This window comes from Mesorhizobium sp. WSM4976 (genome assembly GCF_029625685.1).
Classification (GTDB): Bacteria; Pseudomonadota; Alphaproteobacteria; order Rhizobiales; family Rhizobiaceae; genus Mesorhizobium.
In genome coordinates this window covers 55765-167220 of sequence record NZ_JARTVT010000010.1, presented here as the reverse complement: position 1 = coordinate 167220, position 111456 = coordinate 55765, and the positions used below count along the sequence as shown (strand labels likewise).

Genomic DNA, 111456 nt, shown 5'->3' with positions numbered 1-111456 from the left:
TCGCGAAATCATGGCCTGTCAGCGCTTCGCCGAGCGGCTGGCCTGAGCTTTCCGCGCTGGTCAGCGCGGCCTTGGCGACCTCGACTGCGGCATAGGACGGCAGCGTGTAGCCGTCCGGCACGATGTTCTTAGCGCTGAAGGCCTGCACGATCTTGGGGTCGGCGACTTGCGACCATTCCGGCGGCGCGATCATCAGCGTGCCGACGGCGTAAGGCACATCGCCCGGCGGCGTGCGCAGGTTCTCGCCGCCGGCGAAAGTGATGCCGGCGTCGAGCTGGGCGGCATCGCGGCCCATGATCGCGATGTCGTCGCCGTCGCCGCCGGCGAACACCTTGGTCGCGCCGGCCTTTTTCAAACGGCCGACCAGGCCGATCTGATTGTCGAGCTGCGGTCGGAACGTGTCGACGAAGACCGGCTTCAGCGCTGCCTGCTCGGCCGCGGCGCGGAAGGTCTCGGCCATCTCGCGGCCATAGATGGTGCCGTCGTCGACGATGGCGAACAGGTCGTCGCGCCAGAGCTGAGTAAGCCGGGCGGCTATCTCGTTGCGCTCATCATCGCCGCGCGGGCCGAGCCGGTAGACTGGCCAGCCGGTCTTGGCGCGCCGGTCGGTCAGGCTTTCGGTTCGCACACCAACCGTGATGACCGGGATGTTGGCACCTTTCAGGATCGGCAGCGCGGCCTCGATCGCCTCGGTGCAGAGAAAGCCCACCACGGCCTTGACCTTGGCGTCGACGAATTCCCTTGCCGCCGCGGCACCGCCGTCGGCCGTGCAGGTATCGTCGACGGCTTTCACCACGATGCCGTTTGCCTCTGCCGCTAGGCCCGCGCCGGTCTCGACCTGCTTCCCGAGGATCGCCGACGGACCGGAAAGCGGCGCCGCAACGCCGACCAGCGTCTCGGCGTCGGCGCTCGCTGCCAGCGACAGCCAGAGCAGCACGGCTGATGTCGTCGTGAGAAGACGCATTCGGGCTAAGAGATCCTCCATGCCGGGAATACAGTCCCGACACTATCGCAGGAAATGCCTAAAGGCTGGCTAAGCGCCGCGCAACACGCGAATTTGCGGATTGCGGTCAAGCACTTCGCCCATGCTATGCAACTTGTGGCGTGCAATATGCCGCCATATATAACGAACTGGTTCCCACAGGTGGATTATCGGTGCTCAAGATCAATGATATCGGGCCGCAGCACTATCGCGATGCGATGGCGCATTTTGCCGGCCACGTGCATGTGGTGACGACGGACGGGCCGGGTGGCAAACGCGGCGCGACGGTGATCGCTGCCTGTTCGGTCTCTGACACGCCGCCGACGGTGCTGGTCTGCCTCAACCGTGAGAACGTCAAGAACGAAGCCTTCATCAAGAACGGCAAGTTCGCGTTGAACACGCTTGCCTCGGACCAGGAAGCCGTCTCGGTAGGCTTTTCCGGTGTCACCGGGTTGCCGGCGGAGGAGCGCTTTGCGCTAGCCGAGTGGGATGTGATCTCGACCGGCGCGCCGGCGCTGAAGGGGGCGCTTGCCGTGTTCGACTGCGAGATCATCGATAGCAAGGACCTTGCTACCCACCGTGTGCTTTTTGGCAAGGTGACAGGCCTGCGCATCGGCGATAATTTGCGGCCGCTGATCTACCACAACCGCGGCTATCACGTTCTTTGAACGGTTGGGCGGAATCCACGGAGACAAGATGACCGCGCCGCGCCCCGCGCCGAAATCGATCGATGAAACGCTCGATCTTTTGACCGCCGCGGACTATGTCGCCGACCGCTCGCTGGCGACCGTGCTGTTTCTTTCGCTGCGCATGAAGAGGCCCTTGTTCCTCGAAGGCGAGGCGGGTGTCGGCAAGACCGAGATCGCCAAGGTGCTGGCCGACGCGCTCGGTCGTCGGCTGATCCGGCTGCAATGCTATGAGGGGCTCGACGTTTCCTCGGCCGTCTACGAGTGGAATTACGCCGCCCAGATGATCGAGATCCGCATGGAGGAGGCGGCGGGCAAGGTCGTGCGCTCCGATATGGAGCGCAACGTATTCTCCGAAAAATACCTGATCCGCCGCCCGGTGCTTGATGCGCTGACCGGCAAGGCGGGCGCCGCGCCGGTGTTCCTGATCGACGAGCTCGACCGCACCGATGAGGCTTTCGAGGCGTTCCTGCTCGAAATTCTCTCGGACTTCCAGGTTACGGTTCCCGAGCTTGGCACGATCAAGGCGGAGGAGCCGCCGATCGTCATCATCACCACCAACCGCACGCGCGAAATCCACGACGCGCTGAAGCGGCGCTGCCTTTATCACTGGGTCGATTATCCGAACGCCGAGCGCGAGCTGGAGATCGTTCGGCGCAAGGTGCCGCAGGCGAACCGCCGGCTGTCGGCGGAGGTCGTGTCCTTTGTCCAGAAACTGCGCCAGGTGGAGCTGTTCAAGGCGCCCGGCGTCGCTGAAACCATCGACTGGGCCGGCGCGCTCACCGAGCTCGACAAGGTGGCGCTCGACCCGGAGACCGTGTCGGACACGATCGGCGTGCTTTTGAAGTACCAGGACGACATCGCCCGTATCGGCGAAGGCGAGGGCCGGCGCATCCTCAATGAGGTGAAGGCCGAGCTTTCGGCGGCGGAGTAGGGGCGATGCCGTCGCCGCGTCCGGAGCCCAAAGAGGCGCGCGCCGATGGGCGCATCGCCGACAACATCGTCTATTTCGCTCGCGCCTTGCGCAAGGCCGGCATGCGCGTGGGGCCGGCCTCGGTCAAGGACGCCATCGAGGCGGTGCTTGCCGCCGGCATCGGCTCGCGCGACGACTTCTACTGGACGCTGCATGCGGTGCTGGTCTCGCGGCACGAGGATCATCCCGTCTTCGACGAGGCTTTCCGTCTGTTCTGGAAATCGCGCGAGCTGATCGAGAAGCTGCTGGCGATGTTCTCGCCGGTCGCGCCGGACGACGCTGAAAAGCAGAAGCCGCGGGCGGCCGAGAACCGCGTCAGCCAGGCGATGTTCGAGGGCCACCGGAAACATCAGCCTGTGCGGGAAGCGCCGGAGATCGAGGTCGATGCGCGGATGACTTTTTCCGGCAACGAGGTGCTGCGCGGCAAGGACTTCGCCCAGATGGACGCCGGTGAAATGGCCGAGGCCAAAAAGGCGATCATGGCCTTGCGGCTGCCCTTCGATCTCGTGCGCACGAGGCGATTCAGGGCCGACGCGCAGGGGCGCCGCATCGATCCGCGCGCCATGATGCGCTCGGCGGCGCGCACCGGCGGCGAGCTTATCCTGCCGAAATTCCGATCTCCGCGCGAAGTGCATCCGCCGCTGGTGGTGCTGGCCGACATTTCCGGCTCGATGAGCCAGTACACGCGCATTTTCCTGCATTTCCTGCATGCGCTGACGGAAAAGCGCCGGCGCGTGCATGCCTTCGTCTTCGGCACGCGGCTGACCAACCTGACCCGCCAGATGCGCCATCGCGATCCGGACGAGGCGCTTGCCGAATGCTCCGCGGCGGTCAAGGACTGGTCGGGCGGCACCCGGATCGGCGATACGCTCGCCGAATTCAACCGTTTGTGGTCAAGGCGCGTGCTAGGGCAGGGCGCCGTGGTGCTTTTGATCACCGATGGGCTGGAGCGCGATGACGTTACCGGCCTGTCGCAGGAGATGGAGCGGCTGCATAAATCCTGCCGGCGGCTGATTTGGCTAAATCCGCTTTTGCGCTTCGATGGGTTTGAGGCGCGAGCCCGTGGCGTGAAGGCGATGCTGCCGCATGTCGACGAGTTCCGGGCGGTGCACAATCTCGACGCGCTGGCCGATCTTTGCGCCTCTCTCGACCAGCGGCCGGCGGCCTCGGTCGATCCGCGCCGCTGGTTGCAAACTGGCGGGAGGCGTGCGGCGTAGCCATATGTTCTGCTTGGGAATATCCCGGCGGGAAAACAGACTTTGTGAGAAGCGACGATGGATGAGAGCATTTATCTCGATGAGGCCCGCGATCCCCTGATCATCGCGGAAGGCTGGATGAAGGACGGCAAGGATGTCGCCATCGCGACCGTGGTCGAGACCTGGGGTTCGGCGCCACGTCCGGTCGGCAGCCATCTTGTCATCGACGCCGAAGGGAACTTTCATGGTTCTGTCTCCGGCGGTTGCGTCGAGGGGGCCGTGGTGACGGAGGCAATCGACGTCATCGGCTCGGGCAAGGCCAGGATGCTGGAATTCGGCGTCGCCGACGAAACGGCCTGGCAGGTGGGCCTTTCCTGCGGTGGCCGCATCAAGGTCTATGTCGAAAGGCTGGGCTGACCGCTGTGGATCCGTATATTCTAAAAACCCTCAACGAAGAACGCCGCGCCCGCCGCGCCGCGGTGCTTGTCACCGATCTCGGCGACGGCCGCGACCGCATCGTGTGCGAGGGCGACCATGTCGCGGGCGATCTCGGGACGGCAATTGCCGATGCGTTCCGCACCGGCAATTCGCGGTCGGTGGAGGCGGAAGGGCGGACTTTCTTCCTCAATGCCCATCTGCCGCGGCCGCGCCTCGTGGTGATCGGTGCCGTGCATATCAGCCAGGCGCTGGCGCCGATGGCCAGGATCGCCGGCTATCCCGTCGAGATCATAGACCCGCGCACCGCCTTTGCGACCCCGGAGCGCTTTCCCGACGTCGCGCTGCATGCCGAATGGCCGGAAGACGTGCTGAAGCGCGCGCCGCTCGACAGCTACACGGCGCTCGCCGCCGTCACCCACGACCCGAAGATCGACGATTTCGCGCTGAAGGCGGCGCTCGATGCCCGCTGCTTCTATGTCGGGGCGCTCGGCAGCCGCAAGACCCACGCCAAGCGTGTCGAGCGCCTGCTGGCGCTCGGCGCCGGCGCCGACCAGATCGCCCGCATCCACGCGCCGATCGGCCTCGATATAGGTGCCGCCAGTCCGGCCGAGATCGCTGTCGCCATCCTTGCGCAGACCATCCATGCCTTCCGGACGCGCGGTCTCGAAGCAAAAGGCGCCGTGGCGTGAAATTCGGGCCGGTTGCGATCGACGAGGCGGAAGGTGCGGTGTTGGCGCATGCGACGGCCGCGGGCGAAAAACGGTTCCGCAAGGCGTATCGGCTGAGCCGCGAGGATGTCGCGGCGCTCAAGGCGGCGGGCATCGGCGAAGTCGTCGCCGCGGTGCTTGACGAGGACGATCTCGGCGAGGATGCCGCCGCGGCGAAGATCGCCGCCGCGATGAGCCACCGCAACATCGAGGTGAAGCCTGCGGCGACGGGGCGGGTGAACCTTCACGCGGGCGCTTCGGGCGTCTTTACCGTCGACGCCGGGATGATCGACGCCATCAATGCCGTCGATCCGGCGATCACCATAGCGACGCTGGCGCAGCACGCGCCGGTCGAGAAGGGCCAGATGGTGGCGACGGTCAAGATCATCCCCTTTGCCGTCGCCGCAAGCCTCGTGGACAGCGTGGTGAAAATTTGCGCCGGCCGCGAGATCTTCGCCGTCAACGCCTATCGCCCCATCACCATCGGTGTCATCCAGACGGTGCTCCCTGGCGTCAAGCCGAGCGTGCTCGACAAGACGCTGCGCGTCACCGAGGCGCGGCTGGCACGTTCCGGCGGCCGGCTGACGGCCGAGCGGCGAACGCCGCATGAGGTGGCGCCCGTCGCGGCGGCCGTAACCCAGCTGGCGCGCGACAATGACATGGTGGTGATTTTCGGCGCCTCGGCGATGAGCGATTTCGCCGATGTCGTTCCGGCCGCGATCGAGCACGCAGGAGGTACCGTCGTCCGCGCCGGCATGCCGGTCGATCCCGGCAATCTGCTGGTGCTCGGAACGCTCCACGGCAAGCGCGTCGTCGGCGCGCCTGGATGCGCGCGCAGCCCGAAAGAGAATGGCTTCGACTGGGTGCTCGATCGCTTGATCGCCGGGCTCGACGTGACGGCGGGTGATATTGCCGGCATGGGTGTCGGCGGGCTTCTGATGGAAATTCCGACTAGGCCGCAGCCGCGCGAGCCAGCGACGCAGCCGGCAACGTCGGCGCTGAAGGTCGATATCGTGCTTCTGGCCGCCGGCCGTTCGAGCCGCATGGGCGGCCCGAACAAGCTTCTGGCGCTGTTCGACGGCGAGCCGCTGGTGCGCCGCACCGCCTCGCGCGCGCTGGGCTCGAAGGCGGCCAGCACCATCGTCGTCACCGGCCATCAGCGCGAGCGCGTGCGTTCAGCGCTTGGAGGCCTTGAGGTGAAACTCGCCGACAATCCGGACTTCGCCGACGGCCTTGCGTCGTCGTTGAAGGCGGGCATCGCCAAGGTTGCGCCTGACGCGGCCGGCGCCATGATCGTGCTCGGCGATATGCCCGGCGTTTCGTCGAAGGACCTCGACCGCCTGATCGATGCGTTCCGCCGCTCCGGTGGTCATGCCGTGGTGCGCGCCTCGCACGAGGGCAAGCGCGGCAACCCGGTGCTCTTGCCGCGATCGCTTTTCGCGGCCGTCGCGCAGCTCGAAGGCGATACCGGCGCGCGCCATCTGGTCGAAGCCGAAGGGCTCGACGTCATCGATGTCGAGATTGGCCAGGGCGCCGCGATCGACGTCGATACGCGCGAGGCGCTGGAAGGGGCGGGCGGCGTCCTGCAGGATTGACAAACCGAAGCCGAATTTCGCATGCCTCTCGGCATGTCTTTGCGCTTCCTCTTCGCCCTGCTCGTCGCAACCGGTCTTACCGTCGAGGCTGCCCATAGCCAGACGCTTTCGCTAAAGCCGTTCAAGGACGACCTCTTCGCTTACCCGGCGGCGCTATCCACCGGTGATAATGGCGCCTACACGGTGCTCGACTATCATGAGATGCGGGACATCAATCAGCGCGACGAGGTGCCGGAAAAACGGGTGCGCGCGCAATATACCGATCCCGGTGTGCGTAAGGTGCAGCAGGACCTGATGCTGAAGACCGACGCAGGCGATGTCAGGCATGTGGCGGTCGGCAGGACGGAAGGCGCTTCCATCATCGTGCTGTACCTGCACGGGCAAGGCGGCAGCCGCAAGCAAGGCGTCGACGATTTTACTTTCGGCGGCAACTTCAATCGCATCAAAAACCTAATGGCCCAAAATGGCGGGCTCTATCTCTCGCCGGATTTCCCCGATTTCGGCGACAAGGGCGCGGCACAGGTCGCAGCGTTGATCGATCACTACGCCCGGCAATCGCCCGGCGCGAAAATCTTCGTCGCTTGCGGCTCGATGGGCGGCATGATCTGCTGGAAGCTTGCCGCGCGGAAAGATACTGGCGGCCGCCTCAACGGGCTGCTGCTGCTCGGCTCTCTTTGGGACGATAGCTTCCTCACCAGCCCCGCGTTCAAGCGCCGCGTGCCGGTGTTCTTCGGCCAGGGCAGCCATGACGTGGTCTTCCCGGTTGAGAAGCAGGAAGCCTTCTTCCGCTCGATCCTGGCCAAGAAGTCCTATCCGACACGCTTCGTGCGCTTCGAGACCGGCACACATGGCACGCCGATCCGCATGGTCGACTGGCGCGGCACGCTGAACTGGATGCTGACGAAAGCGCCTTGATAGGCGTGTTTCGTGATCAAGGGGCTGTGTTGTAGTCGATGATCGTCTGCGGATTGATCTCACCGTCATAGGACGCATCGACGTCATACTGGACGAGCGAGAAATCGCCGTTGCGGAAGAGGTAAGTTCCCGATGACGAGGCATCGCCGACACCACGCCATTTGTCGGATGTGGTGATGGTTTTCGTGTTCTCGTCATAGTCAGAGTTGGTTGCCCAGCCGGTGGTCTTGAAACCGATGATGTGGATCGATTCGACCTTGCCTTCGCTGTTGTTGTTCTCGTAGCGGATATCGAGATCCGGCTCGGTGAACTGCAGCTGGGCCACGCCGTTGACGTCGTCGGCGATGTAGTAAACCGCCGTCTCGTTGTAGGCGGCCATCGAACAGAAGAAGCGGAACAGCCGCGTCTCGCGCTCCGGATCGCTGGGCTGGGCGTCCTTGTCCTTGTAGTGGATCGAATGGACATCGGGCTCGCCGACCGGCTTGCCGCCGGGATCCTGTTTGTCGCACTGCCCACCATAAGTGGCGAGAAACGCCTTCTTGGCCTGCTCCAGCGCTTCGTCCTTCTTCGGCGGCGGCGGGCCGTCGCCGCAGCTTGCCGGCACGGCGCTGTCGAAATCCTCGGTCGACGGCTTCATCGCCCCTTTGTCGATGAAGATCGGCTGGAAGGGCGGCTCCTGGACCTGCGCATTGACCTGGCGGACCGTGTAGCAGCCGGCGAAAACCTTGGCCTCGCCCTTCTTGTCGGTCGCCTGGATGGCGACAGGAACGCTGTAGTAGATGCTGCCGGCGGCACCTTCATCCGATACAGCGCCAGTCTTGACCTCAACGGTATCGGTGCCTTCGTAGCCTTTCACGAAGGCGTTGAAATCTTTAGCCGGCTTTGTATCCCCGAAATAACCCCAGGCGCGGGCGAATTCGTGGCGGTTGATGGCGCTGTAAAGCGAGCGGATGACGGCGTCGGCCGTGGACCTGTCGTCGATATAGGGCGCATCGGCCGCAAAAGCGGACTGGCCGATACTGGACATGGAGAAGACGGCAGCCGCAGCGAGAAAGACATGTCTCATCGGGAATCTCCGCTCGATAACGAAAATACTACCACGGCGATTGCGGCGGCGCGGTGACGTTGAGGGCATGAACACTTGAAGAATTGTGGCCGGAGGCGTTAGGTCACGGCCCGCGGCGCTGGGGCCGTGTTGGGAGGTTACTCGTGACTATTTCCATGTACGATGTTTCCGTGGGCGTCTTCTCCGCCCGGCTGAAGGCGCTGGCCAGCGTGTTGACGGCAGCGGAGCAGAATGCCGGCGAGCGCAAGATCGATCCGCAGGTGTTTCTCACGGCGCGGCTGGCGCCGGACATGTTTGCGCTGGCCAGACAGGTACAGATCGCCACCGACCATGCCAAGGGCGCGCCGTCGCGGCTCGCCGGCCGCGAGGTGCCGAAATACGAGGACAATGAAGCGAGCTTTGCCGAGTTGCAGGCCCGAATCGCCAAGACGCTCGATCATCTGGCGACGTTCTCGGCGGCTGATCTGGAGGGTTCGGAGGACAGGACGGTCGAGGTGAGGCTCGGCGGACGCGAAACCACGCTGCCCGGCCTGCAATACCTGCTGCATCTCGCGATGCCGAATTTCTATTTCCACGTCACGACGGCCTACGACATCCTGCGCCACAATGGCGTGCCGCTCGGCAAGCAGACATTTTTGGGAAACCGCTGACTTTTGGATGGCTTTGAGGTTTCCCGGCAGCCCGGGAAACCTCTTTGGTTCGGCGTTGCTCAGCGGGCCGACATTTCCCGCGCGATACGCGGAAAGTCCGCCGGCTTGATGCCGATATCGGCGCGGTCGGCATTGCTCATCGCATTGAGAAGCGCGAGCGCCGCGCGGTAGCGCTGGTGTTCTTGCGGCCGTGGCCGAGCGAACATTTCAGTGAAGAACCCCATGACTCAATAGCCCCTATTGGTCCTCCCAACGCCGAAGTATAGGCGATTTGCCAAAATTGTGCAGTGCAGCAATTGCATGGCTGCCATGCCGCATCAGATTTCCGCCACAATCGCTTTTCCGTGAAACTCTCGCCAGACTCAATCGTAGGTTGGTGCCGGCATTTGGCCGGCTTTTTCCTCGCCACTCCTGGCGATCTTGCCGGACTGCACGAAAATGCGGTCCGGCTTTTTACTTGATGGCTCCGGCCGGCAGAATGCCTGCAATTGTTAACGTCGCCAGAAGTCATTTTTAACGAGGGCGCCCTATTTTCAGTCAACGCATGGCCGTCACGACAGGGAGGCTGAGATCGGCACCGGGAACAAGCTCGATTTTGCTTCGTTGCTCGACGATCTGATCGTCGACTCGGAGAAAGGAGAGGAAGAGGGCGCCCGGCCGTCTATCCCGTTCGACTATCTGTCCGTTGCCGATGAACTTCATTCCGGCCGAATCAAGGTCGCGAGCGAAAGTGTCGCCGCCGAATATCGCGAGTCCGCCGCCGACCTTGCCGCGGAGTTCACCGCGATGCTCGACCAGGCAAAGCTGTCGCTCGCGGGCGAAGAGCAATGGCCCGAGGAGCAGCTGCCGTCAATCGATCCCGAAGCCATAGCCGGCGAGCTCGGCCTCGACCATCCAGCGAAGAATGCCGATTTCGGCCGCATCCGGCGCAATTTCGCTTTCGCCAACCATCCGGATCGGGTCGCGCCGCATCTGCGCCAGCGCGCCATGATCCGCATGCAGGTTGCCAACATGCTGATCGACGAGGCGAAGCGGCGGGCTTTGGCCGGGGCGCGCCGCTAGCCGCGCAATTCACGCAAAAAAAGCGAAGACTGCGGGCTTGGAGAAACTTCGGCCTGTGTTTTATGCTTGAATTTCCTCCCCGCGCTGCCCCGCGCAAAACTCCCGCCGGAGAAACCCCATGCATAAACGCCGCCTCGGTCGGACCGACCTCCTTGTTTCGCAAATCTGCCTCGGCTCGATGACCTGGGGGCAGCAGAACACCGAAGCGGAGGGCCACGCGCAGATGGATCTGGCTTTCTCGCGCGGGGTGAATTTCATCGACACGGCCGAGCTTTATCCGATCCCGCCCAAGGCCGAGACGCAAGGGCGGACCGAGAAGATCATCGGCACCTGGATGAAGACCAATCGCAACCGCGACAAGGTCATCCTTGCCTCGAAAGTGGTCGGCCGTACGGCCAACGCGTGGTTCCGCGGCGATCGTCCCTCGAAGCTGGTGCGCGCCGACATTTTCGACGCTGTCGAGAAGTCGCTGGCCAAGCTCGGCACCGATTATATCGACCTCTACCAGATCCACTGGCCGGACCGCGACATTCCGTGGGGCTCGAATCCGACGCGCGTCGGAGCGGTGGCGCGTCGCCCGGATGCGGCAGGCACTCCGGGAGAAGAGACCCCGGTTGCCGAAACGCTCGCCGTCTTCGAGGAACTGGTGAAGGCCGGCAAGATCCGCCATCTCGGCCTCTCGAACGAAAGCTCCTGGGGCGTCATGCGCTTCGTCTTCGAAGCCGAAAAGGGCACTGGTCCGCGCGTCGCCTCGCTGCAGAACGCCTACAATCTCGTCAACCGCACCTTTGAGGTGAACCTTGCCGAGGTCTGCGAACGCGAGCAGATCGCGTTCCTTCCCTATTCGCCGCTGGCCCAGGGCTATCTCACCGGCAAGTATGACCACGGTGCGCGGCCGCAGGGTTCGCGCTCCCAGCTCTTCAACCGCGGCCAGCGCTATGAGACGCCGAATGCAGCGGAAGTGCTGCTTCAATACAATGAGCTGGCACGCTCCTTCGGCATGGAGCCGGCGCTTTTTGCCAATGCCTATGTGACAAGCCGCCCCTTTGTTACCGCGAACATCGTCGGCGCGACCACGATAGCGCAGCTCGACATGGCGCTGTCCTCGGCCGACGTCGCCTGGACGGAAGAGATGCAGAAGGCGGTCGACGCCATTCACCAGCGCGTCGGCAATCCGTGTCCTTGAGCGGAATCGATTGAAAAACAAAAGGGGTGGAGAGATGGCAGAGTTTCCGATCGAGGCCGTGCGCGGCCGATTTCCGGCGCTTTCGCTGACCGATGAAGGGCGCCGGCGCATCTATCTCGACAATCCCGCCGGCACGCAGGTGCCGCGGGCCGTGGCGGATGCGGTGTCGCGCTGCCTGCTCTCGACCAACGCCAATCTCGGCGGCTTCTTCGAAACGACGGTCGCTGCGCAGTATGTGGTCAACGCGGCGCATGCCGCGATGGTTGATTTCCTCAACGCATCGAGCGTCGAAGAGATCATCATCGGCGCGAACATGACGACGCTGACCTATCACATGTCGCGCACGCTCGGTCGCACGATGAAGCCGGGCGACGAGATCATCGTCACGCGTATGGATCACGAAGGCAATGTCTCGCCCTGGCTGCAGCTTGCCGAGGATCTCGGCCTGGTCGTGCGCTTCCTGCCGTTTGACGAGCGGAGCTGGCAGGTGGAGGAGGCGGCGCTGAAGGCCCTACTCTCCGACAAGACGCGGCTCGTCGCGCTGAATTATGCCTCCAATCTCACCGGCTCGATCAACCGCGTGAAGGCGCTGACCGCGATCGCCAGGCAGGCCGGCGCGCTGGTCTATGTCGATGCCGTGCAATTCGCGCCGCATGGGCTGATCGACGTTCAGGCGCTCGGCTGCGATTTCCTGATCTGCTCGGCCTATAAGTTCTTCGGGCCGCATATGGGAGTATTGTGGGGGCGCCGCGACGTGATCGACGGTCTCAAGCCTTACAAATGCCGCTGCTCGTCAAATGGGCTGCCGGAGCGATTCGAGCTTGGCACGCCGCAGATCGAGCTGATGGCCGGGCTGGAGGCGGCAATCGACTATTTCGCCGATCTCGGCGCGGCCGCCGGCGAGACCGGATCGCGGCGGCAGCGGATCACCAAGGCTTTTGAGGTCTCGATCGATTATGAGAATGCGCGGGCCCGGCAATTGATCGAAGGCCTGTCCGATATCGAGGGGCTGGTCATCCGCGGCATCACCGATCCGGAACGTCTTGCCGAGCGGGTGCCGACCGTTTCCTTCACGGTCGAGGGCATCGCGCCGGAAACGATCGTGCGGCTGATGAACGCCGAAAACATCTTCCTGTGGTCAGGCCACAATTATGCGTGGGAGATCGTCCACCAGCTCGGCATCCCGGCCGAGCAGGGCGTCGTGCGCATCGGCATTGCCCATTACAACACGGCAGCCGAGATCGAGGAGACGCTGGAAAGCGTGCACCGTGTGATCGCGATGCTGCGGCAGCAGCGCTAGTCTTTTTTGCCACCGAAGCCGGTCAGGAAGGCGGTGAGATTGTCGCCGAGCGCATCGCAGAGATAGCCGCCTTCCTGGACGATGACCGTCGGCAGTCTGAGACCGGCGATCGCTTCGCCGATGCGCGAGAAGCCAGGCGTCGTCACCGACAGGCCGCCGAACGGATCGCCTTCGAAGGCGTCGAGGCCGAGCGCCACCACAAGCGCCTCCGGCGCGAAGGCGCGGATGCGCTGAGAGACTGCGGCAAGCGCTTCGAGAAAGGCCGCGTCCCCGGATTTGCGCGGCAGCGGCAGGTTGAGATTGTAGCCGAGGCCGGGGCCTTCGCCGCGCTCGTCGGCATGTCCCCAGAAGAACGGGTAGAAGCGCACCGGATCGGCGTGCAACGAGACGGTCAGCACGTCGGGGCGGGCATAGAAGATGCCTTGCGTGCCGTTGCCGTGATGCAGGTCGACATCGAGGATGGCGACGCGGGCGGAATTCTTGCGCAGCACCTGTGCCGCGACGGCCGAATTGTTGATGAAGCAGAAGCCGCCGGCGACATCGGCGAAGGCGTGATGGCCCGGCGGGCGGCAGAGTGCGTAGGCCGAAGGCGCGCCGGCCATCACCGCTTCAGCGGCTTCCACCGCGCTCCAGGCGCTCCACAACGCGCTGTTCCAGGTCTCGGCCGAGATCGGGCAGGCAGTATCGGCCATGTGGTAGCCGGCCTGGCCGACCGCCGAGGCCGGATAGGAGCCGTTGCGTGCGATCGGATGGATGTTCGGAATGACTTCAGCCGAAGCGCCTTCGATGCGCTGCCATCGCGTGAAAATATGCTCGAGGAAGTCGAGATATTCAGGCGTGTGCACCGCCGCGATCGGGCCAAGCCCGTGATTTCCTGGACGTTCGACCGTCAAACCGGCCGATCTTGCGCCGGATAACAGTCTCTCCACCCGCTCCGGCTTTTCCGGGTTGGGCTGCGGTGCGCCGCTGGAGAGGAAAGCCTTGGGATCATGACGTTGCTGCTCCTCGGCGTAGAAGGCTTTCATCGTCATTCCTCCGGCGTGTCGGCAAAGGCGAAGAAGGCATCGCCGACGATCTTCTGCACCTGCTCGTAGCTCGACCAGCCGATGCCCAATTTCTCATAGAAGGCCTTGGCCGTTTCATTGTCGGTGTCGACGGACAGCCTCAGATACACGCCGCCAGCCGCGCGGCATTCTTTCGCGACGCGCCGCAGCAGCTTTTCGCCGACGCGGCGGCCGCGAAAACGGTCCTCGACATAAAGGTCCTGCACGTAGACGCCTGGCCGGCCCCTCCAGGTCGAGAAGATCGGGAAATGCAGGCAGAGTCCGGCGAACTCGCCGCCGACCTCGGCAATCAAGGTCGAGAAGGCGGGGCTGGCGCCGAAACCATAGCGGCGGAGATCGTCGGGCGTGGAGGTGATTTCCTGATGCGCGCCGATGTGGGTGCCGAGACGCAGCAGCGCGGCATGGATGGTCTCGACGTCGTCGATGCGGCCGGGGCGGAGGGTGACCGGTGCCGGCATCAAAATACCTTTCTCAGCCTTCCACCGGCAGATCGAGCTCCCGCGCCAGCGCCTCCAGCGAGTCGCCAATGATGGAGATCATCTCGCCGATTTGCTCGCGGGTGATGATCATCGGCGGCGCCACCATGAAATTGTCGCCGTCGACGCCACCCTTGACCTTGCGGCCATAGATGATCAGGCCGCGCGCGTAAGCGTGATCGAGCAGGCGCTGCGTCGCCTTGCTGGCCGGGTCGATCGGCTTCAGGGTCTCCGGGTCGGCGACCATTTCCGCACCGGTGAGCAGGCCCTTGCCGCGCACATCGGCGATGAAGGGGAAGCGCTTTTGCAAGCCCTTCAACTCCGCCATCAGAACGTCGCCCATGGCGGCGGCATTGGCGATCAAGCCGAGCCGATCCATCTCACCGAGCACCGCGAGGCCTGCGGCGCAGGCCAGTGGGTTGCCTGAATAGGTGTGGCCGTGCTGGAAACCGCCGGAGGCCAGCAGAGGCTCGACGAGGCGCATCGGCGCGGCAAGGGCGCCGAGCGGCGCATAGCCGGAGCCCAGCCCCTTCGAGAGGGCGACGATATCAGGCCTGCAGTTCCAGTGATCGCCGCCTAGGAACTTGCCCGTCCTGCCGGCGCCGCTCATCACCTCGTCATGGATCAGGAGGATGCCGTAGCGGTCGCAGATCTCGCGGATGCGCGGATAGTAGCTGTCGGGAGCGACAAGGGCGGCCGTCGCCGCACCGCCGATCGGCTCCATGATGAAGGCCAGAACACTTTCTGGGCCTTCACCCTGGATTTTCTCCTCCAGCATGTCGGCATAGCGGATACCGCGCTGCTCCATCGAGAGATTGTCGCGGTCGCGCCAGGCTGTCGGCGCCGGCACTGTCGGCATCACCCGCATCATTGGCGTGAAGGTTTCGGCCAGCGCATCGTCGCCGGTGACGGCAAGCGAGCCAAGCGTCCCGCCATGATAGGAGGGGAAGCGGGCAATCACCTTCCAGCGCTTGGGTTGGCCGGTGGCGACGGCCCACTGCCGGGCGAGCTTGATGCAGGATTCGGTCGCTTCGGAGCCGCCGGAGACGAAGAAGATGCGGTCCATGCCTTCAGGCAGTTTTCCGGCCAGCGCCCGCGCGAGTTCTTCCGCCGGCTCGTTCTCGAAATGCAGCCGGTAGGCGAAGGTGGTCTTGTCCATCTGCCGCTTCATGGCATCGAGCACGTTGCGGTTGGAATGGCCGATATTTGCGACCATCGGCCCGCTCGAGCCATCGATGAAGCGGCGGCCGTCCGTGGTCCAGAAATAGATGCCGTCGGCACGATCGACGAGCGGCCGGCGCAGGCTGGATAGATAGAACAGATGCGATGGCGGCCGCGCTTCGGCTTCGGGGGCGGGCTGGACTTGCGGTTTCGACATGTCAGGACTTCCCAAGGTAGCGGTCGAGAACATTCTTGGTCACGCGTTCGACCATCGCGTCCTGCCTTAGCAGGCCGGCGACCCATTCGCAGCTTCCGGCATGGAACACCTCGCCCTTGCCGCGCGGGAAATTGACGATCATGCCGTTTCCGCGCTTGACCTTGTCGAGGTTGGCGTCGCTCGCTTCGCCGAACAAAGTCTCGGCCGTGAAGCGGCCGTCCTCGTCAGTGAGGAATTGGTCCTCGATCGGGATGTCGGCGCTTTCCTCGACCTGGCTTGCCATGCCGACCGCCAGAACCTGCAAGCCTTCCGGCGCGCCGCTCTCCGCGCTCGGGTGGGGCAGGCCGCCGCGGATCTCGAAGTCGAGGCCGTCAACCTCATAGCCATAGACATGGCTGTCGACTCCGAGCAGGTCGCCATAATAAATGCCTGTGCCGGCGAAGGCCCAGTGCTCCGGACGATAGACGGGGAAGCCGCGCACACCGCGCGGCGCGCAACCGCCCCAGCCGGCATAGACGCCTCGCGTTGCATTGAGGCCGAAGGTGGCGCTGCCCGGACGGCCGATCTCGGGCGCTTCCCAGGAATTGGTGGCGCGGGTCACATCGCCGCCGCGATAGGCCGGGTCTTCCGCGCGCGCCTTGTATTTGTAGCAGACCTGGCGGCGGCCTTGATCCTCCAGCCTCGTCTGCCACATGAAATTGCCGGCGAAGCGCGCCGCATGTCCGCCGCGATCGACATAGTTGTCGACCGCGTCGCGCATCTCCCAGGTCCAGTATTCATCGTGCCCTACGAAGACGACGCAGTCATAGCCGTTGAGGATTTCGGGCGAGAAATGGAGCTCGTGCTGGCTGGCGAGATCGACCTGATAGCCGGCGCGTTCGGCGAAGCGGAAGAAGTGGCTGTCATAGCTTGCCCAGCCGGAGGAGGCGTATTTCTTCGAATGGCCGGTGGCGAAGGCCCATTCCATGTGCGGATAGCGTGGCACGGTCTTCGGCGGCACCGCGACTTCGAGCGGCACGCGCGGCGCATCCTTGGGCAGCACGACGAAGCCGCGGCACCAGGGGCGCTGCGTCGAGACCGTTGTGGCGTACTGATCGCGATTCGGGCCGGTGATGCCCTGATAGTGGTTCGAGCCGCCCCAGGTGTTGTACGCAAGCCAGGTGCCGGTCGCGGCCACCTGCAACAGACGGCCCGGCTTGCGGCCAGGCCCGGCCGCGACGATGAAGAGATGGTGGCTGCGGATCGGATTGCCGCCGCAGCCTTCGGCCGAGAGCGTGACGCGATAGGCGCCCGACGGCCAGTCCTCGCCGACACGGAATTCGAAAGAAGCCTCCCAGCCGCAGCCGTCGACCGAGCATTGGTCGGGCGTATCCTGCCAGCGCGACGACAGGCCCGATCCCTCGAAGACCTTGGTTTCGTCGGCGCCGTCGCGGATGACGACAAGGCTGAAGTGCGGCGCCGTCGAACTGACGAAAAGCGTGACTGGCTCGCCCGGACGATAGGACAACCGATCACTGTAGCACCAGATCTCGCCGCGCTCGCCGTCCATGCCCGGCCATTCGTAATAATGGCCGCGCACCGCCTCTCGGCGCTGCTCGGGCGTCAATCCGAAATCGGGGAATTCGGTGGGCAATTGCGTCAAGGTGCACCTGAGATCACGAAGCCGTCATTGAGACCATCGGCCGGCCAGGCGTCAAATGGAAAGCATCGGGCCAGCAGGCACCTGCGCTTGGCGATATCCATCAAACGGACTATTCAGCTTCAGGCGACGTTTAAACCCGGGAGCCGACATGCTGCGTGTGCAAAAGGTCAAGGTCGACGACATCTATGTGCCGACGGCGCGGCGCAAGACGCTGCATCCGGAAACCGTGCGCCACCTTGCCGAGGATATCCTCGAGAACGGCATGAAGACGCCGATCCAGGTGCGGCATGACGGCAAGCGGCACATCCTGGTCGAGGGGCTGCATAGGCTCGAAGCCGCGAAATGGCTGGGCGAGACCATGATCGACGCCTATCTCGTCCAGGCCAAACGCCACTGATTCAAGAGACCTTGGCCCTCCGCGGCTGGCGCAGATGCCTGACGCCGCTCATTTCAACGAATTTCGTCGCCGTGTCCCAGAGATAGTCGCCATAAAGGAACGGCTCGAAGGGCTCTGCGCCCTCAAGCGGCAGCGGCGCGATCTCGGCGTCTACGCGTGGCTCATAGAAGAACGGGATCGAGAAGCGCGCCTGTTTGGGCGCGATCACCCGATGCCGGGTCGCGCGCACCCGGCCGGCGGTCCAGCGCTCCAGCAACTGTCCGAAATTGACGGCGAGTGTGTTGTCGGCGGGCGGCACATCGATCCATTCGTCGGCAAGGTTTCTTGCCTGCAGGCCCTCGACACCGTCCTGCGCAAGCAAGGTAACGAAACCGGAATCGGCATGCTCGCGGCCGATGATGGTCCGCATCTCGCCCTTGTGCATCACGGAAAAGTCCGGCCCGCTCAGATCGACGCCGCTGTTCGGGTCACGTAGCGGATAGCGGATCAGGCGCAATGTGGAGATGCCGCCTTCGAAATCCTTATCGAAAACGGTCTCGGTCAGGCCAAGGCCGCGCGCGACAGAGCGCAGCAGCGCGTTGCCGACCTTCTCCATCGCCTTGTAGTAGCCGGCGGCAGCCTCGCGCCAGCCGGGCAGGGCGCTTTCCGGCGGGAGCGGCGTGGCCTCGCAGAGGGGATCGCGGGCATCCAAGCTGGAGGGTTGCGTCCGCGCGTCGGCGATGTCCGGCCCCATATCGATGCCTTCCTTATAGGAGACGGCGCCCGGCTGCAGCGGAAACCAGCCGCGGTAGACATTTTCCTTGGTGCGGTCGAAATTCCAGCGCAGCAGCTTCTGCTTTTCAGCCTCGGGCAGCGAAAAGATCGCGAGCAGCCGCGCCCGGTTCTGCCGCGTCAGCCAGTCGTCGCCCGGAAAGTTGCGGATCGCCATGAAGCCGATGCCGGAGGCCGCGGCCATGATCCTGGAGTCGGTCTGGTCGCGGGCGGGCGAGGGGGGACCGAACAAGGGTGCGATCGCGATCGTCTCGATGTCGGCCATCAATCTTCCTCCCGTCGGACGCCGCAAGCAGGGCGCGGCGGCCGGCGATTGTCAATCGCAGGCGACGGCGCGTCATTGGGCCACCGCATCAGCGCTGGCGATTGCATCCCATCAATGTTTTTTGTTTGACCCGGTCGGGTCGGCCACTACCTTGCCGAGATTTTCTCGAGATGGGTATAGGTGATGGCGAAATATGAGGGCGGGTGCCTATGCGGCGCGGTGCGTTACAGCGCCGAGGCGGAGCCGATCAACGAGCGTGTCTGCCATTGCCGGATCTGCCAGAGGGCGATCGGCGCGGCCTTCAACGCGCGACTTCTGTTCCGCATCGACGATGTGGCTATCGAGGGGCCGGTGGCGACGATCAATTCCACGCCGGACCTCCAGCGCGGCTTCTGCCCGGTCTGCGGCACGACCATGTTCTCGCGCCGCGACTCCAGGGGTATTCTCGGCGTCACCTCCGGCTCGCTCGATGACCCGTCCCTGTTCAAGCCGGATATGCATTTCTGGACTGCCTCGAAGCAATCCTGGCTGATGCTCGAGGACGGCCTGCCGCAATATGAAGGCGCGCCGCCAGCCTGAGTCATTGCGACGCATCTCTGCACAAAAATTTCATCTCCGCTGCACGACATAGCCGGCAAAGCGTCATTGGCGGGCCATCTTTGGCTGCCTATCTAAGCGCCATGCGGGCAGGCATCGAGGAGGCGACGGATGAGCGAGAGCATCAACACCCTGGACGAGCTTTTGAACGACCCGATGATCCAACTCGTGATGGAACGCGACCGGGTGCGTGCGGTCGAGATTCGCCTGCTTCTGGAGAAGGCTCGCGACAGGGCTGGCGATGATCACCGCATCGAACAGGCTTCGGTGCCGCCGGCCCATGTGGTGGCAAGAAGCTGTCTGAAGCAGTGGCTCTACCGCTGAGGCAGTCCCAAGATAGGTCGGCTTCACGCCGGGAATTGCGCAAGGACAACAGCCGCGGGTCAGCTCGAATGCGCGGGCAGGTAGCTGTAATGATTGCGCAAATAGGCGAGCTTGAAGCCAAGCCGGTCGTAATTGCGATAGGCCGGCCCATCGCGGTCGGGGCGCGGCGCCTCGATGTCGGCGACGAAGAGTTTTGCGCCGGCGGCGATGCCGTCGCGAACCAGCCTTTCGCCAAGCATGGCATCAAGATCGAAGCTCGGCGCCATGATGCCCGGCACCGGGGCGTCGATACCGCTCCACGCCGCGCCTTCTGAGATGAAGAGCGAGCGTACGGCGACGACGGCGCCCCTGCGTTTAAGCATGTAATGACGCCAGCCCTTGCGGCCGACAAGCGCGGTGAGCCAGGGCGTCGTGGGGAGCCTGTAATTGGCATCGATGAAGGAAGCCCATTCCGAAGCCGTCCTGGGCGTGACCTCCTCGATCACCAGGTCGTCGACCGGGATCAGCGGATCGCCCGGAAAAAGCGGTTCGTCCGGCAACGGCGTCGCGTCGCGATAGATGCGCTCCCAGCCGCCTTGATGCTGCAGGCCGCGCGCTTCCAGCCAGCATCGCAGCCGCGTCGGCTCGGCATGCGGATTGGTATAGAACCACGGCCGCATGACGCCGGCATCACGGTAGCGGGCGAGCAGCACATCGACCTGGTCTTCCGTCGCCGGACCGTCGACACCGATATTCTTCACGCAGTTGAAATGGATGAAGGGGATCGTCCTGCAAGTGGTCCAGATCAGATCGCCTTCGCTTGCGATCGAGAGCCCTTGCCGCGCCGCGAAATCGGCGGGCGCCGCTTTGTAGAGATCGAGCCAGGCAGCCACTTCGGCGCGCTCGATGGCGCGGCTAGTCTCGCGCGACACCTCCTCGATCGCGATTTCAGGGAGATGCGTTGCCGGCGGCGTGACCGGCTCCAGTTCCGAGAGGGCGGTCGACATGAAGATCCTCCTCCTATACCTTACAGCGTAAGATTAGTGAATGATAATATGACGCCTGGCGTTGTCAAGCAGGATTAGCGGCATCTTACAAATCCGTGAGTTGGAATCACGCCATCGTGAGGCTAAGCCTGTCATCGAGGGGCTTTTCGAATGACGATTCACTTTTGCCTCGGAGAAGGCCTGGGGCGCAGGGAAAAGGGTTGAGATGACCGACGTCTGCACTCAAGGGTTGGATACCGGCTTTGTCGGTCTGGGTTATGCCAAGGTGGCGTTCCTGGGTATCGTGCAAGGCATCACCGAATTGCTGCCGATCTCGTCAACGGCGCATATGCGCATCGTTCCGGCCGTCCTTGGCTGGCAGGATCCCGGCTCGGCTTTCTCCGCCGCCATGCAGTTGGCGGCGCTTGCGGCGGTGGTCAGCTATTTCTGGAGCGACGTCAGGGACGTGCTGTTCGGATCGCTTGCGGCGATCTCGCGCCGCGATTTCAGCGACCGCTATTTGCGCCTCGCGATCAGCATCGTGCTTGCCACCGTCCCGATCGTCATTGCCGGCCTTGCGCTTTCCGGCGTGCTCAACGCTTGCAATTCGCCGCTGCGCGGGCTCGCCGTCATCGGCTGGGCCTGCATCGCCATGGCGATCCTGCTGGGGCTCGCCGAGATATTCGCCAGCCATAAGCTGGTGCTGCGCCAGGCATCGATTCTCGACGCACTGCTGGTAGGCATTGCTCAGGTCGGCGCGCTGGTTCCCGGCGTCTCCCGTTCGGGCTCGACGCTGACGGCGGCAATGGGGCTGGGCTTCGCACGGGCCGAAGCAGCGCGGCTGTCGTTCCTGCTCGGCTTGCCGGCCATCGCGCTCGCCGGTCTCAAGGAACTCTATGAACTGCACAAGGTGCATCTCGATGGGCATGGCTGGTCGGTCCTGGCTGTCGGCCTTGTCGTGGCCTCGATCTCGGCCTTCTTTGCGATATGGGGGCTGATGCGGGTGCTCGAGCGCTTCTCCGCTTGGCCGTTCGTCATTTATCGCGGCCTGCTCGGCGTGGTGCTGTTGCTCGGCCTGGCGTTAGGATGGCTATCGTAGCAGATCCGGCTCTTTCGGCGGCCAGCGCACGAGGCGTGCGCCGCTTCGCAGGGTTTTTCTCCTGTCTGCTGCTTATGATGCCGTTGGCCAGCGCCAATGGCCTGGGCCGCCAATGGCAGGCCGGCCAATATTCCTTCTCGGACGAACTTGGCGGTTTTCTGATCCGATCCGTCTCGGGAGCGGGAACACGATCCGATCCGGCTGTTATTAGCGAGGAATTGGAATCGGCGGACCCCGTCATTCTGACGATCCGCGCCCGGCAGCCGACAGCCAATTTCACGGAGGGGATTCTCTATCTGCGGATCGAGGCCCTCAACGGCACCGGACACCCCTGGGTGGATTTCCTGTTCGAGCTGCAGTCGATATTGGATCAGCCGAGTGTGTTCGGCGACGGGCTGTCCTTCGACCAGTCGCACACGCCGTCCGACTTCATCTCGGCCGACAGTTTCGCGCGATACGACCGTCAGTTGGAGCCCTTCGATCGCCTTCGGTTTCTCGATGGCCATGTTGATATCCGCCATCAGGCGACCTTCGATTTCCTCGTCACCGACTTCAATCCGAAAAGCGTCTTCTATCTGCTGCAGGACCCGGGTATTCCGGCCTCCTGACAATCCTGCCCGGGTGGCGGAAATCGCCGCATGAGATGACGGTTCGTCTCATTGCCACGTTCAGCTATTGGTACGCTCATGGATTTTTCGACATTGCTGAACTCGGTGCCTTTGCTAGCCACCCTGGTAAAATTGGCCGTGCCCGCCGCGGTCGGCGCCGGCATGGGCTTCGGCCAATGGCTGGCGGCACTGCCGCCCTGCCGCAACCAGACTTTCGAGAACGCCGCTTATCTGGTCTGCGAGGCCGATCCGAAGCATTTTTCCATCGAGCTGTTCTGGAAGAACAGGAATGGCGACTTTTATCGCTCGCTGCACAATCTCCGCACCGCTCAGCAAGCGTCGGGACGCACCATGCTGTTCGGCATCAATGCCGGCATGTATCACCCGAACCTTGCGCCGGTCGGGCTCTATGTCGAACGGGGCGAGCAGATCACGCCGGCGAAGACCGGGTCGGGATCCGGCAATTTCTCCATGCAGCCCAACGGAATCTTCTATCTCAGCGCCGGCAAGGCCGGGGTTCGCGCGACCAGGGACTACCTCAAACATCCGCCACGCGTGGATTACGCCACGCAGTCCGGGCCGATGCTGGTCATCGACGGCAAGCTGCATCCGAAATTCCAGGCCGATGGCACCTCGCGCAAAATCCGCGACGGCGTCGGCGTGCGGGCCGACGGCGTCGCCGTCTTCGCGATCTCGGACGATGTCGTCACCTTCCACGAGTTCGCGCGGCTTTTCCGCGACCAGCTCGGCTGCCCGAATGCGCTTTTCCTCGACGGCTCGATCTCCAGCCTCTATGCGCCCGGGATCGGGCGAAACGACGATTTCTGGAATCTCGGGCCGATGATCGGCGTGTTCAGGCGCTGACCACGCGCTTTTTCCACTGCGCTTTAGCTTTAACTGGACTCGTCCTGGATCGCCGAGAGCAGCCATGGTTCTCCCGTTTGGCGGGTAAAGGTCCACAGCTCGCTCGCTTCGACCGGATTGTTGGGATCGCCCTTCTCGACGGCGCCGGTCTGGCGGTTGCGCATGATATCGATCGCCGACCAGCGCATCGCCACGGTGGCATAGTCGCGCGGTCCCTCCCGCCAGGCCTCCGCTATTTCGCCCTTCAGCAACCGAAGGTTTGTGACCTCGTTCTTGAGGCCGCGGGTGGCATTGTCCGCCAGCTCCTCCGACAAGTAGGAGACCATTTCCGGGGTCGTCAGCCGGCGCAATCCCTGGTGATCCTCGCGGGTGAAGGCAGCCTGCACCTCGCCAAGGATTCGTTCGAATGCGTCGCGATCGGTGTCCGTGATGCCGATTTCGTCCGTGCCGGATGCATCGATGGAGCCGAAGCCCGCGGTGCTGGGCGAATAGCTGGGCGGCGTGCCTCCCCAGCCTTGCCGTCCGAACGGAATGCCGGCGCTTCGCATATTGGCCGGCGCGGCATTGTCGCGACTGAGGAACCGCATCGCCAGCATCACGAGGCCGCCGATCAGCAGCAACTGGAAGATGAAGCTCAGCCCGCCGCCGACGCCGCCGAAACCATGGCCCAGCATCATGCCGAACAGGCCCTGGAAAAACAGCCCTCCCACAAGGCCGCCGACAAAACCGCCGCCGAAACCACGCCAGAATCCGGGGCGCGCGGAGCCGGGAAACGCCTGCGGCGATGGGACGGACTGGGTAGTTTGGGGCGTCATCGAACGCGTGACGGGAGCCGTGTAGGGAGCCGTCCTGGTCGGCGCGGGCGCCTGGTAGGTGCGGCTGCCACGGCTGCCGAAGCTGCCGCCCATGCGCGCCTCGGCGGTGCCGATGGAGACGGTCCCGAGCGCCATCAGCAGGATCATGAGGAACGGCGCGACTTTGATCGTTCGTGACTTCGGCATTAAGCACAGTCCTTGGGTAAGTGAGCGCTTCACTTTGCGCGAGCCCCTTATATGGGGTGCGAAACGGGCCAGGGTTAGGCCCTGCTTCAATGCGTCCGCGGATCCGGCGACGATCGTCCTGATTCTAAGCTCGGTCTCGGCTGCGCCTTCGCGCAGGGCGAGGTGATGGGGGACACACCCCGATTCGGTCACGATCGTCGCGCGAAAGGTAAATTTTGATTCAAACTTTGTTGGTAATTTCTCATTAGGAATGGGGCTTCCGGCGGCGCTGTTCCTGCCTTCGGTCTGTTTTGTTTTGCGTACAGGTCAAAGATGCGGATTTTTGGCGTCGTCAGTTTCGTGCTCGCAGCGCTTTGCCTTGCCGGCTGCTCGTCCACGTCGGGCGTCGATGCCTTGCAACTGCCGTCCAACGAGACGACCAGCTCGGTCGTGCGGCCAGCAGCCCCGGTATCGAAGGGCATGAGGGCGGTCCAGCGGGAGAAAACTGTCGAGACAGCGTCGATGTCGGGGGTGTCGCGCATCAAGCCACCGGCGCCGTTGCTCGACGAGGGTAACGCTAGCCCCATCGACGAGAATTCACGCCTTGGCGACGAAAACTCGCGCCTTGGCGACGAAAATTCGCGTCCCTTCGGCCTTGCCGAGGAGGAGACGGTGAATTTTCCCGCGCAGGGACTCCCGGACAGCGTCGAGCCGCCGGTGCAGGAGGCGGCGCTCGTCTCGCCGCCGAAGCGGCTGTCGCGCGCCGCGCCTGCCATGCTGGCAAGCCCGGTCACGCGCTATGCGTTCCGCGACGCCAAGCCGATCAATTTCGGCCGTTCTTCGCCGCGTCACCTGGCTGTGCACGGCGTGGACGTCTCGCGCTGGCAGGGCAACATCAATTGGGAAAAGCTGCGCGCCCAAGGCGCCAACTTCGCCTATATCAAGGCGACCGATGGCGGCGACCATCTCGATCCGATGTTCATGAAGAACTGGCGCAACGCCGATGCCGCCGGGCTGAGGCGCGGCGCCTATCATTTCTTCTACTGGTGCCGCACCGCCGGCGAGCAGGCCGACTGGTTCATCCGCAATGTGCCGAAGGTCGACGGCGCGCTGCCGCCGGTGATCGATGTCGAGTGGAACGGCGAATCCTCCTGCACGCGCAAGCCTTCGCGCGAAAAGGTGCTGGAGAAGATGCAGGTGTTCATGGACAAGCTGGAGCGCCACTACGGCCAGCGTCCGATCATCTACACCAGCCCCGACTTCTATCGCGACAATCTGCGCGGCGCCTTCCTGGATTATCCATTCTGGCTGCGCGCCGTGGCGGCGCACCCGTCAAAAGTCTATCCGGGCCGCAAATGGCTGTTCTGGCAGTATTCGGGCTCCGGCCTGTCGCATGGTGTGACAGGCCGCATCGACCTCAACGTGTTCCACGGCGATGAGCGGCAATGGCGCGCCTGGCTAGGCGGCGGCGGCCAGATGATGGCCGACGCGGACTGAGGCGCTTCCGACCGCCTGGGCTACCTCCGTGGCAGATGTCGTGATTCCGCCATCGTCACATAGGCCAGCACGGCCATGAATGCCGTGAAATAGACCAGGACGGCGGTGACGACGATCAGGCTCTCGGTAGGCATTTCCATCTCCTCAAAAAGAAGAGCCGAGGAAACATCAGGAACGATGGGCTTTGCCTTGATCTGGATCATGCGATCGAACAATTGGATCGCCCGGCCGCCGTGCCGCGCTCAGCAGGTGACCAAATCCGTGTGGCCAAAACCCTTCGAATAATCGAGCACGGAAATCACTGTCGGCATCACGCGGAAAATGCGGACCTCGTCCGGCGTCGGCATCGGACCGGGCATCGAGGTTTGCGGCGGATATTTCATCGGCAACATGCGCAGAACCTTCTCGGCCTCGGCCGTGTCGGTGACCGGTTGCGCTCGCGCGGCCATCGAAAGCCCGGTGATCTCCATCACCTGAGGCGCGTCGTGGTCGATGGTCAGCGACAGGCGATTGTCTCGCGCGATATTCGCCGCCTTCTGGCTGTCCAAGCCGCAGAGGAAGTAGAGGGTGAGGCCGTCATTGACATAGCCAACCGTCGTCGCCTGCGGCCAGCCGTCCGGCCTCAAGGTTGCGACCGTCATGATCCGATGCTGGTCCAACAGCGTCTGGATCTTGTCTCTGATCTCCTGATCCATCTTCGCCTCCAAAGGTCGTTGCTGATGGCGACCATGGTACGGATCCGTGGAGAGCGTTGCTTTGACGTGCATCAACGCATGGGCGGCAATGCGCCCTTGGCGTCCTCACCTTCGTCATCCTCGGGCTTGACCCGAGGATCCATGCCGAGACGCTCGGCGAAGAATGCGGCCAATCAGATTCTGCACCGCCGCAACGTCTCGCGGGTGCTCTGAATCTCGAACAGGCAGCCATTGCCGGCATCGAAGGCCCAGAAAATGCCTTCCTTGCCGAATGCGAGGCTGTAGCCTAAGCGCAAAGGCCCTTTCGTAGAAGAGCTTGCTCTTGGCGAGGTCGCTGACTTCGATGGTGATATGGTCGAGCATTTCAGGCGCGGCTATCGTCTAACGCAATCGGCCCGATCGTAAGACCGGGCCGATTTACGTGGTTGCGTTTTAGGGGCTCAGTTTCTCAGCTGCACCCGCTCGTCGAGCCACACGTGTCGCACTTCTCGCAGGTGCCGTTCCGTACCATGGTGAAGTTGTGGCACTCCGAGCATTCGTTGCCGGTGTAGCCTTGCAGCAGCGACTGCTGGCGGCGGGTGGCGGCGAGCTTCTTCGCCTCGGCCGCCTCGTTGGCTGCGGCGTCGGTGAAGAGAGCCTCGGCGCCGCCGGCGGCTTCGGCTTCCTCTTCCACCATGTCTTCGGCCAGTTCCCTGGCGCGCTCCTCATAGTCGCGCTTGTAGGCGAGGGCCTCGTCGCTGGCCGGCTTCAGCGCCAGCACGTTGGAGCCGGCGAAGGCGGTCGGCGCTGCGCGGGCAGGGGTGATGGTAGCGGGAGAGGGACTTGAACCCCCGCCGAAGCCCTTGGGTTCGCTGCCGATGCCCGAGACCAGCTTCACCGGCGAGGCGCCGCGATAGAGGCCCTTGGAGAAGGGCGTCGCCTTGCCTTCGGTGATGCCGCGGCCGAGCGCCGTCTTGTCGAAATCCGACTGGTCGACATGGGCGAGGTCGTGGCGGCCGAGATAGGAGACGGCGAGCTCGCGGAACACGTAGTCGAGGATCGACGTCGCGTTCTTGATCGCGTCGTTACCCTGCACCATGCCGGCCGGCTCGAACTTGGTGAAGGTGAAGGCCTCGACATATTCGTCGAGCGGCACGCCATATTGCAGGCCGAGCGAGATGGCGATGGCGAAGTTGTTCATCATCGCACGGAAGGCAGCGCCTTCCTTGTGCATGTCGATGAAGATCTCGCCCAGACGACCATCGTCGAACTCGCCGGTGCGGAGGTACACCTTGTGGCCGCCCACGACCGCCTTCTGGGTGTAGCCCTTGCGGCGGTTCGGCAGTTTTTCGCGGTCGCGGTAGAGGCGCTCGATGACGCGCTCGACGATCTTTTCGGTCACCTGCACGGCACGCTGCGCGGCGGGTGCGGCGACCAATTGCTCGACCGCCTCGTCCTCATCCTCCTCGCCATCGGCGAGCAGCGAGGCATTGAGCGGCTGCGACAGCTTCGAGCCGTCGCGATAGAGCGCATTGGCCTTCAGCGCCAGCTTCCAGGACAGCATGTAGGCGTTCTTGGCATCCTCAACCGTCGCCTCGTTCGGCATGTTGATGGTCTTGGAGATGGCGCCCGAGATGAAGGGTTGGGCCGCCGCCATCATCAGGATGTGGCTCTGGATCGAGAGCGAGCGCTTGCCGATCTTGCCGCAGGGGCTGGCGCAGTCGAACACCGGCAGGTGCTCGGCCTTGAGGAAGGGCGCGCCTTCGAGGGTCATGGCACCGCAGACATGGATGTTGGCGGCGTCGATGTCCTTCTTGGAGAAGCCAAGCGCCGGCAGCATCTCGAAGGCGAAGTCGCCGAGCTGCTCGTCGGTAAAGCCGAGCGTCTCCTTCACCCAGTCGGCGCCGAGCGTCCACTGGTTGAACACGAACTTGATGTCGAAGGCCGACTTCAGCGCCGCGTTCAGCGCCGCGATCTTCTCATCGGTGAAGCCCTTGGCCTTGAGCGTCGACGGATTGATGCCGGGCGCCTGGTTGAGATTGCCGTGGCCGACCGCATAGGCCTCGATCTCGGCGATCTGGCTTTCGGAATAACCCAGCGTGCGCAACGCTTCCGGCACGGCGCGGTTGATGATCTTGAAGTAGCCGCCGCCGGCGAGCTTCTTGAACTTCACCAGCGCGAAATCGGGCTCGATGCCGGTGGTGTCGCAATCCATGACGAGGCCGATCGTGCCGGTCGGCGCGATCACGGTCGCCTGCGCGTTGCGGTAGCCGTGCTCCTCGCCTAGCTCGATGGCGCGGTCCCAGGCAGCGCGGGCATGCTCGGCCAAAGCCGGCTGCTTCAGGTCGGAAGCGACGAGGGGCACCGGGTTGACGGCGAGTTTTTCGTAGCCGTCCTTGTCGCCATAGGCGGCGCGGCGATGGTTGCGCATGACGCGCAACATGTTCTGGGCGTTGCGGTCATAGTCCGGGAAGGCGCCAAGCTCGGAAGCCATCTCGGCCGAGGTCGAGTAGGCGACGCCGGTCATGATCGCGGTGAGCGCGGCGCAGATCGCGCGGCCCTCGTCGGAGTCGTAGGGAATGCCCGAGGTCATCAGCAGGCCGCCGATATTGGCGTAGCCAAGGCCAAGCGTGCGGTAGTCGTAGGAGAGCTTGGCGATCTCCTTGGACGGGAACTGCGCCATCATCACCGAGATTTCGAGCACGACGGTCCACAGGCGAACGGTGTGCTCGTAAGCGGCGATGTCGATCGTGCCGTCTTCCCTGCGGTAGGGCAGGAGGTTGATCGAGGCGAGGTTGCAGGCCGTATCATCGAGGAACATGTATTCCGAGCACGGGTTGGAGGCCCGGATCGCACCGGCGGAAGCGCAGGTGTGCCAGTCGTTCATCGTCGTGTTGAAGTGCAGGCCCGGATCGGCCGACGCCCAGGCGGCGTAACCGATCTTTTCCCACAGATCGCGCGCCTTCAGCGTCTTCAGCACCTTGCCATCCTTGCGGGCGGTGAGTTGCCAGTCGCCATCGGCCTCAACGGCGCGCAGGAAATTGTCCTTCAGCGACACCGAGTTGTTGGAGTTCTGGCCGGAGACGGTGAGATAGGCATCCGAATCCCAGTCGGTGTCGTAGGTGTTGAACGACATCGAGGTATAGCCTTGTTTGGCGAACTGGATGACGCGGTAGATGTAGTTCTCCGGTACGGCGTCCTTCTTGGCCGCCTTGATCTCGCGCTTCAGCGCGGTGTTCAGCGCCGGGTCGAAGCAGTCGTCCCCATTGCCTTCGCAATTGACGCAGGCCTTCATGATGGCTTCGAGGTGCTTCTTGACGATCTTCGAGCCGGTCACCAGCGAGGCGACCTTCTGCTCCTCATTGACCTTCCAGTCGATGAACTGCTCGATGTCGGGGTGGTCGGCGTCGACGATGACCATCTTGGCGGCGCGGCGCGTCGTCCCGCCCGACTTGATGGCGCCGGCGGCGCGGTCGCCGATCTTAAGGAAGCTCATCAGGCCGGAGGAGCGGCCGCCGCCGGAAAGCTTCTCACCTTCGCCGCGCAGCATCGAGAAGTTCGAGCCGGTGCCGGAACCGTATTTGAACAGGCGCGCCTCGCGCACCCACAAATCCATGATGCCGCCCTCGTTGACGAGGTCGTCCTGCACGCTCTGGATGAAGCAGGCATGCGGCTGCGGATGCTCATAGGCCGACTTCGACTTGGTCAGCTTGCCGGTGAAGGGGTCGACATAGAAGTGACCCTGGCTCGGACCGTCGATGCCATAGGCCCAGTGCAGGCCGGTGTTGAACCATTGCGGCGAGTTCGGCGCGACGCGCTGGGTGGCGAGCATATAGGCAAGCTCGTCGCGGAAGGCGCGCGCGTCCTCTTCCGACTTGAAGTAGCCGCCCTTCCAGCCCCAATAGGTCCAGGTGCCGGAGAGGCGATCGAAGACCTGGCGGGCGTCGGTTTCCGAACCGTAGCGCTCGGCCTCGGGCAATTTGGCGAGCTCGGCCTCGTCGGCGATCGAGCGCCACAGGAAGGAGGGAACGTCGTTCTCCTCGACTTTCTTCAGCCGCGCCGGCACGCCGGCCTTGCGGAAATACTTCTGGGCCAGGATATCGGCCGCGACCTGGCTGAACTGCGCCGGTACATCGATGTTGTCGAGGCGGAACACCACCGAGCCGTCGGGATTCTTGATCTCCGACAGGGCCTTGCGGAATTCGATCTCCGCATAGGCTGATTGCTCTGGCTTGGTGAAGCGACGCTCGATGCGCATTGGTCCGGTCCCTTTGTGTCTATATATAGCGCCTTTCCCCGGGGATTTCTGCCCCACATGGCGAAAAGCGCAGTCCGCCGTTTGCCGGCATGCGAGCAGCGCCGGCATTCTCCTTGTCGCAGGCGCCGGCATGCAGGCAGCAGAACGCTTTCCCAGGCATTTGCCCGGGCTGCAGGCCGACCCTTGCGGGTCCCTAAACTGAAACTTTTGTCGATTCCCTCCGTGGAGGGAAGTTCACACTATCTAGCGTCAAGCCTGCCTGCAAACACTAAATATAGTGTTAACAGATCATTTTTGCCAGGCCGACAATTCTCCCTTTCGCCCACCCAAACCCCAATGAACCCAACGCTTCCGCCGGCCTCGTGAACAGGCGGAAATTCGGGCAAAACGCACAAAATCCGGGAAAAAAGACCGGCCTCGAAACTCTCCGGTCACGCCCGCAACAGGAGCGCATGGCCTATAAAAAGCGACTCGTTCCGACCCGTCAAGGATTCGTTTTTGTAGGTTTTGTGACCCCAACATCTTGTGTGTCACATATGTGGATAACGGGGACATGCGGAGCCCAGGTCCTCGGGCACTTGACGCGTTTATCGGGCTGCCGCGAAGCGTGTTGGACCAGCGGCTTTTCATTTCAGCTGGCTTGCACTATCTGTTGCGTTTGCGCGGGGGCGCGCCTTGTCAACACCAAAAGCATCCGCTACGCCCCGCTCATGACAGTCACCGTCCGTTTCGCCCCATCGCCGACCGGCCGCATCCATATCGGCAATGCCCGCACGGCCCTGTTCAACTGGCTTTTCGCCATGAACAACAAGGGCCGTTTCATCCAGCGCTTCGACGACACGGACATTGCCCGCTCGAAGCAGGAATATGCCGACTCCATCCTTTACGACCTGCATTGGCTGGGCATCTTCCCGGATGTCACCGAGTATCAGTCGCGCCGCTTCGAGATCTATGACGCGGCGGTTGAGCGGCTGAAGGCGGCGCGGGTGCTCTATGCCTGCTACGAGACGCCGGAAGAGCTCGATCTGCGCCGCAAGGTGCGCCGCACGCGCGGCTTGCCGCCGGTCTATGGCCGCGAGGCGCTGACGCTGACGCCGGAGCAGGTTGCCGAGTACCAGTCTGACGGCCGCAAGCCGCATTGGCGCTTCCTGCTGCCCAATTTCACCAGCGATCCGCTGCAGCCGGAGCGCACGGACGTGCACTGGAACGACCTGGTGCGCGGCGAGGAGACGGTCGATCTCGCCTCGCTGTCGGACCCTGTCTTAGTGCGCGAGGACGGCACTTATCTCTACACGCTCCCTTCGGTGGTCGATGATATCGAGATGGGCGTCAGCCACGTCATCCGCGGCGACGATCATGTCACCAACACCGGCGTGCAGATCGCCATCTTCAAGGCGCTCGGCGCCGAGCCGCCGCTCTTTGGTCACCACAATCTGCTCACCACGACCATGGGCGAGGGGCTGTCGAAGCGTAGCGGCGCGCTGTCGATCGAGAGCCTGCGCGAGGACGGCATCGAGCCGATGGCGGTCGCATCGCTGGCGGTGCTGGTCGGCACCTCGGAGAATGTCACGGCGGCGCACGATCTCAATGAGCTTGCCGGCCATTTCGACCCAGCGGCGACGTCCAAATCCGCCTCCAAGTTCGACCCGGACGAGCTCCTCGTGCTCAATCGCGCGCTGATGCATCATATGACGTTCGAGGAAGCGCGCGACCGGCTGATGGTGCTGGGCATTTCCGGCGACAAGGCCGAGCCGTTCTGGCTGGCGGTGCGCGGCAACCTTGACCGCCTGTCGGACGCGGTCGGCTGGTGGCGCATCCTGAGCGAAGGCCCGCAGGAGCCGGCCGAGTTTTCCGGCGAGGACCGCGACTTCCTCAATCAGGCGTTCGAACTGCTGCCGGAGGAGCCGTGGAACGGCACGGTCTGGAAGGACTGGACCGGCAAGATCAGGGAAGCCACAGGGCGCAAGGGCAAGCCGCTGTTCATGCCGCTGAGACTGGCGCTCACCGGGCGGATTTCGGGGCCGGAGCTTTCAGATCTATTGCCGCTGATGGGTCGGGAAGGAACGCTGGCCCGACGACCCTGACCTTGCGCTGATCCGGCGGTAGCGCCGAGACCGGCGACACCGGCACCTTCGTGGTCAGCCGCTTGATCGCGTCCAGGTCGAGTCCGCCTTCTGCATTGGCGAGTGTTTCGGGATCGGCGCCGGGATCGGGCTTGTTCGCCGGCGCCGGGATGAAGGGCGCTGCCCCGCCTTCCGACTGCGACTGTTCGGGATTGGCCGGCGGATTGCCGCCGATGATCGTGAAATTGCCGTTTCCGGCCTGCGCGTTGCATCCGCAACTCGGCGGCCGCGAATAATTGGCCTGCTTGTAAAGATAGGCGGTCGGCAGCTCGCTATAAGGCTGGCCGGTGACCGAGGAGGTCATCGAGCCTGAGTCATCGTCCATTCCACGTGAATAGAAGACCTGCATCTCGGTGCCCGGGCAGCTCGATTCGCAGTTCTTCTGGTCGCGTTCGAAATCGCCGACGGAGGCGGCGTTGGACATCGGATAAAAATAGCCGTCGCAGGTGCGCACGCACATGGTATGGAACTCGCCGCCCAACCTTGGCAGGTCCATGCCGTCCGGCTGGTTGATGACGCGGCGGATGTTGCGCACGCTCGGATCATCAAGCGGCACGTCCGACGCATCCGGCATGTCGGGGGCATCGGGCGTTTCGAGCTGCTCGCCCTGGCGGCCGAAAAGCTGCTCGAAAAGCTTGCCGCCGCCATTGTCGCGGGAAGCCTCCTGAAGCGGCGCGCGTCGGGGGGCGATCTCGTCGTCGCGACAGTTATTGGCATCGAGCGCAGCGAGGATGCGGCCGCGGTCGCGCCGCGTGCTACCGGCGGCAAGTCGCTCGCGCTTTGCCTGAAGCGCGTCGAGATTGGCGTTCATGCGCTCTATCGAGGCGTTGATCGCCGCGCACCGGCTCACATTGCGCGAAAACAGCGTGAAGCCGCAGCCGGCATCGCTTGCCCGGCCGCGGGCCCTGGCAAGCTGCTCGCGCTGGCGAGCGATCGCGTCGTCATATTTGCGGACGAGGCCCGGTCCGCCGCCACCACCGCGCGTTGCGGCGAGGTCGGCTTCGAGCTGGCGGCACGTGCGCGAATCTGCCTGGGAGTCCGTGACGGCGACGGCCGACACTGCGAGCGCTGCAAGCAGCGGCAGCGGCACTAGGAGAGCCAGCTTCGACCTCGCGCCTTTCATCTGAACCCTAAATCGCTCGACGACCCGAAGCTACGCCGCGGTGGTTAACTGACTATGCCAGAGTCGCCACGAGTGCGCCTAAGGGGAATTCGGCGAGAAGCCTCCATGCCCTTCAACCCGCATCGACCAGCGCCTGCGCCTTGTGTGCCGCCTCGACGACGGCCAAAGCGGTCATGTTGACGACGCCGCGCGAGGTCACCGACGGGGTCAATATATGCGCGGGCTTGTCGGTGCCGAGCAGGATCGGTCCGACATGCAGCGCGTCCATCATGGCGCCGAGCGCCGTCAGCGTGATATTGGCCGAATCGAGGTTCGGGAAGACCAGCAGATTGGCCTCGCCCTTCAGCCTGGAATGCGGATAGACGCGCTGGCGCAGATGTTCCGAAAGCGCCGTATCGGCATGCATCTCGCCGTCGCATTCAAGGCAGGGCGCGATGCGCGCCAGGATCGCCGCGGCTTGCCGCATCTTGAATGCGCTCGGCGCGTCGCGCGAACCGAAATCCGAGAAGGAGAGAAGGGCGGCTTTGGGTTCCATGCCGAAACGCCTGATTTCCTCGGCCGCCAGAACGGTCATCTCGGCGATCTCCTCGGCCGTGGGATCGATGGAGACGTAGGTGTCGGTGAGAAAGATGATGCCTCGCTGGGAAATCAGCATGGAGAGTGCCGACAGATCGCGGTCCTTGACGCCGGCGCGCGCCCCGATGATCAGCGAGACATTGCGCAAATGCCGCTCGAAGCGGCCTTCGAGCCCGCATATCATGGCATCCGCATCGCCACGCTTCAGCGCGAGGGCCGCGATCACCGTATTGTTGGTGCGCACCATGGTGCGGGCGGCTTCCGTGGTCACGCCGCGCCGGCCGGCGAGCTCGATCAAAAGGTCGACATAGTGGCGGTAGCGCGGATCGTCTTCGGGATTGATCAACGCGAAATCGACGCCAGGACGAATGCGCAGGCCATAGCGCTTCAAACGGACTTCGACGACGTGTGGGCGGCCTATCAAGGTCGGTTCCGCGATGCCTTCCTCCAGCACCACCTGCGCGGCGCGCAGCACGCGCTCATCCTCGCCGTCGGCATAGATGACGCGCTTGGCGCTTGAAGCTTTGGCGGAGGAAAACACCGGCTTCATCACCAGGCCGGAACGGAAGACGAAGCGGTTGAGCTTGTCGATATAGGCGGCGAAATCGCTGATTGGCCGTGTCGCGACGCCGGTGTCGCAGGCGGCCTTCGCCACCGCCGGCGCAATGCGCAGGATAAGGCGGGGATCGAAGGGCGAGGGGATCAGGAAATCAGGCCCAAACATCGGCGTCTCACCGGAATAGGCGCGCGCCGCGATATCCGACGGCTCATCGCGGGCAAGGGCGGCGATCGCCCGCACCGCGGCCATTTTCATCTCCTCATTGATGGCGCTGGCGCCGCAATCGAGCGCGCCGCGGAAGATATAAGGAAAGCACAGCACGTTGTTGACTTGATTGGGAAAATCCGAGCGCCCGGTGCAGATCATGGCGTCCGGCCGGGCGGCCCGCGCCAGCTCCGGCATGATCTCGGGATTGGGGTTGGCCAAAGCCAGGATCAGCGGCTTCGGCGCCATGTGCTGCAGGAGCTCGGGCTTCAGCACGCCCGCGGCGGAGAGGCCGAGGAAGACGTCGGCGCCGGAAATCACATCGGCCAGCGCGCGCGCCTCGGTGTCCTTCACATAGGGGTCTTTCCAGCGATCCATCTCCTCGACGCGGCCCCTGTAGGCGACGCCGAAACGGTCGGTGACCCAGATGTTTTCCACCTTGGCGCCGAGCGAGACCAAAAGGTTGAGGCAGGCAAGCGCGGCGGCGCCCGCGCCGGAGGTGACGATCTTGATGTCGGAAATCGCCTTGCCGGCCAGTTCCAGCCCGTTGAGCACCGCCGCGGCGACAATGATCGCCGTGCCATGCTGATCATCGTGGAAGACCGGAATGCCCATGCGGGCCTTCAGCCGCTCCTCGACCTCGAAGCATTCCGGCGCCTTGATGTCCTCGAGATTGATGCCGCCGAAAGTCGGCTCGAGCGCGGCCACGGTCTCGACCATGCGGTCGATCTCCGGCGCGTCGATCTCGATGTCGAAGACGTCGATGCCGGCGAATTTCTTGAACAGCACCGCCTTGCCTTCCATCACCGGCTTGGAGGCGAGGGGGCCGATATTGCCAAGTCCAAGCACGGCGGAGCCGTTGGAAACGACGCCGACGAGATTGGCCCGCGCAGTGTAGTCGGCGGCGGTCGCCGGATCGTCGCGGATCTCGAGGCAGGGCGCCGCCACGCCCGGCGAATAGGCAAGCGCCAGGTCGCGCTGGTTGCCGAGCGGCTTCGTCGCTTGGATCTCGAGCTTTCCCGGCTTGGGGTGCTTGTGGAAGAAGAGGGCGGCCTCGTCGAGGTCCGACCGGGCCGTTTTCTTGTTTTCGCCGTCCATTCCGGCCCTCCCTATGCTGTCTGCTCTGACGCTTTCTAGCACGCGGCGACAAGTGTTCGCGACGGCAAATCGCTGCCTCCGGCCTTCATAGTGCCGGAGCGAAATAATCGATCGAATCCAGCCGGTTGGCCGGTGAACCTCAAGCCTTTGGATTGGCGGCGGTCAGAACGCGCTGACGTAGAGGCCGCCGTCGACCGGGATGTTCTGGCCAGTTAGGTAGCCGGCATGGACCGAGCACAGGAAGGCGCAGATCTGGCCGAATTCCTCCGGCGTGCCGAGACGTTTCGCCGGCACGTCGGCGCTGATGCGGGCCTTGCGAGCGGCGGCCGCGGCCGGGTCTTCCGGAGTGCCGGCCTCATGCGGGCCGCGCAGCCGGTCGGTGTCGAGCTTGCCGGGCAGCAGGCTGTTGATTGTGACGTTGCGATCGATCACCGTGCGCGCCACACCCGCCAGGAACGAGGTCAGGCCGGCGCGCGCGCCGGACGACAGGTCGAGGCCGGGGATCGGCACATAGACCGACAGCGAGGTGATGTTGACGATACGGCCGAAGCCGCGCCTAGCCATTCCGTCGATGACCGCCTGGATGAGCTCGATGGGCGTGACCATGTTCTGCGTCACGCCCTCAAGGATTTTCGTGCGATCAAGCTCGCGGAAATCGCGCAGCGGCGGGCCGCCATTGTTGTTGACCAGGATATCCGGATCGGGGCAGGCGGCAAGCAGCGCCTTCTGCACCTCGGGCTTTGACACGTCGCCGGGCACTTCGATCACCTTGACACCGAACTTTTCGCGAATCTCGGCGGCGGTCTTGGCAAGAAGCTCGGCGTTGCGTCCGTTGACGACGAGGTCGGCACCGGCTTCGGCCAGCGCCATGGCGCAACCCTTTCCAAGTCCCTTGCTCGAGGCGCAGACGATAGCCTTCTTGCCGCGAATGCCGAGATCCATGGTGATTTTCTCCTGATGCTTTGGCGGCGCCAAGCTAGCGCCTGGGCTGGATCAATCGCAACCGTCATACGGTTGTTGCATGAATCGGGGCATAGGCACGCGAAAGCAAAGGGTAAATCGCGATGTCAGCCCCAGAGCCCCGCACCTTCCGCGCCCTGTTCATTTCCGACGTGCATCTCGGCTCGAAAGCGGCCAAGGCCGATTTCCTGATCGACTTCCTGCGCTATCACGACGCCGAGATCATCTATCTGGTCGGCGATATCGTCGACGGCTGGCGGCTGCGGCGCAGCTGGCACTGGCCGCAGAGCCACAACGACGTCGTGCAGAAGCTGCTGCGCAAGGCGCGCAAGGGCGCCTCGATCACCTATATCGCCGGCAACCACGATGAATTCGCCCGCCAGTTCCAGGGCGTGCATTTCGGCGGCATCGTCGTCGCCGACCGCGCCATCCACGAGACCGCCGACGGCCGGCGCCTGCTGGTCATCCATGGCGACCAGTTCGACACGGTGGTGCACAACCAGCGCTGGCTCGCCTATCTCGGCGACTATGCCTATGACGCGGCGATGCTGATCAACCGGGTTGTGACCAAGCTGCGCCACCTTCTCGGCCTGCCTTACTGGTCGTTCTCGTCCTGGGCCAAGGTCAAGGTGAAGAAGGCGGTCAATTTCATTGGATCGTTCCAGACCGTGCTTTCCGAGGAAGCGCGACGCTCGCATGTCGACGGCGTGATCTGCGGCCATATCCATCATGCCGCCATCGAGAGCTATGGCGAGGTGCAGTACATCAACACCGGCGACTGGGTGGAAAGCTGCACGGCGGTGGTCGAGCATTTCGACGGCCGGATGGAGATTCTGACCTGGGCGCATGTGCTGCCCGAGTCCTCGGCCGGCAAGGATGTGCTGGTTCCGGTCGACATTATCGACCTCAAGGGCAGGGCGGCGCGAGCGGCCTGAAAGCGCCTGCCTGTCAGGGAGTCGCCCGGGTTCGAGCGCCTCGTCCCGAGTTGTTCACCAGGGCCGAAGCGCAGCATATTCCGTGCCGGGCGTGGCCTTCAACAGCTTTGCCGCCAATCGATTAGTCCAGACAGTTCCGCCCTGGCTTGCCGCATGTTAGGGATCGGGACGCGTTGCAGGCCTCTCGAGTGCAACGCAATTGGATCGATTCATGTCGCTGCCGCCGCTCCCGCCCGAACAACGCGTCAAGCCCAGCCATTTCGAACTGCGCATCAGCCTGATCTTCGCGACGTTGTTCGTGTCGCAGGGCACGCACCTGCCTTATTTTCCGCTCTGGCTGCAGGCTAAAGGCTTTCATGCCGAGCAGATCGCGGTGATCCTGGCGGCGCCGATGTTCCTGCGCGTGGTGACGACACCGATGCTGACGGCGCTTGCCGACCGGGCGAAGGACCGCGCCAATGTCTACATCGCGCTAGTCGCAGCCTCGATGGTCATTTCGGCCGGCTATTTCCTGCCGGCCACCTACGCGATCGTGCTTGCCGTGTCGCTCTTGCTGACGATCGCCTGGACGCCGCATTCGCCGATGGCGGATTCGCTGGCGCTGTCGGGCGTGCGGCGCTTCGGCTCCAACTATACGGGGATGCGCAAATGGGGTTCGATATCCTATCTCTGCGCCAATATCGCGGGCGGATTCATCCTTGCGGCCACCGGCCCGCAGGCGGTTCCGGTGATCATCTTCGTGGCGCTCGGCGCGGCGCTGGTCGCGGCGCTGGTGGCGCCGCGCATGGGGCGGCCGCGCAAGGCCTCGCCACTGTCGGCCACCGAGATCCAGCATAAGGCCCCCAGCCTCTTCAACGCCTATTTCCTCTATTTCACCCTCGGGGTCGGCGTCATCACCGCCAGCCACGCCTTCCTTTACGGTTTCGTGTCGATCTACTGGAAGTCGATCGGCATCGGCGATTCCATCGTCGGCCTTCTATGGGCCTGGGGTGTGGTGTCGGAAGTCTGTATGTTCTTGTTTTTCAACCGAGTTTTTTCTTCGGTCTCGGTGGTGAAGGTGATGTTGATCGCCGGCGTCGGCTCGATCGTGCGCTGGATCGCCTTTCCGCTCGTCTGGCCGCTCGGGCTTGGCGTCGCCGGCTTCTTCCTTGTCCAGTCGCTGCATTCGGTCTCCGTCGCCATGGTGCTGATCGGCCTGCAGAAGATGATCGGCGAGACGATTTCCGAGGAGCGCACGGGCGCCGCGCAAGGCATAGCCTATTTCTTCAACGGCTTCTTCATGGCGGCGGTGACGCTCGCTTCCGGCCCCCTTTACGACCGCTTGGGCGTCGACGGTTTCTGGGCGATGATCCCGATCGCGATCATCGGCATGGGGCTGATCGGTCTTGCCGCACGCTCAACCCCAAAGCTCCCTGTCAGGGGGTGAAACCAGCGATCCCTGGTAGACGAGGCCGGGCTCGCGGTCGCGTGCGAGAAGCAGCGGGCCGTCGAGGTCGACGAAGTCGGCATCCTGCGCCAGCAAGACCGCCGGCGCCATGGCGAGTGAGGTGCCGACCATGCAGCCCACCATGATCTCGAAGCCGAGATCGCGGGCACGGTCGCGCAATCTCAACGCCTCCGTCAGGCCGCCGGATTTGTCGAGCTTGATGTTGACGGCGTCGTATAGACCGACAAGCGCGTCGAGGTCCTTCGCCGCGTGCACGCTTTCGTCGGCGCAGATCGGCACAGGATGCGCTATCCGGCGCAGGATGTCGTCCTTGCCCGCCGGCAGCGGCTGCTCGACGAGCGCAATGCCATGCTGCGCGGCGAAGGCAAGGTTCGCCTCAATAGTCTCGTCCACCCAGCCCTCATTGGCATCTAGGATGATGCGGCTGTTGGGGGCGGCCTCCGTCACCGCGCGGATCCGCGCCATGTCGTTGTCGCCGCCGATCTTGACCTTGAGCAAGGGCCGCGCGGCGTTGGCGCGTGCTTGCGCCGCCATGGCTTCCGGTTCGGCAAGCGACAGCGTGTAGGCGGTTTCGAGCGGCTTGGCTGAAACAGCGCCGATCGCTGTCGCCACGGGCGTCCCGGTCAGCTTGGCTTCCAGGTCCCAAAGGGCGCAGTCGATGGCGTTTCGCGCGGCGCCCGCGGGCATGGCATCAAGCAGCGCGGTCCTGCCTAGTCCGCCGGCGATTTGGTCGCGCATCGCCTCGATGGCGGCGCATACGCCCTCCATGGTCTCGCCGTAGCGCTTGTAAGGCACGCACTCGCCGCGTCCGGAACGTCCCCCGTCAGCAATCGTTACGGTGATGACTTCGGCCTCGGTTTTGGATCCGCGTGAGATGGTGAAGGTGCCGGCGATCGGAAATCGCTCCATTTCGACCGAAATGACACGCGCCATAATTTTCTTCTCCGGCTGCGCGACACCGGTCTGCCGGCAAATCGACACGCCAGTCCCGTCACGCTAAACAGGACGCCATGTTGACCATCCGCAAACGCGACGCAAGCGGCGAGGCCGCCAGGGACGCCGAGCACCAGCCACGCGTTGCCGTGGGCGAGGAAGGTGGTGTGCTGGGTTGCGCCTTTTCCGGCGTTTGGACGACACGCACCGTCGCTACGATCGATGCCGACATGCGCCAGATCGAGCAGAGAAGCGGCGCGAAACAGCTGATGCTCGACCTTTCCCACATCGAAAAGATGGACACTGCCGGCGCCTGGCTGATCGACCGGCTGGCCAGCGCCTTCGAGAAGAAAGGCGTCGAGGTCCATTTGCAGGGGCAGAGCGAGGTCGCGTCGATCCTGCTCGGCGCGGTCGGCGACGCGGTCCGGCGGGAGCCCGAATCGAGCCCGTCCGGGCCACCCAATATCATCCTGCGCGCGCTGGAGCTGGTTGGCCGGCGGGTCTACGAGATGCGCGACGATTTCTTCGCCTCGATGAACATCCTCGGCGCCACGATCCGCGGCGCGCAGATGAAGCTCGGGCGCGGTCACGCGGTCAATCCGGCCGCGATCTTCAACCAGATCGATCGCATGGGCGTCGGCGCAATCCCGGTGGTGACGCTGATGTCGGCTATCGTCGGCGCCATCGTGGCGCAGCAGGGCGCCTATCAGCTCAGCTATTTCGGTGCCAATATCTTCGTCGTCGACCTCGTCGGCGTGCTGATCCTGCGCGAGCTCGGCGTGCTGATGACCGCGATCATGCTTGCCGGCCGTTCGGGCAGCGCCATCACGGCCGAGATCGGCTCGATGAAGATGCGCGAGGAAGTCGACGCGCTGAAGGTGATCGGCCTCAATCCTATCGGCGTGCTGGTCTTTCCGCGGCTCGTCGCGCTGGTGATCGGGCTGCCTTGCCTCACCATAATCGCCAATTTTGCAGCGCTTGCCGGCGGCATCGTCGCCGCCTGGCTCTATTCCGACATCCCGCCGGCCGCGTTCATCGACAGGCTGCGCGTAGCCATCGATCTCAGCACCATCTTCGCCGGGCTGATCAAGGCGCCGTTCATGGCCCTGATCATCGGCATCATTGCTTCTGTCGAGGGCATGAAAGTCGGCGGCAGCGCCGAATCGCTCGGCCTGCACGTCACCGCTTCGGTCGTGAAGTCGATCTTCATCGTCATCATCCTCGACGGTCTCTTCGCCATGTTCTACGCAGCGATCGGCTTCTGAGATGGCGAACGGCAACGGCGCCATGGCAGCGGAGCACACGAACGATGGCGAGATCGTGCTGTCGGTTCGCGACGTAACAGTCGCCATCGGTGACAAGCTGATCCTCGACAAGCTTTCGCTCGACATCAAGCGCGGGGAGATTCTCGGCTTTGTCGGCGCCTCGGGCGCTGGCAAATCGGTGCTGCTGCGCACCATATTGGGGCTGATGCCGAAGCAGTCGGGGACGATCAGCCTGTTCGGCGTCGATGTCGACAAGGCAAGCGAAGCCGATCGCCTGCGCATCGATATGCGGCTTGGCGTCCTCTTCCAGCATGGGGCGCTGTTTTCGGCGCTCACGGTACTGGAGAACGTGCAGGTGCCGATGCGCGAATATCTCGACCTGCCCAAGGCGCTGATGGATGAGCTCGCCATGCTCAAGATCGAACTGGTCGGGCTGCCGGCTGACGCCGCGCAGAAATTCCCGTCAGAACTTTCCGGCGGCATGATCAAGCGCGCGGCGCTGGCGCGTGCGCTTGCGCTCGATCCCGACATCGTCTTTCTGGACGAACCGACCTCAGGGCTCGATCCGATCAGCGCAGCAGAGTTCGACGAACTGGTCGTCAAGCTGCGCGACACGATGGATCTGACCGTTTACATGGTCACGCACGACCTCGACACGCTGTTCACCGCTTGCGACCACGTGGCGGTGCTCGGCAACAAGAGGGTGCTGGTGGAAGGCACGATCGACGACATGCTGAAGAGCGATGAGCCGTGGGTGAAATCCTATTTCCGCGGAAAACGCGCCCGGCAACTTGATCTTGCGGCGCGCGCATAGCGATAAGTGGGGCGATGGAAACAAGAGCCAACTACGTAATCGTCGGCATCTTTACCCTGGGCGCGATCCTGGCGGCCTTCGCCTTCGTCTATTGGACGGCCGCGATCGGAAACAGGGGCGAAACGGCGATGTTGCGCGTGCGCATCCCAGGCTCGGCCTCCGGCCTCAGCCGCGGCAGCCTGGTGCTGTTCAACGGCGTCAGGGTGGGCGACGTGAAAAACGTCTATATTGACGGCGACGATCCGACAGTTGCCATCGCCGATACAGAAATCGCCCGCTGGACGCCGATCACCAAATCGACGCAGGCCGATATCGGACTTACCGGTCTCAGCGGCCAGGCCAATATCGAGCTCAAGGGCGCCGACCCGAAGGAAGCCAGGCTGCTCGACGAGGCGGAGAAGGAAGGCAGGGTCGCCGAGATCGTCGCCAACCCCTCTGCGGTCACCAACCTTTTGCAGACGGCGCAGGACATCTTCACCCGCGCCGACAAGGTGCTGAGCGAGCTTGAAGGCTTCACCAAGGACGTTCGCGATCCGCTGACCCAGACGGTCAAGAACGTCCAGACCTTCTCGGACGCGCTGGCCAAGAATTCCGACGGCATCGACAAGTTCCTGTCGGCGGTGAGCTCGCTTTCGGATCAGCTGAAGAACGTCTCGGGCCGGCTAGACAGCACGCTGAAGGCCGCCGAAGGCCTGCTCAATTCCGTCGACAAGGATCAGATCAAGAGCATCGTGGCCAATGTCGATACGGTGACGGCGAACCTGAAGGAGACGTCGAAGCAGTTCGACACCGTCATCGGCAACGTCAACACGGCGGTCGGCTCGATCAACGATTTCGCCAAGCAGACGCAAGGGACATTGGCCAAGGTCAACGGCGTGCTCGACGGCATCGATCCGGCGGATGTCAAAGCTGCTTTGGCCAACATCCAGAAGGCCAGCGCCAGCGCCGACAAGGCCGCGTCCGACATCGCCAAGGTCACCGACAAGATCGCCAACCGCTCGGACGACATCAATGATACGATCAAGAATGCCGGCCAGCTTGCGCAGCGCCTCAACGACGCCTCGGTGCGCGTCGACGGCATCCTGGCCAAAGTCGATAATCTCCTCGGCTCCGGTGAGACCAACGGCGTAATGGCCGATGCGAGGGCGACACTGAAATCCTTCAAGCAGGTTGCCGACACGCTGAACTCCCGCCTCGGCACCATCGTCGACAACCTGTCACGCTTCTCTGGCCAGGGCCTGCAGAATGTCGAGGCGCTGGTGCAGGACAGCCGTCGCTCGATCAACCGCATCGAGGAAGCGGTGACCGACCTCAGCCGCAATCCACAGCGCATCCTATCCGGCGGCGATGGTGAGGTCCGGCAGTTTGATGGAAGGGCGCGACGTTGACTTCGGCCACCGCGACCGCCAAGAAAATGAATCGCGAATGCGGGTTGACCGTAAGGTCCGGGGACAGCGGGGATCACGCGTGAAGTCGGTCAGGGTGGTAGCGGGTCGTTTGAGATTGTCCGCGGCAGCGTTGCTGGTGCTTGCGCTTGCCGGCTGCGCGGCTCTGGGCGGCAAGCCAGCACCGCTCGATACGTTCGAATTGTCGGCGCCGTCGGTCGACGTTCGCGCTCACAGCCGCCGCCAGATTCTGATCGCCCAGCCTTCGGCGCTCAAGGCGCTGGACAGCCAGAACATCGTCATCAGGCCATCGGACCGCTCCATCCAGTTCCTGAAGGGTGCGCAATGGGCGGACCGGCTGCCGCTGATCGTGCAGGCGAGGCTGGCAGAGACTTTCCAGCGTTCCGGCAGCTTTGCCGGCGTAGGCAAGCCGGGCGAGGGGCTGGCCATCGATTACCAGATCATCGTCGAGGTGCGCTCGTTCGAGGTGCGCGTCAATGGCGGTGACCATGCCGACGTCGACCTGTTCGTGCGCATCCTGAACGACCGAAACGGCGAGGTGCGCGCCTCGAAGGACTTCACCGCAAGCGCGCCGGTTTCCGGCGGCGGCAACGCGGCTTACGTCCGCGCGCTGGACAATGCCTTCGGCCAGGCGGCCGAGGATATCGTCCGCTGGACGGATTCAACGATCTGAGCGCCGGCCGAGCCGACAATCGACAATCGTGGGCATGAAAAAGGCGGGTCAAGAGTCAAGACCCGCCTTTATTAGTTTGCAATTTGCTTGGCGGCTCAGTGCAGCCGGCCGCTGGCGTGGGCCAGCATGGTGTAGACCTTGCCGGTGTCGGAGGTCAGGTAGGTCTGCGCCATGATGTTGTCGCGGTCGTTGCGCGAGACATCCTTGAGCAGCTTCTCGAAATCCTCGCAGTAGCGATCGACCGCGGCGCGGAATTCCGCCTCGGCCTGATACTTGCGGCGGATCTCGTCGAAGGTCTGCTGGCCCTTCAGCGTGTAGAGGCGACGGGTGAACACGTCGCGCTCGCCGCGGCGGTAGCGGTTCCAGAGCTCGATCGAGGCGTCGTGGTCGATGGCCCGCGCGATGTCGACCGAGAGCGAGTTCAGCGACTCCATGACATGCAGGGGCGAGCGCTGGGCAGGCGTGGCGCGCGGCGCTTCCGCCGGCGCCGCCGGACGAAGCTCCTCCTCGCGCGAGGCGTTGGTCAGCAGGTCGCGCACCCAGCCACCCTGCTGCGACTTGCCGTTCTCGCGGCGCGGCCCCTCGGCGGGACGCTCCAGGTCGAGCGTGCCGCGCAGCGTGGTCTCGGCGAGCGGCGCCTGAGGGGCGCGAGCCGTTGGTTGCGGCTGCGGCTGAGGCTGCGGAGCCGGCGGGCGGCGCAGCGGCGGCTCGGCGGCACGGGCCGGCGCTTGCTGCGGAGCAGGGCGCAGGCCGCGCGGCTCGCCCTGCTCGCTGCTGCCGCTGCGGCCGGATTTCGCAACGATATCCGACAGTTCCTTGAGCGCATTGATCTGTTCGGCGACCGCGCGGCGGATGGCAGAGGTCGACTCCTTGGCCTCCTCGGGCATTTCGATGACGCCCTTCTTCAACTCGGCGCGGGTCAGGTCGAGCTCGCTCTTGATGGAGCCCGCGGTGCGACGCATCTCCTCGGTCGCGTCGGCAAAGCGACGCGTCGCCGAATCGACGACCTCGGTGATCGCCGTGCGGATCTTCTCCGCCGACTCCATCGTGCGGCCCTCCGCGGTCTGCATCGTCTGGCCGACGAGGTTCTCGAAGGAACGCATCACCTTCTCGAGGTCTTCCGACTTCTTGACCAGGCCGACGGCGAGGTCCTCCAGCGAGGACTGGCGCTCCAGCGTGTGCTCGAGATTGCTCTGCGCGGAGCTGAGCAGATTCGAGGCGCTGGAGAGCAGCCGGCTGTGCTCGTCAAACTTGGTCGCGATCGAGGCCACCTCGCGCAGCGTCGCCGAGGACAGGTCGGTGAGCCGCGTCGTATTGGAATCGACCAGGCGCGCCGAGCTGGCGAAGGTCTGTGCGGCCTTCTCCGTGGTCGTGGCGAAGCTCTGCGTGCTGCCGGAGAGCCGCTCCTCGACTTGGCCGAGATTGACGGCGGCCTGCTCGATGAGCTGGCCGAGCTGGGCGCTGGAGGTCGTCATGCGGCCGATGAGATCGGCCACGCTGTCGGCAAGCGAGGACCGCGCGCCTTCGACGGCCGATAGCGTTTCGGCCGTGCGGCTGGCGAGAGCATTGACGAGGTTCGTGTTCTCGCTGCGCAGCTTCTCGGCCGCGCGTTCGGTGACCTCTTCCATGCTGCGCTGCAGTTCGGAGCCGCCCTGGGCGAAGCGCTCCACCAGCGGCTTGGCCGTCTCGTCGAGGATCTTCGCCATCTCGGCCGAACGCGCCGCGAGCATGGTGTTGAGCTCGCGGGTGTTGGCGCCAATCGTGCGCGCGGCCTCGTTGGTGCTCTGGCCGATATGCTGACCGACCGCCGTGAAGGTCTCGGCGATGACGTTGGCGCGCGAGATCAGCTGAGCCTCGGCGCTGGAGACCTGCTCGCTGAGCTTCTGGCCCATCGTCTCGGCCGTGTAGGCGAGGCGGTTTTCCACGCTCGCGACCTGATCCTCGACGCGCGCGGCGGCAGCCGTAGCGCTTGCCGCAAGCCGCTCATCGGCGCCGGCCAGCGCCTGCTCGATCTCGCGGGCATGCACGGCGAGCTCCTGGCCGGTCTGGCGGGCGCGGTCGGCGACACGCTGCTCAGTGGCGGCGAAGGCGCCGACGATCGTGTCGGCGTGTTCGCCGATCTTCGAGCTGGTCGAAGCGATGCGCGACACCAGGCGGTTGTCGGCGTCGTCGAAGATGCGGCCGATTTCGCCGGCGCGGGCCGAAAGCGCTTCCGAGCCCTCGGCGATGCGCGCCATGAGCTGCTGGTCAGCGCTGTCGAAGATGCGGCCGAGATCGGTGGCGCGGGCGGCCAAAGCCTCGGCCGATTCCGTGATGCGCATCGAGAGCCGCTCGTCGGCGCCCTCGAAGTTGCGCAGGATGTCGCCGGCGCGGGCGGCCAGCGACTGCGCCGTCTCAACAGCGCGGGCAACCAGCTTCTGGTCGGCCGCGTCGAAGGTGTTGGCGATCTCGCCGGCGCGCGTGGCCAGCTTGTCGGCGGTTTCCTCGGCGCGGGCCATGAGCGAGTTGGAGGCGTCGTCGGCGCGCGCCATCAGCATGTTGGACGTGTCCTGGGCACGCTCGTGCAGGCGACGGTCGGCCGCCTCGAAGGCCTGGGCGATGTCCTCGGCTCTCGCAAGCAGCGCGGCCGAGGTCTGCTCGGCGCGCTCGGCGATCTTGCGATCGGCATCGCTGAAGGCAGCACCGGCCTGCTCATGCAGGGTGCTGGTGACTTCCATGACCTTGTCGCGCAGCGCTCCCGCCACGAACACGGCGGTCTTCTCCAGCACGCCGCGGACATTGTCGACACCGGTCGACAGCGCGCGTTCCATGGTGCTGGCGCGTTCTTCGATGACGCCGGTCTGGCGGCTGAAGGCCTGCTCGATCTTCTCGACGTCGGCGGCGATCGCCGCCGAGATGTCGCCGCTTCTGGCGGCGATCTGGTCAATATGGCCGGACACCGAACGATCGACGTCCTTGCGCGCGTCGGCGAGCTTGGCGAGATCGTCCTCCAGGGCACGGGCCAGCATATCGCGGCCTTCGGACAGCTTGCCGACATGGCCGGCGATGACGTCGTCGATCTCGGATCGGCTTTCGGTCAGCTTCTGGAGGTCGGCTTCAAGGGCGCGCTTCAGGATATCGCGGCCCTCGGCGAGTTTTTCGACCTGGCCCGCGACAAGACCGTCGATGCCGGCACGGCTTTCAGCGAGCTTGGCGAGATCGGCTTCAAGGGCGCGTGTCAGCACGTCGCGGCCTTCGGCGAGCTTTTCGACCTGCCCGGAGACGAGGCCGTCGATGCCGGCACGGCTTTCGGCCAGCTTGGCAAGGTCGGCTTCAAGGGCGCGCGTGAGGATATCGCGGCCTTCGGCGAGCTTTTCGACCTGGCCGGCGACAAGGCCGTCGATCGAGGCCCGGCTCTCGGCGAGCTTGGCAAGGTCGGCTTCCAGCGCCCGCTTGAGGATGTCGCGGCCTTCCGCCAGCTTCTCGACCTGGCCGGCGACAAGCCCGTCGATGCTGGAACGGCTTTCGGCCAGCTTGGCGAGGTCGTCCTCCAGCGCCTTGGACAGCGTCGCGCGGTTCTGCGACAACTGGTCGGCATGCGTCTGCATGAGGCCGCTGGCATTGGCCATATCGGCGTCGAGCGCGCGCGAGAGTTCGGCCCGATGGCCGGTGATCTTCTGCGAATGATCGACGATTGCGCCCTGGATCGTGTTGAGATCGGCTTCCAGCGCGCGCTTGAGGATGTCGCGGCCTTCGGCGAGCTTCTCGACCTGGCCGGCGACCAGCCCGTCGATGCTGGAACGGCTTTCGGCGAGCTTGGCGAGATCGTCTTCGAGCGACTTGGACAGCACCGAACGGTCCTGGACGAGCCGGTTCTGGTGCTCGGCAACGGCGCCGCTGACATTCTGAAGGTCATCCTCCAGGGCTCTCGATAGGGCCGAGCGGTCTTGCGCCAGCTTGTTCTGATGATCGGCAATGGCGCCGCTGACGGCCTGCAGATCGGCTTCGAGGGCCTTCGACAGTTGCGAGCGATCCTCCAGCACCTTGTCGGAGTGTCCCGCAATAGCGCCCTTGATGGTGTTGAGATCGGCCTCCAGAGCGCGCTTGAGGATGTCGCGGCCCTCGGCGAGCTTCTCGACCTGGCCGGCGACGAGGCCATCGATCGAGGCACGGCTTTCGGCCAGCTTGGCGAGGTCGGCCTCCAGGGTCTGCGACAGCAGGCCGCGATCTTCGGCCAGCTTGCCGGCGTGGCCGTCGATCAGGCCGCGGATGCCGCTCAGATCGCTTTCAAGCGCGCGGCTGAGTTCGCCGCGGTCCTCGGCGAGCTTGGTCGAATGGGTCTCGATCAGGTTCCTGATACCGATGATGTCGGTTTCAAGCGCCTTGGCGAGCACGGCGCGGCCCTCCGCGATCTTCTCGACCTGGCCGGCGACAAGGCCGTCGATCGAGGCGCGGCTGTCCTGCAGCTTGCCGAGATCGGCTTCCAGGGCGCGCGCCAGGATGTTGCGGCCCTCGGCCAGCTTCCCGACATGGCCGGCAACCATTTCGTCAATCATTGTACGGGCTTGGACGAGCCTGCCCGAGTCTTCGTTCAAAGCCTGCGACAGGCGGTTGCGGCCTTCTTCGAGCTGCTCCAGATGGCTGCCCAGCGAGGCATCGATTGCGGCGCGCGACTCGTTCACCTTGCGCAGGTCTTCTTCCAGCGCGCGCGAAATCAAGCTGCGACCTTCCGCCAGCTTCTGCACCTGGTTGGTGACGGCGGCATCGATCGCGGCGCGGCCTTCGGCGAATTTCGCCAGGTCTTCCTGCATGGCGGCAGCCATGCGTTCGCGGCTCTCGGAAAGCGAGCGGCTTTGGTTCTCGACGGCCTCCTCGATACCGACACGGGCATTGGCCAGCCGCTGGATATCGGAATCGAAGGAGCGCGAGACCACATGCCGGGCAGCTTCCATGCGGCCGGCGAAGTCGGTGGCGCGAGCTTCGAGCATGGAGGAGGTCGACGAGATGATGTCGGCCATATCGGCGCCGATCTGGGTCTTGCCCTGATCAATCATCGCCGACAGCGTGTCCTTGCTCTCCGCGAAGGCGTGGGCGATCTCCTTCGCGCGCTCCACCATCGTCTCGTTAATCTGGCGGGCGCGGGCTTCGAGGGCAGCGTTAAGCTTTTGCGTGCCAGTGTCGAGCGCTTCGGCGCGGGTCTGGAATTCGCTGATCAGCGCCTGGCCACGTTCGGCCAGCGTGCGTTCTATGCCGCTGAGGCTCGCCTCGAATTCAGAACTCAAGGTGCGCGCCGCGCCGCCGAGCAGCGAGACCATGCCATTAGTGCGGTCGTCGAGCAGGTCGGTCAGCGAGCGGGTGAGGCCGTCCGTGGTGTCGGTCAGCTTGGCGATACGAGTGTCGAGCAGGCTGGCGAAAGCCTCGCCGGAGGTCGAAAGCCGGTCGGTGATGTTGTCCAGGCGCGATTCGACGGAATCGAAGATCGACGTCGAGCTTTCATTGATGCGATCGATCAGCGTGTCGCCGGAATTGTTGATCGTCATCGACAGCTTGGTCGACGCATTGAGGATCGAATCGCGGATGATGTCGCTGGCCGCGCCGATCTCGTCGCGCAGCGTCTCGTGAGCGCTCGCGATGGAAGCGCGCACGCGCTCGGCGTGGGTAACGACGGCCTCCCGCTCGCTGCCGAGACCATCGACCAGCGAACGGATGCGGGCCTCGTTTTCGGAATAGGAGCGTTCGATCTGGCTAACTTCGCCATGGACCAACGTTTCGAGCTCGACGGCGCGGGCCAGGGTCCGTTCGATGCCTTCGCCCATGGCCGCCACTTCGCGGCGAACGGCCTGACCAATCATCATGACGCGGTCCTGGGCGAGGTTTTCAGGCTCCGCCAGACGGAAGGCGACCTCCGTCATCGACTGCGCGGCGATGCGCATCTCCTGAGCGCGCCGGATCATGGCGGCGAATGCCCAGAACAGGATGACCGGAACGATCGCGGCAACCGCCAGGCCGATCAGTTCGGGACGGGCGAAGAACTGGTCGAAAGTGCGAATCTTCCAGATGCCAGGGCCGAAGAGGAGGTTGGCCAGGCCGCCGGCGCCGGCGATCCATGCCAGTGAGATAAAGGCGATCACCCAGTAGACGGTGCTCGATGCACGCCGGTTGAGGCTGTGGAGCAGCGTCTTGTAATCCTTCTGACGGTCGTCATTGGCGGGCGTGAAGCCGGCCGGGGGCGTGAAGCCGGACGGTTGTCCATTGCGCGGCTCGACTGGGCGCAGCTCGGCCGGCTTGGCCGCGGGCGCCCTTGGAGGCTGGGCGGCGGCGGGCTGAGGGTTGTTCGCGGGCTCTGTCCGCTGGCTGCGACCTTCGCGCGCCAGCTCGTCGGCCGCCGCCGATATCTGTGCTTCGAGATCCTCCATCGACGCCGCCATGTCGAGCCCGCCTTCGTCGCCGGCAAGGTCAAGGTCGAGCGCCTTTTCCAGTTCCGCGGCTACGTCATTCTCGAGAGACTTGGTCGTCGTTGGTTTCTTAGCCATGCCTTCGCTACCCTGTACTAGCTGCCGCGGAACTTATGATTTTGGCCTGATTCTGGCCCGATTCTGGCTTATCTGTCCCGAGCAGGAGGCTGAAAATGGACCTTCGTATCGTAATGACACACAGGGGTAAAGAAAACATGCATTCCCGGCGATACGTAAAACTTTAAATATAAGGTTAACGGAAGCGTGATCCGGCCGCCTCCGTGACAACATTTTCCCCCTCCAATCGTTAACCCGTTGGCGACCGGAATCGCCTATTTTCTTGGGCTCGTCTGCCCGCTTTATGGAGTTGCAGTGCGTATGCGTGGCGAAAGTGGTATTGCGTTTTCCATGCCGGGGGGAGATGCGTCCGGAACGGCTGGCGCCCGACCCGTGGATCTTGGCCATCTGGCGCGTCAGACAATGGGCGACCGCGACCTGGAGCGGGAGGTGCTGGCGCTGTTCGTGCAGCAGTCGCTTGCCGTTCGCGATCAGATCGCGGACGCCGACACCAGACAGCGGGTGCTTCTGGCGCACGGCTTGAAGGGCTCGGCGCGCGGCATCGGCGCCTTTGCGGTCGCCGAATGCGCGGCGATCATCGAGAAGCAGCCGGAAGACGTCCGGGCACTCAAGCGGCTCGGCATGCTGGTCGAGGAAGTGCGCGACTTCATCGCGGGCATCAGCCGCTAGCATTATCTTTTTGAAAAGCGTCATTTTGTGGCGCTTTCGCGTCGCAGTTGACTTGTCCGGTGGAGTGATTATCTCCGTCGCGATTCCTCAGGTGACTTAATGACCAAGCTGACTTACATCGCCCATGACGGGACCCAATTTGACGTGGAGGCCGAAAACGGCTCGACCGTCATGGAAAACGCGATCCGCAACGCGGTGCCCGGCATCGAGGCCGAATGCGGCGGCGCCTGCGCCTGCGCGACTTGCCATGTCTATGTCGACGAGGCATGGACGGCCGAGGTCGGCGAGCCGGAGGCGATGGAGGAGGACATGCTGGACTTCGCGTATGACGTCCGGCCGAATTCGCGCCTCTCTTGTCAGATCAAGGTGCGCGACGCGCTGGACGGGCTGATCGTTCGGGTTCCCGAACGCCAGGGCTGAGGTGCGCAGGTATTCAGGTGATTCCGGCCTGCAATGGCCGCCTCCTGCGCTTCCGGCGCTCGCGTACTTCAAGTACGCTCCGCTCCGGTTCTCGGGAACCATCATTCTCGACTCGGCCTGACCTGAATCTCGGCACACCTCTGGGCGCTTCCAAATATTCTTTCGCGCTCGCTGCTTGGCAGCAGGCGATAGCTCATGCAGTCTCATTGCATTCCCACAAGGGGCGCAGCGAATGAGCAATATCATCAAGACGGACGTACTCATTGTCGGCGCCGGGCCGGTCGGCCTTTTCGCTGTGTTCGAGCTCGGCCTGCTCGACATGAAATGCCATCTCATCGACATTCTCGACCGTCCCGGCGGCCAATGCGCCGAGCTCTATCCGGAAAAGCCGATCTACGACATTCCCGGCTGGCCCACCATCTCGGCTCAGGGCCTTGTCGACAAGCTGATGGAGCAGATCGCGCCGTTCAAGCCGGACTTCACCTTCAACCGCATGGTGTCGAGCCTCGAAGCGCTCGAGGATGGAAGCTTCCGCGTCGCTACCGACGAGGGGGAACTGTTCGAGGCCAAGGTGGTGGTAATCGCGGCCGGTGGCGGGTCTTTCCAGCCCAAGCGCCCGCCCATTCCGGGCATCGAGGCCTATGAAGGCAAGAGTGTCTTTTATTCGGTCCGGCGCATGGAAGAATTCCGAGGCCACGATCTCGTCATTGTCGGCGGCGGCGACTCGGCGCTCGACTGGACGCTCAACCTGCAACCGATCGCCAGGAGCGTGACGCTGGTGCATCGCCGCCCCGAATTCCGGGCGGCGCCCGACAGCGTCAACAAGATGTACGCCTTGCAAGAGATGAAACGGCTCAAGTTCCTGGTCGGTCAGGTCAGCGGGCTTGCCGGGACCGGCGGCCAGTTGTCGTCGGCGACCATCAAGGGCGGCCCGGACGGCGACGTCGACGTGCCATGCACCCGCATGCTGCCGTTCTTCGGCCTCACCATGAAGCTCGGACCGATCGCCGAATGGGGCCTCAATCTTAACGAGAACCTGATCCCGGTAGATACGGAGAAGTTCCAGACGTCGATCCCGGGCATCTTTGCCGTGGGCGACATCAACTGGTATCCGGGCAAGCTGAAGCTGATCCTGTCAGGCTTCCACGAGGTCGCGCTGATGGCGCAAGCCGCCAAGCGCATCGTCAGCCCGGGCGAGCGCATCGTCTTCCAGTATACGACCTCGTCGACCAGCCTGCAGAAGAAGCTCGGCGTCCACGATTGACGCGCTTATTCTGCGAGCACGGGTGCCGGTTGCTCGTCATGGCCGCGCAGCGGCTTTTCCGGCATCAGCGCCAGCGCAATCAGCGCCAGCACAAGCGTGACGCCAGCGGTGAGGAAGATCATCACGAACGGCGTCGCGGATGTCAGCTGGATATGGGTCTGCGAGCCCTCGGCGGCCAAGGGCAGCCCGTAACCAAGCGCGACCGCGCCGAGCATGGCGACGCCGAGAGCGCCGCCCAGCGTGCGCAGGAAGGTCAGAACGCCCGTCGCGACGCCGAGATGCGCGCGGTCGACGGCGTTCTGCACTGAAATGGTGCTGACCGGGAAAGTCGTGCCGCTGCCCAGGCCGATCAGTGTCGTCAGCATCTCAACCTCGAGCAGAGAGGCGTGTCCCGCAATGGCACTGAGCACGCCAATGCAGACAATCGCCAGGCTGATGCCGGCCATGGCGATGCGCTTATAGTGGACGAAGCGCGCGATCATGCGGCCGCTGAAGGCGGCGCCGGCCACCGTGCCGAGCATGAGGCCGAGCATCGCCGTGCCGGATTCGGCGACCGATAGCCCAACGACCGATTGCAGGTAGACTGGAAGATAGACCGACGCGCCTATGTTTGCGGCCTGCAGCAGGAACATCGATAGCGTGCCCGCGAGCACGATCCGGTTGCCCAGCACGTCGAGCGAGATCAATGGCTCCGCGGCCTTGAGCAGCCTCAGCGCGAAGAAGGCCCAGACCACCGCCGAGCAGGCCACCAGCCCAAGAATCTCCGATGAAAACCAGGGATAAGTGCTGCCGCCCCAGCTTAGCGCCAAAAGCAGCAGCGCCGTGGCGACGACCAGGAGCACTGCTCCCAATCCGTCGATTCGGTGATGCTTAGCCGGGATCGGCAGCTTCTTCAGCGGGTTGTTGATAATGGCCATGGCCAGGAAGCCGATCGGCAGGTTGATCCAGAAGATCAGCGACCAGTGCAGGTGTTCGGCGAATACGCCGCCGAGCAGAGGGCCGGCAACGCTGGCCACCGCCCATGTGCCGGAGATCCAGGCCGCGTAGCGTGCGCGCTCGCGCGGTGGCACGAGATCGCCGATGACCGTCTGGGCCAGCGCGAAGAGACCGCCGCCGCCGGCGCCCTGGATGGCGCGGCCGATGACCAGCACCAGCATGTTGGGGGCGAGCGCGCTGACCAACGACCCGAACAGAAAGATCAGAATGGCGGCATAGATGATGGCGCGACGACCGTAAACATCCGAGATCTTGCCATAGAGCGGCGACATCGCCGTCGCGGTCAACAGATAGCCGGTGACGATCCACGGCAGATATTCGGCATGGCCCAGAGCGCGCGCGATCGTCGGCAGCGCTGGAGCGACGATTGTCTGGTCAAGGGCCGCCAGCAGCATCGACAGCAGCACGCCGCCGATGATCGCATTCTTCTCGCTCTCGCTCATCAGCGGCGCGGCTTTCAGCGCCATCGCCTGGTTCTCGACGGTCTGGTCCATGCGTCATTCTTTCAAGGCTGATGCCCAGCGTGCCCAAGACGGTCCTGGTCGGCACGTTGCGCCTGGCGCCTGTCATTTCTCTCCGTTGTTCGAGTCCCAGGCTGGTTTTAGGCCCGGATGTTTCGAACCCGCTATATGTCGTCGATATAGGCCGATTTCGACCACCGCTCGAAGTTTTTATGATCTGGCACGATGCTTGGACGAAATTGGTCCGGACGGTCTTGGTCAGGGCGGCGGCAGTTGCCCGGCTTCGACGCGCCCCATCCGGTAGCGCAACAGACGGAGGATGCGGCTTTCGAAATTGACGCTTTCGACGCGGTCGAAGCGCAGCTGGTCCTGGTCGTGCCTGGCGAGTTCGGCAGCCTGGATGGAGGCGGCCTTCGCCTTGGCTTGTTCGCAAGTCTTCTGCACAGGGGCCGACTTCAGCGCATCTTCGAGCAGACGCGCATGGTTCTTGGCGATCTCGACATGGCGCTCCTCATGCCGCTTGATGTCGGCCGAGAGCGTGTCCCAAAACAGTCTGACGTCAGGATCGACTTTGGGCGGGCGCCGCCATTCGGGGAGGATCACCTTGACCTTCACGGTGACGGCCGCGTCGGCGATGCGGCAGGATTCGGCACTTTGCGCGTAGCTGATACGGGTCGTAAAGGCCATCTGCGTGGCGCCTGGATGCCGCGAGCCGGTGCTCTTCACTTCGGGGCCGTTTCTGGACAGCTGGTTCCGGATATCCTCGAGCGTGCGGCCGCCGACGCTGAAATAGCTGTAGGTCTTCACCAGATTCGCAGTGGCCGCCGGCGTGGCGGCGAACGCGAGCATCAGGGCGCAGAGCACGGAACGTTTCATCATATTGCCTCTTCACGCACCTTGCTTTAGGGCCGTCCCCAGCGCAACGGAATTGATTTCCGGCGGATCACGCATGGTTGATGGACAATGACGACAAGGCGATGGCAGCTGGCGCACGGGCGCTATCTCGACCTCGGTCCGAAGGCGGTTGTCGTCGGCATCCTCAACGTGACGCCCGACAGTTTTTCGGACGGCGGTTTGTTCATCGCGCCGGAAAAGGCGCTGGAGCAGGCGCGCCGGATGGTGGAAGAGGGCGCCGCCGTGATCGATGTCGGCGGGGAATCGACCCGACCTGGTTTTGCTCCGATCACGGCTGAAGAAGAGCAGGGCCGTGTGCTGCCGGTCATCGCCGCGCTCGCGGCTTCGGGCGAGGCGCTGATCTCGGTCGACACCTATCGCGAGGATACCGCGCGGCGCGCGGTCGCCGCCGGCGCCCATATCGTCAACGATGTCTGGGGGCTGCAGCGCGAGCCCGGCATCGCGCGCGTCGCCGCCGAAACCGGCGCCGGGCTCGTCATCATGCACACCGGGCGCGAACGGCAGAAATTGCATGATGTGATCGAGGACCAGTTCCTGTTCCTGCGCAAATCGCTGGAGATCGCGCGCGCCGGCAAGGTCGCCGACAACCAGATCGTGCTCGATGCCGGCTTCGGCTTCGCCAAGGAGACGGCGGCGGAAAACCTCGACCTGATGGCACGATTTTCCGAGCTTCAGGCGCTCGGCTATCCGCTGATGGCGGGGACCTCGCGCAAGCGCTTCATCGGCAACGCGACGGGGCGCCAGCCTGGCGATCGGGCGGCCGGTACGGCGGCGACGAGCGTCATTCTGCGCTTGAAGGGAGCCGACCTGTTTCGCGTCCACGATGTCGCAATCAACGTGGACGCGCTGGCGGTAACCGATGCTATGCTTGCGCGCGAAACCGAGCTTCCTCCCGGACCCTGATCATGTACGTCATCCGTATGAAGAACTGCGCCTTCTTCGCCCGCCATGGCGTGCTGGACGAGGAGGAGACGCTTGGCCAGCGTTTCTATGTCGATGCCGAGCTGACCGTCGAACCCAGCCGTCCGCTGACGGAGGATTCGATCGAGGACACCGTCAATTATGGTGTCGCCTTCGCGGTCATCGAGAAGATCGTGACCGGACATCGCCGCTTCCTGATCGAAGCGCTGGCGCTGGAGGTCGCAAAGGCGCTGACGGCGCGGTTTTCGCAAATCGAGAAGGCCGCGATCACTGTGCGCAAGCCGAACGCGCCGGTCCCCGGTGTGCTCGATCATGTCGAGGTGACCGTTGTCTGGCCAGAATAGCGTCGTCTACCTCAGCCTCGGCGGCAATCTCGGCGACCCGGCGAAGTCCATGGGCGCGGCATTGCGCATGCTGGACGGCGACGACGCAACGCGCGTCACCGCCGTCTCCTCGCTCTACCGCACGCCGCCATGGGGCAAGCTCGATCAGCCCGATTTCCTAAACGCCGCCGCCGCGATCGAGACGGTGCTTTCCCCGCGCGCGTTGCTCGACCTTTGCCTCGATGTCGAGAGACGGCTAAAGCGCGTGCGCGAGGAGCGCTGGGGGCCCCGCCTGATCGACATCGACATCCTGGTGTTCGGCGACCGGGTGATCCACGAGACCGGGCTAGAAGTGCCGCATCCGCGCATGCTGGAGCGCGCCTTCGTGCTGGCGCCGCTGGCCGAGATCGCGCCGGGGCTGTCGGTCGGCGGCAGGACCGTGTCGGAACGGCTCGGCGCCGTCGACACCTCCGGCATCGAGCGACTGCCGTCGGGCCGGGAGTGGTGGCTCGACTAGAGCAGGCTGGTCAGCCGGAAAAACCGCCGCCGTCCAAAAACGCCTGTTCCTCGGCGGTCGTCGCGCGGCCGAGCATTCGGTTGCGATGCGGGAAGCGTCCGAAGCGCCGTACGATCTCCAGATGCTCCTCGGCGTATTTCAAATAGTCCGGCGCCCTCGCGGCTGTCAGCTCGACCGACCGATGCTGGTCCGCCAGCGATTCCGAATGCTCGAAGGGCAAATAGAGGAAGACGCGGACCAGTTCGTCCAGTTCCAGGTCATGGCCGGCAGCGATCGCCCGGTCGGCAAAATGCCTTGCCAGCGGGTCGGTCGCGTACATGTGGCCGGTGCCGCGGAAGCAGTTGCGCGGGAATTGGTCGAGCAGGATCATCAGCGCCAACGAGCCTTCGGCGTGCGCGTTCCAGTCGTCGCATTGGCGCCCCGCGGCGGCATAGTGCAGCTCAAGGAAACGGTTGCGGAAATCGGTGTCGAAGGCGTCGTTCTTCTCGAACCAGGCGTCCTCGCCGGCATCGCGCCAGAATTTGGTGACCGAAAGCGCGCGTGGATCGAGTTCCGCCATGCCTTGCCCCTCAGTTGTTGGTCTCTGCCTTGTTCAGCACGACGGCTGTTTCCTGGTTCAGCGCCCGGCCGGCGCGGCGCGGCTGCGTGAGCGGCGTCGGTATCGGCGTGCCGATATTGCCCTTGAGGAAACGCTGGCCGGCGCGCACGCCCTCGGCCAGCTGCGTCTCGAAGCGCGCTTCGTCGCGGCGCCGCACGTCCTCGATGACCTCGGCGACTTCCTCCGGATCGACGCCAAGCGCTTCCAGCGCGGAGCCGCCGAAGACGAGCGCCGATTCGAAGGTCTCGCGCAGTTGATAGTCGACGCCGGCGCGCACCAGCTGCAGCGCCGTGCCCCGGTCGAAGGCGCGCGCCAGGATGGTGACCAGCGGGAATTCGGCCTTGATCAACTGCGCGATGCGTACGGCGGCGTCCGGCTTGTCGACGCAGATCAGCACCGCGCGGGCCCGTCCGGCGCCGGCCGCATGCAGGATGTCGAGCCTAGTGCCGTCACCGTAATAGACTTTGAAGCCGAAATCGGCCGCCGCCTGGATCATCTCAACTTCGTTGTCGATGATCGAGACATCCAGCCCGCGCAGCAGGAGCGGCTGGCTGGCGATCTGGCCGAAGCGGCCGAAACCGATGATCAGCACGCTGCCGGTGAGTCCGTCGGCGATATCGACGCCGTCGAGCGACTGCTCGTCGCGCGGGGTCAGGTAACGCAGCGCTACGATGGCCAAGGGCGTCAGCACCATCGAGATGATGACGATGGCGGTGAGCGTTGCGTTGGCCTGGCCGTCGATGATGCCGACCGCGGCGGCTGACGAATAGAGCACGAAGGCGAACTCGCCGCCTTGCGCCATGAAGACGGCGCGTTCCAGAGCCTCGCGGTGGCCGCTCTTCAGGATGCGCGCGACGATGTAGATGCCGAGCGCCTTCATGACCATGTAGGCGACGACATAGATGGCGACGAGCCGCCAGTTATGGGCGACGACGCCGAGGTCGAGCGACATGCCGACGGCGAGGAAGAACAGGCCGAGCAGGATGCCGCGGAACGGCTCGATATCGGCTTCGAGCTGGTGTCGGAAAGTCGATTCCGACAGGAGCACGCCGGCGAGGAAGGCGCCCATCGCCATCGACAGGCCGGAGAGCTGCATGGCGAGAGCCGATCCCAGCACCACCAGGAGGGCCGCGGCGGTCATGACCTCGCGGGCACGCGCGTCCGCCAGGACGCGGAAGAGCGGATTGAGCAGGTAACGGCCGGCTAAGACCAGCCCGACGATCGCGGCGATGCCGATGCCGACTTCGGTTAGGCGCTCCGAAATACTGGTTTCGGCCCCGCCCGGCGCGAGGAATGCCACCAGCGCAAGCAGCGGCACGATCATCAGGTCTTCGAGCAGCAGGATGGAGACGATGCGCTGGCCTTTCGGCGTGGCGATCTCGCCGCGCTCTTCCAGCAGCTGCATGACGATCGCCGTCGAGGTCAGCACGAAGCCGGCGCCGGCAACGAAGGACTGCGCGATGGGAAAGCCTCCGGCCAGTCCGACCAGAGTCAAAAGCATGCCGCAGACGCCGACCTGCAAGGCGCCCAGGCCGAAAATCTCGCGACGCAGGCCCCAGAGCCGCGACGGCTGCATTTCCAGCCCGATGATGAACAGGAACATGACGACGCCGAGCTCGGCGACGTGGAGGATCGATCCCGATTCGGAAAAGACGCGCAGGCCGAACGGGCCGATGACCACGCCGGCGGCAAGGTAGCCAAGGATCGAGCCCAGCCCCATGCGCTTGAAGATCGGCACGGCGATGACGCCGGCTGCGAGCAGCGCCACCACCTGCACCAGATCGCTGCTCGACGCTTCAGCTGCCATGCGTGTCATCCCGTTGCTCTAAATCGCGTCGCCTGGAAAAGATTCAGGTGACGCGCTTTAGGTCTTTGCTTGATGCATGTCGTTGTCCCAGAACCGCTGCACACTTCCGGGCGACATGCATTTGCTTGATGCATGTCGTTATCCCAGGACCGCTGCACACTTCCGGGCGACACGCATCAGAAGCACTCCTTGCATGCCCCGGGAGGGAGAGGCAAGGCCGGGAGGCCTGCCAGGAAGGGTAGGGTGCCGTCGAGGCGGTCTTCGCTTGCTGGTCGGACGTTCAGCATCTATGGTGACCAGATGTCTGACTATTCGTCCCGCCCGCCTCCACATATCCCGATGGATGCGCTCAGCGAGGTCCTGCAGGACTTTCGCTTGAGTGGCGTCAACTATGGCCGCTGCGAGCTGCGACATCCATGGAGCATCGCGTTTCCGCAACAGAAGCTTCTGCGCTTTCACTTTGTCGGCCAGGGTCCGTGCTGGATTCATACCGAAGCTGAGGGCTGGCAGGAGTTGCGCGATGGCGATCTGGCGCTGCTGCCACAAGGCATCGCCCATCGGCTGGCCAGTGCGCCGGACGTCGTCGGCGACTCGCTCGAGGGCTGCCAGGTGACCAAGTTGGGGAGCAATGTCTGCGAGGTGGTGCGGGAAGGGACGGGCGCGACAAGCACACTTTTCTGCGGCTCCATGGCTTTGGGCGTCTGTGCGCTCAATCCATTGATCACGTTGATGCCGCCGATCATCAAAGGCTGCGACGTGGCCGGCAATGACCCGGTCGTGCGTCCTTTGCTGGCGGCCATGACGGCCGAGGCCGCGCAACCGCAGATGGGTAGCGCCACGATTCTGTCGCGCATGGCGGACTTGCTGACAGCCCGGCTCATCCGCTGCTGGGTCAATTGCACGGGAGCTTCGACCACCGGTTGGCTCGCCGCCATCCGCGACCCCCATATCGGCCGTGCGCTGGCAGCCATGCACCGAGACCCCGGCCATAACTGGACCTTGGAAAGCCTTGCTAGCCTGGCAGGCCAATCGCGCTCGATTTTCGCCGAGCGCTTCAGCGCTGTGCTGGGGGAGGGCGCCGCCCACTATCTCGCCCGTCTGCGCATGCAGGTTGCGCGCGAGTTGCTGGGGCAAAACGGCCTGTCGGTTGCCGAGGTCGCTACCCGTTTGGGCTATGACAGCGAAGCATCCTTCGCGCGCGCGTTCAAACGCATCACCAATGTCTCGCCAGGCGTTGTGCGTCGCACAATTCCCGGACGAACGGACATGAATTTCGGATTTTAAGATACATATAATCCGAAAGGACTCGTCTATTTGAAGACCTCCATTCCTTGGAGATCTTTCAGTGACAGACACAACATTACAGCTTGAAGACGCGGCGTCAGACCTCGATACCGCTGCGCCAACCACGTGGAACGCAGCCACCTGGTTCTCGGTCATTTCATTGGCGGCCACCAGCTTTGCCCTGGTGTCAGCCGAATTCCTGCCGGCAGGTCTGCTGACGCCAATGGCGCGCGATCTCGGCATCAGCGAAGGAACGGCCGGACAGGTCGTCACCGCCACCGCTTCAGTCGGCGCCGTGACGGCCATGTTGAGCAATGTTCTCATCGGCCGATTGAACCGCAAGACGGTGCTGGTTGGCCTCAGCGCGTTGGCGGTCGGCTCCAACCTCCTTGCAGCGCTGGCGCCCAATTTCTGGCTGTTGCTGTTGGGCCGGGCTGGGCTCGGAATCGCTCTCAGCGCATTCTGGGCACTCTCGGTTGCCGTCGTGGCCAGGCTGGTTGGCGCCAATGCCACAGGTCGGGGCATGGGCATCGTCACCCTCGGCGTCTCGCTAGCCACCATTGCCGCACCGTCGGCGGGTGCGTTGATCAGCGACTGGCTGGGATGGCGCAGCGCCATGGCCTTGACGGCGGGGCTGGCCGTGATTGCGATGCTGCTGCAGTTGGTTAGCCTGCCAACCTTGCCTGCCACAGCCAGCAATAGCCTTTCGGATGTTTTTCGGCTGACGCGGCGGCGTGGCATCCAGCTCGGCATGCTGGCCATCCTTTTGCTGATGACAGGGCATTTTGCCGGCTCGGTCTATGTACGCCCCTTCCTCGAACATGTGACGCTCCTGGCAACCGGGCCAATTGCCATGGCCCTGCTCGGCTTTGGCATCGCCGCTGTGATCGGCAATGTTGCCGGCGGCCGCATGGCCGACGCCGATATCCACATGGCTCTCGTGGGCACCGCGGCGCTGATGGCGTTTTCGACTCTGGCGTTGGTGCTTTGGGGCGTGCACATCGCGGTTGCCTTCGGATTCGTCACGCTTTGGGGCTTGGCATTCGGCATGGCGCCGGTGGTGCTGCCGACCAACCTGTCCCGCGCGGCGCCTGATGCGCTGGAAGCAGCGGGCAGCCTGATGGTCGTCTCTTTCCAGGTTGCCATCACAACCGGCGCGGTTGTCGGCGGCTATGTCGTGGACACCTATGGTGCCTCGGGACCGTTGACCCTTACCGTGGTCCTTGCCGCCTCGACGGTCGTGCTGGCGCTGCTACAGCCTCGCAGGTGAACGGCCTCATGCGACGCGCCTCAGATTGATGTTTTACATGTACTGGTCGGCCTGAATCCGGAACGCCGCGATATTGCAGCCTGGTTACACAAGTTTATGCGGCCCGATTGTTGCGCGCCGCCACAATCAGAGGTTATGGCACGCTCGGCTTCGGCCGTTGGGGGCAGCCGCGATGGGCGGCTGCCTTTTTTGAGGAGATGATTGACATGAAGAAGTTTTTGCTCGTTGCCGTCGGTGTTGCGGCGTTGGCCGGTTCGGCTTGCTCCAAGGGGCCGCAATGCACGCAGGAAATGGCCGCCAAGAAGGCGCAGGACATGGCTGCCGCCCTCCAGGAAGCCATCACCAAGGACCCGAGCAAGGCAGCCGATCTGACCGCCAAGGTGCAGGCCGTGACGACGAAGTATCAGGGCGCGACGACGCTCGACGAAGCTTGCAAGGCCTATGATGAGCTGACCGCCACCATCAAGGGTTGAGCCCAGCCGTCGACAAATGCGAAGGCGGTGGCCGGTCGGCCGCCGCCTTTTTCTTGCGCGGCGCTTCGGCCGGCACGCCTTTCGGATACGCTACCCGATACCCATCGTTGGCTTATGGTCGGCGATCTCGGCGAGCAGCCAGTCCTGGAACAGGCCGGTGCCCGGCTTGTTTCCGATGCTGCGGCGCTGGTGCAGGTAGATGCGGGCCGGATAGGTGTGGCGGGCGCTGAAGGGGGTCACAAGCTTGCCTTGCTGGAGAAGATCCTGCGCCATCATGGTGTCGGCCAGAGCGATCCCCGCGCCGTTTATCACCTCGCGCATGATCAAGGTACAGTCATCGAGCGTCGTGCTGGACCCGCATGAGGCGATGTCGCGCTATCCGCACCAGCTTTCCGGCGGCATGCGGCAGCGGGCGGTGATCGCGATGGCCTTGTCCTGCGATCCGGCGCTGCTGGTTGCGGACGAGCCGACCACCGCGCTCGACGTCACGGTGCAGGCCGGCATCCTCGACCTCGTACGCAGATTGCGCGCGAAGCATAGATCGGCCGTGGTCTTCATCACGCATGACATGGGTGTCGTCTCCGAGCTCGCTGACCGCGTCATGGTCATGTATGCCGGCCGCGTGGTGGAGCGCGGCACCCGCACGGAGCTGTTTTCGGACCCCCGGCACCCTTACACGAGCGCATTGCTCGGTTCGATCCCGCCGCTGACCGGCCAAAAGCCCCGCCGCCTGCCGGCGATCCCCGGTTCGCCGCCCTCCTTGCTGCGGCTGCCGCAAGGCTGCGCCTTCGGTCCGCGCTGTCCGGTGCGCTACGGGCCTTGCGAGGCCGGCAAGCCGGGTCTCGGCAAGGACGCGCATGCCGCCGCATGCTTTCGGGTGGCGCAAGCATGAGCGGGTCAATGATAGATATACATCGACCGATCCTCGAGACGCGCTCGCTGGCCAAGCGCTTTTCGATCGGAACCCGGTTTTCCGCGGAGGGCAGGCGGACCATCCACGCCGTGGACAATGTCTCGCTGATCGTGCGGCGCGGCGAGACGGTCGGCCTCGTGGGCGAATCCGGATGCGGCAAGTCCACGCTGGCGCGCTGCCTGGTTCGGCTCTACGACATCACCGACGGGAAGCTTCTGTTCGAGGGCGACGACATCACCTCGAAGTCGCTGTCCGAGCTCAGGCCGCTGCGGCGGCGCCTGCAGATGGTCTTCCAGGATCCCTCGGCCTCGCTCAATCCCCGTCGGCGCGTCGGCGATCTCGTCGCCGAGCCGCTGCGCATCCACGGCAGGCTTTCGTCACCCGAGATCACCGCGCGCGTGGCGGAGCTGTTCGAGCTGGTCGGACTGCTGCCGGACCATGTGATGCGCTATCCGCACGAGTTCTCAGGCGGCCAACGCCAGCGCGTCGGCATCGCGCGGGCGATCGCGTTGAACCCCGACCTCGTCGTGCTCGACGAGCCAGTCTCGGCGCTCGACGTGTCGGTGCAGGCCCAGATCGTCAACCTGCTCGCCGACCTGCAGGAGAAGCTGAAGCTCACCTATATCTTCATTGCCCACGACCTCTCGGTGGTTCGCCAGGTCTCGACACGCATCGCCGTCATGTATCTCGGCTCGATCGTCGAGGAGGGACCGGCGGAGGAGGTGTTCGCGACGCCGGTCCATCCTTACAGCCAGGCGCTGATCTCGGCGGTTCCGGTCGTCGAGACGACGCCGAGCGGAACGCGCAAGCGCATCATCCTCACCGGCGATGTGCCGAGCCCGCTGAAACCTCCGTTGGGATGCCGTTTCCACCCGCGATGCCCGATCGCGGTTGATCGATGCCGTTCGGAGCGGCCGGAACTGAAGGAACATCGTCCAGGCCGCAAAGTGGCCTGCCACTTCCCGACTTTGAGCTGAGCCGTCTTCTTCGCAGGTGGTGGGTGCGGCTATAGGGGCCGCACCGGATCAGTTCTTGGCGATGGCGCCAACTTCGACCGAATCGACCCGCTTCAGGTTCATGCCGATGACCGGCACCAGCTGATCGTTGACGCGCACGGCCACCGTCACTGTCATTGAATTGCCGTCAGGCACACGCGCCTGCATGACGCCATTCAACTGCTTGCGGTTGATGGTGAAGACGACCTTCTGGGCGTCGACGACATTGCCGCCGACAATGTCCATGCCGCTTTCGGTCGAGCCGCCCATGAAGGTGCCCCTGTAACCGTCGCGGCCCTTGCGCTCGACGCTGGCGGACATCTTTTGCGTGAACACGCCGACCCGGCAGCCACCGTCAAGCGTCATGCCGAGCTTGCTGGCGGGCGTCGAACCATTGAAATCGCAGGTGAATTTGGTGCCCTTGTACTTGCCGGCGATGATCTCGCCGGGGCCGACCCATCTGCCTTCGACGGAGCGAAAGAACTGCTTGTCCGGTTCTGCCCCGAAGGCCTTTTCGACCAATCCGAGCGGCGCGACAATCGCAACTGTCGCAGGCAGCACGCAGGACAAGATTACGCTTCTCATAGACGACACCCGGCACGACAGAGTCTGTTCTTGGACCTGATGGACCATGGCGAAGATTGGTTAATGCTTCGTCACTGGAGCATGACGCCGAAGAGTGTGAAGCGGTTTTCGGACTACATCAAGCTCCACTTCTTTGATTGGAGCAGGATTCAGATTGCAGGTCGATTCGACCTGAAATCATTCGGCTCCGCCGGCGGCTTTCGCGTCTACCCTATTGCTCCGCCTGGCCGTCTTTCTTGACCGCGAAGGACGTCAGGGCCGAAAGGAAATCCCCGAGGCCCGGGCGCTTCACGGCGATGAACGGCAAGGGGCGGGCGGTTTCCATCGCCGCGATGCCGATGCGCGCCGTCATCATGCCGTTGACGACCCCTTCGCCGAGCTTCGCCGAAAGCTTTGCGGCAAGCCCATGGCCGACGATCTGCTGCACGAAACTGTCGCCCACCGCGATCGAACCGGTCACCGCCAGATGCGCAAGCACGCCACGCGCCAGCCGGAAGAAGCCTAGGGTGCCTGGGCGGCCGCCATAAACCTCGGACAGTCGCCGGATCAGGCGGCCCGCCTCGAATACGACATAGGCAATGTCGACCAGCGCGCGGGGGCTGACCGCCGTTATAAGCGACACGCGTTTCGCGGCCTCAAGGATCATGACCTTGGCGCGATGATCGAGAGGCGACAGGATCTCGGTCTCGGCGAGCCGCACCAGATTGGCGCCGTCGATGATCTCGCCGCGCAATTCGGCGAGCGAACGGCGCCCGGCGGCGGTCTCGGGCTTCGACGCGACGAAGGCCGAAAGCTCGTCGACCAAAGCGCGCGCCGCCTTTGGATCGTCGCGCGCCACGGCATCCAGGGCCCGCTTCTGCATCTTTTCGACTTCGGCAAGGCGGGCAATAGCAAGGAACTCGCGGATTAGGATAATGATCAGCGACAAAAGCGCGATTGCCGCCATGCCCGCCGCCAGCCAGCCGAGCCATTCGGCGCGCGCAAAGAGGTCGCGGACCAGCTGGTCGGCCCAGAGGCCGACCGCAAGCGAGACGAGCACGCTGAGGGCGCCGAAGAACAGCCGCGCCAGCAGCGAACGCTTTTTCGGCGCGGTCGCTGGTGCCGGGGCCGCGGCATCGATGTCAGGCTCGTCGAAAACGTCGACCTCCGAGGGGACCACGACCGCCACATCGGTCCTTGCGGCGCGCGGCGTGCGCGCCGGCTGTTTCTCGGCGATGCGGCTCTGCGCGGCTTGCGGCTTCGGCTCGGTCTCAGGCTCGATGCGGAAGGCCGCCGGTTTGCGGGGCGCGGTCATGCCAAATGATCTCCGATCAGGAACTGCAGCGCGCGGTCAAGCCGGATATGCGGCAATGACAGCGTGACCCCTTCAGCGGTGCGCTCGAGCTTCGGCGAGCGGAACCGCACGAAGCGGATCGCCGGTTCGGCGCTGTCGGGCGATGATCCGGAACTGTCGAACACCGCATCGACCTTTTCCGGCAAATCGCCCGGGAATATTGCGGTTTCGGCCTTTCCGTCGAACGTTTCGCCATTGATCGTCTCGCCCTTCAGCGGGGTGCCGATGATGACCGGCAGCGTCTCGCGACCTTGCTTCACTGTGCCTTCGCGGGTCGAGCGAACCGCGGCCATGGCGACGACGTCGACCGCGGCACCGCTGAAGTTCGCCCGCGCCACCGCGCGGTCGGTCAGCCGCCGCACGATCGCCTGCAGCCGGTCGTGGCTTTCGTGATGCAGATGGTCCGCCTTGGTCGCGGCGACCAGGATGCGGTCGATGCGGCGCGAGAAGAAGTCGGTGAGGAAATTGCCGCGTCCGGGCCGGAAGCAGGACAGGATCTCGGTGACGGCGCGTTCCAGATCGGCCATGGCGGCCGGGCCGGCATTGAGCGCCTGCATGGCGTCGATCAGCACGATCTGCCGGTCGAGGCGGGTGATGTGCTCGCGAAAGAACGGTTTGACGACATGCGCCTTGTAGGCCTCGTAGCGGCGCTCCATCATCGCATGCAGCGATCCAGAGCGGGGCCGGCCTTGCGCGAGCGTCATCAGCGGGGCGAACGTGAGCGCCGGCGAGCCTTCGAGATCGCCTGGCATCAGGAAACGGCCGGGCGGCAGCGTCGACAGGGCCCGCTCGTCGAGCTTGCAGGCCTTGAGATAGGCGGCGAAGCTTTCGGCCAGGCGCCGCGCAATCATCTCGTCTGCGTCAGCATCGGGGTTGATGGTGGAAGCCAGCTCGCGCCAGGCCTGCGACAGGTCGGAACGGACGGGCAGGGCGGCCAACTCGACCGCCTCGCGCGAAAAATCGGCGAAGGACTTGCCGAGCAGCGGCAGGTCGAGCAGCCATTCGCCGGGATAATCGACGATGTCGACAGACAGTCTCCCGGCTGAAAACAACCGGTTCCAGCCGGAAGCCGACTCATATTCGATGGTGAGCCGCAGTTCTGAGATGGCGCGCGTGGAGGCCGGCCAGACGCGGTCGTTCACCAAAGCCGCGACATGGTCCTCGTACTGGAAACGCGGAACGGCATCGTCCGGCTGCTCCTCGAGGAACGCGCGGGCGATGCGGCCGGATTTCTGCGCTTCGAAGAGCGGCAGGCGTCCGCCATGGATGAGGTTGTGGACGAGGGCTGAGATGAACACCGTCTTGCCGGCGCGGGAAAGGCCGGTGACGCCAAGACGCAATGACGGAGAGAAGAGCCCGGCGGCGCGGCCCGACAAGGTGTCGAGCGCAATCCTTGCCTCGTCGGTGAAAGTGGTCAGCGATGATGCCAAATCAGGCCTCTGGTTGCGCATCCGCGCCCGATATAGGCGCTGGACCTGGCGTTTGAAATGGCCTCAGAGGTCGGCGGGCGTGAGAAAGGCTTCGAGATAGCCGCTGCCCTGCGCCGCCTCGGCAAGATTGCCGTGAAAACGCACCACCGCGAGGCCGGAGGTTGGAAAACCGTGCTTCATCATCCCGCGCGCTGCCTCGTCGCCGTCGCCCGACACCGCCATGGCTAGATCCTCGGTCATGGGGTTGTGGCCGATCACCAGAAGCTGGTCGGCGCCGGCGTTGTTGCGGATGATGTCGAGATAGCCGGCCGCATCCTCGCTGTAGAGCGTGTCGAAAAACAGGACCCGTCCGGTGTCGGTGCGCCCCGCCAGGCCTTCCAGCGTCTGCCTTGCCCGTTTGGCGTTGGAGCAAAGCGTGACGCCCGGCACGTAGTTGCGGGCCCGCATGGCCTCTCCGATCGCCTCGGCATCAGCCTTGCCCGATTCGTCGAGCGGGCGGTCGAAATCGCGCACGCCGGGCAGCGCCCAGCTGGCTTTGGCATGTCGCAACAGATAAAGTCTGCTCAACCGTTCCCCCATGGCGCTACCAAACAGGCAAAGCGCGATTAGTCACCAGAACCACGCCATGCACAATGGCCGGTGCGAGCAACTGCAACGAATCATGTGCGAATTCGTTTTATGCCGTTGAAACAACGTCGTTGCCGGAGCTGCCGATGCCAGACTAACAATTGCGTGAAACTGTCGCCGATACCGCTTGTGCAGGCTCTTGTCCCCGAATATATAGGCGCCAAATTTGGGGTTGTTGGGTGAGTCGAATGAACGACATCGTTACCGCCGATTACGTACCCTCCGAAGACGAGCCGTTCATGAACGAACGGCAAAAATCGTACTTCCGCCATAAGCTCATCACCTGGAAGAACGACATTCTCCGCGAAGCGCGCGAAACTCTCGAAATCCTGCAGCAGGAAAACGCCAACCACCCAGATCTTGCCGATCGCGCCTCCTCGGAAACCGACCGCGCCATCGAATTGCGCGCCCGCGATCGCCAACGCAAGCTCATCTCGAAAATCGACTCGGCGCTCCAGCGCATCGACGAAGGCACCTACGGCTATTGCGAGGAAACCGGGGAGCCGATCGCGCTGAAGCGACTTGACGCGCGCCCGATCGCGACGTTGTCGATCGAGGCGCAGGAGCGTCATGAGCGCCGCGAGAAGGTCTATCGCGACGACTAACGCGAGCTGAATAAGCAAGATAACGTAGAAAATGGCCGGATTTCCGGCCATTTTCGTTTCCGGGGCTCAGGGCGCGGGACTGCCCGCGTTTACCGGCAGGCTGCCGTTGCGTCAGCGCTTGTGGCTGCCCAGTTCGCCGAGCAGCTTGGCCATTTCGTCATCGAGCGAAGGCTTGGGCGCGGGTTTGCTTGACGCTGCCGGCTGGGAGTGCGTTTCGTCCAGAGAGGTCTCGAGCTCGTGCATCAGTGTGTCGTCGATGGAATCGTTTGACGGCGGCGTATATCTGGCGCTGCCATTCGTCGTTCCGTAGCTCGGCAGAGGCGTGACCTTCGCGGGCGGCTGGCTCGGTGCGGCCGGCTTGGGCGCGGGCGCCGGCGTGCGCGGGCGTGCGTCGGCAACCGACTGGGCGGGAGGCGGGGCTTGCCTGGCGGGCCCGGGCACGGGCGTAGGTGCCGGCTGTGGCGCGCGCGGGCGCGCCGCGGCGGTTGCCTGCTGCTGGCCGCTGTCGCCGGTCAGGGCCGGACGGCGGGGGGCTGCCAGCCGGATGTCGCGCTCGACCACGACATCGGTCGGCCCGCCGATCAAGATCAGATGCTCGATGTCGTCGCGGCGCACCAGCACCAGCCTGCGATGGCTGTCAACGGCGGTGGCGTCCATGACCGCGAGGCGCGTCTTGCGGTTCCTGCCGCCGGCCACGAAAGTGCCGAAGGTCAGGTTGCGCACCACCTTGATGACGAGCAGGACGACGACGAGCAAAATGAGTGCTGCAAACGTCCACAGGATTGCAGCGACATAACCCGGACCCGCCACGCTATCCAGCCACTGCAGCATCGGTGCACCCAATCGCCTCTTGAGGTGAGGCGACACTAGACCGCTGTGGCGGCCTGCCGCAAGTTCACATCACCCATCGTGAACAGTTTGAACATGAATCATTGATTTTATCGGACATTTGCCGCCGAGGCCTTTTCCGTTACAGGAGAATGTGATTCAACCGGCCGTCCGCGCCCGTCGGACACCGGAATCACGAGCAGGGGGAACATGGCCAAGGAAGCGCGCGGCGATTTCTATCCGGTACCGATCGTCGACCAGAACACGCGTCCGGGCGCCGTCACCAGGCTCATCGTCTTCATCGTCGTGCTGACCGGTGCGGCAATCGTCTTCGGGCTGTTCCGCGAGCGGCTCGGCGATCCTTTCCTGCTCGGCATGCTCGGCGTGCTCGCCATGATCGGCGTCGGCTTCCTGTTCGCGACTGCGATCGGCTTCGTGCAGATCGCGCCGCGTTCGACCGGCGATGAATTGTCGAAGGCCTTCGTCGACTCCATGTCCCAGGGGTTGCTGGTGACCGACACCAAGGGCCGCGTCGTCTATGCCAATCGCGCCTATGCCGATATGACGGGCGCCGCCTCGGCGGCCGATCTCAAGACCGTCGAAGGGCTCTTGTCGGATGTCCCCGAGGCCTCGATGACGATCTACAGGCTGGCGTCGGGACTGCGCGACGGCCAGGCCGGCGACGGCGAGTTCCGGCTTGCGCAGTCAATCAAGCCTGGCGCAGAGCCCGGCGCGCGCTGGTATCGGGCGCGCGCCCGCGCCTTCAGCATGCCCGGGCAAAGGCTGCCTATGCTGGCCTGGCAGCTTGCCGACATCTCGCAGGAACGAGCGGAGCAGGAGCGTTTCTTCCTCGACCTGCAGAAAGCCATCGACCATCTCGACCACGCGCCGGCCGGGTTCTTCTCGGCCGATCAGGAAGGTCGCGTCACCTATATCAACGCCACGCTCGCCGAATGGCTGGGAATCGACCTCGCCTCCTTCACGCCGGGCGCCATCACACTGCCGGAAATCATCGCCGGCGACGGCATGGCGCTGGTCCGCTCGGTCAAGGCCGATCCCGGCACGACCCGCAACGCCGTCATCGACCTCGATCTCACCACCATGAGCGGCCAGGCGCTGCCGGTGCGCTTCATGCACCGGGTTTCGGCAAGCCGCGAGGGCGTGAACGGCCCGACCCGTACCATCGTGCTCAACCGCACCCAGGGCGAGGACGCCTCTGCGGAACTTCGGGCCTCCGAAGTTCGCTTCACCCGTTTCTTCAACTCGACGCCGATGGCTATTGCAGGCGTCGATGCGAACGGACGCATCCTGCGCACCAACGCGCCGTTCCTGCAGCTGTTTTCATCCGTGGTCGACCGCGACGCCGTCGACCGGCGGGTGCGCTTCGAGACCATCGTCCACGAGCGTGACAGGCCGGCCTTCGCCGCCGCCTTTGAGAAGGCCCGGCAGCGGCAAGCCAATATCGAGCCGATCGACTCGGTGCTCCCGGGCAACGAGGAGCGCCATATTCGCTTCTACGTCAATGCCGTCGCCGATACCGCGGGTGGCGAGGGCGCCGAGGAATCGGCGATCGTCTATGCGGTCGAGACCACCGAGCAGAAGGCGCTCGAGGGCCAGATGGCGCAAAGCCAGAAGATGCAGGCCGTCGGCCAGCTCGCCGGCGGTATCGCGCATGACTTCAACAACGTGCTGACCGCCATCATCATGGCGTCCGACCTGCTCTTGACCAATCACCGGCCGTCGGACCCGTCCTTCCCCGACATCATGAACATCAAGCAGAACGCCAACCGAGCGGCCTCGCTCGTGCGGCAATTGCTGGCGTTCTCGCGCAAGCAGACGTTGCGGCCGGAAGTGCTCAGCCTGACCGACGTGTTGGCCGATCTCCGGATGCTGCTCGCCCGGCTTGTCGGCAACGACATCAAGCTGAAGATCGACCACGGGCGCGACCTCTGGCCGGTCAAAGTCGATATCGGCCAGTTCGAGCAGGTGGTGGTCAATCTCGCCGTCAATGCGCGCGACGCCATGCCGGGCGGCGGTGATCTTACCGTGCGCACTCGCAACGTCACGTTGGACGAGTGCAAATCCTTCGCCTATCGCGAGCTGACGCCGGCCGACTATGTGCTGGTCGACGTCGAGGACACCGGCAGCGGCATTGCGCCCGACGTGCTGAAGAAGATTTTCGAGCCGTTCTTCACGACCAAGGAAGTGGGCAAGGGCACCGGCCTCGGCCTGTCGATGGTCTACGGCATCATCAAGCAGACTGGCGGCTTTATTTTCTGCGATTCCGAGGTCGGCAAGGGCACGGTGTTCCGCATCTTCTTGCCGCGCCACATCGCCGAAGTGAAGAAGCAGGCCGAACCTGGCGACGCGCCGGTTACTGTGGCGGCCCCGGCCAAGCCTGCCGACACCGCGAAGGACCTGTCCGGCTCGGCCACCGTGCTCCTGGTCGAGGACGAGGACGCGGTGCGCATGGGCGGGGTGCGGGCGCTGACCTCGCGCGGTTACACCGTGCACGAGGCGTCCTCCGGCGTTGAGGCCCTGGAAGTATTCGAGGCCCTCGGCGGCAAGGTCGACATCGTCGTGTCCGACGTTGTGATGCCGGAGATGGACGGGCCGACATTGCTCGGCGAGCTGCGCAAGCGTCAGCCCGGCATCAAGTTCGTGTTCGTTTCGGGTTATGCCGAGGACGCCTTTGCCAAGAACCTGCCGGCCGACGCGCATTTCGGCTTCCTGCCGAAGCCGTTCTCGCTCAAGCAACTGGCGACGATCGTCAAGGACGTGCTGGAATCCTAGACCGCTTCGACGCAACTGTGGACGGACGACCTAAGGCGAAGGCGCTGGCGCCTGACCGCCTTACAGATCGCTGGAATTGCTTCTAAATCAGCTATCGCTTGCACATTGCGACAGCCCTGCCATGATGGCGGCCGGTGGTCTATTATGGGGTGGTAGCGCGTGACGCCGCATATCGAGGCGGGCAGGGGCGACTATGCCGAAACGGTGCTGTTGCCGGGCGACCCCGAGCGCGCCCAATGGATGGCGGAGACCTTTCTCGAGGCACCACGCTGCGTCAACCGCCGAAGGGGCGCGCTGGGCTTCACCGGCGCTTCCGTGGCAGGCCGGTCAGCATCCAGGCGACCGGCTCGGCGTTCCATCCTTCCTGATCTACGTCCATGAATTGCTCGACTATTATGGCGTGAAGACGCTGATACGCACCGGCACATGCGGCGGCTTGTCGGAAGAGGTACCCCTGCGTGGTCTCGTCATATCCAGCGAAGTGCGGTCTGAGGGCGCAAACAGTGGGCAGGTGTTCGGGCTGTACCGGGCGGCCGGACCGGACCCGGCGCTGCATGCGCTGGTGCTGCGAAGCGCGGCCGATCTCGGCATCGCCTGCAGCGCCGGGCTGACGATCTGCAGCGACGTGTTCCACCATCCCGACGGCCGCGCCCGGTTCGCCGAACCGAGGGAACTCGGGGCACTGGCTGTCGATATGGAAACCAGCGCGCTCTACCGCATTGCCGCGCAGTTCGGCGCGCGGGCGCTGTCGCTGCTAACCGCGGTCGATCACATCGCCACCGGCGAGCTGACGGACTATTCGGAGCGTCAGGCCCTCTTCACCGACATGACCCGTCTGGCGCTCGAAGTCGCGGCCGAGAGTTAGGCGGCTTCACGTTTCAACGCCGCCTGCTCCTCGGCATTGGGCCGGTGGCCCCGCAGATAGAGCGCGCAGGTCGTGCGCAGCATGGAGGCGAAGTTCGGGATCTGACCGTTGATCTCGATCGCCTCGTCATAGAGCTTCGAGATGAATTTCGGTGTCGTCAGTCCCTGGCTGTCGGCGATCTCGTCGAGCAGACCCCAGAACGTCGCCTCGAGCTGGATGCTGGTCGAATGACCATCGATGCGGATCGACCTGTTGATCTGGCGGTAGCCTTCCGGATCCTGCCCGGCGAAGACTCTGCACATCGGTACCTCCCGTTTCTTGTTTGTCTTGGGCGCCGATTGAGTGAGCCGGCGCCTTTTGGAACACTGCCTGCGTTTGTCATCTTCGATCCGATAGCCGCCGACGGCAATCAGACTTTCGTCCTTACGCGGGGCGAGACTACCCATCTTCGAGCCGCACGCGTGGTAATCGGCTGCCACCACCATTTTTCGCCGGCGCGCATAATCGGCTTCGAAATCAAGAAAAGCTGCGGAGTCCGATTTGGCGAAGACGATCCATTCCATGATCAGGGTTCTCGACGAGGCGCGGTCCGTCGATTTCTACAACAAGGCCTTCGGCCTCGAGGTGGCGCAGCGGCTCGATTTCGAGACCTTCACGCTCATCTATCTCAGCAATGCCGACTCGCCCTTCGAGGTGGAGCTGACCGTGAACAAGGGGCGCACCGAGCCCTACGCGCTTGGCGACGGCTACGGCCATCTCGCCGTCTCGGTCGCCGATCTCGACAGCGAACACGACCGGATCGGCGCGCTCGGCTTCAATCCGAAGAAGATCGTCGAGTTCAATCACGACGGGGCGCTGATCGCCCGCTTCTTCTTCATCGAGGATCCCGACGGCTACAAGATCGAGGTGCTGCAGCGGGGAGGGCGCTTCCAATAGAGGTATTCGCCGCGGAGAGGCGCGGCGCCAGCAACGGCACCCTCTCAGGGGGTGCGAACAGCAAGCAGGGAGGAAATCATGGTTACGGTCTACGAGAAGAAGCCGGGTTACGAGAAGAAATCAGGCCTTTCGCGGCGCGAGCTTCTCAAGCGCGGCGGCGCCGGCGCGCTGCTCATCATATCGGGCAGCGCCGTCATCAGTCCCGAACACGCCTGGGGTCTCGAGACCTCGGCGCTCAAGCCCGAAACGATGGCGACGCTGATCCAGGTGGCGCGCGACGTCTACCCGCATGACCAGGTGCCGGACAAATATTACGCCATCGCCGTCAAAGGCCATGACGAGACGGCGGCCAAGGACCCGGCCCACAAGGAACTGATCGAGAAGGGCATCGCCGAGCTCGACAAGAAGGCCGGCAAGGGTGGCTATCGCGGGATTGGTTGGGAAGAGCAGCGGGTCGCGCTGCTTACCGGCATCGAGAGGACGCCGTTCTTCCAGGCGGTGCGCGGCGGGCTTGTCGTCAGCCTCTACAACCAGAAGGAGCTGTGGCCGATCTTCGGTTACGAGGGCGAGTCCTATTCCAAGGGCGGCTACATCGCACGCGGCTTCAACGACATCGAGTGGCTCTAAGCCGCTCTGCCCTGAACAGCATTTCGACAGATTTCATGGGAGGAAACCATGGCAGCATCATTTGATCTCAAAAACGACGGCGTGGTCGTCATCATCGGCTCCGGCGCGGGCGGCGGCACCCTCGGCAACGAACTGGCGCAGAAAGGCATTGACGTCGTCATCCTCGAGGCGGGCGCACGCCACGAATATGAGGAGTTCATCAACGACGAGTGGGAGTCCTTCGCCCAGCTTGCCTGGAAGGACAAGCGCACCACTTCGGGCGACTGGCGAGTCGCCAAGGATTTCCCGAACCTGCCGGCCTGGATCGTCAAATCGGTCGGCGGCTCGACCACGCATTGGGCGGGCGCCTCGCTGCGCTTCCAGGAGCATGAGTTCAAGGCGGCCACGACCTACGGCAAGGTCAAGGGCGCGAACCTTCTGGACTGGCCGGTGACGCTGGCCGAGATGGAGCCCTATTACGCCAAGGCCGAAGCAAAGATGGGCGTCACCGGCACCAACAACTGGCCACGGCTGCCGGGCAACAACAATTTCAAGGTGCTCAAGGCCGGCGCCGACAAGCTTGGCTACAAGGAATGCCACACCGGCAACATGGCCATCAATTCGGTCGAGCGCGACGACCGCAACTCCTGCCAGCAGACCGGCTTCTGCTTCCAGGGCTGCAAATGGGGCGCCAAATGGTCGACGCTCTACACCGAGATACCAAAGGGCGAGGCGACGGGGCATCTGGAGGTGCGGCCTAACTCGATGGCGATCAAGATCAATCATGACGCTTCGGGCAAGGTGACCGGCGTCGTCTATGCCGACAAGGACGGCAAGCTGCAGGAGCAGAAGGCCCGCATCGTCGCGGTGGCCGGCAATTCGATCGAGAGCCCGCGCCTGCTGCTCAATTCGGAGTCGTCCAAATTCCCGCACGGGCTCGCCAACTCGTCCGGGCAGGTGGGCAAGAACTACATGCGCCACACCACCGGCTCGGTCTATGCCATCTTCGACAAGCCGGTGCACATGTATCGCGGCACCACCATGGCCGGCATCATCCGCGACGAGGCGCGGCACGACCCGTCGCGCGGCTTCGTCGGCGGCTATGAGATGGAGACGCTGTCGCTCGGCCTGCCATTCATGGCGGCTTTCCTCAATCCCGGCGGCTGGGGCCGCTCATTCACCACGGCGCTCGACCATTACGACCATATGGCTGGTCTTTGGATCGTCGGCGAGGACATGCCGCGCGAGGAGAACCGCATCACGCTGCACAAGGATGAGAAGGACGAGCACGGCATGCCGATCGCCGACGTCCATTTCGACGATCATCCGAACGACGAGGCAATGCGAAACCATGCCTACAGCCAAGGTCAGGCGCTCTACGCCGCTGTCGGCGCGACCAGGACCTTCCCGACGCCGCCTTATCCTTCGACCCACAATCTCGGCACCAACCGGATGAGCGAGAAGCCCGAGGACGGCGTCGTCAACAAGCATGGCCAGTCGCACGACATAAAGAACCTGTTCGTCTCAGACGGCAGCCAGTTCACCAGCGGCGCGGCGGAGAACCCGACGCTGACCATCGTGACGCTGGCGATCCGCCAGGCCGACTACATCGCCGCGCAGATGTCGGCCAAAACTATTTGACCTCCCGACTGCCTGCTGGCGCGGGACCCGAAAGGGTTCCGCGCCATTTTTATGCGGCCTATCTTCTGGTGCACGTCGAGGCGGTGAAGGCGCCGTCCTTCTGTCTCATGATAATGTCGAAGGAGGGTCCGTTCGGGTCGTCCAGCGTCGCCTGGGTGATCGAGATCGAATTGCCGCCGCTGGTGTAGCCGCCGAGCGGGCCGAGCCAGGTGATCTCACCATTGGGGTTCATTTGGTAATTGTAAGGCGGCGGCGCGGCGCCGAAGGTCACCGGGCCACTATAGAGGTTGGACTTGATGGTGATCACGCCGAGGTCGAGGAACAGGCCGAGCAGGTAGACCTCGCAGTGATAGGCTCCGTCGGGCAGCTTGCCCTCGGTGAAATCGGCGCGGGCGCCGCCGGCGGCGGACAGGAGAAGCAGGATACTCAGGATCGTTCTCAGGGCCATGACGTCGCTCGTTTGCGCGGCGACCTTGCCCCATTTTGCCATGGCCCTGCAACAGGGCCGATCAGCCAGTCTCTCTGCCCATGTGATGAAATTTAAAGCATTTTGCCATTTGGTCAAAATCTGGGCAGCATTGCGTAAACTTTTCTCAACTTGGTCGCGTGGCAATGGATCTGGAAGTTTCCCGGCTACTGGATAACCGGCTGTAATCTCATCGTTATCCTGCAATTCCGTTGAGCGCATTCCCGTCTGGCACGTCGCTTGCACAGTTTAAGTTGCGATGCAAACAACCATGCTTGGGAGAGTGTCATATGAGGGGTAACTTCGCGAAAATAACAAAAATCCTGTCCGCCGGCGTCGTCGCCGCCGGTCTGCTGGCATCGGCTCCCGCCAAGGCGGCTGAAGACACGATCAAAGTCGGTATCCTCCATTCGCTGTCGGGAACCATGGCGATTTCGGAGACGACGCTGAAAGACGTCATGCTGATGCTGATCGACGAGCAAAATGCCAAGGGCGGCCTGCTCGGCAAGAAACTGGAAGCGGTGGTCGTCGACCCGGCGTCCAACTGGCCGCTCTTCGCCGAAAAGGCGCGCGAGCTGATTTCCAAGGACAGGGTCGCCGCCGTGTTCGGCTGCTGGACCTCGGTGTCGCGCAAGTCGGTGCTGCCGGTGTTCTCGGAACTCGACAACATCCTGTTCTATCCCGTGCAATATGAGGGCGAGGAGAGCGAGCGCAACGTCTTCTACACCGGTGCGGCGCCGAACCAGCAGGCCATTCCGGCAGTCGACTACCTGATGAGCGCCGATGGCGGTTCCGTAAAGCGCTGGGTGCTCGAAGGCACCGACTATGTCTATCCGCGCACCACCAACAAGATCCTCGAGGCCTACCTCAAGTCGAAGGGCGTGCCGGCCGAGGACATCATGGTCAACTACACGCCGTTCGGCTTCTCCGACTGGCAGACCGAGGTCTCGGCGATCAAGAAATTCGGCTCGGCCGGCAAGAAGACGGCGGTGGTCTCGACCGTCAATGGCGACGCCAACGTGCCGTTCTACAAGGAACTCGGCAACCAGGGCATCAAGGCCGAGGACATCCCGGTCATGGCCTTCTCCGTCGGCGAGGAAGAACTCGCCGGTCTCGACACCAAGCCGCTGGTCGGCCATCTCGCCGCCTGGAATTATTTCGAGAGCGTCAACACGCCCGAGAACAAGAAGTTCATCGCCGACTGGCACAAATTCATCAAGAACAACAAGCGCACCACCAACGACCCGATGGAAGCTCACTATATTGGCTTCAATATGTGGGTGAAGGCGGTCCAGAAGGCCGGCACCACCGATCCGGACAAGGTCATCGACGCCATGGTCGGCGTTTCGGTGCCGAACCTGACCGGCGGCTATTCGACGATGATGCCGAACCACCACATCACGAAGCCGGTGCTGATCGGTGAAATCCAGGCCAATGGCCAGTTCCAGACGGTCTCGAAGACGCCCGGCCTGGTGATGGGCGACGAATGGTCCGACTACCTGCCCGATTCCAAGGACCTCATTTCCGATTGGCGCGCGCCGCTCAGCTGCGGCAACTTCAATGTCAAGACCGGCAAGTGCGGCGGCAAGGGCACCAACTGATCCTCCCCGGGCTGGACCACCGGGTCCATGCCTAAGACTGCGCGCGTCCGGACGGTTTCCTCCACCGTCCGGACGCTCATTAAACCCTCAAGGGTCACCAAAGACCGATGAAGATCTTCCGTGCGATTGGCCTCACGCTTTTGTTCCTGCTGACGACGCTGTCGTGCTCGGGCGCTGCGGAAGCCGATCTGCGTGCCCTCATTGCCAAATTCGCGACAGCTGCGGACTTTTCCGAGACTGGAGTTATCGTTCGCGAGTTGACAGCCACAGGCGATCCGGCTGTCGAACGGCCGCTTGCTGCATTGGCGGAAGGCAATCTTTACATTCGCGCCGCCGACTCGATGGTGTTTGTCGGCAAGGAAGGGAGCGACAGCATCCAGCTTTTCGACCCGCTGAGCGGCGAGGCAGCGGGCGAGGCTTCCGCAGATGACTTAACCCAGATCGGCGTCAACAACACCTTGCGCCGCACCATCCGCGATGCATTGGGCACGCTGACGCTTGGTTCCAAGGATCCGACTGTCCGCATCGCCGCCGCCAACACTATGTTCAAGACACCTGATGCCGCCAACGTCGAGCCGCTCGACGCAGCGATCGCCAGTGAAACCGTGGCGAGCGTCAAGGCTTTGCTGGAGCAGGCGCGTGGCGCTTCCATACTGGTTTCGGACAAGCCCGATGCGGACAAGCTCGCCGCAATTGCCTTGATCGGTGCGCGTGGCGACCGCAACGCGGTGTCGCTCCTCACCTCCGTCGAGGCCAATGCCTCCGGAGCGGTCAAGGAAGCGGCGACGGCTACAATCGCGAGTATCAATTCGACGCTGGCATTTTGGGATGCCGGCCAAAACATCTGGTACGGCATCTCGCTCGGATCGGTGCTGCTGCTGGCGGCGATCGGCCTCGCCATCACCTTCGGCGTCATGGGCGTCATCAACATGGCGCATGGCGAGATGGTTATGCTGGGTGCCTATACCACCTTCGTTGTCCAGCAGGTGATCCGCACCTCGTTTCCCGGCCTGTTCGACTGGTCTCTGGTGATCGCGCTGCCGCTCGCCTTCCTGGTCGCAGCACTCGTCGGGCTCGCCATCGAGCGGGGCATCATCCGCTTCCTCTACGGCCGGCCGCTGGAGACGCTTTTGGCCACCTGGGGCGTCTCGCTGATCCTGCAGCAGGCGGTGCGGACCATTTTCGGGCCGACCAACCAGGAGGTGGGCAACCCGTCCTGGATGTCGGGTTCCTTCGATATCGGCCAGCTCGCGATCACCTGGAACCGGCTGTGGATCCTGGTGTTCGCGCTCGCCGCTTTCATCGTGCTGCTTTACGTCATGAAGCGCACGCCCTGGGGGCTGCAGATGCGCGCAGTGACCGCCAATCGGCGCATGGCCGCCTCGATGGGCATCAAGACGCCTTGGGTCGACGCGCTGACCTTCGCCTTGGGCTCCGGCATTGCAGGTATCGCAGGCGTGGCGCTCAGCCAGATCGACAATGTGTCGCCTAATCTCGGCCGCGGCTACATCATCGACAGCTTCATGGTCGTGGTCTTCGGCGGCGTCGGCAATCTCTGGGGCACGCTGGTCGGCGCCTTTTCGCTCGGCATCGTCAACAAGTTCCTCGAGCCCTATGCCGGCGCGGTGCTGGGCAAGATCGTCGTGCTCGTGCTGATCATCCTGTTCATCCAGAAGCGCCCGCGCGGCCTGTTCGCGCTGAAGGGCAGGGCGGTGGAAGCATGATCACGCAACGCTTCTTCTCCGCCGACCGCCGCATTGCCGTAACGATCGTCGCGCTGCTCGCGGCAGCCATGATCGTGCCGCTGCTCAACCTCGCGGTGTCGCCGCAAACCGCCTTCTATATCCCGCCCTACATCGTGGCGCTGGTCGGCAAATATCTCTGTTATGCGCTGCTGGCGCTCGCGCTCGATCTGGTCTGGGGCTATTGCGGCATCCTTTCGCTCGGCCACGGCGCCTTCTTCGCGCTCGGCGGCTATGCGATGGGCATGTATCTGATGCGCCAGATCGGTTCGCGCGGCGTTTACGGCAACCCTATCCTGCCCGACTTCATGGTGTTCCTGAACTATAAGGAGTTGCCCTGGTTCTGGTACGGTTTCGACCATTTCTGGTTCGCGGCGCTGATGGTGCTCGCCGTGCCCGGGCTGCTTGCCTTTTTCTTCGGCTGGTTTGCCTTCCGCAGCCGTGTCACCGGCGTGTATCTCTCCATCATAACCCAGGCGATGACCTATGCGCTGTTGCTCGCCTTCTTCCGCAACGACATGGGTTTCGGCGGCAACAACGGCCTGACCGATTTCAAGGACGTACTCGGCTTCAGCGTGCAGGCGGACGCGACGCGCTCGGCGCTGTTCGCGGCGAGCGCCGTCACGCTCGCGCTCGCCGTCTTCGTCACCGCGGCGATCGTGCGATCCAAATACGGCAAGCTGCTGATGGCCGTGCGCGACGCCGAGAGCCGCACCCGCTTTCTTGGCTGGCGGGCGGAGAACGTCAAGCTATTCGCCTTCACCGTCTCGGCAGTCATGGCCGGCATCGCCGGCGCGCTCTACGTGCCGCAGGTCGGCATCATCAATCCCGGCGAATTCGATCCCGCGAACTCGATCGAGGTGGTGATCTGGACCGCCGTCGGCGGGCGCGGCACCATCGTCGGCCCTATCATCGGCGCGCTTCTCGTCAATGCCGGCAAATCCTGGTTTACCGGCGTGCTGCCGGAATTCTGGCTGTTCGCGCTCGGCGGGCTGTTCGTTGCCGTCACGCTGCTTTTGCCCAAGGGCATCGTCGGCGTGTGGGACAGTTGGCGCGGCAAGACCAAGGCGCTGCGCGCGGCCTCGCTTGCCGCCGAAGCCGGCGCCGATGCAGAGGTGCCGCAGCCGAAGATCGTCCGCTCGGCGGCACGGACGCCGGGCGCCTGGTCGGCCACCGGGTCCGAGCCGCAGCCGGCGGAGTGAGCGGACATGAACAAGTCGAACACCATCCTTTATCTCGACGGCGTCTCGGTCTCCTTCGATGGCTTTCGCGCCATCAACAATTTGTCGCTGGTGCTCGACAAGGGTGAGATGCGGGCGATCATCGGGCCCAACGGGGCCGGTAAGACGACCATGATGGACATCGTCACCGGCAAGACGCGGCCGGACGAAGGCGAAGTCTTCTTCGACGGCCAGGTCGACCTCACCCGCCATGACGAGGCCGAGATCGCCATGATGGGCATCGGCCGCAAATTCCAGAAGCCGACCGTCTTCGAGAGCCACAGCGTCGAGGACAATCTGATGCTGGCGCTGAAGGCGCCGCGCTCGATCTTCCCGGCGCTGTTCCATCGCCGTTCCGCCGCCGAGGCGCGACGCATCGACGACATACTCGGCATCATCCGTCTCGGCGATAAGCGTGATGAGCTCGCCGCCAATCTCAGCCACGGCCAGAAGCAGTGGCTGGAGATCGGCATGCTCTTAGCGCAGGACCCGAAGCTGCTGCTCGTCGACGAGCCGGTCGCCGGTATGACCGATGCCGAAACCGAGGAGACAGCACGCCTGCTCAAGGACATCGCGCGCGACCATTCTGTGGTGGTCGTCGAGCACGACATGCATTTCGTGCGCGAGCTCGGCGTCAAGGTCACCTGCCTGCACGAGGGCTCTGTGCTCTCGGAAGGCACACTCGATTTCGTTTCGGCGGACGAGCGCGTCGTCGAAGTCTATCTGGGGCGCTGAGCATGGTCTGGCGGGTTCCATTCTACTGTTTCGATTTCGCTTTCCTGAAGCGCTGGAGAAGGGGCTGAGCATGCTCGAAGTCTCCAACGCCACGCTGCATTACGGCGCCGCCCAGGCGCTGCGCGGCGTTTCACTGAAGGCCGGCGCCGGCAAGATCACCTGCGTGCTCGGCCGCAACGGCGTCGGCAAGACAAGTTTGATGAGATCCATCGTCGGCCACCACCGGCTGACGAGCGGAAGCGTTGCCTTCGAGGGGAAGGCGCTCGACCGGAGCGCGGCGTATGACCGCGCCCGGTCGGGCATCGCATTCGTGCCGCAGGGCAGAGAGATTTTTCCCCTGCTGACGGTGCGCGAAAACCTGGAATCCGGTTTTGCGCCGCTGCGGCGCGCAGACCGCAACATTCCGGCCCATGTCTTCGAGCTGTTTCCGGTGCTGAAGCAGATGCTCGGCCGCCGCGGCGGCGATCTCTCCGGCGGGCAGCAGCAGCAGCTCGCCATCGGCCGGGCGCTGGTGATGCAGCCGAAGCTGCTGGTGCTCGACGAACCGACCGAAGGCATCCAGCCGTCGATCATCAAGGATATCGGCCGCGCCATCCGCTATCTGCGCGACCAGGCGGGGATCGCCGTGCTTCTGGTCGAGCAATATCTCGACTTCTGCCGGGAACTTGCAGACGAGGTCAACATCATGGATCGCGGCCAGATCGTGCATACGGGTCCGGCGGAAGACCTCGACCGGGCGGATGTGCGAAAGTTCCTCACAGTGTAACTCGCGTCGTCGTCATCCTTGGGCGAAGCAAGGAGCGAAGCGACGCGGCGCAGACCCAAGGATCCATTCCGTGACGTTGGTCGAAGAGTGCTGCGCTACAGAACAGGTTCCTTGCGCAGCGCCATTCCAAATTCTGCACCATCAGTAACGCTTCGAAGTAACGGCATGGATCCTTGGGTCTTCGCTCCGCTTCGCGTCGCTGCGCCCAAGGATGACGAAGTTGTTGAGCGCTCTGGCGCGCTCAACACACCATGCTGGTCTTTTCTTGGCCTTGGTGAGTCGGCCGCTTTCCGTACCAGTCGCGATTGAAGGGGAGAAGGCGCGGACACCGCCCGCAAGTTCCACGCAAGCAAGTCTGCTTAGCTTTCCCAGCAGTGATTGTCGGTCAATGCGTCCAAGAAGAATCTTGCCAGGGGACGGCGATGGAACGTTTTGTCGAGGACTATCAGAAGCGGCGCCTCACGGAGCGCGTCGATATCATGACGGCGATCAACATCCTGATGTCGCAAGGCTATGACGAGGATGATTTGATCGGCGAAATGACCAAGGTTTTTTACGTCGACCTTGATGCCTTCAACGACGTGATTGCTCACCACTGAGAGCGAGCAGGTGGCCGTAAAAGGTCATCCGGCGAGGCGGAAGTCCAGGACACGATTGCGGCCCGCGCGCTTGGCGGCATAGAGCGCCTTGTCGGCGGCGCTGAGCACTTTGTCGAAGCTCATGCCGTCCGTGCTGCCGAAGGCGAAACCTGCGCTGACCGTGCAGCGCAGCGGGCCGGTCTCGGTCTCAATCGTGCGCGCGGCGAACGCAGCCCTGACACGTTCGGCCGTTGCTCCAGCCGCCTCGGGTAAAATGCGCCTCAACACCATGGCGAATTCCTCGCCGCCCATGCGGGCGACGTAGTCGTTCGGGCGCAGACCGGCGCAAAGCACTTCGGCAAAGACCTTAAGCACCTCGTCGCCAGCGGCATGGCCGAACTGGTCGTTGATCGACTTGAAGCCATCGAGGTCGAACACCACCACAGCGGTGAAGGCGTTGACCGGTGTCTTGCCGTTGAGGTCGAACAAAGCGCGGCGGTTCAGAAGGCCGGTCAAGGCATCGGTTTGCGCCTCGCGCTGATGATGGCGGGCGAGCCGACCCTGGTTGAGCGCGAGCGACAACGCGCCGATACCGGTCATGGAGGCGATCACGATGACGAGGCTCAGATCCTCGGCCCAATTGCTCGGCGCGTGACCGAGAACCAGTTTGCCATCCCACGCCAGCACGCCCGCGCACAGCACGAAGGATGCCGCGGTCAGTGAATAGAGCAGCGACACGCCGATGAGAGGTACCGGCGCCTCCGCACGGCCCTGCCAATATTCATACGCGGTGCCAAACAGCAGCAGCGCGGCCAGGGTGTTCTCCAGCATGAAGCCCAAGCCGTCATAGCCGAGCGCCATCGGCGGCAGCGCCAGAGCACAGGAAATGCCGACGCCGAGCGCGATAAGCGGCAAAGGCGAGCGGCTTGTCCTGAATTGATGGGCGGCGCCCAACATGACCGAGAATCCTAGCAAGAGCAGCGCCAGCGTCAGCACGCCGAGCGCCATTCCGGGCCTTGCGATATAGGCGTCGTACGCAAAGACCTCGACCACCACGACGAGCACGCTGACTGCCCAGGTCAGCAGGAACCTGTCGGAACGGGCGGCCATCCAGGTTCCGAACAGCGTGAGGCTGAGGCAAGCGGCGGAGAAGCCGACGGCCAGGAGCAATGAGTTGTAATCTAGCAGCATGCACGCATCCCAGCCTTCGCCGGGCTGCAACCTGGCGTAGGTCACTTAAGTGCAGCATGGAAGTATCGATTACGTTACGATAGGCGAGAAGATGCGAGGATTCCTGCGTTATAGGACCATTACCGACAATAGCAGGATAAGGCCGATCGCCATCATCACCAGACCCGGCCAATTCTGCGACAGGCCCAGGAACCCGAGGCCGCGCCGCCGCGGCTCCAATGTCGGGCCCGACGTTGCCGTCGGACGAGGTGCTGGATCACTCAGTCGTCCGCGCCTCAGAGTGGCGCCTGCCATGTACACGACGCCTGCGATCGTGAGCAAGGCACCGAGGATGACGATCATCTTCCCCGCTCCTTTCCAACGCTGCGGGACTTGGAAAGCGTTTAGCGAGGTGGGCACTTTCCCGTTCCGACCTTCGGCAGCTGTTGCGACTTCGCGGCGGTCTCCCGCGGGTCGGCGGCTGAGACAGAACGGTCAAGACGGCAGGCAGGTTCCGACAAGCCAGCGGCCGATTAGCGCCGCGCGGCGCGCCGAACAAAGGGCTGGCGTTTGAACAACGGCCGCTGTGAAGGTTCGCAGCGCTAGGCCGCCACCCGCTTCATCAGCGCCATGGCGCCGAACGGGGCGCGCACCTTGCCTTCGGTGATGAAGTAGGCGAACACGTCGCGCGGCTTGACCGGCGCATCGGTCTTGGGATCGGCGCGCGGCAGGTCGGCCGGCTGCTTGCCCTCCGCCCAGGTCTTCACCCGCGCCGCCCATTCGTCGAGGCCTTTCGGCGTGTAGCAGTCGGGATTGTCGTCGCTGCCGGTCTGCAGCCGCGCATAGACGAAATCGCCGGTGACATCGGCTATCGCTGGATATTTTGCATGGTCGGCATAGACGATCGCGGCCTTGTATTTGCGCGCAAGCGCCGGGAACTCCGGAACGACAAAGCTGTCGTGGCGAACTTCCAGCGCGTGGCGCAAAGGCACGCCGTCCTGCTTCTCGGGCAGAAGTTTGAGGAAGGCTTCGAAATCGTCGGCGTCGAATTTCTTGGTCGGCGCGAATTGCCACAGAATTGGCCCGAGCTTCTCGCCGAGCGCGACAACGCCGGAGCCGAGGAAGCGCATCATCGATTCACCGGCCTCGCCGAGCACGCGGCGATTGGTGACGAAGCGGTTGCCCTTGAGCGAGAAGACGAAGCCCTCCGGCGCGTCCTTTGCCCATTTGACGAAGGTCGGCTCCTTGAAGCTGGAATAATAGGTGCCGTTGACCTCGATGCTCGGCACCTGGCGGCTAGCGTAATGGAGCTGCTTGGCCTTGGCGAGCTTCTCCGGATAAAAGGAGGTGTCCCAGGGCTCGAAAGTCCAACCGCCCATGCCGGCACGGATTTTTCCTTGGGCAGTCATTGTCTTCCTCCTTCGTTCGAAATGCGATCAGACCGCCCGGTGGACAGGCTTGGTCATGTCGACCAGCGTCCATCCTGGCCGGTATGGATTGGCGCGGCGACCCGTTTCGCGATAGCCATAGGCGGAATAGAGCGCGATGTTCCGCTCCATGCGGGAATTGGTGTAGAGCCGCACCTCCGGCACGCCCCATGACCGCGCCTGTTCGTCGGCGAAGTCGAGCAGCTTGATGCCGAGCTTCCTGCCCTGGAAAGCCGGTGCGACGGCGACGCTGAAGATCATGGCGTGGTCTGGGTGACGTTCGAGCACGATCAGTCCGGCGAGCTTCTCTTCTTCGTCCAGAAGCCAGACTTCGCCCCGCTCGACGCGCGGCGCGTAATCCTCGGTCACCGGTATCGGCGGTGCGTCGAAGATGGCCGTGTAGGGCGCATAGGCGTCCGTTGTGAGAGCGACGATGGCGGCGAGATCGTCCGGGCGGGCCGGTCTCATGACTGGTCTACTCCGGCAGCGGCCGCGACGACCTTTTGCATGCCAGCAGCTATGGCCGCGACAGCATCGCGGCTGGCCTCGCCCAGCCCATGACGCTCAGCCAGCCGGTGCGCATCATTGTAGGACAGCCAGACCTTGCCTTGCTCGTCCTGCCAGGCCAGCGCCTTGATCGGCAGGTCGATCCCGGCCAGTTGGCGATCCTGCATCAATGGCGTGCCGCCTTTCGGGTGGCCGAAGATCAGCAATTCAGTTGGACGCAGGGCCGCGCCGATCTCAAGCGCGCCGGCGGCATGGTCGATGCGGGCGAAGACGCGCAATCCGGCACGCGTCACCGCGTCGACCAATCGGTCGATGGTTTCACTGACGCCGAAGCGGCTTTCGATGGAGACAAGGCCGTTACCTGCCATCACTCCGCCGCTTCGCGTTTGCCTCCGGGGCGCCGTTCCAGGAGCTCCTTCAGGAACTGGCCGGTATAGCTGCGCTTCTCCCGCACGATCGCTTCCGGCGTGCCCGAAGCGACCAGCTCGCCACCGCCGTCGCCGCCTTCAGGGCCGAGATCGAGCACCCAGTCGGCGGTCTTGATCACCTCGAGATTGTGCTCGATGACCACCACGGTGTTGCCCTGGTCGACCAGCTCGTGCAGCACTTCGAGCAGCTTCGCCACATCGTGGAAATGCAGGCCGGTGGTCGGCTCGTCGAGGATGTAGAGCGTCTTGCCGGTCGCCTTGCGCGACAATTCCTTGGCGAGTTTTATCCGCTGCGCCTCGCCGCCCGACAGTGTCGTCGCCTGCTGGCCGATATGGATGTAGCCGAGGCCAACCTGCTTCAGTGTCTCCAGCTTGTCACGCACGCCGGGCACCGCCGAGAAGAACTCGACGCCTTCCTCGACCGTCATGTCGAGCACGTCGGCGATCGACTTGCCCTTGAACAGCACGTCCAGCGTCTCGCGGTTGTAGCGCTTGCCGTGGCAGACGTCGCACGTCACGTAGACGTCGGGCAGGAAGTGCATCTCGATCTTGATGACGCCGTCGCCCTGGCAGGCCTCGCAGCGGCCGCCCTTGACGTTGAAGGAGAAGCGGCCCGGCTGGTAGCCGCGCGCCTTGGCCTCGGGAAGGCCGGCAAACCAGTCGCGGATCGGCGTGAACGCGCCCGTGTAGGTCGCCGGATTGGAGCGTGGCGTGCGGCCGATTGGTGACTGGTCGATGTCGATGACCTTGTCGAGGAATTCCAGCCCCTCGATGCGGTCATGCTCGGCCGGATGCTCGCGCGAGCTCATGATGCGGCGCGAGGCCGCCTTGAACAGCGTTTCGATCAGGAAGGTCGACTTGCCGCCGCCGGATACGCCGGTGACCGCGGTAAAGGTGCCAAGCGGGATTTCCGCCGTTACGTTTTTCAGATTGTTGCCGCGCGCGCCGACCACCTTGATGCGCCGGTTCTTCTTTGCCTCGCGGCGCACGGCGGGCGTCGTTACTTCGAGCTCGCCCGACAGATATTTGCCGGTGATCGAAGCGGGGGTGGCCATGATCTGCTGCGGCGTGCCTTGCGCGATGATGCGGCCGCCATGGATGCCGGCGGCCGGACCGATGTCGACGACATAGTCGGCATGCAGGATGGCGTCCTCGTCATGCTCGACGACGATCACCGTGTTGCCGATGTCGCGCAGATGCTTCAGCGTGTCGAGCAGGCGCGCATTGTCGCGCTGATGCAGGCCGATCGACGGCTCGTCCAATACATAGAGAACGCCGGTTAGGCCGGAGCCGATCTGCGAGGCCAGCCGGATGCGCTGGCTCTCGCCGCCCGACAGCGTGCCGGAGTTGCGCGACAGCGTGAGATAGTCGAGGCCGACATCGTTGAGGAAGCGCAGCCGCTCGCGGATCTCCTTGAGCACGCGGGCCGCGATCTCGTTCTGCTTCTCGTTGAGCTGCACCGGCAGGTCGGTGAACCACTGGTCGGCCTTGCGGATCGACAGCTCGGTCACTTCGCCGATGTGTTTTCCCGCGATCTTTACCGCCAGCGCCTCCGGCTTCAGCCGGTAGCCGTGGCAGGCGGGGCAGGGGGTGGCCGACATGAAGCGTTCGATCTCCTCGCGCATCCAGGCCGATTCCGTTTCCTTCCAGCGCCGGTCGAGATTGGGGATGACGCCCTCGAAGGTCTTGGTGGTCTTGTAGGAGCGCAGGCCGTCATCATACTGGAAGGTGATCTCGCGCTCGCCGGTGCCATGCAGCACGGCTTCTTTCGCCTGCGCGTTCAGGTCCTTGAACTTGTCGCCGAGCTTGAAGCCATAGGCCTTACCGAGCGCTTCAAGCGTCTGCGCGTAATAGGGCGAGGTCGATTTCGCCCACGGGCTGATGGCGCCGTCGCGCAGCGAGACATTCTCGTCCGGCACGACGAGGTTGGGGTCGATTGCGCGCTGGCTGCCTAGGCCATCGCAGGTCGGGCAGGCGCCGAACGGGTTGTTGAAAGAGAACAGCCTGGGCTCGACCTCCGGAATGGTGAAGCCGGACACCGGGCAGGCAAACTTCTCCGAGAACAGGATGCGCTCATGCGTCTCGTTCTTGGACTTGTTGACCGAGTCCTCGCCGGTCAGGCTGGCATCGAGCGGCCGGTCGGCGAACTCGGCCACGGCAAGGCCCTCGGCGAGCTTCAGCGCGGTCTCCATCGAGTCCGCGAGCCTGGTCGCAAGATCGCCGCGCACGACGATGCGGTCGACGACGACGTCGATGTCGTGCTTGTACTTCTTGTCTAGCGCCGGCACGTCGGCGATCTCGTAGAAGGTGCCGTCGACCTTGACCCGCTGAAAACCCTTCTTCTGCAGCTCGAGCAGGTCCTTGCGGTACTCGCCCTTGCGGCCGCGTACGATCGGCGCCAGCAGATAGAGGCGGGTGCCTTCCTCCAGCGCCAGTACCCGGTCGACCATCTGCGAGACTGTCTGGCTCTCGATCGGCAGGCCGGTGGCCGGCGAATAGGGAATGCCGACGCGCGCGAAAAGCAGGCGCATATAGTCGTAGATCTCGGTCACGGTGCCGACCGTCGAGCGCGGGTTGCGCGAGGTGGTCTTCTGCTCGATCGAGATGGCGGGCGACAGGCCGTCGATCTGGTCGACGTCCGGCTTCTGCATCATCTCCAGGAACTGCCGGGCATAGGCCGACAGGCTTTCGACATAGCGGCGCTGGCCCTCGGCATAGATGGTGTCGAAAGCCAGCGACGACTTGCCGGAGCCCGACAGGCCAGTCATGACGATCAGGCTGTCGCGCGGCAGGTCGAGATCGACATTCTTGAGATTGTGTTCGCGCGCCCCGCGAATGGAAAGGTATTTATGGTCGGCCATCGCCGGTCGCCGCCTCAGGTCTAGAATTTGCTGGATTGGGCGGGTTCGTCCCGGCCATCCCCTATGTAGGTAGTTTCGGCGCCACGTCGAGAGACGCCACAATCTCGACGGAACAAGCCGATCCTGGGTTTAACCGCCTTTCGCGCCAGCGGGCAAGCGGAAAGAACAAAGGCCGAACACGCTCCTGACAAAGTGCTGTGGAGACAATCGCGTTAAGGGCGGCGAAGACAAGTGCCGCCGATGCCCGTCTTGTTGACCCCGAAAGCCACTCGACTTACCCGCACGTAATCTCCGGGCGATCACATTTTTCGGTAACCGGCTATTCAACGGTTGACGCCGGCGACACACGGGGGCAGTCTTAAAGGCGTCAACGAAGCCGGCCGTCTTTCGATGGCCTCGCCGCCCAACTGGCGGCCTGCGAGACGCCGCAGGCAATAGCGATCAGCGCTTCGAACGACATTGTCGCAACGGACCCAGGAGCGGAGCATGACGCCACCGGACAGTCCCTTGAGGCTCCACACGGAGATGGAGCCGCGGCGGGCATAAGTGCCAGGGCAGACTTGAAACGCCAGCCCGACAAACCGTGACTTGCCGATTCCCTACAATCAGAGACGATAGTCGGATCGTCGGCCGAACGCCGCGTTGCATCCGAAACAGAACGCCGGCAGTCCACTCCCGGCTAAAGTTGGATTTCAGATCCATGAAGCCTCATCCGTCTGCACAGCAGGGATGGGGCTTTACATTTTGTGGGTGCCTCACCTTGTTGACGGCGCCAGAGACTTCCGGACGGAACGTCACCACGCACTTTCCTGGCATTGCTTTAATGGTTCGGCAGCTTCATCCCGCCCGTTGCCATATCAATCGTAATGCTGCCGCCGATCCTGACATCGGTGTTGCCGATCTTGAACGAGCCGTCGCTGCCGGCGGGCTGCGCGTCATCCGGCTCGGGCTGCGGCGCCGGCTTGGCAATGCGATAGTCGCCGCTGACGCCGGGCAGTTTTTGCGACGGGCTGTCCTCGGCAAGTGCGGTGCCGGCTGTCAGCGCGCCGGCAAGCGCGGCGGCGGCAACGCGCAAATGTCTGGTTTGCAGCAGCTTGGTCATGCGCCAACTATAGAGACGCGGCCGGAGCGAGGCCAGACGCGGGCCAATCAAATTGCCGCGCGTCCGGTTCAAGGGAAGTGTTAAGCCGCCCTCTTGCGAGTATCGTAGACATGGTCGACGAGGCCCCATTCCTTGGCTTCAGCGGCGCTCATGAAATAGTCGCGGTCGAGCGTGCGCTCCACTTCCTCATAGGTCCGGCCGCAATGCCTGGCGTACAGCTCCGTCATGTGCTGCTTGGTGCGCACAATGTCCTCGGCGTGTCGCTGGATGTCGGAAGCCTGGCCCTGGAAGCCGCCGAGCGGCTGATGCAGCACGATCCTGGTGTTGGGCAACGCGATGCGGCGTCCCGGGGAGCCTGCCATCAACAGGAAGGAGCCCATCGAGGCGGCGAAGCCCATGCAGACCGTCGACACCGGACAGGAGATGTACTGCATCGTGTCGTAGATGGCGAAGCCGCTGGTCACCATGCCCCCGGGCGAGTTGATGTAGAGCGAGATCTCCTTGTCGGGATGGTCGGATTCCAGCGACAACAGCTGGGCGCAGACCAGCGCCGAAACGTTGTCGTTGATCTCGCCGTTGATGAAGACGATGCGCTCGCGCAGCAGCCGCGAAAAAATATCGAAGGAACGTTCGCCGCGGCTCGACTGCTCGATGACCATCGGCACCAGATTGGCAATGCTCATGACGGATTTCCTCGGTCCTATTGATCAGGCCGCGCGCAGCATCATGCAGGGCGCATTGGCCGCGGCCAGGGTCTTGCGCGCATAAAGCGAGAATCCACAGCCGGCGCCCGCAATGGCCAGAACAGGCTCCGCCACCGGGACGAAGCCGTCATGGACTATACGAAGATACGTGCCTCCGGAGGCTGTGCGGGCCAGCGTGAAGGTGACGATGCTGTCAAAAGCCGGAAGCTGGTCGGCCTCCTTGTCGGCGGGCCCCTCACGCCAGGAATAGCGCAGCAGCCTGCCGGGCTCGGCCTCGAGCACCTCGCATGCGATCGGCGCATCCGGTCCGGCAAAGGTGAAGCAGCTGCCGGCTTCAGCCTTCATGTCGTTCGGCATCATCCAGGCGGCCAGAAGTTCCGGCTCGGTCAGCGCCCGCCAGACCTTTTCAGGCGGATCGGGAAGGTCGCATTCGAAGCTGAGCGGCGCTTCGTTGACCATCGGGTTTTCGGTTGCCGTCATTGATCCATTCCCTTCAGAACCGTCTTCAACTTTTCGATGCGTTCCGGCCAGAAGGCGCGGTAGCGTTCGATCCAGCCGAGCAGCGGGTCGAGCCCTTGCGGATCGGCGCGGTAATAGGCGTTGCGGCCGGCGCGCCGCTCGACCACCAGGCCGGCGCCGCGCAGAACGGCGAGATGCTGCGAGACCGCCGGCTGCGACACACTCATGCCGGCGCGCAGCTCGCTCACGCTCATCTCGCTGGCGGCGAGGCGCTCGTAGACGGCGCGACGCGTCGGATCGGCGAGCGCCCGGAAAATCTCTGCTTCGATCATGGACAAAGCATAAGTCGACACTTATTGATTTGGCAAGCGTCTGTTTGATCGCCATATCAAAACAGATGTTCAGGCGCGGCCTTTGCTGACATTCCTTGACAGAAAGGTAGGTCTTCTCTAGAACGAAAAGGGAACAAAAACATTGTGGGAAAAGCCAGCCTCTTCAGGCATGAACAGCCCGCAGGCTGTAAGGTGAGCGACTTAAAATTTGTTTCGGATGAGCGCGGAGAAGTAAGATGGCGGGTAGCGTCAACAAGGTCATTCTGGTCGGCAATCTCGGGGCGGACCCTGAAATCCGCCGCCTGAATTCCGGCGATCCGGTCGTCAACATCCGCGTCGCCACCTCGGAAAGCTGGCGCGACAAGAACTCGGGCGAGCGAAAGGAAAAGACCGAGTGGCATAATGTCGTGATCTTCAACGACCAACTCGCCAAGGTCGCCGAGCAGTATTTGAAGAAGGGCATGAAGGTCTATGTCGAGGGCCAGCTGCAGACCCGCAAATGGCAGGACCAGACCGGCAATGACCGCTACACGACCGAAATCGTGCTGCAGAAATTCCGCGGCGAGCTGCAGATGCTCGATGCCCGCGGCGAGGGCGGCCAGGTCGGCAACTATTCCGGCGGCGGCAGCCGCGGTTCAGATTTCGGCCAGTCCGGCCCGAACGAAGGTTTCAGCCGCGGTGGCGGCGGCGGTTCCAGGGGCGGCGGTGGCGGCGGCTCGTCGCGCGAGCTGGACGACGAGATCCCGTTCTAGGCGTTTCACTTAAGGGAAGGCGCGATGTCGCTCGGATCGCTTCTGTCGGCGCCGCCTCCCATTTCATGGCATGCTTTCGCGGCCATCGCCGCTTTAGCCGTCGGCGGCGCCCAGTTGGCGTTGCCGAAAGGCACGATACGTCACCGCGTGCTGGGTTATGCCTGGGTGGCGCTGATTTTGGGTCATCGCCGTTTCGAGCTTCTGGATCCAGCAGATCCGGCTTGCAGGTCCGTTCAGCCCGATCCATCTGCTGTCGATCCTGGTGCTGGTCACGGTACCGCTGGCGGCCTGGTATGCGCGCACGCATAAGGTGGCCGCGCATTGCGGCGCTATGGTGAAACTCTTTTCGCGCTGGTCGGCGCCGGCATGTTCACGCTACTGCCCGGCCGGATCATGCACGCCGTCGCGTTCGGCCAATAGGCGACGGGAACCTCGCAAGGAAGATTAACGTGAAAGCACGCGTCAAATGGGTCGAGGATCGCACCTTTGTCGGCGAATCCGGCAGCGGGCATAAGGTCGTGCTGGGCACGGCGCGTGGGCCGGATGGCAAGACACCTGGACCGAGCCCGATGGAACTGGTGCTGATCGGCACCGGCGGCTGCTCGGCCTTTGACGTCGTTCACATCCTTGAGAAAGGCCGCGAAGCAATCGAGGATTGTGTCGTCGAGCTCGACGCCGATCGCGCAGAGACCGACCCCAAAGTCTTCACCCGCATCCACATGCATTTCATCGTCAAGGGCAAGGCCCTGTCGCGTGACAAGGTCAAACGGGCGATCGATCTGTCGATCGATAAATACTGCTCGGCTAGCGCCATGATGGCGAAGACGGCGACGCTCACGCATGATTTCGAGGTGGTTGAGACGGGGGTGAAGTAGGCAGGAGGCAGTTGCTTCGCGGCCGCTGGACTATGCGGCCATCAGCGCCCTGACGCCGTCGGCCACGAACTGGACCGCCAAGGCCGCCAGGATCACGCCGAGCAACCGCGTCAGGATGGAACGACCGGTCTGGCCGAGGATTCGGTCGATGCGTTCCGACAGCACAAACACAAGATAGGTGATGACGAGGCAGAAGAAGATGATGCCGACAAGGGCTGCCTGGGCGGCAAAGCCCTCGAAATGTCCCGATAAGAGCACCGTCGCCGAGATGGCGCCCGGGCCGGCGATCAGCGGGATCGCCAGCGGGAAGGCGGCGATGTTGTGGATCATGTCCTTGGTGATGGCGACGTCGCCGATCTTCTCCTTGCGGTCCTGGCGGCGCTCGAACACCATTTCGAAGGCAATGAAGAACAGCAGGAAGCCGCCGGCAACGCGGAAGGCCGGCAGCGTGATGCCGAACACCGACAGGATCGAGGCGCCGGCGATCGCGAACAGCGCCATGACCAGAAAGCCGATCACCGAAGCGCGCACCGACACCTGCTGGCGCTCCTCGCGATTCATGCCACGCGTCACGGCAAGGAAGAGCGGCGCCAGCCCCGGGGGGTCGATGGTCACCAGGATCGTCACGAAGGCGTTGAACAGGCTGTCGAAACTCGGCATCGCTGGCCCCTCCCGCCGGGCGAAGCCCAAGCTTTGCAATTGGTAGAGCAAAGCCCGAGCGGTGGGAACAGCCGGGAGGGGAAATCAGCCGGCTATTCGGCCCTGCTGCAGTAGGCTTCCAACCGATAGCCGTCCGGATCGATGACGAAGGCGGCATAGTAGTTGGCCGTTGTCCTTGCCGCCCTCACGCAACGCGGCGGCATGGAAGGCGTCGACGCTGGCGCGCGTCGGCGCCGAGAAGCAGAAATGCAGGCCGGACTCCGTGTCAGCCGGTACCGGCCGCCCGGCGTCGCTCACCCAAAGCTGGACCGCCTCGGCACCGTAGCCGAGGGAGCCGGAGGACTGGCTGAGGCAGGAACAGCCGAGCGGCTCGAGAGCAGCGTCGTAGAAGCGTTTGGAAGTACCGGTATCGCGGACACCGATCGAGACATGATCGAGCATTGTTTCCTCCATAATTGCAATTGGTTGGCTGATTAGGCCGGAGTCGCGCGCCGCGCCAGGAATTCGACCTCCATTCGCCAGGTCGTGCCGCCGTTATATGAACGCTCGCCTAGCCAGCGGAACGAGTTTTCGGTGATGCGTGAAAAGCTCCAGCGCACCGACGCGCCGGTGCCGTCGGCGCCGATCTGGACGATCGTGTCGCCCTCGGCGCGGCCGAGCTGCCGGCTGTAGTACTGGTTGCGCGGGTCGCTCCAGAAGATGTGCCAGGTGTCGGTGCCGGGATCGTAGACGCGCAATGTCGTGCCGTAGAAGGTCCACGGCCCGAGCGACGGGGAGGGGCCCGCGTCTCGCGCCGGCAAGATCCAGACATCCTGCACGGCCCTGCCTTCCAGAACCCAGCCGAAATGCACCTCGCCGCGACCGGTGAGCCTGGTGCCGTCCTCGAAGATGCGCGTGGCGTCGAATGTCCAGGCGCCAATGAAGCGGCCGTAGAGCTTCAGCTTTTCAGCGAGATCCGGATTGGGGCCGTCACTGTGCAAGGCCTCGGCAAAGGGATTGGTCATGGTTGCTGCCTCGTTTGTCAGGAGAGGGCAAGCAATAGGGGCAGGCGGGGTTCGTCGCTTGGGAAAAATTGCTATCTTTCAGGCATGACGACAGCGCAGAGAACTCTGGCTTCCGGATCAGGCTGGCAGGTGTCCGACGTGGTGTGTACCGCCGCCGCGGGCGACAGGCAGTTCGAGGAAGAACATCGCGGCTTCTGCGTCGCCGCGGTAACCAGCGGCACGTTCCGCTACCGCACGCGCCAAGGCACGGCGATGCTGGCGCCGGGCGCCATCCTCCTCGGCAATCCAGGCGCCTGCTACGAATGCGGGCACGAGCATGGCGCCGGCGATCGCTGCCTCTCCTTCCATTTTTCCCCGGCCTATCTGGAGCGCGTCGTGGCCGAACTGCCGGGCGCGAAGCGGCTGGGCTTCGCCGATCCGCGCCTGCCGCCCTTACCGTCGCTGGCGCCTTTGCTTGCCGAGGCGGAGGCGGCGCGCGAAAGGAGCGACAACGGGGCGTTCGAGGAACTCGGCCTGCGCCTTGTCGGCGCGGTGGTTGCGGCTGCCGCCGGTTCTTCCAGAACGGCGCGGACACCCAGCCGCCGCGATCAGAAACGGGTTGCCGAAGCAGTGCGGCTGATCGAGCTCAATGCCGAGCGGCCGCTCTCGCTGGCCGAGCTTGCCGGCGGCACGGCGACCAGCCCGTATCATTTCCTGCGCACGTTCCGGCACGTGGCCGGCATGACGCCCTATCAGTTCCTGCTAAGGACCAGGCTGCACCGCGCCGCTGTGCGCCTGCGCAGCTCGGACGCGACGATTTCGACGATCGCATTCGACGCCGGTTTCAACGATCTATCGACCTTCAATCGCCGGTTCCGGCGCCAGATGGGAGAGGCGCCAGGCGTCTATCGCAGACGCCGTGCGAGCCGATAGGCTTGACTTTCGATCAGTGTGCAGTCAATCCGATGTGGGGCCGCACCATCCAGGCAGATAATCCGCGTCCTTGCTCTTGGCGAGCGCCAAGGCTTGCTTCGTCGCCTTGTCGAAGTTCTTGGCGACGGCGTCGCGGTCGATGCGCCGGCGCAGGAAGTCAGCCCACAGGAATTCGCTGAATGGCGTGGTGTCCTTGGCGAAACCGCCCTGACGGCGCAGTTCGCCGGCCATGCTTCGATACGGATCGTCTACCAGCTCGCCGATGGTCTTGGGAATGGCCGAATAATCGCGGCGCCTGCCAGTCTCGTCGAAAGGATGCATCCAACCACGATTGTCGAGCATGAAAAGAAACGCTTCCTTGTCCAGCGCGGACAAATCGCTGACTACTGTGACCAGCACGTCCTTGACCCCTTCCTCCAGAAGGGCACGGGCGAGGTGGTGATGGTCGGTGACGTAATTGCGGTTCTTCGGACCGAGCACCACCGGCATCATGTGTCTGCCCAGGAAGACACCAGTCTTGTTCTTGGCGTCCTGCGCCCGGATCATCTGGCGCTTCAGCTCGACCTCCCTCATGCCAACCGTTATCTGCGTTGGCCGCAGTTCCTCGACGGGGACCGGCGTCACAATTGGTTCTCGGGGGGCGATCATCCTATTCCATCCTGTTCTTGCGGTTGCGGTTTCCCCGGATCAAGTGTTTTGATCGCCGCGTCGACGCTGTGGAATATGCGCTCAGCGCCGACAATGTCAGCGATACCGAACCGCGTCAGCGCCGCCTGGGCGCGCAGCGATTCCATGCGCGCGATAGCAAAGACCGCGCCTTTGTCGCGACAATGGCAGATGGTGTCGATCAGTGCCTGGGCGGCGGTATAGTCGATCTCGACGATGTTGCTGGCCTCCAGCACCACCAGCTTCACATCGTCGCTCCTGGCGTCGATCAGGTCCCTCAGACCGCGCTTGAAACGGTCGGCATTGACGAAGGAAAGCGGCGCCTGGAACGCTGCAACCAGCACACCGGCGTGCTGCTCGCCTGCGTTTGAGCCGTTCGGCGGCCACCAGACCGAGGTGCCCGGCACCTGCGCCAGTTCGATCGGTTCCGTGCGCGTCGAGCCCCAGATGCCGTGCAGCAGCGACAGGCCGATGCCGATAGCGACGCCGGTTTCGATCGGCAGGATGACGATGGCGATCATGGTGATCAGGATCAGCGCGAACTCACCCGGCGCCTGCCGGTAGACGTTAACGGCGATCCTCCAGCGCAGGATGTGCTGGGCCACGAACATCAGCACGGCGGCAAGGGCCGCTTGCGGCACATTGGCCAGCAGGGTGCCACCAAAGGCGCCGAGCGTCAGCACGATGGCCGCCGCGATCAGACCCGACAGCTGAGAGCGGCCGCCGGTCTGGGCGACGATGGCCGTACGCGGCGGGCTGGCATTGACGGCAAAGGCGCCGAACAGGCCGGCCACGATGCTGCCTGCGCCGACGCCGACGAAGTCGCGGTTCACGTCTGGCGCTTGGCCATTCCGCGGCGGGAAGGAGCGGCTTGTGGCCGCCGTCTGCACCATGACGACGATGGCGATCAGCAGCGCCAGGGGCACAAGGGCCCGCGCGTCCTGGAAGTCGACGGTCGGTATGCCCGGGGCCGGCAGCCCGTTCGGCAAGGCGCCGAGCACCTCGACGCCACGGTTCTTCAAGTCGAAGGCGACAACGCCAAGCGTCGCCAGGACCATGCCGATCAATGCCGCCGGGATACGCGCGCTGACCTGTCCGGCCGCGAAGACGATGGCGAAGACGCCGAGGCCGATTGCCAGGCTCCAGGGATTGGTGAGGTGAAGATCGGCGGCTATCTCGCCGATCCGCCGCACCGTCTCGCCGCTTTCGGCCGGCAGGCCGAACAAGGAAGGCAGTTGCGAGACGATGATATGTACGGAAATGCCGGCGAGGAAGCCGGTCGTGACCGGCACGGACAGGAGATCGGCAATCCAGCCGAGGCGGAAAATACCGCTGAGCGCCACCAGCAGGCCCACCATCAGGGCCAGCATGCCCGCCATCGCCAGATAATGCGGCGAGCCCGAGGTGGCGATCACCGCCAGACCGCCGGCGAACAAAGGCGTGATCGTCGAATCCGCGCCCGCCGACAGGTGGCGGTTGGCGCCGAGCAGCGCGAAGGCGACAGAGCCGGCGACGAAGGTGAAAAAGCCGATCTGCGGCGCGAAACCGCCGAGGCGCGCCGTCGCCATCTGCTCTGGAATGGCGATCGCGGCCAGCGTGATGCCGGCCGCCAGATCTCCGTTGAGGTCATTGACACCCCAGCCGCTGAGGGCCCGCATGGGCAGCCACGAGGCCAGGTTCACAGCTCTTGCGGTTTTTGCCCGATCCATCACCGACCTTGCCGCATGACGGCGAAAACGACCGTGGCCATATCGTCGCAATCAGCGGTATCCATTTGAAATTACCATCGAAATTGTCTCTGGAAAAGTCCGGCCGACATTGGAGTTTCGGCGAGGCTTCCTATATAAGCATGCAGTGATTCCCGACTGGATTGTGACCTGATTTGACCGACCAGAAGACACCGCGCGGGCCAGAGGACGGCCCCACCGGCATCGAGCCGATTTCGATCATCGAGGAGATGCAGCGCTCCTATCTCGATTACGCCATGAGCGTGATCGTCAGCCGCGCGCTGCCCGACGTGCGCGACGGCCTGAAACCCGTCCATCGCCGCATCCTCTACGCCATGCAGGAAGGCGGCTACCACTGGAACCGCAAGCATGTGAAGTCGTCGCGTATCGTCGGCGACGTGATGGGTAAATACCATCCGCATGGCGACGCCTCGATCTATGACGCGCTGGTTCGCATGGCGCAGGACTGGTCGCTGCGCGTGCCGCTGATCGACGGACAGGGCAATTTCGGCTCCATCGACGCCGACCCGCCCGCGGCCATGCGCTATACCGAGTCGCGGCTCACCAAGGTCGCGCATGAGCTCCTGGAGGATATCGACAAGGAAACGGTCGATTTTCAGGACAATTACGACGGCGCCGAACAAGAGCCGAAGGTGCTGCCGGCGCGCTTCCCCAACCTTCTGGTCAACGGTTCCGGCGGCATCGCCGTCGGCATGGCCACCAACATTCCGCCGCACAACCTGGCGGAAGTGTGCAATGGCGCGATGGCGATCATCGACAACCCGGCCATCGACCTGCCGGCGCTGATGGAGATCGTGCCCGGCCCGGATTTCCCGACCGGCGGCATCGTGCTTGGCCGCTCCGGCATCTACAGTGCCTATTCCACCGGCCGCGGCTCGATCGTCATGCGAGGCCGCGTCGAGATCGAAAGGCGCGGCAATGACCGCGAATCCATCGTCGTCACCGAAATCCCCTATCAGGTGAACAAGGCGGCGATGATCGAGAAGATGGCCGAACTGGTGCGCGAAAAGCGCATCGACGGGATCTCCGACATTCGCGACGAAAGCGACCGCCAGGGTTACCGGGTCGTCATCGAGCTGAAGCGCGAGGCCGTCGCCGACGTCATCCTCAACCAGCTTTACCGCTTCACGCCGCTGCAGACATCGTTCGGCGCCAACATGGTGGCGCTGAACGGCGGCAAGCCGGAAGTGATGATGCTGATCGACATGCTGAAAGCCTTCGTCGGCTTCCGCGAGGAGGTGATCAGCCGCCGCACCAAATACCTACTGCGCAAGGCGCGCGAGCGCGCCCATGTCCTTGTCGGCCTGGCGATTGCGGTCGCCAATATCGACGAGGTGATCAAGCTGATCCGCACCGCGCCCGATCCGCAGACGGCGCGCGAGCAGTTGATGGAGCGGCGCTGGCCGTCGCACGACGTCGCGCCGCTGATCAAGCTGATCGATGACCCGCGCCACCGCATCAACGAGGATGGCACTTACAATCTCTCCGAGGAACAGGCGCGCGCCATCCTCGACCTGCGCCTGCAGCGCCTGACAGCGCTCGGCCGCGACGAGATCGCCGATGAGTTGAACAAGATTGGCGCCGAGATTGTTGATTTCCTTGATATTTTGTCGTCTCGAGCGCGCATCCAGCAGATCGTCAAGGACGAGTTGATTGCGGTTCGCGACGAGTTCGGTACGCCGCGCCGTACCGAGCTCTCCGAGGGCGGGGCGGACATGGAAGACGAGGACCTGATCCAGCGCGAGGACATGGTCGTCACCGTCAGCCATTCCGGCTACATCAAGCGCGTGCCGCTGTCGCTCTACCGGGCTCAGCGCCGCGGCGGCAAGGGCCGCTCCGGCATGTCGACCAAGGAAGAGGATTTCGTCACAAGGCTGTTCGTGGCCAACACGCATACGCCGGTGCTGTTCTTCTCTTCGCGCGGCATCGTCTACAAGGAAAAAGTCTGGCGGCTGCCGATCGGCAACCCGCAATCGCGGGGCAAGGCGCTGATCAACATGCTGCCGCTCGAGCAGGGCGAGCGCATCACCACCATCATGCCGCTGCCGGAGGACGAAACCAGTTGGGGCGAGCTCGACGTGATGTTCGCGACCACGCGCGGCACGGTGCGCCGCAACAAGCTGTCCGACTTCGTCCAGGTCAACCGCAACGGCAAGATCGCCATGAAGCTGGAGGAAGAAGGCGACGAGATCCTTGGCGTCGAGACCTGCACCGACAATGACGACGTGCTTTTGACGGCGAATTCCGGCCAGTGCATCCGTTTCCCGGTCTCCGACGTGCGCGTCTTCCAGAGCCGCAACTCCGTTGGCGTGCGCGGCATAAGCATGGCCGAGACCGACCGCATCATCTCGATGTCGATCATCGAGAATGTCGATGCGTCACCCGCCGAGCGCGCCGCCTATCTGAAGCGCGCGGCGGCCGAGCGACGGCTTGCCGCCGGTGGAGCAGGCGAGGACGAGGAGATTGCGCTCACCAATGAAGAGGTCGGCGAGGAAGCCGAGCTATCCGACGAGCGCTACGAATTCCTCAAGGCGCATGAAAAGCTTGTGCTGACGGTGACCGAATATGGCTATGGCAAGCGCTCGTCATCCTACGACTTCCGCCTGACTGGCCGTGGCGGCAAGGGTATCCGCGCCACTGACGTGTCGAAAACGGCCGAGATCGGCCGCCTGGTCGCGACCTTCCCGGTCGGGAATGACGATCAGATCATGCTGGTGTCGGACGGCGGCACGGTGATCCGGGTGCCGGTCAACGGCATACGCTTCGCCAGCCGCGCCACCAAGGGCGTGACGATCTTCAATACGGCCGAAGGTGAGAAGGTCGTGTCGGTGGAGCGGATTTCGGAGCCTCAGTCGGACGACGAGGCTGAAGACGTGGCTTCAAGCGAGACTGGCGCGATCGATACAGGCGGACGCGAATAAGGTTTCTTCCGGCCAACGGGCCCCCTGGGCCGGCTCGGTCTTGGGAAAATCAATAGCGACGATAGAGGTTGCGGTGGGCGAAACCATCGAGCCGCTTGGTGTTGGCCTTGACGCGCACCCGCGCCGCTTCCTGATGCAACCCGAATGCAGTCGCGATCAGCATCACGATGGTCATTGCGGTGGCAAGCATGTAAATCAGCATTTGCGTGTTCTCCTGGGCTTACAACGACGAGATGGGGATTTGGTTTCGTCCCTTGAAGCGGCAACCTAGTGAACGCTGCGTGAAACGTTCGTGATCGCCGCATTCATCTGTCGTTCATCGGCGCGGAAAGGTTCATGGCCATGCAATCATTGGGATTTGCCTTTGTCTGAGAGGTTCGCTAGAGCGTTTCACCGTTTCAAGATAGCAGCGAACCTCTCTATCTTTATCTTTTTGTCTTTGCTCAATTCTGGACGGAAAACCGCTCACACTTTTCCTGGAATTGATCTAGAAGCCTGCCATGACAGAACGCACCGCCCTTTACGCCGGCTCCTTCGACCCACTGACCAACGGCCATCTTGACGTGCTCAAGGCGTCGCTGGCGGTGGCCGACACCGTCTATGCGGCGATCGGCATCCATCCAGGCAAGAAGCCGTTGTTTTCCTTCGAGGAACGCGTGGAGCTGATCGAGGCGGCAACCAAGGTGGAATTGGGCAAGGACAGCGATCGCATCAGGGTCGTTTCCTTCGATGGGCTGGTCATCGACGCGGCCCGCAAGCACGGCTCCTCGATCATCATCCGCGGCCTGCGCGACGGCACCGATCTCGACTACGAAATGCAGATGGCCGGCATGAACGAGACGATGGCGCCGGAACTGCAGACGGTTTTTCTCCCCGCCAGTCCCTCGGTGCGCACCATTACCGCCACACTCGTGCGCCAGATTGCGTCGATGGGCGGCGATATCCGCCCATTCGTGCCGGCGGCCGTCGCCGGGGCGCTCACCGCCAAGTTCACCAAATAGGCTTTCCCGGAGATCCCCATGCAGCTGAAGAAGCTCGCTTCGTTCCTAGTCGTGCTTGCCGGCCTTTTCGCGGCATCCCTTTTCTCGGCATCCGGGCCGGCTGTCGCCGCCGACAAGGAAAACACCATGGTCATCACGCTCAAGGATGGCGACGTGACGATCGCGCTGCGTCCCGATCTGGCGCCCAAGCACGTCGCGCAGATCAAGAAGCTGGTGCGCGACGGCGCCTATGACAATGTCGCCTTCCACCGCGTCATCGACGGTTTCATGGCGCAAACCGGCGACGTCAAATTCGGCAACATGAAGAAGGGCTTCGACCCGCAAGCGGTCGGCACCGGCGGTTCCGATCTTCCCGACCTGCCGGCCGAGTTCTCGCAGAGCGAGCAGTTCGCGCGCGGCGTGGTCGGCATGGCCCGTTCGCAGGATCCGAACTCGGCCAATTCGCAATTCTTCATCATGTTCGCGCCGGCGCCGAACCTCGATGGCCAGTACACCATCGTCGGCAAGGTGGTCGGTGGCATGGACCTCGTCGACAAGATCAAGAAGGGCGACGAGGCCGACAACGGCACGGTCACCGACCCCGACCGCATGATCAAGGTTCGCATCGCCGCCGACGGCAAATAAACCCCTCAATTTTCAAAAAGGATTTCTGACATGGCTGAGATCAAGGATCGCGAGAACGCGCTGATCATGGAAACGACCAAGGGCAAGGTCGTCATCGAAATGTATCCCGAGCTGGCTCCCGGCCATGTCGCCCGCATCAAGGAGCTGGCGCGTGAGGGCGCCTATGACGGAGTGGTGTTCCATCGCGTCATCGACGGCTTCATGGCGCAGACCGGCGACGTCAAGTTCGGCAATTCCTCGAAGCCGACCTATGCGCCGTCACGCGCGGGCATGGGCGGGTCGGACAAGCCGGACCTCAAGGCCGAGTTCTCCAACGCCAATCATGGCCGCGGCGCCTGCTCGATGGCGCGCGCCCAGAACCCGAACTCGGCGAATTCGCAGTTCTTCATCTGCTTCGACGACGCCGCCTTCCTCAACCGCCAGTACACGGTGTGGGGCCAGGTCATCGAAGGCATGGAAAATGTCGACAAGATCAAGCGCGGCGAGCCGGTGCAGGATCCCGACAAGATCGTGTCGCTGAAGGTCGCGGCCGACGTCAAGTAAAGGCGGAACGACGATGGGCGCAGTCTGGTCCCTGCTGGGCATCCTGTCCGGCGCCTTCATCGCCATCCAGGCGCCGATCAACTCGCAACTGGCGCGCGGCCTCGGCCTTCCCGTCGCGGCGGCGGCATTCTCCTTCCTGTCGGGCGCTATCGTGCTTGGCATTATTGCCTTCGCGGTGGTGAGGATGCAGGGCATCTCGCTCGACTGGAAGGCGCCGGCGCCCTGGCTGTTCATCGCCGGCGGCATGCTCGGCGGCTTCTATGTGACGTTGTCGACGATCCTGACGCCGCGCATCGGCGCCGCGGCCCTGATGGCCTTCCTGGTCGCCGGGCAGTTGCTCGCCGGCATGCTGATCGACCGCGTTGGTTTCCTTGGGGTGGCGGTGCGCGAAATCTCGCTTGGCCGCGTCGCCGGCGCGGTAATGCTGCTCGCCGGGGCGCTGCTCATCCGGCTTTTCTGATGCGCGTCGACCTGTTCGACTTCGACCTGCCGGAGGAGCGCATCGCGCTTCGCCCGGCGGAACCGCGCGACAGCGCCAGGCTCCTGGTCGTCAAATCTCGCGAAGCATTACAGGACCGCATCGTCAGCGAATTGCCGTCGCTGCTTCGCGACGGCGACGTGCTGGTGTTCAACGACACCAAGGTCATCCCGGCGCAGCTGAAGGGCGTACGCAAGCGCGGCGAGGCGGTGGCGCAGGTCGAGGCAACGCTGCACATGCGCGTAGCGCCAGACCGCTGGCAGGCCTTCATGCGGCCGGGCAAGCGCATCTCCGCCGGCGACCGCATTCATTTCGGCCATGACGGCAATTCCTGCTTCCTCGGCCAGCTCGACGCGACGGTGATCGAGAAAGGTGAGGCGGGCGAGGCGCTGCTCGGCTTCGACCTGTCCGGGCCGTTTCTCGACGAGGCGCTGCATGCCGTCGGCCACATTCCGCTGCCGCCTTATATCGCCTCGAAGCGCGACGATGACGAGCGCGACCGCGACGACTACCAGACCATCTATGCCAGGGAAGAGGGGGCGGTCGCTGCCCCCACCGCCGGGCTGCATTTCACGCCGGAGCTGTTTGCGGCGCTCGACGCCAAGGGCATCGAGCGTCGCTTCGTCACGCTGCATGTCGGCGCCGGCACCTTCCTGCCGGTCAAGGCCGACGACACGGCCGATCACAAGATGCACGCCGAGACCGGCTCGGTAAGTGCCGAGACCGCGGCGGCGCTCAACGCGGCCAGGGTCCGGGGAGGGCGGATCATCTGCGTCGGCACGACATCGCTGCGGCTTCTGGAGAGCGCGGCTCGTGACGAAGGCCGCATCGGGCCCTGGTCCGGGCCGACCGATATCTTCATCACGCCCGGCTATCGCTTCCGCACCGCCGACATGCTGATGACCAATTTCCATCTGCCGCGCTCGACGCTGTTCATGCTGGTCTCGGCTTTCAGCGGCCTGGAGACGATGCGTGAGGCCTATGCGCATGCCATCGAGAACCGCTACAGGTTCTACTCCTATGGGGACGCTAGCCTGCTTTACCGGGCGGAGACGAGCGATGGACGATGATCTCGACGGCATGGACCGCGACACGCTGATCGCGGAGGTGAGGAAGCTGCGCGCCGGTATCCGCGCGCATCGCGATGTGACCGGGCATGATCTGTGCTGGCATCACCCCGAGTTATGGGACCTGCTGCCGGAAAAGACCGAGCCTGCGATCTCCGTGCCGCCATCGCCGAAATTCATGCGCGGCTACATCCGCTACCGGCAGTCGCTCGACGAGCAAGCGTCCGTTGCCCCGGTGCACGACAAGGGATTCAATGGCTGAAACTTTTTCGTTCAAGGTGCTTGCCACGGACGGCAAGGCCAGGCGCGGTCTTGTCTCGATGCCGCGCGGTGAGATCCGCACGCCGGCCTTTATGCCGGTCGGCACCGGCGGCACCGTCAAGGCCATGTATATGGATCAGGTGCGCGGCGTCGGCGCCGACATAATCCTCGGCAACACCTATCATCTGATGCTACGGCCGGGTGCCGAGCGCGTGGCCAGGCTCGGCGGCCTGCACGAGTTCGCGCGCTGGCCGCATCCGATCCTGACCGACAGTGGCGGCTTCCAGGTCATGTCGTTGTCGAAGCTCCGGAAACTGACCGAACAGGGCGTCACCTTCCGCTCGCATATCGACGGCGCGCCTTACGAGATGTCGCCGGAGCGGTCGATCGAGATCCAGGGATTGCTCGATTCCGATATCCAGATGCAGCTGGACGAATGCACCGCGCTGCCAGCAAAGCCCAAGGAAATCGAGCGCGCGATGGAATTGTCGCTGCGCTGGGCCGAGCGCTGCAAGGCGGCCTTCGGCGACCAGCCAGGCAAGGCGATGTTCGGCATCGTCCAGGGCGGCGACAGCGCGCCGATGCGCGTGCGTTCGGCGCAGGCGCTTAAGGCCATGGATCTGAAAGGCTATGCCGTCGGCGGGCTGGCGGTCGGCGAGCCGCAATCGGTGATGCTGGAGATGCTCGACATCACCTGCCCGGAGCTGCCGGCCGACAAGCCGCGCTACCTGATGGGCGTCGGCACGCCGGACGACATATTGAAATCGGTGGCGCGCGGCATCGACATGTTCGACTGCGTGATGCCGACCCGCGCCGGCCGCCATGGCCTTGCCTATACGCGCCGCGGCAAGGTCAATCTCAGGAATGCCCGCCACGCCGACGATCCTCGGCCGCTCGACGAGGAAAGCGATTGCCCGGCGGCGCGCGATTACTCGCGTGCCTATCTGCATCACCTGGTGCGCTCGCAGGAGTCGCTCGGAGCGATGCTGCTGACCTGGAACAACCTGTCCTACTATCAGAAGCTGATGCAGGACATCCGGGCAGCTATCGAGGCGCGGGTTTTTGAAGCGCGCGCCGCTGAGATCGCCGAAGGCTGGTCGCGAGGCGATATTCCGGCGCGCTAAGTGGCTGAAGGCCTCCACTTGAGCGTGCGCGAACCATTTTGAAACGACTGTGATTGTACAGATTGCCGGGATGACTTCAGGCAAAGGCGGAGACCTTGCTCGTCTCGGGACAATCCTCGGCGTCGGGCGAGGCGCAAACAAATCGCGCTAGCGGCTCTCGCGAGTCTGCTGCCGCCGTTCAGCAATGGGCGGGAGCGGTTTTGCCGGCTGTCGCGGTCATCGGGCTCGCCGGCCTCGTCCTGCGCATGCTCGGCGCGCGTGGCGACCTATGGCTGGATGAGATCTGGAGCCTAGTGCAGCTTGAACCGCTCACCTCGATCGACCAGATATTCTGGCGAATAAATCACGACAACAATCATTTCCTCAATTCGATCTATCTCTACCTGGTCGGCCCCGATGCCTCACCGTTGCTCCAGCGCGCGCTGTCGATCGCGCTGGGTGTCGGCTCCATCGTCGCCGCGGGAGCGGCTGCTCGCGGACGGTGGGCCGCTGTCGCCACAAGCCTGCTGTTCGCCATCAGCTATCCGATGGTTCACTATGGCTCGGAAGCGAGAGGCTATGCCGGCTTGGTGTTGTTCACGCTTCTTGCCGCCATGTTCCTGGAGCGCCGGCTCGACGGAAGAGGCTCGGGTGTTGCGTTCGGGGCGATCGTCCTCCTCGGCTTTCTGTCCCATCTCATCATGATGGAAACCGTGGCTGTTCTGGTTGCCTGGGCCGCCTGGATCGTCTGGCGGCGCAACGGCAGCCTCGGGCGGGTCAATGTCGAGCTCGGTCAGATCTTCGCGCCGGCGTTCCTGGCCGTGCTGCCGCTTGCCGCCTGCATGCTGATTGGCTCGCTGCTGTTCGGGTTCAGGATCGGTGGCGTCCTGCCATTTTCGCTTCACGCCTTTGGGCAGGGTTATGGCGGAATGATCCGCTACCTGTTTGGCGTGCCGGATTGGATCGGCGACTGGGCTTCCATCACTGCCGTCTGCGGGGTCGTCTGCGTCTGCGCCGCCATATGGCGCGATCGGCGAGCGAGCCTCTTTGTCATTGGGATCGTCGGGCTGCCCGTAATCATGGCAATGGCACGACCGCCCAATTCCGAATTCCCGCGCTACTTCCTCGTTCCCGCAACATTGATGTTGTTGTGGGCGGGTGAGCTGCTTGGGCGTGGTTTCGCCGCCGGAGGCAAGTACCGTCTGTTCGCGGCGGTCGCGATGGTGGCAATCCTCGCCGGCACGACGACGCTTCTGCTGCCATTCTACAAATATGCGCGGGGGTCCTACGCCGCGACGGTCGACAAAATGACTCGTGACGGCGCAGCCGACTACGCTACCAACCAGGAATTCCGCACCGTGATGACCGTCGACTATTTTGCCAAACGGCTCGGGCGTCAGGCCTCGTTTGTCGCGACGGACAAAATATGTGACGAGCGTCCGTCCTGGCTGATCCTCGAGGGACCCATCGATCGGCAGCCGCAATATGTCGACGCCGCGCCGGCTTGCGGGTCGGCCTATGAGCGTGTCGATGCCTCGACTAGTTGGGGTCTTTCAGGCCTGGCCTGGACGCTGTATCACCGCCGGGATTGAGTGTAGGCTCGGTCCATACCGGACCCGCGGGTTTCTCGGAGTTGGTCAGGTGCTGACCGAGGTCGAGGCTCGCAGGCTGCAGCCGGTGATCTTGAAGCTGCCATCCGCCTGCTGCTGCAGCGTATAGACCGCCTCGTAATCCTTACCGTCGGGCCCGACGATCAGGACCTGCTGGACGATCGAACCTGGCCCCGTCTCCTCGACCTTGCCGAAGGAATAGGATTGGGGTTTTCGCACGGGCGCGTAGCCATTCGTCACCATGTTCATGAAGGTTTCGACGGTCGGAAATATCTGCTTCACGTTCGGCGCGGCGAAACTATAGGCGGCGGCGCCATCATTGGCGATGAAGGCCTTCAGCTGGCTGTCGATAACCGTCTGCGCGGCCTTGACCTCCGCATCGCCGGCCAAGGCAGACGAGGTCATCAGCATTGGAACAATAGCTAACGCGAACAATGCGCGGCGCATTGGCTGCCTCCCGGGAAATTCGCTTGCCGAACTACTCTAATATACGCGTCGCGGCACGGCGTGGTTTCACCGACCTGCGAAGATTTCGCCATTTCCCGCCGGAGGCGGGAGCAGGTACTCTTTGATCTGCGCGGCGCGTGAAGCTTGAAAGCCGGGCGGCAGTCTGCCACAAGGGCCGCTTATTCATGACGCAGGCGGCAGGACCAGGCAATGAAGGCATTTTTCGTGCAGATTAAATGCGATCTGGGCAAGGCCTATGAGGTCGCCAGCGCGCTTGCTGACGCCGAGATCGCCTCCGAAATCTACTCGACCGCCGGCAATTACGACCTGCTCGCCAAATTCTACGTCGACGACGTGGAGGATATCGGCCACTTCGTCAATGAGCGGGTGCAGATCCTGCCCGGAATCAAGGACACCTTCACCATCGTCACCTTCCGGGCGTTCTGACCGGCTGGCGATGCCCGGCCCGGAAGCAGGAGGTGACCTGGTCTTGGTGCTCATGCCTTAAAATTAGGCAATTTGCATAGAGCGGCCGTCATCGCTTCTTAAATCACCGATTGCGCTTGATTTTCTCCGGCCAGGCCAGTGAAATGGTCTTAGAGGGGAGTACGCGATTGGCAGCCTTCGATGAAATGCTTCCGGACGTTTCCGGATTGAGAAGACCTTATGAGGCTTATGATCGCTGGCTGAAGGAGCAGGACCCGGCCAGGCTTACCCAGAAAATGCAGGACGCCGAGCGCGTCTTCCGCAAGACCGGTATCACCTTTGCCGTCTATGGCGAGCAGGAAGCGTCCGAACGGCTGATCCCTTTCGACATTGTGCCGCGCATCCTATCCGGCCAGGAATGGCGCCGGCTGACACAGGGCATCGAGCAGCGCGTGCAGGCGCTGAACGCCTTTCTCGACGACATCTATCACCGCCAGGAGATCCTGCGGGCCGGGCGCGTGCCGAGGGATCTCGTTGCCAGGAACGAGGCCTTCCTGCCCGAGATGATCGGTGTCAGGCCGCCGGCCGGCGTCTACACTCATATCATCGGCGTCGACATCGTCCGCATATCGGAGAACGACTTCTACGTGCTGGAGGACAATGCCCGCACGCCGTCCGGCGTCTCCTACATGCTGGAAAACCGCGAGACGATGATGCAGCTCTTTCCGGAGTTGTTCCAGAAGATCAAGGTGCGGCCGGTCGAGAACTATCCGCAACTCCTGCGCCAGTCGCTCGCCGCGGTGCGGCCGCAAAGCGCCAAGGGCGCGCCGACCATCGCGGTGCTGACGCCAGGCTCCTACAACTCTGCCTATTTCGAGCATGCCTTCCTTGCGGACCAGATGGGCGTGCAGCTCGTCGAGGGGCAGGATCTGCGCGTCGTTG

General features: G+C 63.8%; 105 protein-coding genes and 6 pseudogenes (2 of these 111 cut by a window edge). 64 read left to right on the top strand and 47 right to left on the bottom strand.

Features of this window, described 5'->3' with window-relative positions; genetic code table 11:
• Nucleotides 1-964 carry the 5' portion of a branched-chain amino acid ABC transporter substrate-binding protein gene (locus P9272_RS14470; RefSeq protein ID WP_278161057.1) on the bottom strand. The gene continues 107 nt to the left of window position 1, outside the view, so 964 of the gene's 1071 nt are visible here — the first part of the coding sequence; its start codon is at nucleotides 962-964; the stop codon falls past the left edge of the window.
• Nucleotides 965-1155: 191 nt separating this feature from the next.
• Here P9272_RS14470 and P9272_RS14465 point away from each other — a divergent pair, with 191 nt between their 5' ends.
• From P9272_RS14465 to P9272_RS14435, 7 genes are read left to right on the top strand one after another with little or no spacing between them, the layout of a single operon-like run.
• Nucleotides 1156-1650, top strand: a complete 495-nt coding sequence (locus tag P9272_RS14465) for a flavin reductase (protein WP_128257232.1) — start codon at nucleotides 1156-1158, stop codon at nucleotides 1648-1650.
• A gap of 28 nt (nucleotides 1651-1678) precedes the next feature.
• Nucleotides 1679-2602, top strand: a complete 924-nt coding sequence (locus P9272_RS14460) for a MoxR family ATPase (RefSeq protein ID WP_126060608.1) — start codon at nucleotides 1679-1681, stop codon at nucleotides 2600-2602.
• A 5-nt stretch (nucleotides 2603-2607) separates the two neighbouring features.
• On the top strand, nucleotides 2608-3858 hold the full coding sequence (locus tag P9272_RS14455) for a VWA domain-containing protein (RefSeq protein WP_278161056.1): 1251 nt from the start codon (nucleotides 2608-2610) through the stop codon (nucleotides 3856-3858).
• A 57-nt stretch (nucleotides 3859-3915) separates the two neighbouring features.
• Nucleotides 3916-4254, top strand: coding sequence for an XdhC family protein (locus P9272_RS14450; RefSeq protein WP_042644561.1), 339 nt, complete (start codon nucleotides 3916-3918; stop codon nucleotides 4252-4254).
• A gap of 5 nt (nucleotides 4255-4259) precedes the next feature.
• The gene (locus tag P9272_RS14445) at nucleotides 4260-4964 is read left to right on the top strand and encodes an XdhC family protein (protein WP_278161055.1); all 705 of its coding nucleotides are present in this window, start codon (nucleotides 4260-4262) and stop codon (nucleotides 4962-4964) included.
• The gene (locus tag P9272_RS14440; RefSeq protein ID WP_278161054.1) at nucleotides 4961-6577 is read left to right on the top strand and encodes a molybdopterin-binding/glycosyltransferase family 2 protein; all 1617 of its coding nucleotides are present in this window, start codon (nucleotides 4961-4963) and stop codon (nucleotides 6575-6577) included. The genes P9272_RS14445 and P9272_RS14440 overlap by 4 nt, the downstream gene beginning before the upstream one ends.
• Before the next feature lie 33 nt (nucleotides 6578-6610).
• Nucleotides 6611-7492: an alpha/beta hydrolase gene (locus P9272_RS14435; RefSeq protein WP_278161053.1), complete on the top strand. Its 882-nt coding sequence runs from the start codon at nucleotides 6611-6613 to the stop codon at nucleotides 7490-7492.
• 16 nt (nucleotides 7493-7508) lie between these two features.
• Here the strand turns inward: P9272_RS14435 and P9272_RS14430 are convergent, their stop codons facing one another.
• Nucleotides 7509-8558, bottom strand: a complete 1050-nt coding sequence (locus P9272_RS14430) for a DUF1176 domain-containing protein (RefSeq protein ID WP_278161052.1) — start codon at nucleotides 8556-8558, stop codon at nucleotides 7509-7511.
• A 143-nt stretch (nucleotides 8559-8701) separates the two neighbouring features.
• Here P9272_RS14430 and P9272_RS14425 point away from each other — a divergent pair, with 143 nt between their 5' ends.
• Nucleotides 8702-9208: a DUF1993 family protein gene (locus P9272_RS14425; RefSeq protein ID WP_278161051.1), complete on the top strand. Its 507-nt coding sequence runs from the start codon at nucleotides 8702-8704 to the stop codon at nucleotides 9206-9208.
• Between the two features lie 59 nt (nucleotides 9209-9267).
• Here the strand turns inward: P9272_RS14425 and P9272_RS14420 are convergent, their stop codons facing one another.
• Complete coding sequence (locus P9272_RS14420; RefSeq protein ID WP_095818565.1) at nucleotides 9268-9432, bottom strand: DUF1127 domain-containing protein; 165 nt, start codon at nucleotides 9430-9432, stop codon at nucleotides 9268-9270.
• Between the two features lie 379 nt (nucleotides 9433-9811).
• Between P9272_RS14420 and P9272_RS14415 the strand changes: the two genes are divergently transcribed.
• The 3 genes from P9272_RS14415 (at nucleotide 9812) to P9272_RS14405 (ending at nucleotide 12756) form a co-directional block, all read left to right on the top strand.
• Entirely contained in the window at nucleotides 9812-10270 is a 459-nt protein-coding gene (locus P9272_RS14415) for a hypothetical protein (protein ID WP_278161050.1), read from the top strand.
• Nucleotides 10271-10388: 118 nt separating this feature from the next.
• Nucleotides 10389-11456, top strand: a complete 1068-nt coding sequence (locus P9272_RS14410; RefSeq protein WP_278161049.1) for an aldo/keto reductase — start codon at nucleotides 10389-10391, stop codon at nucleotides 11454-11456.
• A 34-nt stretch (nucleotides 11457-11490) separates the two neighbouring features.
• On the top strand, nucleotides 11491-12756 hold the full coding sequence (locus tag P9272_RS14405; protein ID WP_278161048.1) for a cysteine desulfurase-like protein: 1266 nt from the start codon (nucleotides 11491-11493) through the stop codon (nucleotides 12754-12756).
• On the opposite strand, the gene P9272_RS14400 is transcribed toward P9272_RS14405, so the two are convergent.
• The 4 genes from P9272_RS14400 to P9272_RS14385 are packed head-to-tail and all read right to left on the bottom strand — an operon-like array spanning nucleotide 12753 to nucleotide 17316.
• Entirely contained in the window at nucleotides 12753-13781 is a 1029-nt protein-coding gene (locus tag P9272_RS14400; protein ID WP_278161047.1) for a histone deacetylase family protein, read from the bottom strand. The two genes, P9272_RS14405 and P9272_RS14400, sit on opposite strands and share 4 nt — an antisense overlap.
• Before the next feature lie 2 nt (nucleotides 13782-13783).
• Complete coding sequence (locus P9272_RS14395; protein ID WP_278161046.1) at nucleotides 13784-14278, bottom strand: GNAT family N-acetyltransferase; 495 nt, start codon at nucleotides 14276-14278, stop codon at nucleotides 13784-13786.
• Nucleotides 14279-14291: 13 nt separating this feature from the next.
• Entirely contained in the window at nucleotides 14292-15674 is a 1383-nt protein-coding gene (locus P9272_RS14390) for an aspartate aminotransferase family protein (protein WP_278161045.1), read from the bottom strand.
• A gap of 1 nt (nucleotide 15675) precedes the next feature.
• Nucleotides 15676-17316: a N,N-dimethylformamidase beta subunit family domain-containing protein gene (locus P9272_RS14385; RefSeq protein ID WP_278161044.1), complete on the bottom strand. Its 1641-nt coding sequence runs from the start codon at nucleotides 17314-17316 to the stop codon at nucleotides 15676-15678.
• Between the two features lie 148 nt (nucleotides 17317-17464).
• On the opposite strand from P9272_RS14385, the gene P9272_RS14380 reads away from it, so the two are divergent.
• Complete coding sequence (locus tag P9272_RS14380; protein ID WP_042644583.1) at nucleotides 17465-17713, top strand: ParB N-terminal domain-containing protein; 249 nt, start codon at nucleotides 17465-17467, stop codon at nucleotides 17711-17713.
• 1 nt (nucleotide 17714) lies between these two features.
• Here P9272_RS14380 and P9272_RS14375 read toward each other — a convergent pair whose 3' ends face one another.
• Nucleotides 17715-18749 (bottom strand): 2OG-Fe(II) oxygenase family protein, encoded by a 1035-nt coding sequence (locus P9272_RS14375; RefSeq protein WP_278161043.1) that lies wholly within the window; start codon nucleotides 18747-18749, stop codon nucleotides 17715-17717.
• A gap of 183 nt (nucleotides 18750-18932) precedes the next feature.
• On the opposite strand from P9272_RS14375, the gene P9272_RS14370 reads away from it, so the two are divergent.
• Both P9272_RS14370 and P9272_RS14365 read left to right on the top strand, forming a co-directional pair.
• Entirely contained in the window at nucleotides 18933-19328 is a 396-nt protein-coding gene (locus tag P9272_RS14370; RefSeq protein ID WP_278161042.1) for a GFA family protein, read from the top strand.
• Between the two features lie 129 nt (nucleotides 19329-19457).
• Complete coding sequence (locus P9272_RS14365) at nucleotides 19458-19670, top strand: hypothetical protein (RefSeq protein WP_278161041.1); 213 nt, start codon at nucleotides 19458-19460, stop codon at nucleotides 19668-19670.
• Nucleotides 19671-19729: 59 nt separating this feature from the next.
• On the opposite strand, the gene P9272_RS14360 is transcribed toward P9272_RS14365, so the two are convergent.
• Nucleotides 19730-20656 (bottom strand): hypothetical protein, encoded by a 927-nt coding sequence (locus tag P9272_RS14360; RefSeq protein WP_278161040.1) that lies wholly within the window; start codon nucleotides 20654-20656, stop codon nucleotides 19730-19732.
• A gap of 205 nt (nucleotides 20657-20861) precedes the next feature.
• Here P9272_RS14360 and P9272_RS14355 point away from each other — a divergent pair, with 205 nt between their 5' ends.
• The 3 genes from P9272_RS14355 to P9272_RS14345 all read left to right on the top strand — a co-directional run bounded on the left by P9272_RS14355 (nucleotide 20862) and on the right by P9272_RS14345 (nucleotide 23206).
• Nucleotides 20862-21734 (top strand): undecaprenyl-diphosphate phosphatase, encoded by an 873-nt coding sequence (locus tag P9272_RS14355; RefSeq protein WP_278161039.1) that lies wholly within the window; start codon nucleotides 20862-20864, stop codon nucleotides 21732-21734.
• On the top strand, nucleotides 21722-22342 hold the full coding sequence (locus P9272_RS14350) for a hypothetical protein (protein ID WP_278161038.1): 621 nt from the start codon (nucleotides 21722-21724) through the stop codon (nucleotides 22340-22342). Before P9272_RS14355 ends, P9272_RS14350 begins: the two co-directional genes overlap by 13 nt.
• 78 nt (nucleotides 22343-22420) lie before the next feature.
• The gene (locus P9272_RS14345; RefSeq protein WP_278161037.1) at nucleotides 22421-23206 is read left to right on the top strand and encodes a phosphodiester glycosidase family protein; all 786 of its coding nucleotides are present in this window, start codon (nucleotides 22421-22423) and stop codon (nucleotides 23204-23206) included.
• A 29-nt stretch (nucleotides 23207-23235) separates the two neighbouring features.
• On the opposite strand, the gene P9272_RS14340 is transcribed toward P9272_RS14345, so the two are convergent.
• Nucleotides 23236-24207 carry a Tim44 domain-containing protein gene (locus P9272_RS14340; protein WP_278161036.1) on the bottom strand — a complete coding sequence of 324 codons (972 nt, stop codon included), beginning with the start codon at nucleotides 24205-24207 and terminating at the stop codon, nucleotides 23236-23238.
• Nucleotides 24208-24519: 312 nt separating this feature from the next.
• On the opposite strand from P9272_RS14340, the gene P9272_RS14335 reads away from it, so the two are divergent.
• Nucleotides 24520-25683, top strand: coding sequence for a GH25 family lysozyme (locus P9272_RS14335; RefSeq protein WP_278161035.1), 1164 nt, complete (start codon nucleotides 24520-24522; stop codon nucleotides 25681-25683).
• 242 nt (nucleotides 25684-25925) lie between these two features.
• Here the strand turns inward: P9272_RS14335 and P9272_RS14330 are convergent, their stop codons facing one another.
• From P9272_RS14330 to P9272_RS14320, 3 genes and pseudogenes are all read right to left on the bottom strand, one after another.
• Nucleotides 25926-26378 carry a pyridoxamine 5'-phosphate oxidase family protein gene (locus tag P9272_RS14330; RefSeq protein ID WP_278161034.1) on the bottom strand — a complete coding sequence of 151 codons (453 nt, stop codon included), beginning with the start codon at nucleotides 26376-26378 and terminating at the stop codon, nucleotides 25926-25928.
• Nucleotides 26379-26575: 197 nt separating this feature from the next.
• Nucleotides 26576-26741 (bottom strand): annotated as a pseudogene (locus P9272_RS14325) (VOC family protein); the annotation flags it as partial.
• An 85-nt stretch (nucleotides 26742-26826) separates the two neighbouring features.
• Nucleotides 26827-30615 (bottom strand): vitamin B12-dependent ribonucleotide reductase, encoded by a 3789-nt coding sequence (locus P9272_RS14320; protein WP_278161033.1) that lies wholly within the window; start codon nucleotides 30613-30615, stop codon nucleotides 26827-26829.
• Between the two features lie 710 nt (nucleotides 30616-31325).
• Between P9272_RS14320 and gltX the strand changes: the two genes are divergently transcribed.
• Nucleotides 31326-32699, top strand: coding sequence for a glutamate--tRNA ligase (gltX, locus tag P9272_RS14315; RefSeq protein ID WP_278161032.1), 1374 nt, complete (start codon nucleotides 31326-31328; stop codon nucleotides 32697-32699).
• Here gltX and P9272_RS14310 read toward each other — a convergent pair.
• The 3 genes from P9272_RS14310 to P9272_RS14300 all read right to left on the bottom strand — a co-directional run bounded on the left by P9272_RS14310 (nucleotide 32617) and on the right by P9272_RS14300 (nucleotide 37240).
• A complete protein-coding gene (locus tag P9272_RS14310; RefSeq protein WP_278161031.1) occupies nucleotides 32617-33861 on the bottom strand; it encodes a DUF2865 domain-containing protein in 1245 nt (414 codons plus the stop codon). The two genes, gltX and P9272_RS14310, sit on opposite strands and share 83 nt — an antisense overlap.
• Nucleotides 33862-33973: 112 nt before the next feature.
• Nucleotides 33974-36298 carry an NADP-dependent malic enzyme gene (locus P9272_RS14305; RefSeq protein ID WP_278161030.1) on the bottom strand — a complete coding sequence of 775 codons (2325 nt, stop codon included), beginning with the start codon at nucleotides 36296-36298 and terminating at the stop codon, nucleotides 33974-33976.
• A 162-nt stretch (nucleotides 36299-36460) separates the two neighbouring features.
• Nucleotides 36461-37240, bottom strand: coding sequence for an SDR family oxidoreductase (locus P9272_RS14300; protein WP_128257205.1), 780 nt, complete (start codon nucleotides 37238-37240; stop codon nucleotides 36461-36463).
• 122 nt (nucleotides 37241-37362) lie between these two features.
• Between P9272_RS14300 and P9272_RS14295 the strand changes: the two genes are divergently transcribed.
• Nucleotides 37363-38193, top strand: a complete 831-nt coding sequence (locus P9272_RS14295) for a UDP-2,3-diacylglucosamine diphosphatase (RefSeq protein ID WP_128257204.1) — start codon at nucleotides 37363-37365, stop codon at nucleotides 38191-38193.
• A gap of 211 nt (nucleotides 38194-38404) precedes the next feature.
• The gene (locus tag P9272_RS14290) at nucleotides 38405-39619 is read left to right on the top strand and encodes an MFS transporter (protein WP_278161029.1); all 1215 of its coding nucleotides are present in this window, start codon (nucleotides 38405-38407) and stop codon (nucleotides 39617-39619) included.
• Here P9272_RS14290 and dgcA read toward each other — a convergent pair.
• Nucleotides 39590-40573 (bottom strand): N-acetyl-D-Glu racemase DgcA, encoded by a 984-nt coding sequence (gene dgcA / locus P9272_RS14285; protein ID WP_278161028.1) that lies wholly within the window; start codon nucleotides 40571-40573, stop codon nucleotides 39590-39592. The two genes, P9272_RS14290 and dgcA, sit on opposite strands and share 30 nt — an antisense overlap.
• A 77-nt stretch (nucleotides 40574-40650) precedes the next feature.
• Here dgcA and P9272_RS14280 point away from each other — a divergent pair, with 77 nt between their 5' ends.
• The 4 genes from P9272_RS14280 to P9272_RS14265 are packed head-to-tail and all read left to right on the top strand — an operon-like array spanning nucleotide 40651 to nucleotide 44731.
• The gene (locus P9272_RS14280) at nucleotides 40651-41838 is read left to right on the top strand and encodes an ABC transporter permease (RefSeq protein ID WP_278161027.1); all 1188 of its coding nucleotides are present in this window, start codon (nucleotides 40651-40653) and stop codon (nucleotides 41836-41838) included.
• A 1-nt stretch (nucleotide 41839) separates the two neighbouring features.
• The gene (locus P9272_RS14275; RefSeq protein ID WP_128257200.1) at nucleotides 41840-42652 is read left to right on the top strand and encodes an ABC transporter ATP-binding protein; all 813 of its coding nucleotides are present in this window, start codon (nucleotides 41840-41842) and stop codon (nucleotides 42650-42652) included.
• A gap of 14 nt (nucleotides 42653-42666) precedes the next feature.
• Nucleotides 42667-44040, top strand: a complete 1374-nt coding sequence (locus P9272_RS14270) for an MlaD family protein (protein WP_278161026.1) — start codon at nucleotides 42667-42669, stop codon at nucleotides 44038-44040.
• A 37-nt stretch (nucleotides 44041-44077) separates the two neighbouring features.
• Nucleotides 44078-44731 (top strand): ABC-type transport auxiliary lipoprotein family protein, encoded by a 654-nt coding sequence (locus P9272_RS14265; RefSeq protein WP_278161025.1) that lies wholly within the window; start codon nucleotides 44078-44080, stop codon nucleotides 44729-44731.
• 95 nt (nucleotides 44732-44826) lie between these two features.
• On the opposite strand, the gene P9272_RS14260 is transcribed toward P9272_RS14265, so the two are convergent.
• The gene (locus P9272_RS14260) at nucleotides 44827-51243 is read right to left on the bottom strand and encodes a kinesin (protein WP_278161024.1); all 6417 of its coding nucleotides are present in this window, start codon (nucleotides 51241-51243) and stop codon (nucleotides 44827-44829) included.
• Between the two features lie 300 nt (nucleotides 51244-51543).
• On the opposite strand from P9272_RS14260, the gene P9272_RS14255 reads away from it, so the two are divergent.
• The 3 genes from P9272_RS14255 to P9272_RS14245 all read left to right on the top strand — a co-directional run bounded on the left by P9272_RS14255 (nucleotide 51544) and on the right by P9272_RS14245 (nucleotide 53596).
• Nucleotides 51544-51912 carry an Hpt domain-containing protein gene (locus tag P9272_RS14255; protein ID WP_278161023.1) on the top strand — a complete coding sequence of 123 codons (369 nt, stop codon included), beginning with the start codon at nucleotides 51544-51546 and terminating at the stop codon, nucleotides 51910-51912.
• 99 nt (nucleotides 51913-52011) lie between these two features.
• Nucleotides 52012-52332, top strand: a complete 321-nt coding sequence (locus tag P9272_RS14250) for a 2Fe-2S iron-sulfur cluster-binding protein (protein WP_128257195.1) — start codon at nucleotides 52012-52014, stop codon at nucleotides 52330-52332.
• A gap of 232 nt (nucleotides 52333-52564) precedes the next feature.
• On the top strand, nucleotides 52565-53596 hold the full coding sequence (locus P9272_RS14245; protein ID WP_278161022.1) for an NAD(P)/FAD-dependent oxidoreductase: 1032 nt from the start codon (nucleotides 52565-52567) through the stop codon (nucleotides 53594-53596).
• 5 nt (nucleotides 53597-53601) lie between these two features.
• Here P9272_RS14245 and P9272_RS14240 read toward each other — a convergent pair whose 3' ends face one another.
• Nucleotides 53602-55086, bottom strand: a complete 1485-nt coding sequence (locus P9272_RS14240; RefSeq protein ID WP_278161021.1) for an MDR family MFS transporter — start codon at nucleotides 55084-55086, stop codon at nucleotides 53602-53604.
• A 225-nt stretch (nucleotides 55087-55311) separates the two neighbouring features.
• On the bottom strand, nucleotides 55312-55932 hold the full coding sequence (locus tag P9272_RS14235) for a DUF922 domain-containing protein (RefSeq protein ID WP_128257192.1): 621 nt from the start codon (nucleotides 55930-55932) through the stop codon (nucleotides 55312-55314).
• 84 nt (nucleotides 55933-56016) lie between these two features.
• Here P9272_RS14235 and folP point away from each other — a divergent pair, with 84 nt between their 5' ends.
• From folP to folK, 3 genes are read left to right on the top strand one after another with little or no spacing between them, the layout of a single operon-like run.
• On the top strand, nucleotides 56017-56871 hold the full coding sequence (gene folP, locus P9272_RS14230; RefSeq protein WP_278161020.1) for a dihydropteroate synthase: 855 nt from the start codon (nucleotides 56017-56019) through the stop codon (nucleotides 56869-56871).
• A 2-nt stretch (nucleotides 56872-56873) separates the two neighbouring features.
• Nucleotides 56874-57233 (top strand): dihydroneopterin aldolase, encoded by a 360-nt coding sequence (folB, locus tag P9272_RS14225; RefSeq protein ID WP_128257190.1) that lies wholly within the window; start codon nucleotides 56874-56876, stop codon nucleotides 57231-57233.
• On the top strand, nucleotides 57217-57729 hold the full coding sequence (gene folK, locus P9272_RS14220; protein WP_128257189.1) for a 2-amino-4-hydroxy-6-hydroxymethyldihydropteridine diphosphokinase: 513 nt from the start codon (nucleotides 57217-57219) through the stop codon (nucleotides 57727-57729). The genes folB and folK overlap by 17 nt, the downstream gene beginning before the upstream one ends.
• Before the next feature lie 10 nt (nucleotides 57730-57739).
• Here the strand turns inward: folK and P9272_RS14215 are convergent, their stop codons facing one another.
• Nucleotides 57740-58288 carry a DUF924 family protein gene (locus P9272_RS14215; protein ID WP_278161019.1) on the bottom strand — a complete coding sequence of 183 codons (549 nt, stop codon included), beginning with the start codon at nucleotides 58286-58288 and terminating at the stop codon, nucleotides 57740-57742.
• A gap of 10 nt (nucleotides 58289-58298) precedes the next feature.
• The gene (locus P9272_RS14210; RefSeq protein WP_278161018.1) at nucleotides 58299-60134 is read right to left on the bottom strand and encodes a monovalent cation:proton antiporter-2 (CPA2) family protein; all 1836 of its coding nucleotides are present in this window, start codon (nucleotides 60132-60134) and stop codon (nucleotides 58299-58301) included.
• 300 nt (nucleotides 60135-60434) lie between these two features.
• Between P9272_RS14210 and P9272_RS14205 the strand changes: the two genes are divergently transcribed.
• From P9272_RS14205 to P9272_RS14195, 3 genes are all read left to right on the top strand, one after another.
• Nucleotides 60435-61418, top strand: coding sequence for an AraC family transcriptional regulator (locus P9272_RS14205; RefSeq protein WP_278161017.1), 984 nt, complete (start codon nucleotides 60435-60437; stop codon nucleotides 61416-61418).
• Between the two features lie 61 nt (nucleotides 61419-61479).
• On the top strand, nucleotides 61480-62688 hold the full coding sequence (locus P9272_RS14200; RefSeq protein ID WP_128257185.1) for an MFS transporter: 1209 nt from the start codon (nucleotides 61480-61482) through the stop codon (nucleotides 62686-62688).
• 107 nt (nucleotides 62689-62795) lie between these two features.
• Entirely contained in the window at nucleotides 62796-63161 is a 366-nt protein-coding gene (locus P9272_RS14195) for a hypothetical protein (protein ID WP_278161016.1), read from the top strand.
• A 90-nt stretch (nucleotides 63162-63251) separates the two neighbouring features.
• Here the strand turns inward: P9272_RS14195 and P9272_RS14190 are convergent, their stop codons facing one another.
• Nucleotides 63252-63488, bottom strand: coding sequence for a hypothetical protein (locus tag P9272_RS14190; protein WP_278161015.1), 237 nt, complete (start codon nucleotides 63486-63488; stop codon nucleotides 63252-63254).
• Between the two features lie 25 nt (nucleotides 63489-63513).
• Here P9272_RS14190 and P9272_RS14185 point away from each other — a divergent pair.
• Nucleotides 63514-64053 (top strand): annotated as a pseudogene (locus P9272_RS14185) (ABC transporter ATP-binding protein); the annotation flags it as partial.
• An 8-nt stretch (nucleotides 64054-64061) separates the two neighbouring features.
• Nucleotides 64062-65051, top strand: coding sequence for an oligopeptide/dipeptide ABC transporter ATP-binding protein (locus P9272_RS14180; protein WP_278161014.1), 990 nt, complete (start codon nucleotides 64062-64064; stop codon nucleotides 65049-65051).
• 48 nt (nucleotides 65052-65099) lie between these two features.
• Here the strand turns inward: P9272_RS14180 and P9272_RS14175 are convergent, their stop codons facing one another.
• Nucleotides 65100-65654, bottom strand: a complete 555-nt coding sequence (locus P9272_RS14175; RefSeq protein ID WP_278161013.1) for a hypothetical protein — start codon at nucleotides 65652-65654, stop codon at nucleotides 65100-65102.
• Between the two features lie 30 nt (nucleotides 65655-65684).
• Between P9272_RS14175 and P9272_RS14170 the strand changes: the two genes are divergently transcribed.
• A complete protein-coding gene (locus P9272_RS14170; protein ID WP_278161011.1) occupies nucleotides 65685-65894 on the top strand; it encodes a hypothetical protein in 210 nt (69 codons plus the stop codon).
• Here the strand turns inward: P9272_RS14170 and P9272_RS14165 are convergent.
• The 3 genes from P9272_RS14165 to P9272_RS14155 all read right to left on the bottom strand — a co-directional run bounded on the left by P9272_RS14165 (nucleotide 65866) and on the right by P9272_RS14155 (nucleotide 68984).
• Nucleotides 65866-66948, bottom strand: a complete 1083-nt coding sequence (locus tag P9272_RS14165) for a TIGR01620 family protein (protein WP_278161010.1) — start codon at nucleotides 66946-66948, stop codon at nucleotides 65866-65868. The genes P9272_RS14170 and P9272_RS14165 overlap by 29 nt on opposite strands.
• Nucleotides 66945-68417, bottom strand: a complete 1473-nt coding sequence (locus tag P9272_RS14160) for a YcjX family protein (protein WP_278161009.1) — start codon at nucleotides 68415-68417, stop codon at nucleotides 66945-66947. The genes P9272_RS14165 and P9272_RS14160 overlap by 4 nt, the downstream gene beginning before the upstream one ends.
• A gap of 63 nt (nucleotides 68418-68480) precedes the next feature.
• On the bottom strand, nucleotides 68481-68984 hold the full coding sequence (locus P9272_RS14155; RefSeq protein ID WP_128257175.1) for a histidine phosphatase family protein: 504 nt from the start codon (nucleotides 68982-68984) through the stop codon (nucleotides 68481-68483).
• Between the two features lie 248 nt (nucleotides 68985-69232).
• Here P9272_RS14155 and dksA point away from each other — a divergent pair, with 248 nt between their 5' ends.
• A complete protein-coding gene (dksA, locus tag P9272_RS14150) occupies nucleotides 69233-69649 on the top strand; it encodes an RNA polymerase-binding protein DksA (protein ID WP_128257174.1) in 417 nt (138 codons plus the stop codon).
• A 111-nt stretch (nucleotides 69650-69760) separates the two neighbouring features.
• Here dksA and P9272_RS14145 read toward each other — a convergent pair whose 3' ends face one another.
• Nucleotides 69761-70480 carry a flagellar biosynthetic protein FliO gene (locus P9272_RS14145; RefSeq protein WP_278161008.1) on the bottom strand — a complete coding sequence of 240 codons (720 nt, stop codon included), beginning with the start codon at nucleotides 70478-70480 and terminating at the stop codon, nucleotides 69761-69763.
• 207 nt (nucleotides 70481-70687) lie between these two features.
• Here P9272_RS14145 and P9272_RS14140 point away from each other — a divergent pair, with 207 nt between their 5' ends.
• Both P9272_RS14140 and P9272_RS14135 read left to right on the top strand, forming a co-directional pair.
• Nucleotides 70688-73270, top strand: a complete 2583-nt coding sequence (locus P9272_RS14140) for a PAS domain-containing sensor histidine kinase (RefSeq protein ID WP_278161007.1) — start codon at nucleotides 70688-70690, stop codon at nucleotides 73268-73270.
• Between the two features lie 159 nt (nucleotides 73271-73429).
• Nucleotides 73430-74135 (top strand): annotated as a pseudogene (locus tag P9272_RS14135) (DeoD-type purine-nucleoside phosphorylase).
• On the opposite strand, the gene P9272_RS14130 reads toward P9272_RS14135, so the two are convergent.
• The gene (locus P9272_RS14130) at nucleotides 74132-74437 is read right to left on the bottom strand and encodes a ribbon-helix-helix domain-containing protein (protein ID WP_127253710.1); all 306 of its coding nucleotides are present in this window, start codon (nucleotides 74435-74437) and stop codon (nucleotides 74132-74134) included. The pseudogene P9272_RS14135 and the gene P9272_RS14130 sit on opposite strands and share 4 nt — an antisense overlap.
• A 238-nt stretch (nucleotides 74438-74675) precedes the next feature.
• Between P9272_RS14130 and P9272_RS14125 the strand changes: the two genes are divergently transcribed.
• The 3 genes from P9272_RS14125 to P9272_RS14115 all read left to right on the top strand — a co-directional run bounded on the left by P9272_RS14125 (nucleotide 74676) and on the right by P9272_RS14115 (nucleotide 77318).
• Nucleotides 74676-75071, top strand: coding sequence for a VOC family protein (locus P9272_RS14125; protein ID WP_128259192.1), 396 nt, complete (start codon nucleotides 74676-74678; stop codon nucleotides 75069-75071).
• A 78-nt stretch (nucleotides 75072-75149) separates the two neighbouring features.
• Entirely contained in the window at nucleotides 75150-75698 is a 549-nt protein-coding gene (locus P9272_RS14120) for a gluconate 2-dehydrogenase subunit 3 family protein (RefSeq protein ID WP_128259191.1), read from the top strand.
• A 48-nt stretch (nucleotides 75699-75746) separates the two neighbouring features.
• Nucleotides 75747-77318, top strand: coding sequence for a GMC family oxidoreductase (locus P9272_RS14115; RefSeq protein ID WP_128259190.1), 1572 nt, complete (start codon nucleotides 75747-75749; stop codon nucleotides 77316-77318).
• Nucleotides 77319-77376: 58 nt separating this feature from the next.
• Here P9272_RS14115 and P9272_RS14110 read toward each other — a convergent pair whose 3' ends face one another.
• Complete coding sequence (locus tag P9272_RS14110; RefSeq protein WP_278161006.1) at nucleotides 77377-77766, bottom strand: hypothetical protein; 390 nt, start codon at nucleotides 77764-77766, stop codon at nucleotides 77377-77379.
• Between the two features lie 308 nt (nucleotides 77767-78074).
• Here P9272_RS14110 and urtA point away from each other — a divergent pair, with 308 nt between their 5' ends.
• From urtA to P9272_RS14080, 6 genes and pseudogenes are all read left to right on the top strand, one after another.
• On the top strand, nucleotides 78075-79385 hold the full coding sequence (urtA, locus tag P9272_RS14105; protein WP_128259188.1) for an urea ABC transporter substrate-binding protein: 1311 nt from the start codon (nucleotides 78075-78077) through the stop codon (nucleotides 79383-79385).
• Nucleotides 79386-79492: 107 nt separating this feature from the next.
• Nucleotides 79493-81109, top strand: coding sequence for an urea ABC transporter permease subunit UrtB (urtB, locus tag P9272_RS14100; RefSeq protein WP_278161005.1), 1617 nt, complete (start codon nucleotides 79493-79495; stop codon nucleotides 81107-81109).
• Nucleotides 81106-82164, top strand: a pseudogene (gene urtC, locus P9272_RS14095) (urea ABC transporter permease subunit UrtC); the annotation flags it as partial. The gene urtB and the pseudogene urtC, both read left to right, overlap by 4 nt.
• A 171-nt stretch (nucleotides 82165-82335) precedes the next feature.
• On the top strand, nucleotides 82336-83082 hold the full coding sequence (gene urtD, locus P9272_RS14090; RefSeq protein ID WP_128259185.1) for an urea ABC transporter ATP-binding protein UrtD: 747 nt from the start codon (nucleotides 82336-82338) through the stop codon (nucleotides 83080-83082).
• 70 nt (nucleotides 83083-83152) lie between these two features.
• Nucleotides 83153-83848, top strand: coding sequence for an urea ABC transporter ATP-binding subunit UrtE (gene urtE, locus P9272_RS14085; RefSeq protein WP_278161003.1), 696 nt, complete (start codon nucleotides 83153-83155; stop codon nucleotides 83846-83848).
• A gap of 422 nt (nucleotides 83849-84270) precedes the next feature.
• On the top strand, nucleotides 84271-84447 hold the full coding sequence (locus tag P9272_RS14080; RefSeq protein WP_095818617.1) for a hypothetical protein: 177 nt from the start codon (nucleotides 84271-84273) through the stop codon (nucleotides 84445-84447).
• A gap of 24 nt (nucleotides 84448-84471) precedes the next feature.
• Here the strand turns inward: P9272_RS14080 and P9272_RS14075 are convergent, their stop codons facing one another.
• The 10 genes from P9272_RS14075 to P9272_RS14030 form a co-directional block, all read right to left on the bottom strand.
• Entirely contained in the window at nucleotides 84472-85617 is a 1146-nt protein-coding gene (locus P9272_RS14075) for a GGDEF domain-containing protein (RefSeq protein WP_278161002.1), read from the bottom strand.
• A gap of 108 nt (nucleotides 85618-85725) precedes the next feature.
• Nucleotides 85726-85959 (bottom strand): hypothetical protein, encoded by a 234-nt coding sequence (locus P9272_RS14070; protein ID WP_278161001.1) that lies wholly within the window; start codon nucleotides 85957-85959, stop codon nucleotides 85726-85728.
• A 239-nt stretch (nucleotides 85960-86198) separates the two neighbouring features.
• Nucleotides 86199-87005, bottom strand: coding sequence for a DUF72 domain-containing protein (locus P9272_RS14065; protein ID WP_278161000.1), 807 nt, complete (start codon nucleotides 87003-87005; stop codon nucleotides 86199-86201).
• 27 nt (nucleotides 87006-87032) lie between these two features.
• Nucleotides 87033-87491 (bottom strand): GNAT family N-acetyltransferase, encoded by a 459-nt coding sequence (locus P9272_RS14060; RefSeq protein WP_278160999.1) that lies wholly within the window; start codon nucleotides 87489-87491, stop codon nucleotides 87033-87035.
• A complete protein-coding gene (locus P9272_RS14055) occupies nucleotides 87488-87898 on the bottom strand; it encodes a DUF302 domain-containing protein (protein WP_278160998.1) in 411 nt (136 codons plus the stop codon). Before P9272_RS14055 ends, P9272_RS14060 begins: the two co-directional genes overlap by 4 nt.
• Nucleotides 87898-90819, bottom strand: coding sequence for an excinuclease ABC subunit UvrA (uvrA, locus tag P9272_RS14050; protein WP_278160997.1), 2922 nt, complete (start codon nucleotides 90817-90819; stop codon nucleotides 87898-87900). The genes P9272_RS14055 and uvrA overlap by 1 nt, the downstream gene beginning before the upstream one ends.
• A gap of 820 nt (nucleotides 90820-91639) precedes the next feature.
• Entirely contained in the window at nucleotides 91640-91921 is a 282-nt protein-coding gene (locus tag P9272_RS14045; protein WP_128259178.1) for a hypothetical protein, read from the bottom strand.
• An 80-nt stretch (nucleotides 91922-92001) separates the two neighbouring features.
• Nucleotides 92002-92604 carry an ATP-dependent Clp protease proteolytic subunit gene (locus P9272_RS14040; RefSeq protein WP_128259177.1) on the bottom strand — a complete coding sequence of 201 codons (603 nt, stop codon included), beginning with the start codon at nucleotides 92602-92604 and terminating at the stop codon, nucleotides 92002-92004.
• A gap of 24 nt (nucleotides 92605-92628) precedes the next feature.
• On the bottom strand, nucleotides 92629-93105 hold the full coding sequence (locus P9272_RS14035) for an SRPBCC domain-containing protein (RefSeq protein ID WP_278160996.1): 477 nt from the start codon (nucleotides 93103-93105) through the stop codon (nucleotides 92629-92631).
• Nucleotides 93102-93416, bottom strand: a complete 315-nt coding sequence (locus tag P9272_RS14030; RefSeq protein WP_140533583.1) for a metalloregulator ArsR/SmtB family transcription factor — start codon at nucleotides 93414-93416, stop codon at nucleotides 93102-93104. Before P9272_RS14030 ends, P9272_RS14035 begins: the two co-directional genes overlap by 4 nt.
• A 236-nt stretch (nucleotides 93417-93652) precedes the next feature.
• Between P9272_RS14030 and ssb the strand changes: the two genes are divergently transcribed.
• The 3 genes and pseudogenes from ssb to P9272_RS14015 all read left to right on the top strand — a co-directional run bounded on the left by ssb (nucleotide 93653) and on the right by P9272_RS14015 (nucleotide 95043).
• Complete coding sequence (gene ssb, locus P9272_RS14025) at nucleotides 93653-94168, top strand: single-stranded DNA-binding protein (RefSeq protein ID WP_128259174.1); 516 nt, start codon at nucleotides 93653-93655, stop codon at nucleotides 94166-94168.
• A 24-nt stretch (nucleotides 94169-94192) separates the two neighbouring features.
• Nucleotides 94193-94588: pseudogene (locus P9272_RS14020) on the top strand (DUF2306 domain-containing protein).
• Nucleotides 94589-94617: 29 nt separating this feature from the next.
• Nucleotides 94618-95043, top strand: coding sequence for an OsmC family protein (locus tag P9272_RS14015; protein ID WP_278160995.1), 426 nt, complete (start codon nucleotides 94618-94620; stop codon nucleotides 95041-95043).
• A 30-nt stretch (nucleotides 95044-95073) separates the two neighbouring features.
• Here the strand turns inward: P9272_RS14015 and P9272_RS14010 are convergent, their stop codons facing one another.
• The 3 genes and pseudogenes from P9272_RS14010 to P9272_RS14000 form a co-directional block, all read right to left on the bottom strand.
• Complete coding sequence (locus P9272_RS14010; protein WP_128259172.1) at nucleotides 95074-95703, bottom strand: MarC family protein; 630 nt, start codon at nucleotides 95701-95703, stop codon at nucleotides 95074-95076.
• 92 nt (nucleotides 95704-95795) lie between these two features.
• Nucleotides 95796-96144 (bottom strand): annotated as a pseudogene (locus tag P9272_RS14005) (VOC family protein).
• Between the two features lie 32 nt (nucleotides 96145-96176).
• Nucleotides 96177-96707, bottom strand: a complete 531-nt coding sequence (locus P9272_RS14000; RefSeq protein WP_278160994.1) for a hypothetical protein — start codon at nucleotides 96705-96707, stop codon at nucleotides 96177-96179.
• Nucleotides 96708-96791: 84 nt separating this feature from the next.
• Here P9272_RS14000 and P9272_RS13995 point away from each other — a divergent pair, with 84 nt between their 5' ends.
• Complete coding sequence (locus P9272_RS13995) at nucleotides 96792-97619, top strand: AraC family transcriptional regulator (protein WP_278160993.1); 828 nt, start codon at nucleotides 96792-96794, stop codon at nucleotides 97617-97619.
• A gap of 24 nt (nucleotides 97620-97643) precedes the next feature.
• Here the strand turns inward: P9272_RS13995 and P9272_RS13990 are convergent, their stop codons facing one another.
• Together P9272_RS13990 and P9272_RS13985 are read right to left on the bottom strand one after the other, a co-directional pair.
• Nucleotides 97644-98267 carry a ParB-like protein gene (locus tag P9272_RS13990; protein ID WP_128259168.1) on the bottom strand — a complete coding sequence of 208 codons (624 nt, stop codon included), beginning with the start codon at nucleotides 98265-98267 and terminating at the stop codon, nucleotides 97644-97646.
• Complete coding sequence (locus P9272_RS13985) at nucleotides 98264-99943, bottom strand: SulP family inorganic anion transporter (protein ID WP_278160992.1); 1680 nt, start codon at nucleotides 99941-99943, stop codon at nucleotides 98264-98266. Before P9272_RS13985 ends, P9272_RS13990 begins: the two co-directional genes overlap by 4 nt.
• 224 nt (nucleotides 99944-100167) lie before the next feature.
• On the opposite strand from P9272_RS13985, the gene gyrA reads away from it, so the two are divergent.
• A complete protein-coding gene (gene gyrA, locus P9272_RS13980; RefSeq protein WP_278160991.1) occupies nucleotides 100168-102954 on the top strand; it encodes a DNA gyrase subunit A in 2787 nt (928 codons plus the stop codon).
• Between the two features lie 49 nt (nucleotides 102955-103003).
• On the opposite strand, the gene P9272_RS13975 is transcribed toward gyrA, so the two are convergent.
• A complete protein-coding gene (locus P9272_RS13975) occupies nucleotides 103004-103156 on the bottom strand; it encodes a hypothetical protein (RefSeq protein ID WP_278160990.1) in 153 nt (50 codons plus the stop codon).
• 298 nt (nucleotides 103157-103454) lie between these two features.
• On the opposite strand from P9272_RS13975, the gene coaD reads away from it, so the two are divergent.
• From coaD to P9272_RS13935, 8 genes are all read left to right on the top strand, one after another.
• A complete protein-coding gene (gene coaD / locus P9272_RS13970) occupies nucleotides 103455-103955 on the top strand; it encodes a pantetheine-phosphate adenylyltransferase (RefSeq protein ID WP_128259165.1) in 501 nt (166 codons plus the stop codon).
• Between the two features lie 126 nt (nucleotides 103956-104081).
• Nucleotides 104082-104579 (top strand): peptidylprolyl isomerase, encoded by a 498-nt coding sequence (locus P9272_RS13965; protein WP_278161106.1) that lies wholly within the window; start codon nucleotides 104082-104084, stop codon nucleotides 104577-104579.
• Nucleotides 104580-104609: 30 nt separating this feature from the next.
• Nucleotides 104610-105122, top strand: coding sequence for a peptidylprolyl isomerase (locus P9272_RS13960; RefSeq protein WP_042642653.1), 513 nt, complete (start codon nucleotides 104610-104612; stop codon nucleotides 105120-105122).
• A 13-nt stretch (nucleotides 105123-105135) separates the two neighbouring features.
• The gene (locus tag P9272_RS13955; protein WP_128259163.1) at nucleotides 105136-105582 is read left to right on the top strand and encodes a DMT family transporter; all 447 of its coding nucleotides are present in this window, start codon (nucleotides 105136-105138) and stop codon (nucleotides 105580-105582) included.
• A complete protein-coding gene (gene queA, locus P9272_RS13950; RefSeq protein ID WP_278160989.1) occupies nucleotides 105582-106670 on the top strand; it encodes a tRNA preQ1(34) S-adenosylmethionine ribosyltransferase-isomerase QueA in 1089 nt (362 codons plus the stop codon). The genes P9272_RS13955 and queA overlap by 1 nt, the downstream gene beginning before the upstream one ends.
• On the top strand, nucleotides 106660-106929 hold the full coding sequence (locus tag P9272_RS13945) for a hypothetical protein (protein WP_278160988.1): 270 nt from the start codon (nucleotides 106660-106662) through the stop codon (nucleotides 106927-106929). The genes queA and P9272_RS13945 overlap by 11 nt, the downstream gene beginning before the upstream one ends.
• Complete coding sequence (gene tgt / locus P9272_RS13940) at nucleotides 106922-108052, top strand: tRNA guanosine(34) transglycosylase Tgt (protein ID WP_278160987.1); 1131 nt, start codon at nucleotides 106922-106924, stop codon at nucleotides 108050-108052. The genes P9272_RS13945 and tgt overlap by 8 nt, the downstream gene beginning before the upstream one ends.
• Nucleotides 108053-108252: 200 nt before the next feature.
• Complete coding sequence (locus P9272_RS13935; RefSeq protein WP_278160986.1) at nucleotides 108253-109623, top strand: hypothetical protein; 1371 nt, start codon at nucleotides 108253-108255, stop codon at nucleotides 109621-109623.
• A 45-nt stretch (nucleotides 109624-109668) separates the two neighbouring features.
• Here the strand turns inward: P9272_RS13935 and P9272_RS13930 are convergent, their stop codons facing one another.
• Complete coding sequence (locus tag P9272_RS13930; protein WP_128259158.1) at nucleotides 109669-110088, bottom strand: DUF4864 domain-containing protein; 420 nt, start codon at nucleotides 110086-110088, stop codon at nucleotides 109669-109671.
• Nucleotides 110089-110298: 210 nt separating this feature from the next.
• On the opposite strand from P9272_RS13930, the gene P9272_RS13925 reads away from it, so the two are divergent.
• Nucleotides 110299-110535, top strand: a complete 237-nt coding sequence (locus P9272_RS13925) for an Lrp/AsnC ligand binding domain-containing protein (protein ID WP_128259157.1) — start codon at nucleotides 110299-110301, stop codon at nucleotides 110533-110535.
• 167 nt (nucleotides 110536-110702) lie between these two features.
• Nucleotides 110703-111456, top strand: the 5' portion of a protein-coding gene (locus tag P9272_RS13920) for a circularly permuted type 2 ATP-grasp protein (protein ID WP_278160985.1). Its footprint extends 659 nt past the window's final position; 754 of the gene's 1413 nt are visible here — the first part of the coding sequence; its start codon is at nucleotides 110703-110705; its stop codon lies off the right edge, out of view.

Bases quoted from the DNA above. Each gene is read 5' to 3' on its own strand.
- P9272_RS14460 (WP_126060608.1), top strand. From the start codon at position 1,679: ATGACCGCGCCGCGCCCCGCGCCGAAATCGATCGATGAAACGCTCGAT.
- P9272_RS14455 (WP_278161056.1), top strand. From the start codon at position 2,608: ATGCCGTCGCCGCGTCCGGAGCCCAAAGAGGCGCGCGCCGATGGGCGC.
- P9272_RS14450 (WP_042644561.1), top strand. From the start codon at position 3,916: ATGGATGAGAGCATTTATCTCGATGAGGCCCGCGATCCCCTGATCATC.
- P9272_RS14435 (WP_278161053.1), top strand. From the start codon at position 6,611: ATGTCTTTGCGCTTCCTCTTCGCCCTGCTCGTCGCAACCGGTCTTACC.
- P9272_RS14430 (WP_278161052.1), bottom strand. From the start codon at position 8,558: ATGAGACATGTCTTTCTCGCTGCGGCTGCCGTCTTCTCCATGTCCAGT.
- P9272_RS14420 (WP_095818565.1), bottom strand. From the start codon at position 9,432: ATGGGGTTCTTCACTGAAATGTTCGCTCGGCCACGGCCGCAAGAACAC.
- P9272_RS14410 (WP_278161049.1), top strand. From the start codon at position 10,389: ATGCATAAACGCCGCCTCGGTCGGACCGACCTCCTTGTTTCGCAAATC.
- P9272_RS14405 (WP_278161048.1), top strand. From the start codon at position 11,491: ATGGCAGAGTTTCCGATCGAGGCCGTGCGCGGCCGATTTCCGGCGCTT.
- P9272_RS14400 (WP_278161047.1), bottom strand. From the start codon at position 13,781: ATGAAAGCCTTCTACGCCGAGGAGCAGCAACGTCATGATCCCAAGGCT.
- P9272_RS14395 (WP_278161046.1), bottom strand. From the start codon at position 14,278: ATGCCGGCACCGGTCACCCTCCGCCCCGGCCGCATCGACGACGTCGAG.
- P9272_RS14390 (WP_278161045.1), bottom strand. From the start codon at position 15,674: ATGTCGAAACCGCAAGTCCAGCCCGCCCCCGAAGCCGAAGCGCGGCCG.
- P9272_RS14380 (WP_042644583.1), top strand. From the start codon at position 17,465: ATGCTGCGTGTGCAAAAGGTCAAGGTCGACGACATCTATGTGCCGACG.
- P9272_RS14375 (WP_278161043.1), bottom strand. From the start codon at position 18,749: ATGGCCGACATCGAGACGATCGCGATCGCACCCTTGTTCGGTCCCCCC.
- P9272_RS14370 (WP_278161042.1), top strand. From the start codon at position 18,933: ATGGCGAAATATGAGGGCGGGTGCCTATGCGGCGCGGTGCGTTACAGC.
- P9272_RS14365 (WP_278161041.1), top strand. From the start codon at position 19,458: ATGAGCGAGAGCATCAACACCCTGGACGAGCTTTTGAACGACCCGATG.
- P9272_RS14360 (WP_278161040.1), bottom strand. From the start codon at position 20,656: ATGTCGACCGCCCTCTCGGAACTGGAGCCGGTCACGCCGCCGGCAACG.
- P9272_RS14355 (WP_278161039.1), top strand. From the start codon at position 20,862: ATGACCGACGTCTGCACTCAAGGGTTGGATACCGGCTTTGTCGGTCTG.
- P9272_RS14350 (WP_278161038.1), top strand. From the start codon at position 21,722: ATGGCTATCGTAGCAGATCCGGCTCTTTCGGCGGCCAGCGCACGAGGC.
- P9272_RS14345 (WP_278161037.1), top strand. From the start codon at position 22,421: ATGGATTTTTCGACATTGCTGAACTCGGTGCCTTTGCTAGCCACCCTG.
- P9272_RS14340 (WP_278161036.1), bottom strand. From the start codon at position 24,207: ATGCCGAAGTCACGAACGATCAAAGTCGCGCCGTTCCTCATGATCCTG.
- P9272_RS14335 (WP_278161035.1), top strand. From the start codon at position 24,520: ATGCGGATTTTTGGCGTCGTCAGTTTCGTGCTCGCAGCGCTTTGCCTT.
- P9272_RS14330 (WP_278161034.1), bottom strand. From the start codon at position 26,378: ATGGATCAGGAGATCAGAGACAAGATCCAGACGCTGTTGGACCAGCAT.
- P9272_RS14320 (WP_278161033.1), bottom strand. From the start codon at position 30,615: ATGCGCATCGAGCGTCGCTTCACCAAGCCAGAGCAATCAGCCTATGCG.
- gltX (WP_278161032.1), top strand. From the start codon at position 31,326: ATGACAGTCACCGTCCGTTTCGCCCCATCGCCGACCGGCCGCATCCAT.
- P9272_RS14310 (WP_278161031.1), bottom strand. From the start codon at position 33,861: ATGAAAGGCGCGAGGTCGAAGCTGGCTCTCCTAGTGCCGCTGCCGCTG.
- P9272_RS14305 (WP_278161030.1), bottom strand. From the start codon at position 36,298: ATGGACGGCGAAAACAAGAAAACGGCCCGGTCGGACCTCGACGAGGCC.
- P9272_RS14300 (WP_128257205.1), bottom strand. From the start codon at position 37,240: ATGGATCTCGGCATTCGCGGCAAGAAGGCTATCGTCTGCGCCTCGAGC.
- P9272_RS14295 (WP_128257204.1), top strand. From the start codon at position 37,363: ATGTCAGCCCCAGAGCCCCGCACCTTCCGCGCCCTGTTCATTTCCGAC.
- P9272_RS14290 (WP_278161029.1), top strand. From the start codon at position 38,405: ATGTCGCTGCCGCCGCTCCCGCCCGAACAACGCGTCAAGCCCAGCCAT.
- dgcA (WP_278161028.1), bottom strand. From the start codon at position 40,573: ATGGCGCGTGTCATTTCGGTCGAAATGGAGCGATTTCCGATCGCCGGC.
- P9272_RS14280 (WP_278161027.1), top strand. From the start codon at position 40,651: ATGTTGACCATCCGCAAACGCGACGCAAGCGGCGAGGCCGCCAGGGAC.
- P9272_RS14275 (WP_128257200.1), top strand. From the start codon at position 41,840: ATGGCGAACGGCAACGGCGCCATGGCAGCGGAGCACACGAACGATGGC.
- P9272_RS14270 (WP_278161026.1), top strand. From the start codon at position 42,667: ATGGAAACAAGAGCCAACTACGTAATCGTCGGCATCTTTACCCTGGGC.
- P9272_RS14265 (WP_278161025.1), top strand. From the start codon at position 44,078: ATGCGGGTTGACCGTAAGGTCCGGGGACAGCGGGGATCACGCGTGAAG.
- P9272_RS14260 (WP_278161024.1), bottom strand. From the start codon at position 51,243: ATGGCTAAGAAACCAACGACGACCAAGTCTCTCGAGAATGACGTAGCC.
- P9272_RS14255 (WP_278161023.1), top strand. From the start codon at position 51,544: ATGCGTGGCGAAAGTGGTATTGCGTTTTCCATGCCGGGGGGAGATGCG.
- P9272_RS14250 (WP_128257195.1), top strand. From the start codon at position 52,012: ATGACCAAGCTGACTTACATCGCCCATGACGGGACCCAATTTGACGTG.
- P9272_RS14245 (WP_278161022.1), top strand. From the start codon at position 52,565: ATGAGCAATATCATCAAGACGGACGTACTCATTGTCGGCGCCGGGCCG.
- P9272_RS14240 (WP_278161021.1), bottom strand. From the start codon at position 55,086: ATGGACCAGACCGTCGAGAACCAGGCGATGGCGCTGAAAGCCGCGCCG.
- P9272_RS14235 (WP_128257192.1), bottom strand. From the start codon at position 55,932: ATGATGAAACGTTCCGTGCTCTGCGCCCTGATGCTCGCGTTCGCCGCC.
- folP (WP_278161020.1), top strand. From the start codon at position 56,017: ATGACGACAAGGCGATGGCAGCTGGCGCACGGGCGCTATCTCGACCTC.
- folB (WP_128257190.1), top strand. From the start codon at position 56,874: ATGTACGTCATCCGTATGAAGAACTGCGCCTTCTTCGCCCGCCATGGC.
- P9272_RS14215 (WP_278161019.1), bottom strand. From the start codon at position 58,288: ATGGCGGAACTCGATCCACGCGCGCTTTCGGTCACCAAATTCTGGCGC.
- P9272_RS14210 (WP_278161018.1), bottom strand. From the start codon at position 60,134: ATGGCAGCTGAAGCGTCGAGCAGCGATCTGGTGCAGGTGGTGGCGCTG.
- P9272_RS14205 (WP_278161017.1), top strand. From the start codon at position 60,435: ATGTCTGACTATTCGTCCCGCCCGCCTCCACATATCCCGATGGATGCG.
- P9272_RS14180 (WP_278161014.1), top strand. From the start codon at position 64,062: ATGATAGATATACATCGACCGATCCTCGAGACGCGCTCGCTGGCCAAG.
- P9272_RS14175 (WP_278161013.1), bottom strand. From the start codon at position 65,654: ATGAGAAGCGTAATCTTGTCCTGCGTGCTGCCTGCGACAGTTGCGATT.
- P9272_RS14165 (WP_278161010.1), bottom strand. From the start codon at position 66,948: ATGACCGCGCCCCGCAAACCGGCGGCCTTCCGCATCGAGCCTGAGACC.
- dksA (WP_128257174.1), top strand. From the start codon at position 69,233: ATGAACGACATCGTTACCGCCGATTACGTACCCTCCGAAGACGAGCCG.
- P9272_RS14145 (WP_278161008.1), bottom strand. From the start codon at position 70,480: ATGCTGCAGTGGCTGGATAGCGTGGCGGGTCCGGGTTATGTCGCTGCA.
- P9272_RS14140 (WP_278161007.1), top strand. From the start codon at position 70,688: ATGGCCAAGGAAGCGCGCGGCGATTTCTATCCGGTACCGATCGTCGAC.
- P9272_RS14130 (WP_127253710.1), bottom strand. From the start codon at position 74,437: ATGTGCAGAGTCTTCGCCGGGCAGGATCCGGAAGGCTACCGCCAGATC.
- P9272_RS14120 (WP_128259191.1), top strand. From the start codon at position 75,150: ATGGTTACGGTCTACGAGAAGAAGCCGGGTTACGAGAAGAAATCAGGC.
- P9272_RS14115 (WP_128259190.1), top strand. From the start codon at position 75,747: ATGGCAGCATCATTTGATCTCAAAAACGACGGCGTGGTCGTCATCATC.
- P9272_RS14110 (WP_278161006.1), bottom strand. From the start codon at position 77,766: ATGGCCCTGAGAACGATCCTGAGTATCCTGCTTCTCCTGTCCGCCGCC.
- urtA (WP_128259188.1), top strand. From the start codon at position 78,075: ATGAGGGGTAACTTCGCGAAAATAACAAAAATCCTGTCCGCCGGCGTC.
- urtB (WP_278161005.1), top strand. From the start codon at position 79,493: ATGAAGATCTTCCGTGCGATTGGCCTCACGCTTTTGTTCCTGCTGACG.
- urtD (WP_128259185.1), top strand. From the start codon at position 82,336: ATGAACAAGTCGAACACCATCCTTTATCTCGACGGCGTCTCGGTCTCC.
- urtE (WP_278161003.1), top strand. From the start codon at position 83,153: ATGCTCGAAGTCTCCAACGCCACGCTGCATTACGGCGCCGCCCAGGCG.
- P9272_RS14080 (WP_095818617.1), top strand. From the start codon at position 84,271: ATGGAACGTTTTGTCGAGGACTATCAGAAGCGGCGCCTCACGGAGCGC.
- P9272_RS14075 (WP_278161002.1), bottom strand. From the start codon at position 85,617: ATGCTGCTAGATTACAACTCATTGCTCCTGGCCGTCGGCTTCTCCGCC.
- P9272_RS14070 (WP_278161001.1), bottom strand. From the start codon at position 85,959: ATGATCGTCATCCTCGGTGCCTTGCTCACGATCGCAGGCGTCGTGTAC.
- P9272_RS14065 (WP_278161000.1), bottom strand. From the start codon at position 87,005: ATGACTGCCCAAGGAAAAATCCGTGCCGGCATGGGCGGTTGGACTTTC.
- P9272_RS14060 (WP_278160999.1), bottom strand. From the start codon at position 87,491: ATGAGACCGGCCCGCCCGGACGATCTCGCCGCCATCGTCGCTCTCACA.
- P9272_RS14055 (WP_278160998.1), bottom strand. From the start codon at position 87,898: ATGGCAGGTAACGGCCTTGTCTCCATCGAAAGCCGCTTCGGCGTCAGT.
- uvrA (WP_278160997.1), bottom strand. From the start codon at position 90,819: ATGGCCGACCATAAATACCTTTCCATTCGCGGGGCGCGCGAACACAAT.
- P9272_RS14045 (WP_128259178.1), bottom strand. From the start codon at position 91,921: ATGACCAAGCTGCTGCAAACCAGACATTTGCGCGTTGCCGCCGCCGCG.
- P9272_RS14040 (WP_128259177.1), bottom strand. From the start codon at position 92,604: ATGAGCATTGCCAATCTGGTGCCGATGGTCATCGAGCAGTCGAGCCGC.
- P9272_RS14035 (WP_278160996.1), bottom strand. From the start codon at position 93,105: ATGACGGCAACCGAAAACCCGATGGTCAACGAAGCGCCGCTCAGCTTC.
- P9272_RS14030 (WP_140533583.1), bottom strand. From the start codon at position 93,416: ATGATCGAAGCAGAGATTTTCCGGGCGCTCGCCGATCCGACGCGTCGC.
- ssb (WP_128259174.1), top strand. From the start codon at position 93,653: ATGGCGGGTAGCGTCAACAAGGTCATTCTGGTCGGCAATCTCGGGGCG.
- P9272_RS14010 (WP_128259172.1), bottom strand. From the start codon at position 95,703: ATGCCGAGTTTCGACAGCCTGTTCAACGCCTTCGTGACGATCCTGGTG.
- P9272_RS14000 (WP_278160994.1), bottom strand. From the start codon at position 96,707: ATGACCAATCCCTTTGCCGAGGCCTTGCACAGTGACGGCCCCAATCCG.
- P9272_RS13995 (WP_278160993.1), top strand. From the start codon at position 96,792: ATGACGACAGCGCAGAGAACTCTGGCTTCCGGATCAGGCTGGCAGGTG.
- P9272_RS13990 (WP_128259168.1), bottom strand. From the start codon at position 98,267: ATGATCGCCCCCCGAGAACCAATTGTGACGCCGGTCCCCGTCGAGGAA.
- P9272_RS13985 (WP_278160992.1), bottom strand. From the start codon at position 99,943: ATGCGGGCCCTCAGCGGCTGGGGTGTCAATGACCTCAACGGAGATCTG.
- P9272_RS13975 (WP_278160990.1), bottom strand. From the start codon at position 103,156: ATGCTGATTTACATGCTTGCCACCGCAATGACCATCGTGATGCTGATC.
- coaD (WP_128259165.1), top strand. From the start codon at position 103,455: ATGACAGAACGCACCGCCCTTTACGCCGGCTCCTTCGACCCACTGACC.
- P9272_RS13965 (WP_278161106.1), top strand. From the start codon at position 104,082: ATGGTCATCACGCTCAAGGATGGCGACGTGACGATCGCGCTGCGTCCC.
- P9272_RS13960 (WP_042642653.1), top strand. From the start codon at position 104,610: ATGGCTGAGATCAAGGATCGCGAGAACGCGCTGATCATGGAAACGACC.
- P9272_RS13955 (WP_128259163.1), top strand. From the start codon at position 105,136: ATGGGCGCAGTCTGGTCCCTGCTGGGCATCCTGTCCGGCGCCTTCATC.
- queA (WP_278160989.1), top strand. From the start codon at position 105,582: ATGCGCGTCGACCTGTTCGACTTCGACCTGCCGGAGGAGCGCATCGCG.
- P9272_RS13945 (WP_278160988.1), top strand. From the start codon at position 106,660: ATGGACGATGATCTCGACGGCATGGACCGCGACACGCTGATCGCGGAG.
- tgt (WP_278160987.1), top strand. From the start codon at position 106,922: ATGGCTGAAACTTTTTCGTTCAAGGTGCTTGCCACGGACGGCAAGGCC.
- P9272_RS13930 (WP_128259158.1), bottom strand. From the start codon at position 110,088: ATGCGCCGCGCATTGTTCGCGTTAGCTATTGTTCCAATGCTGATGACC.
- P9272_RS13925 (WP_128259157.1), top strand. From the start codon at position 110,299: ATGAAGGCATTTTTCGTGCAGATTAAATGCGATCTGGGCAAGGCCTAT.